The sequence below is a fragment of the Advenella alkanexedens genome, from assembly GCF_019132845.1.
Classification (GTDB): Bacteria; Pseudomonadota; Gammaproteobacteria; order Burkholderiales; family Burkholderiaceae_B; genus Advenella; species Advenella alkanexedens.
In genome coordinates, this window is the sequence record NZ_JAHSPR010000002.1 from 1 (window position 1) to 115,343 (window position 115,343).

The 115,343-nt window shown below is 51.1% G+C and carries 105 protein-coding genes (1 of these 105 running past the window's edge); 70 read left to right on the forward strand and 35 right to left on the reverse strand.

Annotated features, from left to right (window positions below; genetic code table 11):
• The 10 genes from KU392_RS02490 to KU392_RS02535 form a co-directional block, all read right to left on the reverse strand.
• The coding region (locus tag KU392_RS02490; protein WP_217734482.1) for a tripartite tricarboxylate transporter TctB family protein at positions 1-223 on the reverse strand (223 nt) is incomplete at its 3' end.
• Positions 224-327: 104 nt separating this feature from the next.
• Positions 328-1,299 (reverse strand): tripartite tricarboxylate transporter substrate binding protein BugE, encoded by a 972-nt coding sequence (locus KU392_RS02495; RefSeq protein ID WP_169293332.1) that lies wholly within the window; start codon positions 1,297-1,299, stop codon positions 328-330.
• 181 nt (positions 1,300-1,480) lie between these two features.
• Positions 1,481-2,464 (reverse strand): branched-chain amino acid ABC transporter permease, encoded by a 984-nt coding sequence (locus tag KU392_RS02500; protein WP_217734483.1) that lies wholly within the window; start codon positions 2,462-2,464, stop codon positions 1,481-1,483.
• On the reverse strand, positions 2,461-3,348 hold the full coding sequence (locus tag KU392_RS02505; RefSeq protein ID WP_200236323.1) for a branched-chain amino acid ABC transporter permease: 888 nt from the start codon (positions 3,346-3,348) through the stop codon (positions 2,461-2,463). The genes KU392_RS02500 and KU392_RS02505 overlap by 4 nt, the downstream gene beginning before the upstream one ends.
• A gap of 107 nt (positions 3,349-3,455) precedes the next feature.
• Positions 3,456-4,673, reverse strand: coding sequence for an ABC transporter substrate-binding protein (locus KU392_RS02510; protein ID WP_169293334.1), 1,218 nt, complete (start codon positions 4,671-4,673; stop codon positions 3,456-3,458).
• Between the two features lie 31 nt (positions 4,674-4,704).
• Positions 4,705-5,424 carry an ABC transporter ATP-binding protein gene (locus KU392_RS02515; RefSeq protein ID WP_169293335.1) on the reverse strand — a complete coding sequence of 240 codons (720 nt, stop codon included), beginning with the start codon at positions 5,422-5,424 and terminating at the stop codon, positions 4,705-4,707.
• 1 nt (position 5,425) lies between these two features.
• Positions 5,426-6,196, reverse strand: a complete 771-nt coding sequence (locus KU392_RS02520; RefSeq protein WP_169293336.1) for an ABC transporter ATP-binding protein — start codon at positions 6,194-6,196, stop codon at positions 5,426-5,428.
• 234 nt (positions 6,197-6,430) lie between these two features.
• Entirely contained in the window at positions 6,431-7,864 is a 1,434-nt protein-coding gene (locus tag KU392_RS02525) for an NAD-dependent succinate-semialdehyde dehydrogenase (protein WP_169293337.1), read from the reverse strand.
• Positions 7,865-7,921: 57 nt separating this feature from the next.
• The gene (locus KU392_RS02530; RefSeq protein WP_217734484.1) at positions 7,922-9,112 is read right to left on the reverse strand and encodes an amino acid aminotransferase; all 1,191 of its coding nucleotides are present in this window, start codon (positions 9,110-9,112) and stop codon (positions 7,922-7,924) included.
• A gap of 158 nt (positions 9,113-9,270) precedes the next feature.
• Complete coding sequence (locus KU392_RS02535; RefSeq protein ID WP_217734485.1) at positions 9,271-10,317, reverse strand: ABC transporter substrate-binding protein; 1,047 nt, start codon at positions 10,315-10,317, stop codon at positions 9,271-9,273.
• Between the two features lie 400 nt (positions 10,318-10,717).
• Between KU392_RS02535 and pdxR the strand changes: the two genes are divergently transcribed.
• The 27 genes from pdxR (at position 10,718) to KU392_RS02670 (ending at position 30,489) form a co-directional block, all read left to right on the forward strand.
• On the forward strand, positions 10,718-12,196 hold the full coding sequence (pdxR, locus tag KU392_RS02540) for a MocR-like pyridoxine biosynthesis transcription factor PdxR (RefSeq protein ID WP_169293340.1): 1,479 nt from the start codon (positions 10,718-10,720) through the stop codon (positions 12,194-12,196).
• Positions 12,197-12,316: 120 nt separating this feature from the next.
• Positions 12,317-13,687, forward strand: a complete 1,371-nt coding sequence (locus KU392_RS02545; RefSeq protein WP_169293341.1) for an aspartate aminotransferase family protein — start codon at positions 12,317-12,319, stop codon at positions 13,685-13,687.
• Positions 13,688-13,705: 18 nt separating this feature from the next.
• The gene (locus tag KU392_RS02550; RefSeq protein ID WP_169293342.1) at positions 13,706-14,818 is read left to right on the forward strand and encodes an ABC transporter ATP-binding protein; all 1,113 of its coding nucleotides are present in this window, start codon (positions 13,706-13,708) and stop codon (positions 14,816-14,818) included.
• A 70-nt stretch (positions 14,819-14,888) separates the two neighbouring features.
• Positions 14,889-16,148 (forward strand): ABC transporter permease, encoded by a 1,260-nt coding sequence (locus KU392_RS02555; protein WP_246587253.1) that lies wholly within the window; start codon positions 14,889-14,891, stop codon positions 16,146-16,148.
• Positions 16,145-16,984: an ABC transporter permease gene (locus tag KU392_RS02560; protein ID WP_169293343.1), complete on the forward strand. Its 840-nt coding sequence runs from the start codon at positions 16,145-16,147 to the stop codon at positions 16,982-16,984. Before KU392_RS02555 ends, KU392_RS02560 begins: the two co-directional genes overlap by 4 nt.
• Before the next feature lies 1 nt (position 16,985).
• Entirely contained in the window at positions 16,986-17,726 is a 741-nt protein-coding gene (locus KU392_RS02565) for an SDR family NAD(P)-dependent oxidoreductase (protein ID WP_169293344.1), read from the forward strand.
• Positions 17,727-18,040: 314 nt separating this feature from the next.
• A complete protein-coding gene (gene rplN, locus KU392_RS02570; protein ID WP_169293345.1) occupies positions 18,041-18,409 on the forward strand; it encodes a 50S ribosomal protein L14 in 369 nt (122 codons plus the stop codon).
• Positions 18,410-18,419: 10 nt separating this feature from the next.
• Positions 18,420-18,740, forward strand: coding sequence for a 50S ribosomal protein L24 (gene rplX / locus KU392_RS02575; protein ID WP_169293346.1), 321 nt, complete (start codon positions 18,420-18,422; stop codon positions 18,738-18,740).
• 13 nt (positions 18,741-18,753) lie between these two features.
• Positions 18,754-19,293, forward strand: a complete 540-nt coding sequence (gene rplE, locus KU392_RS02580) for a 50S ribosomal protein L5 (protein ID WP_169293347.1) — start codon at positions 18,754-18,756, stop codon at positions 19,291-19,293.
• A gap of 11 nt (positions 19,294-19,304) precedes the next feature.
• Complete coding sequence (gene rpsN / locus KU392_RS02585; RefSeq protein WP_169293348.1) at positions 19,305-19,610, forward strand: 30S ribosomal protein S14; 306 nt, start codon at positions 19,305-19,307, stop codon at positions 19,608-19,610.
• 10 nt (positions 19,611-19,620) lie between these two features.
• Positions 19,621-20,016 (forward strand): 30S ribosomal protein S8, encoded by a 396-nt coding sequence (rpsH, locus tag KU392_RS02590; protein WP_169293349.1) that lies wholly within the window; start codon positions 19,621-19,623, stop codon positions 20,014-20,016.
• A gap of 10 nt (positions 20,017-20,026) precedes the next feature.
• The gene (gene rplF, locus KU392_RS02595) at positions 20,027-20,560 is read left to right on the forward strand and encodes a 50S ribosomal protein L6 (RefSeq protein WP_169293350.1); all 534 of its coding nucleotides are present in this window, start codon (positions 20,027-20,029) and stop codon (positions 20,558-20,560) included.
• A gap of 21 nt (positions 20,561-20,581) precedes the next feature.
• Positions 20,582-20,947, forward strand: a complete 366-nt coding sequence (gene rplR, locus KU392_RS02600) for a 50S ribosomal protein L18 (protein WP_169293351.1) — start codon at positions 20,582-20,584, stop codon at positions 20,945-20,947.
• Between the two features lie 15 nt (positions 20,948-20,962).
• Entirely contained in the window at positions 20,963-21,484 is a 522-nt protein-coding gene (gene rpsE, locus KU392_RS02605) for a 30S ribosomal protein S5 (RefSeq protein WP_169293352.1), read from the forward strand.
• 3 nt (positions 21,485-21,487) lie between these two features.
• Positions 21,488-21,676: a 50S ribosomal protein L30 gene (gene rpmD / locus KU392_RS02610; RefSeq protein WP_169293353.1), complete on the forward strand. Its 189-nt coding sequence runs from the start codon at positions 21,488-21,490 to the stop codon at positions 21,674-21,676.
• Between the two features lie 10 nt (positions 21,677-21,686).
• A complete protein-coding gene (gene rplO, locus KU392_RS02615) occupies positions 21,687-22,127 on the forward strand; it encodes a 50S ribosomal protein L15 (RefSeq protein ID WP_169293354.1) in 441 nt (146 codons plus the stop codon).
• 12 nt (positions 22,128-22,139) lie between these two features.
• On the forward strand, positions 22,140-23,474 hold the full coding sequence (secY, locus tag KU392_RS02620) for a preprotein translocase subunit SecY (protein WP_169293355.1): 1,335 nt from the start codon (positions 22,140-22,142) through the stop codon (positions 23,472-23,474).
• 5 nt (positions 23,475-23,479) lie between these two features.
• Positions 23,480-23,698, forward strand: a complete 219-nt coding sequence (gene infA, locus KU392_RS02625) for a translation initiation factor IF-1 (RefSeq protein WP_169293356.1) — start codon at positions 23,480-23,482, stop codon at positions 23,696-23,698.
• Positions 23,699-23,722: 24 nt separating this feature from the next.
• On the forward strand, positions 23,723-23,836 hold the full coding sequence (gene rpmJ, locus KU392_RS02630) for a 50S ribosomal protein L36 (RefSeq protein ID WP_014752488.1): 114 nt from the start codon (positions 23,723-23,725) through the stop codon (positions 23,834-23,836).
• A 32-nt stretch (positions 23,837-23,868) separates the two neighbouring features.
• Positions 23,869-24,234: a 30S ribosomal protein S13 gene (rpsM, locus tag KU392_RS02635; RefSeq protein ID WP_169293357.1), complete on the forward strand. Its 366-nt coding sequence runs from the start codon at positions 23,869-23,871 to the stop codon at positions 24,232-24,234.
• Between the two features lie 15 nt (positions 24,235-24,249).
• Positions 24,250-24,648 carry a 30S ribosomal protein S11 gene (gene rpsK / locus KU392_RS02640; protein ID WP_169293358.1) on the forward strand — a complete coding sequence of 133 codons (399 nt, stop codon included), beginning with the start codon at positions 24,250-24,252 and terminating at the stop codon, positions 24,646-24,648.
• A 17-nt stretch (positions 24,649-24,665) separates the two neighbouring features.
• The gene (gene rpsD / locus KU392_RS02645; RefSeq protein ID WP_169293359.1) at positions 24,666-25,289 is read left to right on the forward strand and encodes a 30S ribosomal protein S4; all 624 of its coding nucleotides are present in this window, start codon (positions 24,666-24,668) and stop codon (positions 25,287-25,289) included.
• 223 nt (positions 25,290-25,512) lie between these two features.
• The gene (locus KU392_RS02650) at positions 25,513-26,496 is read left to right on the forward strand and encodes a DNA-directed RNA polymerase subunit alpha (protein ID WP_169293360.1); all 984 of its coding nucleotides are present in this window, start codon (positions 25,513-25,515) and stop codon (positions 26,494-26,496) included.
• Between the two features lie 159 nt (positions 26,497-26,655).
• Positions 26,656-27,045, forward strand: coding sequence for a 50S ribosomal protein L17 (gene rplQ / locus KU392_RS02655; protein WP_169293361.1), 390 nt, complete (start codon positions 26,656-26,658; stop codon positions 27,043-27,045).
• 215 nt (positions 27,046-27,260) lie between these two features.
• Positions 27,261-28,103 (forward strand): aromatic ring-hydroxylating dioxygenase subunit alpha, encoded by an 843-nt coding sequence (locus KU392_RS02660; protein ID WP_211182229.1) that lies wholly within the window; start codon positions 27,261-27,263, stop codon positions 28,101-28,103.
• A gap of 35 nt (positions 28,104-28,138) precedes the next feature.
• On the forward strand, positions 28,139-29,842 hold the full coding sequence (locus tag KU392_RS02665; RefSeq protein ID WP_217734486.1) for a Rieske 2Fe-2S domain-containing protein: 1,704 nt from the start codon (positions 28,139-28,141) through the stop codon (positions 29,840-29,842).
• 8 nt (positions 29,843-29,850) lie between these two features.
• Entirely contained in the window at positions 29,851-30,489 is a 639-nt protein-coding gene (locus KU392_RS02670) for a glutathione S-transferase family protein (protein WP_217734487.1), read from the forward strand.
• Positions 30,490-30,518: 29 nt separating this feature from the next.
• Here KU392_RS02670 and dsbD read toward each other — a convergent pair whose 3' ends face one another.
• From dsbD to yihA, 5 genes are all read right to left on the reverse strand, one after another.
• Positions 30,519-32,429: a protein-disulfide reductase DsbD gene (gene dsbD / locus KU392_RS02675; RefSeq protein ID WP_217734488.1), complete on the reverse strand. Its 1,911-nt coding sequence runs from the start codon at positions 32,427-32,429 to the stop codon at positions 30,519-30,521.
• 11 nt (positions 32,430-32,440) lie between these two features.
• Positions 32,441-32,773, reverse strand: coding sequence for a divalent-cation tolerance protein CutA (cutA, locus tag KU392_RS02680; protein ID WP_217734489.1), 333 nt, complete (start codon positions 32,771-32,773; stop codon positions 32,441-32,443).
• A gap of 95 nt (positions 32,774-32,868) precedes the next feature.
• Positions 32,869-33,132, reverse strand: a complete 264-nt coding sequence (locus KU392_RS02685; protein ID WP_217734490.1) for a hypothetical protein — start codon at positions 33,130-33,132, stop codon at positions 32,869-32,871.
• Between the two features lie 166 nt (positions 33,133-33,298).
• Positions 33,299-34,312, reverse strand: coding sequence for a porphobilinogen synthase (hemB, locus tag KU392_RS02690; RefSeq protein WP_217734491.1), 1,014 nt, complete (start codon positions 34,310-34,312; stop codon positions 33,299-33,301).
• Entirely contained in the window at positions 34,309-34,932 is a 624-nt protein-coding gene (yihA, locus tag KU392_RS02695; protein WP_217734492.1) for a ribosome biogenesis GTP-binding protein YihA/YsxC, read from the reverse strand. The genes hemB and yihA overlap by 4 nt, the downstream gene beginning before the upstream one ends.
• A 173-nt stretch (positions 34,933-35,105) precedes the next feature.
• On the opposite strand from yihA, the gene KU392_RS02700 reads away from it, so the two are divergent.
• The 3 genes from KU392_RS02700 (at position 35,106) to ccsB (ending at position 39,373) form a co-directional block, all read left to right on the forward strand.
• Positions 35,106-35,804: a c-type cytochrome gene (locus tag KU392_RS02700; protein ID WP_169293369.1), complete on the forward strand. Its 699-nt coding sequence runs from the start codon at positions 35,106-35,108 to the stop codon at positions 35,802-35,804.
• A 116-nt stretch (positions 35,805-35,920) separates the two neighbouring features.
• Positions 35,921-38,011 (forward strand): cytochrome c biogenesis protein ResB, encoded by a 2,091-nt coding sequence (locus KU392_RS02705; protein ID WP_246587254.1) that lies wholly within the window; start codon positions 35,921-35,923, stop codon positions 38,009-38,011.
• A gap of 9 nt (positions 38,012-38,020) precedes the next feature.
• Positions 38,021-39,373, forward strand: a complete 1,353-nt coding sequence (gene ccsB, locus KU392_RS02710) for a c-type cytochrome biogenesis protein CcsB (RefSeq protein ID WP_169293370.1) — start codon at positions 38,021-38,023, stop codon at positions 39,371-39,373.
• A 198-nt stretch (positions 39,374-39,571) separates the two neighbouring features.
• Here ccsB and cydC read toward each other — a convergent pair whose 3' ends face one another.
• The 4 genes from cydC to lptM form a co-directional block, all read right to left on the reverse strand.
• Entirely contained in the window at positions 39,572-41,293 is a 1,722-nt protein-coding gene (cydC, locus tag KU392_RS02715) for a thiol reductant ABC exporter subunit CydC (RefSeq protein ID WP_169293371.1), read from the reverse strand.
• Entirely contained in the window at positions 41,290-43,005 is a 1,716-nt protein-coding gene (gene cydD / locus KU392_RS02720) for a thiol reductant ABC exporter subunit CydD (protein ID WP_246587262.1), read from the reverse strand. The genes cydC and cydD overlap by 4 nt, the downstream gene beginning before the upstream one ends.
• 141 nt (positions 43,006-43,146) lie before the next feature.
• Positions 43,147-44,439: a diaminopimelate decarboxylase gene (lysA, locus tag KU392_RS02725; RefSeq protein WP_217734493.1), complete on the reverse strand. Its 1,293-nt coding sequence runs from the start codon at positions 44,437-44,439 to the stop codon at positions 43,147-43,149.
• Positions 44,440-44,484: 45 nt separating this feature from the next.
• A complete protein-coding gene (lptM, locus tag KU392_RS02730; protein WP_169293373.1) occupies positions 44,485-44,730 on the reverse strand; it encodes an LPS translocon maturation chaperone LptM in 246 nt (81 codons plus the stop codon).
• A 37-nt stretch (positions 44,731-44,767) separates the two neighbouring features.
• Between lptM and cyaY the strand changes: the two genes are divergently transcribed.
• Entirely contained in the window at positions 44,768-45,097 is a 330-nt protein-coding gene (gene cyaY, locus KU392_RS02735; RefSeq protein ID WP_169293374.1) for an iron donor protein CyaY, read from the forward strand.
• Between the two features lie 65 nt (positions 45,098-45,162).
• Here the strand turns inward: cyaY and KU392_RS02740 are convergent, their stop codons facing one another.
• Positions 45,163-47,613 carry a penicillin-binding protein 1A gene (locus KU392_RS02740; RefSeq protein WP_169293375.1) on the reverse strand — a complete coding sequence of 817 codons (2,451 nt, stop codon included), beginning with the start codon at positions 47,611-47,613 and terminating at the stop codon, positions 45,163-45,165.
• 156 nt (positions 47,614-47,769) lie between these two features.
• Here KU392_RS02740 and KU392_RS02745 point away from each other — a divergent pair, with 156 nt between their 5' ends.
• The 7 genes from KU392_RS02745 to KU392_RS02775 all read left to right on the forward strand — a co-directional run bounded on the left by KU392_RS02745 (position 47,770) and on the right by KU392_RS02775 (position 54,381).
• A complete protein-coding gene (locus KU392_RS02745) occupies positions 47,770-48,330 on the forward strand; it encodes a shikimate kinase (RefSeq protein WP_246587263.1) in 561 nt (186 codons plus the stop codon).
• Between the two features lie 3 nt (positions 48,331-48,333).
• A complete protein-coding gene (aroB, locus tag KU392_RS02750; RefSeq protein ID WP_217734494.1) occupies positions 48,334-49,416 on the forward strand; it encodes a 3-dehydroquinate synthase in 1,083 nt (360 codons plus the stop codon).
• Between the two features lie 6 nt (positions 49,417-49,422).
• The gene (locus KU392_RS02755) at positions 49,423-50,547 is read left to right on the forward strand and encodes a deoxyguanosinetriphosphate triphosphohydrolase (RefSeq protein WP_169293377.1); all 1,125 of its coding nucleotides are present in this window, start codon (positions 49,423-49,425) and stop codon (positions 50,545-50,547) included.
• A gap of 140 nt (positions 50,548-50,687) precedes the next feature.
• Positions 50,688-51,512, forward strand: coding sequence for a response regulator transcription factor (locus KU392_RS02760; protein WP_169293378.1), 825 nt, complete (start codon positions 50,688-50,690; stop codon positions 51,510-51,512).
• A 69-nt stretch (positions 51,513-51,581) separates the two neighbouring features.
• Complete coding sequence (locus tag KU392_RS02765; protein WP_169293379.1) at positions 51,582-51,965, forward strand: CidA/LrgA family protein; 384 nt, start codon at positions 51,582-51,584, stop codon at positions 51,963-51,965.
• Positions 51,955-52,674 carry an LrgB family protein gene (locus KU392_RS02770; RefSeq protein WP_169293380.1) on the forward strand — a complete coding sequence of 240 codons (720 nt, stop codon included), beginning with the start codon at positions 51,955-51,957 and terminating at the stop codon, positions 52,672-52,674. Before KU392_RS02765 ends, KU392_RS02770 begins: the two co-directional genes overlap by 11 nt.
• 84 nt (positions 52,675-52,758) lie before the next feature.
• Positions 52,759-54,381: an acyl-CoA synthetase gene (locus KU392_RS02775; RefSeq protein WP_217734495.1), complete on the forward strand. Its 1,623-nt coding sequence runs from the start codon at positions 52,759-52,761 to the stop codon at positions 54,379-54,381.
• Here KU392_RS02775 and uvrA read toward each other — a convergent pair.
• The gene (gene uvrA, locus KU392_RS02780) at positions 54,361-57,240 is read right to left on the reverse strand and encodes an excinuclease ABC subunit UvrA (RefSeq protein WP_217734496.1); all 2,880 of its coding nucleotides are present in this window, start codon (positions 57,238-57,240) and stop codon (positions 54,361-54,363) included. The two genes, KU392_RS02775 and uvrA, sit on opposite strands and share 21 nt — an antisense overlap.
• Positions 57,241-57,382: 142 nt before the next feature.
• Here uvrA and KU392_RS02785 point away from each other — a divergent pair, with 142 nt between their 5' ends.
• From KU392_RS02785 to KU392_RS02820, 8 genes are all read left to right on the forward strand, one after another.
• Entirely contained in the window at positions 57,383-58,618 is a 1,236-nt protein-coding gene (locus KU392_RS02785; protein WP_169293383.1) for an MFS transporter, read from the forward strand.
• A gap of 94 nt (positions 58,619-58,712) precedes the next feature.
• Positions 58,713-59,204 carry a single-stranded DNA-binding protein gene (gene ssb / locus KU392_RS02790; protein ID WP_169293384.1) on the forward strand — a complete coding sequence of 164 codons (492 nt, stop codon included), beginning with the start codon at positions 58,713-58,715 and terminating at the stop codon, positions 59,202-59,204.
• 217 nt (positions 59,205-59,421) lie between these two features.
• Positions 59,422-60,597, forward strand: coding sequence for a tyrosine-type recombinase/integrase (locus KU392_RS02795; protein WP_217734497.1), 1,176 nt, complete (start codon positions 59,422-59,424; stop codon positions 60,595-60,597).
• Positions 60,594-62,192: a site-specific integrase gene (locus KU392_RS02800; RefSeq protein WP_172630332.1), complete on the forward strand. Its 1,599-nt coding sequence runs from the start codon at positions 60,594-60,596 to the stop codon at positions 62,190-62,192. Before KU392_RS02795 ends, KU392_RS02800 begins: the two co-directional genes overlap by 4 nt.
• Positions 62,185-64,194, forward strand: a complete 2,010-nt coding sequence (locus tag KU392_RS02805; RefSeq protein ID WP_217734498.1) for a hypothetical protein — start codon at positions 62,185-62,187, stop codon at positions 64,192-64,194. Before KU392_RS02800 ends, KU392_RS02805 begins: the two co-directional genes overlap by 8 nt.
• A gap of 13 nt (positions 64,195-64,207) precedes the next feature.
• A complete protein-coding gene (locus KU392_RS02810) occupies positions 64,208-64,663 on the forward strand; it encodes a hypothetical protein (RefSeq protein WP_217734499.1) in 456 nt (151 codons plus the stop codon).
• A gap of 6 nt (positions 64,664-64,669) precedes the next feature.
• Positions 64,670-68,770 (forward strand): HTH domain-containing protein, encoded by a 4,101-nt coding sequence (locus KU392_RS02815; RefSeq protein WP_217734500.1) that lies wholly within the window; start codon positions 64,670-64,672, stop codon positions 68,768-68,770.
• Entirely contained in the window at positions 68,763-70,637 is a 1,875-nt protein-coding gene (locus KU392_RS02820) for a hypothetical protein (RefSeq protein WP_217734501.1), read from the forward strand. Before KU392_RS02815 ends, KU392_RS02820 begins: the two co-directional genes overlap by 8 nt.
• 674 nt (positions 70,638-71,311) lie before the next feature.
• Here KU392_RS02820 and gadC read toward each other — a convergent pair.
• Positions 71,312-72,853, reverse strand: a complete 1,542-nt coding sequence (gene gadC, locus KU392_RS02825; RefSeq protein WP_169293385.1) for a glutamate/gamma-aminobutyrate antiporter — start codon at positions 72,851-72,853, stop codon at positions 71,312-71,314.
• A 19-nt stretch (positions 72,854-72,872) separates the two neighbouring features.
• Complete coding sequence (gad, locus tag KU392_RS02830; RefSeq protein WP_169293386.1) at positions 72,873-74,270, reverse strand: glutamate decarboxylase; 1,398 nt, start codon at positions 74,268-74,270, stop codon at positions 72,873-72,875.
• A gap of 407 nt (positions 74,271-74,677) precedes the next feature.
• Between gad and frmR the strand changes: the two genes are divergently transcribed.
• The 5 genes from frmR (at position 74,678) to cysW (ending at position 79,084) form a co-directional block, all read left to right on the forward strand.
• Positions 74,678-74,953 (forward strand): formaldehyde-responsive transcriptional repressor FrmR, encoded by a 276-nt coding sequence (gene frmR / locus KU392_RS02835; protein WP_217734502.1) that lies wholly within the window; start codon positions 74,678-74,680, stop codon positions 74,951-74,953.
• A 9-nt stretch (positions 74,954-74,962) separates the two neighbouring features.
• Positions 74,963-76,072, forward strand: a complete 1,110-nt coding sequence (locus KU392_RS02840; protein WP_217734503.1) for an S-(hydroxymethyl)glutathione dehydrogenase/class III alcohol dehydrogenase — start codon at positions 74,963-74,965, stop codon at positions 76,070-76,072.
• Between the two features lie 281 nt (positions 76,073-76,353).
• Positions 76,354-77,364, forward strand: a complete 1,011-nt coding sequence (gene cysP, locus KU392_RS02845; protein ID WP_217734504.1) for a thiosulfate ABC transporter substrate-binding protein CysP — start codon at positions 76,354-76,356, stop codon at positions 77,362-77,364.
• A gap of 13 nt (positions 77,365-77,377) precedes the next feature.
• Positions 77,378-78,223 (forward strand): sulfate ABC transporter permease subunit CysT, encoded by an 846-nt coding sequence (gene cysT, locus KU392_RS02850; RefSeq protein WP_217734505.1) that lies wholly within the window; start codon positions 77,378-77,380, stop codon positions 78,221-78,223.
• Positions 78,224-78,232: 9 nt separating this feature from the next.
• Positions 78,233-79,084, forward strand: coding sequence for a sulfate ABC transporter permease subunit CysW (gene cysW / locus KU392_RS02855; protein WP_217734506.1), 852 nt, complete (start codon positions 78,233-78,235; stop codon positions 79,082-79,084).
• 79 nt (positions 79,085-79,163) lie between these two features.
• Here the strand turns inward: cysW and KU392_RS02860 are convergent, their stop codons facing one another.
• A complete protein-coding gene (locus KU392_RS02860; protein ID WP_217734507.1) occupies positions 79,164-79,838 on the reverse strand; it encodes a prepilin peptidase in 675 nt (224 codons plus the stop codon).
• 232 nt (positions 79,839-80,070) lie between these two features.
• On the opposite strand from KU392_RS02860, the gene KU392_RS02865 reads away from it, so the two are divergent.
• From KU392_RS02865 to KU392_RS02890, 6 genes are all read left to right on the forward strand, one after another.
• Positions 80,071-81,237 carry an ABC transporter substrate-binding protein gene (locus tag KU392_RS02865; RefSeq protein WP_217734508.1) on the forward strand — a complete coding sequence of 389 codons (1,167 nt, stop codon included), beginning with the start codon at positions 80,071-80,073 and terminating at the stop codon, positions 81,235-81,237.
• A gap of 30 nt (positions 81,238-81,267) precedes the next feature.
• Positions 81,268-82,188, forward strand: a complete 921-nt coding sequence (locus tag KU392_RS02870) for a branched-chain amino acid ABC transporter permease (protein WP_169293400.1) — start codon at positions 81,268-81,270, stop codon at positions 82,186-82,188.
• A 3-nt stretch (positions 82,189-82,191) separates the two neighbouring features.
• The gene (locus KU392_RS02875) at positions 82,192-83,187 is read left to right on the forward strand and encodes a branched-chain amino acid ABC transporter permease (protein WP_217734509.1); all 996 of its coding nucleotides are present in this window, start codon (positions 82,192-82,194) and stop codon (positions 83,185-83,187) included.
• Complete coding sequence (locus KU392_RS02880; protein ID WP_217734510.1) at positions 83,184-83,933, forward strand: ABC transporter ATP-binding protein; 750 nt, start codon at positions 83,184-83,186, stop codon at positions 83,931-83,933. Before KU392_RS02875 ends, KU392_RS02880 begins: the two co-directional genes overlap by 4 nt.
• The gene (locus tag KU392_RS02885; RefSeq protein ID WP_217734511.1) at positions 83,930-84,646 is read left to right on the forward strand and encodes an ABC transporter ATP-binding protein; all 717 of its coding nucleotides are present in this window, start codon (positions 83,930-83,932) and stop codon (positions 84,644-84,646) included. The genes KU392_RS02880 and KU392_RS02885 overlap by 4 nt, the downstream gene beginning before the upstream one ends.
• Positions 84,647-84,746: 100 nt before the next feature.
• Positions 84,747-85,334: a uracil-DNA glycosylase family protein gene (locus KU392_RS02890; RefSeq protein WP_217734512.1), complete on the forward strand. Its 588-nt coding sequence runs from the start codon at positions 84,747-84,749 to the stop codon at positions 85,332-85,334.
• A 16-nt stretch (positions 85,335-85,350) separates the two neighbouring features.
• Here KU392_RS02890 and putP read toward each other — a convergent pair whose 3' ends face one another.
• The gene (putP, locus tag KU392_RS02895; protein WP_217734513.1) at positions 85,351-86,847 is read right to left on the reverse strand and encodes a sodium/proline symporter PutP; all 1,497 of its coding nucleotides are present in this window, start codon (positions 86,845-86,847) and stop codon (positions 85,351-85,353) included.
• Positions 86,848-87,274: 427 nt separating this feature from the next.
• Between putP and KU392_RS02900 the strand changes: the two genes are divergently transcribed.
• Positions 87,275-88,294: a DctP family TRAP transporter solute-binding subunit gene (locus tag KU392_RS02900; protein ID WP_425514645.1), complete on the forward strand. Its 1,020-nt coding sequence runs from the start codon at positions 87,275-87,277 to the stop codon at positions 88,292-88,294.
• A gap of 57 nt (positions 88,295-88,351) precedes the next feature.
• Here KU392_RS02900 and putA read toward each other — a convergent pair whose 3' ends face one another.
• Positions 88,352-92,176: a trifunctional transcriptional regulator/proline dehydrogenase/L-glutamate gamma-semialdehyde dehydrogenase gene (gene putA / locus KU392_RS02905; protein WP_217734515.1), complete on the reverse strand. Its 3,825-nt coding sequence runs from the start codon at positions 92,174-92,176 to the stop codon at positions 88,352-88,354.
• A 114-nt stretch (positions 92,177-92,290) separates the two neighbouring features.
• Positions 92,291-93,217 carry a 4-hydroxybenzoate octaprenyltransferase gene (ubiA, locus tag KU392_RS02910; protein ID WP_169293407.1) on the reverse strand — a complete coding sequence of 309 codons (927 nt, stop codon included), beginning with the start codon at positions 93,215-93,217 and terminating at the stop codon, positions 92,291-92,293.
• A gap of 255 nt (positions 93,218-93,472) precedes the next feature.
• Between ubiA and KU392_RS02915 the strand changes: the two genes are divergently transcribed.
• From KU392_RS02915 to aspS, 3 genes are all read left to right on the forward strand, one after another.
• A complete protein-coding gene (locus KU392_RS02915; RefSeq protein WP_217734516.1) occupies positions 93,473-94,789 on the forward strand; it encodes a putative Na+/H+ antiporter in 1,317 nt (438 codons plus the stop codon).
• Positions 94,790-94,877: 88 nt separating this feature from the next.
• On the forward strand, positions 94,878-95,153 hold the full coding sequence (locus KU392_RS02920; protein WP_217734517.1) for an FmdB family zinc ribbon protein: 276 nt from the start codon (positions 94,878-94,880) through the stop codon (positions 95,151-95,153).
• Between the two features lie 73 nt (positions 95,154-95,226).
• Complete coding sequence (gene aspS / locus KU392_RS02925; RefSeq protein ID WP_169293410.1) at positions 95,227-97,017, forward strand: aspartate--tRNA ligase; 1,791 nt, start codon at positions 95,227-95,229, stop codon at positions 97,015-97,017.
• A 156-nt stretch (positions 97,018-97,173) separates the two neighbouring features.
• Here the strand turns inward: aspS and acs are convergent, their stop codons facing one another.
• The 3 genes from acs to KU392_RS02940 all read right to left on the reverse strand — a co-directional run bounded on the left by acs (position 97,174) and on the right by KU392_RS02940 (position 101,200).
• Entirely contained in the window at positions 97,174-99,135 is a 1,962-nt protein-coding gene (gene acs / locus KU392_RS02930) for an acetate--CoA ligase (protein WP_169293411.1), read from the reverse strand.
• Between the two features lie 78 nt (positions 99,136-99,213).
• On the reverse strand, positions 99,214-100,887 hold the full coding sequence (locus KU392_RS02935) for a cation acetate symporter (protein ID WP_217734518.1): 1,674 nt from the start codon (positions 100,885-100,887) through the stop codon (positions 99,214-99,216).
• The gene (locus KU392_RS02940) at positions 100,880-101,200 is read right to left on the reverse strand and encodes a DUF485 domain-containing protein (protein ID WP_169293413.1); all 321 of its coding nucleotides are present in this window, start codon (positions 101,198-101,200) and stop codon (positions 100,880-100,882) included. The genes KU392_RS02935 and KU392_RS02940 overlap by 8 nt, the downstream gene beginning before the upstream one ends.
• Before the next feature lie 405 nt (positions 101,201-101,605).
• Between KU392_RS02940 and KU392_RS02945 the strand changes: the two genes are divergently transcribed.
• From KU392_RS02945 to KU392_RS02965, 5 genes are all read left to right on the forward strand, one after another.
• Positions 101,606-102,493 (forward strand): LysR family transcriptional regulator, encoded by an 888-nt coding sequence (locus KU392_RS02945; protein WP_169293414.1) that lies wholly within the window; start codon positions 101,606-101,608, stop codon positions 102,491-102,493.
• Between the two features lie 209 nt (positions 102,494-102,702).
• Entirely contained in the window at positions 102,703-103,503 is an 801-nt protein-coding gene (locus KU392_RS02950) for a 3-hydroxybutyrate dehydrogenase (protein ID WP_169293415.1), read from the forward strand.
• A gap of 30 nt (positions 103,504-103,533) precedes the next feature.
• Complete coding sequence (locus KU392_RS02955; RefSeq protein ID WP_246587264.1) at positions 103,534-104,709, forward strand: DUF3734 domain-containing protein; 1,176 nt, start codon at positions 103,534-103,536, stop codon at positions 104,707-104,709.
• Positions 104,706-105,152, forward strand: a complete 447-nt coding sequence (gene hpaR / locus KU392_RS02960) for a homoprotocatechuate degradation operon regulator HpaR (RefSeq protein ID WP_217734519.1) — start codon at positions 104,706-104,708, stop codon at positions 105,150-105,152. Before KU392_RS02955 ends, hpaR begins: the two co-directional genes overlap by 4 nt.
• A gap of 90 nt (positions 105,153-105,242) precedes the next feature.
• A complete protein-coding gene (locus KU392_RS02965; protein WP_217734520.1) occupies positions 105,243-106,151 on the forward strand; it encodes a LysR family transcriptional regulator in 909 nt (302 codons plus the stop codon).
• Between the two features lie 172 nt (positions 106,152-106,323).
• Here the strand turns inward: KU392_RS02965 and maiA are convergent, their stop codons facing one another.
• From maiA to ypfJ, 3 genes are all read right to left on the reverse strand, one after another.
• Positions 106,324-106,983 carry a maleylacetoacetate isomerase gene (gene maiA / locus KU392_RS02970; RefSeq protein ID WP_217734521.1) on the reverse strand — a complete coding sequence of 220 codons (660 nt, stop codon included), beginning with the start codon at positions 106,981-106,983 and terminating at the stop codon, positions 106,324-106,326.
• A 110-nt stretch (positions 106,984-107,093) separates the two neighbouring features.
• The gene (locus KU392_RS02975) at positions 107,094-108,467 is read right to left on the reverse strand and encodes an MFS transporter (RefSeq protein ID WP_217734522.1); all 1,374 of its coding nucleotides are present in this window, start codon (positions 108,465-108,467) and stop codon (positions 107,094-107,096) included.
• Positions 108,468-108,658: 191 nt separating this feature from the next.
• Positions 108,659-109,591 carry a KPN_02809 family neutral zinc metallopeptidase gene (ypfJ, locus tag KU392_RS02980; protein WP_217734523.1) on the reverse strand — a complete coding sequence of 311 codons (933 nt, stop codon included), beginning with the start codon at positions 109,589-109,591 and terminating at the stop codon, positions 108,659-108,661.
• A 290-nt stretch (positions 109,592-109,881) separates the two neighbouring features.
• Between ypfJ and KU392_RS02985 the strand changes: the two genes are divergently transcribed.
• Together KU392_RS02985 and KU392_RS02990 are read left to right on the forward strand one after the other, a co-directional pair.
• Positions 109,882-110,526, forward strand: coding sequence for a site-2 protease family protein (locus KU392_RS02985; RefSeq protein WP_169293419.1), 645 nt, complete (start codon positions 109,882-109,884; stop codon positions 110,524-110,526).
• Between the two features lie 15 nt (positions 110,527-110,541).
• Positions 110,542-111,462, forward strand: a complete 921-nt coding sequence (locus tag KU392_RS02990; RefSeq protein WP_169293420.1) for an endonuclease/exonuclease/phosphatase family protein — start codon at positions 110,542-110,544, stop codon at positions 111,460-111,462.
• Between the two features lie 8 nt (positions 111,463-111,470).
• Here KU392_RS02990 and KU392_RS02995 read toward each other — a convergent pair whose 3' ends face one another.
• On the reverse strand, positions 111,471-111,995 hold the full coding sequence (locus KU392_RS02995; RefSeq protein WP_169293421.1) for a carboxymuconolactone decarboxylase family protein: 525 nt from the start codon (positions 111,993-111,995) through the stop codon (positions 111,471-111,473).
• A gap of 82 nt (positions 111,996-112,077) precedes the next feature.
• A complete protein-coding gene (locus KU392_RS03000; RefSeq protein ID WP_169293422.1) occupies positions 112,078-113,397 on the reverse strand; it encodes an aspartate aminotransferase family protein in 1,320 nt (439 codons plus the stop codon).
• Positions 113,398-113,626: 229 nt separating this feature from the next.
• On the opposite strand from KU392_RS03000, the gene waaC reads away from it, so the two are divergent.
• Together waaC and KU392_RS03010 are read left to right on the forward strand one after the other, a co-directional pair.
• The gene (gene waaC, locus KU392_RS03005; protein ID WP_169293423.1) at positions 113,627-114,580 is read left to right on the forward strand and encodes a lipopolysaccharide heptosyltransferase I; all 954 of its coding nucleotides are present in this window, start codon (positions 113,627-113,629) and stop codon (positions 114,578-114,580) included.
• A gap of 2 nt (positions 114,581-114,582) precedes the next feature.
• On the forward strand, positions 114,583-115,343 hold the 5' portion of the coding sequence (locus tag KU392_RS03010) for a 3-deoxy-D-manno-octulosonic acid transferase (protein WP_169293424.1). Its footprint extends 601 nt past the window's final position; the window shows 761 of its 1,362 coding nt (coding positions 1-761); it begins with the start codon at positions 114,583-114,585; its stop codon lies off the right edge, out of view.

The following is a 115,343-nucleotide window of genomic DNA, read 5'->3' on the forward strand; positions in this document are numbered from 1 at the left end:
ATTTGCCAATATGATGGTCATCGGCTTCTTCACCACGCAGTGAACCAATGGTGACCACACCGCCCAGCAAGGCCAGGACGACACCCAGCCAGAATGGAAAATAGCCAGGCCCCATACGGGCAGGCGTACCCATGTCATAGCTCGTGGCGAACAGGGCAAAGCCAATTCCTAGAGCGATGAACATCAAGCCGGACCAGAAGTCCTGTTGATTCTTAATGTGCATAACTTATAACCTTAGTTAAATAGATGAAATGTGTGAGATTTATAATGGATCGGGCAAAAAAGCGGATGAGGCTTTCATCCGCTTTTTTATAAAAATCGCAGGGATTACTGCAATTCAATATTGCCTTTTTTTACAACATCCTTGGCCCAGTCATACTGTTGCTGGATTTCCTTGGCAAATTCTTCAGGTGAGTTACCTGCTGGGAAGGCCCCTTGTTTTTCCAGGGCAGCAATCACGGTGGGGTCTTTCAATGCATCAAGCGTTGCTTTATTCAGGGTGGCAATCACGTCTTCGGGAGTACCGGCAGGTGCCAGCAGACCATACCAGACGGGTTGGTTCAATTCAGGGTAACCCAGCTCTTTAAAGGTGGGAACATCTTTCATACTGTCCAGACGTTCTTCCCAGGCAATTGCCAGAGGACGAAGATTTTTGGCTTCGATTTGTGGGAAAGAGGATGGCAGGTTGTCGAACAAAATACCAATTTGTCCACCCACGGCATCGGTAACTGCCGGGCCTGAACCCCGATAGGGAACATGAACGATGTCGGTGTCGGTGGCCAGGCGGAAGGCTTCGCCAAACAGGTGCAGAACACTGCAGGTGCCCGATGAACCGTAAGAGTATTTGTTGGGATTGGCCTTGACTTCGGCCAGGAAGGACTGGAAGTCATTGGCAGGAAATTTGGGGTTGACTTCAAGTACGTTGGGCACGTTGACGAAGTTGGAAACCGGCGCAAAATCTTTCAGGGGGTCATAACCCAGTCCTTCGGGTTTGCAGGCAGGGTTGACGCCCAGGGTTGAAACGGTTGCAATGGATAGGGTATAGCCATCAGGTTTGGCGCGCGCAGCTTCAGAGGCGCCAATGGCACCACCCGCACCGGCTTTGTTTTCCACTACCATTGGTTTGCCCAGGATGTCACTCATTTTGGCAGTGACGATCCGGGTTACGATATCGGTAGAGCCGCCAGGCGCAAAAGGAACAATAACGCGAATGGGTTTGCTTGGGAAGTCAGCTGCATATGACGTGCCACTTATGATGGCGGCAGCACTGAAAACTGCGGTTAAAAGGGATTTTTTCATATAAATTCCTTGACAATTTGTAAAATCTGCATCGAAAAAATATACTTATAGAAATAATCTATTTCGAAGAAGGGCAGATAATAGTAAGAACAAGCGGAACCTTGCAAGCATAAATACAAATAATAAGGGTAATTGCCTAGAAATTTGCGGGTCGCCTGCAAGGTTTAAGAGTTATTTGTAACTATTGGCTTTTAGTTTGTCTTGCGGTGAAAAAATGTGATAGTTCTCCCACGATTCCTTTTCGGAAGGCCATCACGCAGATGATAAAGATGAGTCCCATGACAATCGTAACCGATTCACCCAGGCTTGAAAACCATTGTACGCCAGTCGTATCGGCAATCATGCGGCCCAAATCACCAATCTTGTTTTCGAGCATGACGACAATGAAAGCGCCAATGACCGGACCTGTAAAGGTACCCACGCCACCAATCAGGGTCATTAATACAACGATACCTGACATTTGCCACATGGCGTCGGATAGCGTGGCTGACACAAAAACCAGTGTTTTTGTGGCACCGGCCAGTCCGGCAATGGCAGCGGACAGGACAAAAGCCAGCAGCTTGTATTTGTCTACATCATAGCCAAGCGAAATGGCACGGGGTTCATTTTCCTTGATGGCTTTCAGGACCTGACCAAAGGGCGAGTTGACGGTTCTCCAGCAGAGGAAATAACCAATCATGAAGATGCCAACTACCACATAGTAAAGGTTCAGGTCGTTTTTCAGGTCGAGCAGGCCGAAGAGATAGCCTCTGGGCACGCCTTGCAAACCGTCTTCACCACCGGTGAATGGTGCTTGCAGATAGAAAAAGAAAACCATTTGGGCCATTGCCAGCGTGATCATGGTGAAGTAAATACCGCTGCGCCGGATCGCCAGACCCCCGATCACGAAACCAAGGATGGCGGCAATCAGGATGCCGTAAAGAATACCCAGCTCGGGTGAAAATCCCCATACTTTAATGGCATGGCCTGTTGCATAGGCGGCACTGCCCAGGAAAGCGGCGTGTCCGAAAGAGAGCAGGCCAACGTAGCCCAGAAGCAGGTTGAAAGCGCATGCAAACAGGGCATAGCACAGGATTTTCATGACAAAAATGGGGTATATGCCGAACGCAGGCAATGAGGCGGCCACAATGGCAAATAATGCATAGCCAAGGATTTGTCGATTCATTTTTCTTTCCCAAAAAGTCCGGCAGGGCGGAGTAATAAAACAATGGCCATAATAATGAAGACTACGGTGCTGGAAGCTTCAGGCCAGAATACTTTGGTCAGTCCTTCAATCACCCCCAGGCCAAGACCGGTCACAATAGAACCCATGATGGAGCCCATGCCACCGATAACAACGACCGCAAACACGACAATAATCAGGTTGGCGCCCATGAGGGGGGATACTTGCAGCACGGGGGCGGCCAGCACACCGGCAAAACCGGCCAGGGCAACACCAAAACCATAAGTCAGGGTAATCATAAGCGGTACGTTAATGCCAAATGCTTCAACCAGCTTGGGGTTTTCAGTACCGGCACGCAATAACGAGCCAAGACGGGTTTTTTCAATCATGAACCAGGTGAACAGGCAAACAATGATGGACGCCAGCACAATCCAGCCACGGTAAATGGGCAGGATCATGAAGCCCAGGTTGACCGCACCACGCAGGCTTTCCGGGGTGGGATAGGGTTGGCCCGAGACACCATAAAAGCTGCGGAAAACGCCTTCGATCAACAGGGCAATGCCGAAGGTAAGCAGCAGGCCATAAAGATGGTCGAGCTTGTATAAATGGCGCAGCAGCAAGCGTTCGATGATCATGCCAAAAATGCCAACCAGAATAGGGGCGACAATCAGCATGACCCAGTAATTAAGCCCCAGGTATTGCAGTCCCATCCAGGCCAGGAAGGCGCCCAGCATGTATAAAGCACCATGGGCGAAGTTGATGACATTGAGAAGGCCAAAAATGACGGCCAGACCCAATGAGAGAATTGCGTAAAAAGAACCGTTTACAAGGCCCAGCAAAATCTGGCCAAGAAAGGCTTGAATAGGGATGCCGAAAATATCAATCATAATGCATAACGTTCAGTTTATTTATTGACCACATGTTTTAACTGGTGTTGTGACAGCCCCGGGTAGAGGCTGTCATGACTACAGTGCGAATCTGTATGAAGTGCCGTTTACAGTTTGCAGGTGGATTCACTCGCGGGACCGAAAGCCTTTTCTCCTGAAACTTTGTCAACAACGTTGTAGTAATCCCATGGGCCTTTGGATTCTTCCGGTGTCTTGACCTGCATCAGGTACATGTCATGGACCATCAACCCGTCTTTCCGGACGATGCCATCTTTGGCGAAGAAGTTGTTAATTGTGTTGGACTTGAACCATTTCATGACGGCTTCACCGTCATCGGTGCCGATTTCCTTGACGGCTTTCAGGTAGGTTTCGGCTGCAGTATAGTCGGCTGCCTGAACGAATGAGGGTTTGCGCTTGATGCGTTCCTCGAACTTGGCGGCCCATGCCCGTGACTCGTCATCCTGGTTCCAGTACCAGGGGGCGGTCAGGTACAGACCCTGTGTGGCTTGCAGGCCCAGTGCGTGCACGTCGTTAATGAATACCAGCAGCCCGGCTGGTTTCATGCCTGGCGTTACGCCAAATTCGCTGGCGGCCTTGATGGAGTTGATGAAGTCGCCCCCCGCGTTGGCCAAGCCCAGGATTTCAGCACCAGAGGTTTGGGCCTGCAACATGTAAGAGGAGAAGTCGGTGGTGCTTAATGGCACGCGAACCGTGCCCTTGATGGTGCCACCGGCGGCTTTCACCACATTGATGGTGTCCTGTTCAAGGGAGTGGCCAAAAGCGTAATCGGCGGTGATGAAGAACCAGGTTTTACCACCCTGGTTATAAACGGCAGAACCGGTTACATTGGCCAGTGCCTTGGTGTTATAGGCATAGTGAATGGTAAATGGGGTGCAGTGGGTGGTGGTGAGGGCTGTTGCGCCGGCACCGATCGAGATATAGGGTTTTTTCTTTTCGGCGGCAACGGCAGCCGAAGCCAGTGCGGTGGCTGAGTTGGTGCCACCGATAATCATGTCAACCTTGTCCTGGTCGATCCATTCACGGACTTTGGCCGATGCCACGTCAGCTTTGTTTTGGTGATCAGCGGTCACCAGTTCTATTTTTTTTCCATTGATTTCACCGCCAGCGGCTTCGATGGCCATTTTAATGGCTTCGCCACCGGCAGGGCCGTCCAGGTCGGAATACACACCGGACATGTCGGTAATGAAGCCGATTTTAATGATGTCATCGGAAATTCCCTGGGCTTGGGCAAGGCCCAGTGTGGACAGGGTAATTGCCGTAGCCAAGGCTGTTTTTTTCAATTTTGTTGAATTCTTTATTCTCATGTTTGTCTCCGGGGATAGAATGAAAAATAGCTTAGACACCCAGCAGGGTATGGAGAGTGTCCTGTTTGGCGGCCAGCTCGGAAGCCGGGAATTGTTCCACGATTTCACCATGTTCCATGACATAGAAATGATCGGCCAGGGGGGCGGCAAAGCGAAAGTTCTGTTCGACCATCACAATGGTGAAACCTTTGGCTTTCAGGGTCGTGATCATGCGGGCCAGGGTTTGGACAATGACAGGAGCAAGACCTTCTGAAATTTCATCCAGCAACAGGATATTGGCACCTGTGCGTAAAATCCGGGCCACCGCCAGCATCTGCTGCTCACCACCCGACAGTCGGGTTCCCGGTGAGTGGCGGCGCTCGAGCAGGTTGGGAAACATTTCGTAGATTTCCGCCAGGGACATGCCTTTGTCGCCAGCGGTGCGGCCATTGAGCTGCGGAGGCAAAAGCAGGTTTTCCTCACAACTCAGGCTGGCAAAGATGCCGCGTTCTTCGGGGCAATAACCAATACCCAGATGGGCGATTTTATGGGTGGGCAGGTTAATGGCTTCAACACCATGGATCTTGATGGAGCCTTTGCGGGTGCCGGTTAGTCCCAGCAAGGCCCGCAGGGTGGTGGTACGGCCTGCGCCGTTACGCCCCAGCAGGGTAATGACCTTTCCTTTGGGAATGCTGATGTTGACGCCATGCAGAATGTGCGATTCACCATACCAGGCCTGCAAATCCTTGATTTCAAGTGCGAGTGCTGTCATGTCAGTGAGCCCCTTCCAGTTGACCTTCGGAAGTGCCCATATAAGCTTCCATCACGGCGGGGTTACGTGAAACTTCCTGGTAACTGCCTTCGGCCAGCGTGGCGCCCCGTGCCAGAACGGTGATTTTGTCGGCAATCGAGGAAATCACGTTCATATTGTGTTCGACCATCAGGATCGTGCGGCCGACGCTGACTTTTTTGATCAGTTGGGTGACCCGGTCCACATCTTCATGCCCCATACCCTGAGTAGGTTCGTCAAGCAGCATGAGTTCGGGCTTCATGCCCAGCGTGGTGGCAATCTCCAATGCCCGTTTGCGCCCGTAAGGCAGGTTGGAGGTGATTTCATTTTCAAATTCAAGCAGGTCAACTTCGGCCAGCAATTCCCTGGCCTGGTCGTCAAGCTCATGCAGGCATCTGTTGCTTTTCCAGAAGTGAAAAGAATTGTTCTGCTGGCGTTGCAGACCGATGCGTACATTCTCCAGCACCGTCAACTCGGGGAAAACGGCTGAAATCTGGAAGGAGCGGATAATGCCCTTGCGTGCGATTTGAGCCGGCTTTTCAGCCGTAATATTGGTGCCATTAAAAAGAATATTGCCAGCGGTGGGACGCAGGAATTTGGTCAGCAAATTGAAGCAGGTGGTTTTACCTGCGCCGTTGGGACCGATGAGCGCATGAATGTGACCGCGCTGCACCTGCAGGTTTACATCATTTACCGCCACGAAACCAAGGAATTCCTTGGTCAGGTTTTTTGTTTCTAAGATTAAATCACTCATGTTATGCATTAATTTTAAAAAATAGTGATTGAAAACACAGGTGTCTCCCCATGCCTTTGGTACAGGATGAGTATGCGTTAGAAACAGATTGGCTCGCTATAGGTGCTTTCCATAAGGATTTAAGATTAAAGCGGGTAGAAAAGAGAAAAACCGCGAAAAACAAGGTTTTTCGCGGTTTTAGATATAAATATATAATTTTTCAATAGCGGTGAAAGTGTAAAAACCGCTTGTTTGTTATATGTGTGTAATAAACTTGGTGACCAAATATCCGTCAAAGGTTTCGGTACCGCCTTCACTGCCGATGCCACTGTCTTTCACGCCACCAAAGGGAGTTTCAGGCAAGGCAGAACCGAAGTGGTTGATATTGACCATCCCCGCCTCAAGAGCATTGGATACTTTGGTGGCGGTTTGCAGTGAATTGGTAAAGACGTATGAAGACAGGCCGAAAGGCAGACTGTTGGCCCTGGCCAGAACTTCATCGGTGTTGCTGAATTTAACCACCGGTGCAATCGGGCCAAAAGGCTCTTCGGTCATAAGCTTGGCATCATCTTTAATATTGGTAACAACGGTTGGCGGGAAGAAATAACCGGTTTGTGACAGGGGGTCACCGCCCAGTTCAATGGTTGCGCCACGCTGTCTGGCATCTTCGACAAAAGCGCTCATGCTGCCAATGCGACGCTCGTGCGCCAGGGGACCCATCTCGGTTCCCTGGGCCGTACCATCACCCACCTGGATGTTTTTCAAGGCACCAACAAAAATATCCAGGAACTGGTCATAGGCTTTTTCCTGGACATAAAAGCGGGTGGGCGACACGCAGACCTGACCGGCATTGCGGATCTTGAACTTGGCCAGGCTCTTGGCTGCCTGCTCGATATTGGCATCATCAAAGATCAGTACGGGAGAGTGACCGCCCAGTTCCATGGTGATGCGCTTCATGTGGGCACCTGCCAAGGCAGCCAGCTGTTTGCCAACCGGTACCGAGCCGGTAAAGGAGACTTTACGTACGATCGGGGAGCGGATCAGGTAGTCGGATACCTTGGCGGGCTCACCCCAAACAATATTCAAGACCCCTTTGGGCAGGCCGGCGTCGTGAAAGATGCGGGCAATCGCCATGACGGCACTGGGGGAGTCCTCGGGGCCTTTCAGGATAATGGAGCAACCGGCGCCAATCGCTGCTGAAATTTTACGGATAGCCTGGTTGTAAGGGAAGTTCCATGGAGTGAAAGCGGCACATACACCAATCGGCTCACGTACCACGATCTGGCGCACATTGGGTGTGCGGGGAGGAATGACCCGACCGTAAATGCGACGGCATTCTTCGGCATGCCAGTCGCAGTGGTCGGCGCATGAAATGATTTCACCTACCGCTTCGGCCAAAGGTTTGCCTTGGTCGCGGGTCAGGTTCAGGCCAATTTCCTGGGCACGGTCACGGGATAATTGGGCAGCCTTGCGTAAAATGGCGGAGCGCTCCATGGGAGAGCTGTGCTTCCATGAGTCGAACGCCCGCTGCGCAGCGGACAGGGCACGATCCAGATCCGCCTCACTGGCATGAGGCAGTTGCCCCAGCACTTCAAGGGTTGCCGGGTTGATGACGTCCTGGGTTTTGCGTCCTCCACCAGAAATAAACTCGCCATCTATATACAGACTCAGTGCTTCATATTGACTCATTTTCTTTCAATCCTCAGTTAGTGTTTTGAATAAAACTTTTTATTTGAAATTTGGGTTTTAGACTACTTTGCTGACCGATTCGGCAAAGTAGGTCACGTTGTTTTCGTTAAGGCCGGGTACACTGATCCTGCCTGAGTCGATCAGGTAAACACCATAATCGGTACGCAGTTTTTCAATTTGTGCCAGGCTTAAACCGGTGTAGCTGAACATGCCATTTTGTTTAATGATGAACGAGCTGTCGAAGTGAGGTGCCTGCGCGTGCAGGATATCGTAGGCTTTCTGGCGGATGTTCCGGATGCGGGTACGCATTTCATTGACTTCGCTATCCCATAGGGCAAACAGCTCCGGGTCGTTAAGCACATCGGAGATCATGCGGGCACCATGCAAGGGCGGGTTGGAGTAAATACGGCGTACCAGCAGTTTGATTTGTCCGAGTACCCGGTCGGCTTCATGGGTATTTTGGCAAATCACTGAAAGTGCACCACAGCGTTCGGCATAAAAAGAAAAATTCTTGGAAAACGAATTGGCAACCAGCATGGGAATGTTTTTGGCAGCCAGCAGACGCACGGCAAAGGCATCTTCATCCAGGCCGTTGCTGAAACCCTGATAGGCGATGTCCAGGAACGGGATCAGTTTGCGATCCACAATGATATCGGCAATTTCTTCCCATTGCGTGGTGGACAGGTCTGCGCCGGTCGGATTGTGGCAGCAGGGGTGCAGCAGCACAATGCTGCCAGCGGCAAGGTTCTGGAAGGTTTGCTTCATTTCGTCAAATAGCAGCACGCCTTTGACGGAATCGTAATAGGGGTAGGTGTGGGTTTTCAGGCCGGCACCCTCAAAAATGGCGTGGTGGTTATCCCAACCCGGGTTGCTGATCCAGATTTCACTGTTGGGGCTGGCCAAGTGCAGGAGCTCTCCGCCAATACGCAGGGCACCGGTGCCTCCCACGCTTTGCATGGTCACAATGCGCCCTTCGTTCAGGGCAGCGCATTCAGTGCCAAAAAGCAGTTTTTGTACGGCGCTACGATAGCTGGGTAAACCTTCCATGGGTAAATATTGGCGGGTTTCGGGTTGCTGAGCACGTTTCAGTTCGGCTTGATGGATACTGTCCAGGACGGGAATCTGCCCTTTTCCATCATAATAAAGTCCAACGGTCAGATCCACTTTATTCTGGCGCTGGTCTTGGCGGAACATATCACCAATTCTGAAAATGGGGTCACCGGCATAAGGTGCTAAATGCTCAAACATGGCTTTCCTTCTAGTTAAAAATATGCGTGCGTGGAAAAAAATAACTGTACCATGGAAAAGCCGGGTTCCATGCATGGGTTTGCCAGTCAGAATGCAATCATCTCCTGGCGGGAAAGCCAGGAGATGATCAGGTGGTTTTTTTGTTTTTAACTGCTTGCTTATTGCGCTACCCAGGCGTTATAGCGCTGCTCAAGGGCATCGCCGTAATCGGTCCAGAAATTGACATCCAGCGCAATGGCGTTTTCCATATTTTCTTTGGAGCTGGGCAGGTCTTTGGCGATGTCAGCCGGCAGGGCCTCAATGGCTGCTATGGTTGGCGGGCCGTAGGGAAGGAGTGTTGAAAAGGCCACCAGGTTCTCGGGCTGGCTGGCATGCTTGATCAGCTTATGGGCGTTTTCAACATTGGGAGAACCTTTGGGAATGGCCCAATAATCAATGGCATACAGACTCTGGTCCCAGACCAGGCCAAGCGGGCGTTTGTTTTCTTGGTTGATGGCATGGGTAATTCGGCCATTGTAGGCGGAAGACATGACGACATCACCGGCCACCAGGTATTGACCGGGTTGTGCACCCGACTCCCACCATTGGATATAGGGTTTGATTTCATCCAGTTTCTTGAAGGCACGGTCAACGCCTTCTGGGGTTGCCAGTACTGTGTAAACGTCTTTGGGAGACACGCCATCGGCCATCAGGGCAATTTCAAGTGTGTATTTGGCGCCTTTGCGCAGGGATCGTTTGCCCGGGTATTTTTTTACATCCCAGAAGTCAGCCCATGAGGTGGGGGCTTCCTTCAGTTTGTCTTTGTTATAGGCCAGGGCCACCGACCAGATAAATGTGCCCACACCGCACTCAAGTGCTCCATTTTCGATAAAGTCGGATTGCGGGATAACTTTGCTGTAATCAATTTCTTCAAACATGCCTTCGGCGCAACCGCGCTCCAGTTCGGGGGCCTCAACCTCTACCACATCCCACTGGACGCTATTGGTGTCGACCATACTTTTTATTTTTCCCATCTCCCCGTTCCAGTCCGCAGAATTGATTCTGATGCCGGTTTCTTTTTCAAAAGGCTGAAAGTAGGCTTTTTCCATGGCGACTTTTGCATCACCACCGAAAGAAACAACGGTAAGACTTTGAGCAGAGGCGGCAGCAGTAAAGGCGCTGAGTATGAAGCCTGTAACAATGGCTGAACGAGCATGTTTGAGCATAATTTCACATCCTTGTGTTTGGCATTATTGAATCATTTTCCGTGTCAGGCCGGTTTTTGGGCGGAACCCTGAAGGTTGAGCCTGAAGAAAAGTGATGATGGTGACATCATCGCAATTTTTGTTTTTTAAAGGAAATAGGGGTTTTCCCGTGAAGTGATGAGGTGGCTGCAGGATTGGTGGATATGGATTGCGGGATTATTAAAATGAATATAAATGCAATGAATCATATAAATGAAATGCAATAAATCGTTAACTGGTTATTACAACCATAAATGCTCATGGATAATGAAGCGTGAATTTGGAATGGGATTGTCTGATGCTTTTTTAGTTCATGGTTATAAAAAAACAACAATTTCAATTTTGAATTAAATATGAAAATAATAATTGATGTGCGAGTCTTATGTTTGAAATTCCATTAGCTGAACTGGTGCTTGAAAAGCTGAATCGTGATGATAAAACCCCATTGCAACGTCAGCTTTATCAAATCATTCATGATCTGATCAACAATGGTAAATTGCCACCAGACAAAAAGCTGCCTTCTTCCCGTTTTCTGAGCAAAGAGGCGGGTATTTCGCGAATTACCGTTTCTTTGGTTTATGAGCGCCTGATTACCGAAGGTTATCTGTACAGCAGGGAAGGCAGTGGCACGTATGTCTCAAAGGTGGTCACACCGCTGGTGCCTTCCGGCAATGCGCCTGTCATGAAGTCCTGGGTATATTCCGAAAGGGGAGCCAGGTTGCTGTTGTCGGAAAGCAGTCCGCCGCAACCCAAGGGGGAGTTTGTGCCCGGTATCCCCGATGTCTCCGAGTTCCCGTTTCATATCTGGCGAAAAATCCTGGGCAAATATTATTCAAAAAAATATCTTCACCTGTCGGGCTACGCCGAGTCGGGCGGATATGTGGAATTGCGTAAGGCCATTGCCGCTTATCTGGCCATTTCCCGCTCCCTGCAGTGTGATCCCGACCAGATTATTGTGACCTTTGGCACGCCCCAGTCGCTGGATTTATGTACCCGGCTGCTGAGTGACCCCGGGCAGCAGGCCTATATTGAGGATCCGCCTTATTGGGCGACCGAGTCGGTATTTGAGGCAGGGGGGGTAAAGGTTAACTGCATACCGCTTGATGAAGAGGGAATCGCGCTGGAGGATGACATGATTGCCGTAAACGGCAAATTCATCTATGTCACGCCTTCACACCAGTACCCCACCGGTGTCACCATGTCGATGGAGCGGCGCGAGAAGATCCTGGCGCTTGCCCGAAAGCATCAGCTCTGGGTGATAGAGGACGATTATGACTGTGAGTTCAGGCATGATGACTTGCATTTGCCCTCTTTGCAAAGCCTGGATCAGGGCAATCATGTCATTTATTTCGGTACGTTCAGTAAAACCATGTTTTCCGGGGTGCGTCTGAGCTATATGGTGGTGCCTCCAGGGCTGGCGCCCGCCATGCGGCGGGCCATTTCAAACCTGTACTTGCCAGGCATGTTGCAGTTGCAGGCGTCCCTGGCTGAATTTATCAATGAAGGCCACTTCTACCGGCATATCAAGAAAATGCGGGCTATTTATTTTGAGCGTGGCGCCTTGTTCCGGGAAAGGCTCAAAGCGGTTTTCGGCAATAAAGTGACCCTTTCACAGGGTAATTCGGGTTTGCACCTAATGGCCCGATTCAATACTTTGTTAAGTTTCGAACAGTTCTCGCTTTGTGCCCGTCGCCACGGCATGATTGTGCGTCAGGTCAAATTCCGCAAACCCACGGAACACGGGCTTTGCCTGGTACTGGGCTATGGTGGCGTACCTACCCGGGATATTGCCGGAGCGGTTGATCGCCTGCAGCAAGTTTTCATTGAAGGCGAGCGTGGACTGTTCTTCAGTGGTGCCTGAAAATGCAACTGGCCTGATCAAAATTACACAAGTGGATATAGCCGATTGTGGTTTCCTGTCTTAGGATAAAAAAACAGAACTGACTTGATTGTGCAATATTCGACTGTTACGGAGACCCAAATGGAAAATACATTAATTCAGCAGGAAAGTGACGATATCAATTACCACTTGCACCCTTATACCAATGCCCGCAAGCATCAGGAACAGGGGCCGTTGGTCATCGTCAAGGGAGATGGGGTTTACGTTGAAGATATTCATGGCCGGAAATATCTGGAGGCCATGGCTGGATTATGGAGTGTGGCCCTGGGCTTTAGCGAAAAAAGGCTGGTCCAGGCCGCCATGCGTCAGTTTGAAGTATTGCCGTTTTATCATCAGTTCACGCATAAAACCCATGATGTGGCTGCCCAATTTGCCAAAATGCTCATTGATATCGCACCAGTGCCCATGAGCAAGGTGTTCTTTACCAACTCCGGCTCCGAGGCCAATGATACGGTCGTCAAACTGGTCTGGTATCGTTCCAATGCTTTGGGTTTGCCCAACAAAAAGAAAATCATCAGTCGCCTTAAGGGCTACCACGGCGTTACCGTAGCGTCTGCCAGCCTGACCGGTCTGCCAGGCAATCATCGCGGCTTTGATTTGCCTATCGATCGCATTTTGCATACGGCATGTCCGCATTATTGGCGTGATGCACAGGAAGGCGAAAGTGAAGAACAGTTTTCAACCCGTATGGCCCAGGAACTGGAAAACCTGATCCAGAAAGAAGGCCCTGAAACCATTGCCGCGTTCATTGCCGAACCGGTTATGGGGGCGGGTGGCGTGATTGTGCCGCCTGCTACTTATTGGGAGAAAATCCAGGCGGTTCTGGAAAAGCATGACATCCTTTTTATTGCTGATGAAGTGATTTGTGGCTTTGGCCGTACCGGGAAAATGTTCGCTTCTGAAACTTTTGGCCTGAAACCCGATGTACTGGTGCTGTCCAAACAAATTTCTTCTTCTTACCAGCCTTTGTCCGCTATTTTGCTGAATGAGAAAATGTTCAATCCGATTGCCGATGAAAGTAACAAGCTGGGCGTGCTGGGACATGGTTTTACCGCAGGCGGTCATCCGGTGGCGGTGGCGGTTGGCATCGAAAACCTGAATATTATTAAAGAGCGCAATCTGGTGGAAAATGCGGCAACCGTGGGTGCACATATGCTCAAGCGATTGCATGAGCTGGAAAATCATCCGCTGGTGGGTGAGGTGCGTGGCGTTGGCCTGATTGCCGGTGTTGAGCTGGTAATCGACAAAGCCAAGAAAACAGCGCTGGAAGTCCCGGGACAGCTGGGCACCATGGTAGGCAAAGTATTGCAGGATCTGGGCGTCATCTCACGCAATATCGGCGATACGCTTGCTTTTTGCCCACCCCTGATCATTACGGTTGAGCAGGTGGATGAGATGGTGGATAAATTCAAACAGGCGCTTGATATTGTTCATGAAAGATTGAATGGCTAAACAGAGGAGATAATGCTTATGTCTGGACCTGACAGCAATAATACGGATGTTCTGGTGCGTTTCAGGAATGTTCAGAAAAGCTATGACGGACGCTCCATGATTGTTAAAAACCTGAATCTGGATATACAACATGGTGAGTTCCTGACATTGCTGGGTCCGTCAGGTTCAGGCAAAACAACCAGCCTGATGATGCTTGCCGGTTTTGAAACGCCCACCTCGGGCACCATAGAGCTGGCAGGGCGTTCGCTGGACGATGTACCTGCTTATAAACGCAATATTGGCATGGTGTTTCAGAACTATGCCCTGTTTCCGCACATGACAGTGGCTGAAAATCTGGCCTTTCCCCTGAAAGTGAGGGGGATGGGCAAGGACGAGATAAAAAAACGGGTGGAAAACGGTTTGGCCATGGTGCAACTGAATCAGTTCGGCAACCGTTTTCCCAGCCAGCTTTCAGGTGGGCAGCAGCAACGGGTGGCTCTGGCAAGGGCACTGGTATTCGAGCCCCAGGTAGTGCTGATGGATGAGCCCTTGGGTGCGCTTGACAAGCAATTGCGTGAGCATATGCAATACGAGATCAAGCGGTTGCACAACAAGCTGGGCATTACGGTGGTCTATGTCACCCACGACCAGGGCGAGGCCCTGACCATGTCCGATCGCGTGGCGGTTTTCAATGATGGTGTCATCCAGCAGATCGATTCACCCGAAGAGCTTTATGAGCGGCCGGTCACTGCATTCGTTGCCAATTTTATTGGTGAGAATAACCGTACGCATGGCCGTATTACCGAGGTTGGAAATGAGTATGGCACGGTTCTGCTTGACAATGGTACACAAATGCAGGGCGTGCTGGCCAATCCGTCCCTCAAGGCTGGTGATATGGTGTCGGTTTCCATTCGCCCCGAGCGTGTCGTGATTGATCCCCCTGCCGGCAGTACCGAACAAAACGGCCAGGGTGAAATTCTGGAATTCGTTTATTTTGGGGATCATGTCCGTTTGCGTCTGAATCTGTATGACAATCCGAATTTTGTGGTCAAGCAGCCTATTGCCTTGCTGAGCCAGACCCTGAAAGTGGGTAATCGGATTAATGTAGGCTGGAAGCGTGAATTTGTTCGTATTCTTGACCCCTATCAGTAATGTCGGGTTGAGGTGTTCGAGCTAGTCCGTCAAGCGTCCAGGGGAAGGGATAAGTCCAGAGGAAGGGATTATGAGTCAGATGGCAATAACAAAACCGGTTCTGTCCGCCAGCGAGGCGGCAGCCTTGCAAGTCAAGTTTTCAAAATCAACAAAGCGCAATAAAGTCAAGGCCTTTGGCCTGGTACTTCCTTTGGTTGTTTTTCTGTTGTTACTGTTTGTGGTGCCTATTCTGGCTTTTTTGAATAAAAGCATTGAAAACCCCGAAGTGGTTTCCGTATTGCCCATGACAACCGAACAGTTGCGAGCCTGGGAAGTGGGGCAGCCGCTAGAGGAAAGTTTTTACAGGGCTTTGGCCCAGGACCTGACCGTGGCCAAGCAGGCGAAAACCTCGGGTGACTTGATGCGCAGGCTGAATTTTGAAGAACCCGGTGCCCGTAGCCTGTTGTCAAAGACGGTGCGTAGAATGCCGCTTCCTGAAACGGTGAGCTCTTATCGGGACGAATTTGCAAAAATTGATGCCAGCTGGGCCGATCCGGTCATTTGGGCGCTGCTTAAGCGCAATTCGGGTGAGTTTACCGCTTTTTACCTGTTGACGGCCCTGGATATGAAATATGACGCACGCAATGAGATTGTCAGTGCAGGACCGTCAGAGTCCGTTTTTCTGGATATCTATGTGCGTACTTTCAAAATGGCGCTGGTGGTGACGCTTTGTACCCTGGTCCTGGCTTATCCACTGGCTTATTTGCTGGCAACTTTGCCGGCCAAAACCAGTAACCTTCTCATGATCCTGGTGTTATTGCCATTCTGGACGTCTCTGCTGGTGCGAACCGCAGCCTGGATTGTATTGCTGCAAAATGGCGGAATTATCAATGGATTCTTAATGTGGGCGGGTCTTATAGAGCAGCCGGTGCAATTGGTCTTCAACCGGATCGGGGTGTACATAGCCATGGTGCATATTATGTTGCCGTTCATGATTCTGCCCATATACAGTGTTATGAAAGGGATTTCCCCCACGTATATCCGAGCGGCCGTGTCGCTGGGCTGTCACCCCATTATCAGTTTCTGGAAGGTTTATTTTCCCCAGACCGTGGCGGGTGTCAGTGCCGGGTGCCTGCTGGTGTTCATTACCTCCATTGGTTATTACATTACCCCTGCATTGCTGGGCGGTCCCAAAGATCAGATGATCAGTTACTTCATCGCCTTTTATACAAACGGTTCGATTAACTGGGGTCTGGCGGCTGCCCTGGGTGGGTTCCTGCTGCTGGCCACGCTTATTCTTTATGCCGTGTACAACCGTCTGGTTGGCAGTGGCAAAGTGAGGCTCGCATGAAAAAAACCAAAGAAAACCGTACGACTGTGGAAAGGGTTTGGTTTTATTTGCACCGGATTATTTGTGCACTGATTTTACTGTTCCTGATAGCACCGGTACTGGTGATTGTGCCATTATCATTCAGTGAGAGTGCATTTCTGGTTTATCCTGTTCAGGGCTTTTCCCTGCGTTGGTATGAAAATTTCTTTTCATCGCCCACCTGGATGCTGGGCCTGAAAAACACCCTGATTGTGGCACCCGTGGCCACATTGATTGCGATGGTGCTGGGAACACTGGCGGCATTGGGATTCAACCGTGCCAATTTCTTTGGCAAGGCATTTCTGATGAGTTTGCTGGTTTCACCCATGGTGGTGCCGGTTGTGATTGTGGGGGTGGCGGCTTACCTGTTTTTTGCACCTCTGGGTATGGCCAATAATATCTGGCTGCTGATCGTAATGCATGCGGTGCTGGGTGTGCCGTTTGTGGTGATTACCGTACTGGCCACACTCGAGGGTTTTGACCAGAATCTGGTCAAGGCGGCCAGCAGTCTGGGGGCGTCCCCGGTCTATGCGTTTTTCAGGGTCACTTTGCCGATTATTGCGCCCGGTGTTATTTCAGGTGGCCTGTTCGCCTTTGGTATTTCCTTTGACGAGGTGGTATTGACCTTATTTGTGGCGGGGCCCGAACAGTTTACCTTGCCCCGGGTCATGTTCAGTGGCATTCGTGAAAATCTGAACCCCACTATTGCCGCAGCGGCCACTTTATTGATTCTTTTTTCAGTCGTTATGCTCCTGACGCTGGAGTGGCTCAGGAGACGCAGTGAAAAAATGCGCCTGGGACTGGCGAACGGAGAATAGTATGGCAGAGCAAACTCGATATGTATTGTTGACGGGCGCGAGCCGTGGCATTGGACATGCGACCGTCAAGCTGTTCCAAGAGCGGGGATGGCGTATTTTTACCGTATCGCGTCAGCCTTTTTCGGAGGAATGCAGGTGGGCAGACGCCAGGGAAAGTCACATTCAGGCTGATTTGTCCGATTTGAATGGCTTGCGTGATTTGGTCGAGACGGTGCGGCAAAAGCTGCCTGATGGAAAATTGCATGCCTTGGTAAATAATGCCGGTATTTCACCGAAGAAAGAAGGAGGTGGGCGCCTGGGCGTACTGGATACCGATGAGTTCACCTGGGTGAACGTACTGCGGGTGAATCTGGTTTCAACAGCCCTGCTGTCGCGTTACCTGTTTCCCGAACTGAAAAAAGCCGGTGGCAGTATCGTGAATGTCACTTCAATTGCCGGATCACGGGTTCACCCCTTTGCCGGTGCGGCCTATGCCGCGTCAAAAGCGGGTCTGGCGGCGCTGACCCGCGAGCAGGCACATGAGTTTGCCCCGCAGGGGGTAAGGGTCAATGCCATAGCACCGGGGGAGATCAATACCTCCATTCTTTCTCCGGATACGCATAAAATTGTTGAGACCCAGATTCCCATGCACCGCCTGGGAACGCCTCAGGAAGTGGCGCAGGCCATTTATTATTTATGCAGTGAAGAGTCTTCCTACATTAATGGTTCGGAACTGCAAATCAACGGTGGTCAGCACGTCTAAACGGCACAAAAACCCTTCCCAAAGGGGGAAGTACGGCTGGAAAAGTGTGATATATTGTTGTTTTTAAAGTGTTATCCAGAAAATAAACAGTCAAATAACTTGCCAAAGAATGCGTTATGGTTTATATTAGTAGACTTCGCTCATTCTACAGTGGGTGGAGAGTTCTTATTTAAGCAGATTTCAACCCAGGGTGGTTTGGTCTAACGCCAAGCGGCCTGACGGGACCAAAACTGGTTATATGAATAGCGAAAGCGAATATGGTCCGCCACATTTTGTTTGGCGGTATATGTAACTAAGTTGGAACAGGAATAATCATGATCCAAATGCAAAGCACGCTAGACGTGGCTGATAATACCGGTGCGCGCCGTATCATGTGCATCAAGGTATTAGGTGGCTCCAAGCGCCGTTATGCTTCCATCGGTGACATTATTAAAGTTAGTGTTAAAGATGCAGCACCGCGCGGACGCGTCAAAAAAGGCGAAATTTATAACGCGGTGGTCGTACGTACCGCCAAAGGCGTTCGTCGTAAGGATGGCTCATTAATCCGTTTTGGCGGTAATGCAGCTGTATTGCTCAATGCCAAGCTGGAGCCAATCGGTACTCGCATTTTCGGCCCTGTAACGCGTGAATTGCGTACAGAGCGTTTTATGAAGATCGTGTCTCTGGCACCTGAAGTGTTATAAGAGGGTAACGATGAACAATATCCGTAAAGGTGATGAAGTTATCGTATTGACCGGACGCGACAAAAAGCGTCGTGGCGTTGTGCTGGCTCGCGTCGGTGCTGACCACGTTCTGGTTGAGGGCGTTAACGTCGTGAAAAAACACCAAAAACCTAATCCCATGACAAACAATCCTGGTGGTGTTGTTGATAAAACAATGCCTATCCACATTTCAAATGTGGCCTTGTTTAACCCAGAAACAGGTAAAGCTGATCGTGTTGGTGTTAAAGAAGTGGATGGTCATAAAGTCCGTATTTATCGCTCCAACGGCGCTGTCGTTGGCGTGAAAGCGTAAGGGGCACAATATAATGGCTCGTTTACAAGATTTGTACATCAGCAAAATTGCTGGCGAATTGAAAGAAAAATTCAATTACAAAAGTGACATGGAAGTGCCTCGCATTACCAAAATCACTTTGAACATGGGCGTTTCCGAAGCAGTTGCAGACAAGAAAGTTATTGAGCATGCTGTTTCTGACCTGACCAAAATTGCAGGACAAAAACCTGTCGTAACCAAAACCCGCAAGGCGATTGCCGGATTCAAGATTCGTGAAGACTATCCTATCGGTTGTATGGTTACTCTGCGTGGCAAACGCATGTATGAGTTCCTGGATCGTCTGGTTACAGTGGCACTGCCACGTGTACGTGACTTCCGCGGTATTTCCGGTCGTGCTTTCGATGGTCGTGGTAACTACAACGTTGGGGTTAAAGAGCAAATCATTTTCCCTGAAATTGAATACGACAAAATTGATGCACTGCGTGGTCTGAATATCAGCATCATTACAACTGCTAAGACTGACGAAGAAGCGAAAGCGCTGCTCACAGCATTCAGCTTCCCGTTTCGTAACTAAGGGGCGATGACGTGGCAAAACTATCACTCATCAATCGCGATATCAAACGTGCAAAACTGGTTGCAAAATATGCAGCCAAGCGTGCCGAATTGACAGCGATCATTAACGACACATCTAAATCAGACGAAGAGCGCTATGTCGCCCGTCTGAAAGTGCAACAATTACCTCGCAATGCTAATCCAACACGCATGCGTAATCGTTGTGTAATTACTGGCCGTCCTCGTGGCGTGTTCAGCAAGTTTGGTTTGACTCGTCACAAACTGCGCGAAATGGCAATGCGCGGTGAAGTGCCTGGTATGACTAAAGCAAGCTGGTAGGAGAATATAAATGAGCATGAGCGATCCAATCGCCGATATGTTGACGCGTATCCGTAACGCACAGCAAGTCGAGAAAGTTTCGGTATCTATGCCCTCCTCTAAGCTGAAAGTGGCTATTGCTGCTGTGCTGAAAGATGAAGGTTATATCGAAAACTTCGAAATCAAAGGTGAAAAAACCAAGCCCGAGCTTGAAATTTCACTGAAATACTATGCAGGCCGTCCCGTGATCGAGCGCATTGACCGCGTTTCACGTCCTGGTTTGCGTATCTACAAAGGCCGTGGTTCTATCCCTCAGGTGATGAACGGTCTGGGTGTAGCAATCGTTTCAACTTCGCGCGGTGTCATGACAGACCGTAAAGCACGCTCCGAAGGCGTGGGTGGCGAAGTTCTGTGTTATGTGGCATAAGGAGAATTCAATGTCACGTATAGCAAAATATCCAGTTATTGTACCTAACGGTGTGGAAGTTAAAATTGCACCCAATAACATCAATGTGAAAGGTCCCTTGGGCGAAATGAACCAGGAACTGAGTGGCGATGTAGCCATTACGCTTGATGATGGCAAATTGTCTTTCGCAGTTACTAATGAGTCGCGCCATGCCAAGGCAATGTCAGGTACATTGCGTGCCCTGGTAAACAACATGGTTACCGGTGTCAGCAAAGGTTTTGAGCGTCGTCTTACTCTGATCGGTGTGGGTTTCCGCGCACAGGTTCAGGGCAATGCGCTGAAAATGGATCTTGGCTTCTCTCATGATGTCATCCATCCTCTGCCAGAAGGCGTAAAAGCCGAATGTCCAAGCCAGACAGAAATCGTTCTGAAAGGTTACGACAAACAGGTAGTAGGACAGGTTGCTGCCAAAATCCGCGGTTATCGTCCGCCAGAGCCTTACAAAGGCAAAGGTGTTCGTTATGCGGATGAGCAGGTCACCATCAAAGAAGTTAAGAAGAAATAATAGCGCAGGCAAGGATAAATCATGGACAAGAAAGTATCCCGTTTGCGTCGTGCAGTGGCTACACGCCGGAAGATTGCAGAATTGCGTATGCATCGCTTATCTGTATATCGCTCCAATTTGCACATTTACGCGAACGTTATTTCGCCAGAAGGCGACAAAGTGTTATTCAGCGCATCTACTCTTGAACCTGAAGTTCGCAAAGAGCTGGCTGATAGCAAAAAAAGCGGCGGCAACGTCGAGGCTGCAGTTATCGTAGGTAAGCGTGTTGCCGAGAAAGCTAAAGCAGCAGGTATCGAATCGGTCGCATTTGACCGTTCGGGTTTCCGTTATCATGGCCGTGTTAAAGCGTTGGCAGAAGCCGCGCGTGAAGCCGGCCTCAAGTTCTAAGCGAGGAATTGTCAAATGGCTAAAGCACAAGGCAAAAACGCCCCTGAACAAGAACGCGATGACGGTTTTCGCGAAAAAATGATCGCGGTTAACCGCGTCAGCAAAGTAGTCAAGGGTGGTCGCACCATGAGCTTTGCAGCGTTAACCGTGGTTGGAGATGGCGATGGTCGCATCGGCATGGGCAAAGGTAAAGCACGTGAAGTGCCGGTAGCTGTTCAGAAAGCAATGGAACAGGCCCGTCGTGGCATGGTCAAGATTGCCCTGAATAATGGCACCCTGCATCACACTGTAGTAGGTAAGCACGGTGCATCCACCGTTCTGATCTCTCCAGCGGCAGAAGGTACTGGCGTTATCGCCGGTGGCCCAATGCGTGCAATTTTCGAAGTAATGGGTGTACGTAACGTGGTTGCAAAAAGCTTGGGCTCAAGCAATCCATACAACTTGGTACGTGCAACCTTGAACGGCTTGAACGCATGTTTGACACCATCAGAGGTGGCTGCCAAACGCGGTAAATCCGTTGAAGAAATTCTGGGGTAAATCATGGCACAGAATAAACAAATTAAAGTAACACTGGTTCGCTCTGTCATTGGCACCAAACGCGATCACCGCGATACCGTTCGTGGTCTGGGTTTGGGTAAAGTGAACAGCAGCCGTGTGTTGCTTGATACGCCCGAAGTTCGTGGGATGATCCGTAAAGTGGATTATCTCGTGTCAGTATCAGAAGCCTAAAGGAATAGAGATGTCTGAAATGCAACTCAATACGTTAGCTCCTGCTGCTGGTAGCAAGCATGCCAAACGTCGCGTTGGACGCGGTATTGGTTCTGGCTTGGGTAAAACAGCAGGTCGTGGTCATAAAGGTCAGAAATCACGTTCAGGTGGCTTTCATAAAGTCGGCTTCGAGGGTGGTCAGATGCCTTTGCAACGTCGTTTGCCAAAACGCGGCTTCACTCCACTGGGTCAGCATTTGCACGCAGAAGTGCGTTTGTCTGATTTGCAGAAACTCGAAGCTGATGTCATCGACGTTCAGGTTTTAAAACAAGCTGGTGTTGTTGGTCAAAGCGTTCGTTACGCCAAGGTCATCCTGTCAGGTGAATTGTCTCGCAAAGTAACTCTGAATGGCCTGACCGCCACAGCAGGTGCACGCGCAGCAATTGAAGCCGCTGGCGGTTCACTCGCTTAAAAAGGGGTAAAAGTGGCTAAAGCGCAGGCAGCAGGTAAAGCAGGTAGCGGTAAAAAATACGGCGACCTTAAACAGCGACTTGTGTTCCTGATTCTTGCTCTGGTTGTGTACCGTTTCGGTACACATATTCCTGTTCCTGGCATCAACCCTGGTGCCATGCAGGAACTGTTCAATACACAGTCAGACGGGATTCTGGGTCTTTTTAACATGTTTTCCGGTGGTGCGCTCGAGCGCTTCTCTGTCTTTGCATTGGGTATCATGCCGTATATTTCGGCATCGATCATCATGCAGCTGGTGACAGCGGTTGTTCCATCCCTGGAAGCCTTGAAAAAAGAGGGTGAATCGGGTCGTCGCAAGATTACCCAGTACACCCGCTATTTCACTGTTGTATTAGCGTTGGTACAGTCATTTGGTATTGCAGCAACTTTGCAGGCACAACCCAATCTGGTAATCACCCCGGGAGTGATGTTTGTCTTCACGACGGTGGTTACCCTTGTAACGGGTACCATGTTTGTAATGTGGCTGGGTGAGCAAATCACCGAACGTGGTTTGGGTAACGGTATTTCAATCCTGATTTTTGCAGGTATTGTGGCCGGTTTGCCTACTGCACTGGCAAGCATGTTCGAGCTTGTTAGCCAGAATCAGATCGGAACGGTTGCAGCGTTGTTCATTTTTGCGCTGGTCGTGGCGATAACCGCCTTGGTTGTATTTGTCGAGCGTGGTCAGCGCCGCATTACCGTGAACTATGCCAAACGTCAGGTTGGAAATAAAATTTATGGTGGACAAAGTTCTCACTTGCCACTGAAGTTGAACATGGCGGGTGTTATTCCTCCCATTTTTGCTTCGTCAATTATTTTGTTTCCGGCCACGATCGCGAATTGGTTTTCAAGTGCAGGCCAAATTCGTTGGCTAAGTGATATATCAGCTGCTTTGCAGCCTGGTCAACCGCTTTATGTCACTGTATTTACTGCTTTGATTATATTTTTCTGTTTTTTCTATACGGCTTTGGTTTTCAACAGTCGTGAAACAGCAGATAACCTGAAGAAAAGTGGTGCATTTGTACCGGGTATTCGTCCAGGTCAGCAAACAGCAAAATATATTGACAAAATATTAATGCGTTTAACGCTGGTGGGCGCCATTTACATCACATTGGTGTGTCTGGTTCCTGAATTCCTGAGGATGCAATGGCAGAATGTACCGTTTTATCTGGGTGGCACCTCACTGTTAATTATTGTGGTGGTGACCATGGATTTTATGGCCCAGGTTCAGGCCTACATGATGTCGCACCAATATGATTCGTTACTCAAGAAAACCAGTTTCAAGGGTACGAACTTACCAATGAGATAATCATCATGGCAAAGGACGACGTCATACAAATGCAGGGAGAGGTTATTGAAAACCTCCCTAACGCAACTTTTCGTATTAAACTGGAGAATGGCCATGTGGTTTTAGGCTATATTTCTGGCAAAATGCGTATGCACTATATTCGGATTCTTCCGGGTGACAAGGTTACTGTGGAATTAACCCCATACGACCTTTCACGCGCCAGAATCGTATTCCGCTCTAAATAAGCGGGAACAATTAGGAGTCAACCAATGAAGGTAATGGCATCGGTTAAAAAGATCTGCCGTAATTGCAAGATCATTAAACGTCACGGAGTTGTACGAGTTATTTGTACAGATCCGCGTCACAAGCAACGCCAGGGTTAATCCCTGCGTTAACGACTTAACGAGGAACAGTCATGGCCCGTATCGCAGGCATCAACATTCCGCCGCATCAACATGCAGAAATCGGTCTAACCGCTATTTTTGGTATTGGACGCACCCGCTCTCGTCAGATTTGCGAAGCATCAGGTGTACCATTCGATAAAAAAGTTAAAGACCTGACAGATGCAGAACTCGAGAAAATTCGTGAACAGGTAGGTACGTTCACAGTCGAGGGTGATTTGCGACGTGAAGTACAACTTTCGATTAAACGCTTAATCGATTTGGGAACTTATCGTGGCATGCGCCACAGACGTGGACTGCCCGTCCGTGGTCAGCGCACTCGTACGAATGCGCGTACCCGTAAAGGACCACGTCGTGCAGCTCAATCACTGAAGAAATAATCGGGGTAGGTTATTATGGCGAAAGCTTCTAGCGGCGCAAATCGCGCTCGCAAAAAAATTAAAAAAGTTGTATCGGACGGCATTGCGCACGTTCATGCATCTTTTAACAATACAATCATCACAATTACTGACCGTCAAGGCAATGCCTTGTCATGGGCGACGTCGGGTGGCGCGGGCTTTAAAGGCTCACGTAAATCGACGCCTTTTGCAGCGCAGGTTGCAGCCGAGTCAGCGGGACGTGTAGCATTGGAATATGGTATCAAAACACTTGAAGTTCGCATCAAGGGCCCAGGTCCTGGTCGTGAGTCTTCAGTGCGTGCATTGAATGCGCTGGGTATCAAAATTTCAAGCATCTCTGATATCACGCCAGTTCCGCATAACGGTTGCCGCCCTCCTAAACGCCGCCGTATCTAATATATTAAGGGAACATAATGGCACGATATACTGGACCAAAATGTAAACTTTCACGTCGTGAAGGTATTGATTTATTTCTGAAGAGTGCACGTCGCTCTTTGGATTCCAAATGTAAACTGGATTCCAAACCTGGTCAGCACGGTCGCACTTCCGGTGCCCGTACTTCCGATTACGGTCTGCAGTTGCGCGAGAAACAAAAACTCAAACGTATGTACGGCGTACTTGAAAAACAATTCCGTAAATACTTTGCTGAAGCTGAGCGTCGCCGTGGTAACACAGGCGAGACCCTGATTCAGTTGTTGGAATCGCGCCTTGACAACGTGGTATACCGCATGGGTTTTGGCTCTACACGCGCCGAAGCACGTCAGCTGGTTAGCCACGGAGCTATTGAACTGAACGGCCACAAAGCCGACATTCCTTCAATGCTGATCAAAAGCGGAGACATCATTTCCGTACGTGAAAAGTCCAAAGGCCAGGCTCGTATTAAAGAGTCTTTGGATCTGGCAACCGGTAATGGTCTGCCACAATGGGTTGAAGTTGATGTTGCCAAATTGAGCGGCACATTCAAACAAGCCCCGGATCGTGCAGATGTTGCGCGTGATATTAATGAATCAATGGTTGTTGAATTGTATTCTCGTTAATATCGTGAAAAAGCAGAAAAGGTTTTGGCCTTTTCTGCTTTTTATCTTCTATCCATGCTTGCGTTGGCAATTGCATGAAAATAATAAAAATAAGTTATAATTTTCCGGTTCTCCAATAGGTTGATCTGCACATATTTTCGCAATCAGTCTGTTTTTTTATACTTTTATCTTATCCATCAGCCTTATCGGTGTAACGAGCCGAGGGTATTGAAAAGGAAATGTAATGTCTCAGGCTTTTCTTAAACCACGTTCCATTGACGTCATCCCAGTTACCGATAACCACGCTAAAGTTGTCATGGAGCCGTTTGAGCGCGGTTTTGGCCATACTTTGGGCAATGCCCTGCGCCGTATTCTGCTGTCTTCCATGACCGGTTACGCGCCCACCGAAGTGCAAATTACCGGTGTTGTACATGAATATTCAACCCTGCCTGGTGTCGGTGAGGACGTGGTTGACATCCTGCTTAACCTGAAAGGTGTCGTATTCAAGCTGCATAACCGTGAAGAAGTAACCGTCACTTTGCGTAAAAGTGGTATAGGTCCTGTTCTGGCCAGCGACATTGAACTTCCTCATGATGTTGAAATCATCAATCCTGATCACGTTATTGCCAACCTTACCGAAAATGGTAAGCTGGAAATGCAGATCAAGGTAGAGCAGGGCCGTGGCTATGTGCCTGGTAATGTCCGTGCCCTGGCAGACGATAAGGCCCATACCATTGGCCGTATTATCCTGGACGCGTCTTACAGTCCCATCCGTCGTGTCAGCTATGCCGTTGAAAGCGCCCGTGTTGAACAGCGTACCGACCTTGACAAACTGATTCTCGATATCGAAACAGACGGTGTGATTACACCTGAAGAGGCCGTGCGTCAGGCTGCCCGTATCCTGATGGACCAGATTTCCGTGTTTGCCGCTCTTGAAGGTGCAACCGAAACTTACGAAACACCGGTACGTGGTGCGCCACAAATTGACCCTGTACTGCTGCGTCCTGTTGATGATCTTGAGCTAACCGTACGTTCGGCCAACTGCCTGAAAGCGGAAAACATTTACTACATTGGTGATCTGATCCAGCGTACCGAAAATGAATTGCTGAAAACACCTAACCTGGGTCGCAAATCACTCAACGAAATCAAAGAAGTCCTGGCCGCACGCGGCCTGACGCTGGGCATGAAACTTGAAAACTGGCCACCACTTGGCCTGGAACGCCCATAAAGCAAAGCATTTGTTGCCAATCGGTTTTTAGAAGCTGATTGGCAATATTTAATCAACCGGACCGCCGTCTTTGGTCATCATTTCAAAAACGGATAGAAGAGCTGGGCTAACCGGATGATCAGCCGATCATCTTAAATTTAGATTCATAGGAAATATATCATGCGTCATCGCAGTGGTTTACGTAAATTAAATCGTACAAGCAGCCATCGTCTGGCTATGTTCCGCAACATGTCTGTATCCCTGATCCAGCACGAAGCGATCAAAACAACATTGCCTAAAGCCAAAGAGCTGCGCCGTGTCATCGAACCCCTGATCACTTTAGCCAAAGAGCCAACCCTGGCCAATAAACGCCTGGCATTTGCCCGTTTGCGCGATCGTGATGCTGTAGTTAAACTGTTTGCTGAAATCGGTCCTCGTTTCCAGGAGCGTAACGGTGGTTACACCCGCATCCTTAAAATGGGTTTCCGTCAAGGCGACAATGCACCTATGGCTTTCATGGAATTGGTTGACCGTCCAGAAGTTGCAGACGAAGTTGTTGACGCCGAGTAATTGAGCAATCAATCATTCAGGTATCATGAAAAGCACCCTTAGCGGGTGCTTTTTTTGCGCTGGATCATGTCATGGTATGGTTATTGCTTTATATTGGCTGATTTGGGCCAACGTGACACAATGGCGATAAAACGCGTAATATGATCGTGTGCAGCCCGGGTTGCATTGTAATTGATAATGGCAGGTCTGCTGCCATGGGTTGTGAAGGTGTGAATATGAAAATCGAATCGGTTGTGCTTGATCAATGGTATCCGGTTGCAACGGAAAACATGCCCGTTGCCGGCAAGGTTTACCATACGCGGTTACTGGGGCAGCCCATTGAATATGGATTGGATGATAATGCCACCTTTTATGCTATTGGGCGAGATACCCGACGGCCGCTACCCGTGCTCAGGCAGTATTACACTTATTGGGTCAGCCTGGGCACACCGCCAGCCATGTTTGAAATTCCCGAATTTCACGAGACTGACCGGCGTGTGTTGGCGACGGTGCCGGTATGCGTGCGTGCGTCCGGTTTACGAGTGATGGAAAATTTTCTGGACATAGCTCATTTTCCGTTTGTCCATGAAGGGACGCTGGGTGAAATGCCGTATACGGCCGTCAAGCCTTACCATGTTGAAATTGAAAATAATGGGCTTTATGTCCGGGGTGCAGCGTTTCATCAACCCATGGCAGCCTTCAGTCATGAAGGGCACATGACTATTTCGTATGTTTACCGGGTGTGCAGTCCGTTTAGTGCCTTATTGTATAAAACCTGCCCCTTGCAGCCAGCCAAAAAAGACCTGGTATGTATTTTTGTGCAGCCCTGTGATGAAGACCGCAGTATTGTTCATATGCCCATGGCTTGCCTGGATGACAGCGCCAGCACGCAAGCGCTGCGTCGGTTTCAGCAGGGTATTATTGGCCAGGATCTTGCCATATTGAATAATCAGGTACCGCGTAAGCTTCCTCTGTTCCCTGATTTTGAAATATCAACGGCTGCAGATGCCGCTTCGCTGGCTTACCGGCAGTGGCTAAGCGAGCAAGGCGTGGTCTATGGTACTTTTCAGAAATCCTGACATACAGTCTGTCTTAATGCTGATAAGAGTTGAATATGTTTGAAGATAAATGGTTTCCTGTTGCCCGAGCCGATGAACTGGTCTTGCGTCATGTGTTTCAAGCCCAATTGCATGGTGTGGAACTGGCTTTATGGAGGACAGACAAGGGTGAGGTCAATGCCTGGGAAAACCGCTGCCCACATCGTGGCATGCGCTTGACCCTGGGTATCAATACCGGCAAGAGTCTGAAGTGCCAGTACCATGGCTGGCAGTTCCACTCCGGTGACGGTCAGTGTTCAGTGGTTCCTGCCATCCCCGATGGCAGTATGCCGCACTCGGCCTGTGCCAAAAGTTTTTCCGTGGTGGAAAAAAACGGTTTTGTCTGGGTCAATCTTACCCGTGATTATTTAAGTGAGCCCAGCACGCTGGTTCACCCCTTTGCCTTGCCATCCAGTGTCTTGCGCAGTATTACCGTCAATGCGCCATTGGCGTCTGTACGGACGCAGTTGCAGGGTTTCTGTCACTACGACCGGCATGTCGACAGGCAAACTTTTCAGGTGCAGGAAGATGGTTTAATGATGCATGTCTGTTGGCAGGAATACATGCTGCAAACTGTTGAAGTGCTGTTCATGTTGCAGCCGGCACATACTGAAAAAACCGTCATTCATGTGATGTGCAATCAAAGTGATGATGAATTGAAGTGGACACGTCGCATTAATGAGGCCTTGACAAGCCTGAAGCTTGAACTGGAGGCCGACCGGGATATCACGGAACAAGAGCCACTTATTGCCCCCCAACCGGTGCAGGCTTTGCCGCGCTGGTTACCGGCGCGGGTTATCGAGCGCAAGGAAATTGCCGAACAGGTGGCTTCATTTCGGTTGCATTTGCCATCATTCAACCGTTTCAAGGGGATCGAGGCGGGCGCGCACATTGATGTCCGCACGCCGCGAGGCCTGGTGCGGCAGTTCTCCCTGGTGGAGTGGGATACGAAAGCGCAGGAACTGCTGATTGGGGTCAAGCTTGAGCCTGAATCCCGAGGAGGCTCGGCGTCTTTGTATAACGAAGTCAGGGAAGACAGCGTACTGGAAATCTCAGCACCCAAGAATCATTTTCGTCTGGTGCCGGGCAAAGGCGGTACGCTGATTGCCGGAGGAATTGGCGTGGCACCGATTGTTGCCATGGCAAATCAGCTGGAACATGAGAAATTGCCCTATCATGTGCATTATTTCGTACGTAATATCTATTCCCGCGCGTTTGTGGATCAGCTTAACAAACTGTCCAATGTTTCGTTTTATCAAGCCATGCAGCCAGATCAGGTGGCCGAGCAGCTTTTCAGTATTCTGTCCAAAGTTACTCCCGAGCAGCCTAATGTGTATATTTGCGGTCCCAAAGGCCTGCTTGATACAGCCCTGCGGGTCATTCAGGAAAATGGCTGGGCGCATATTCAGGTCCGTCATGAGCTTTTTATCAACCGGGTCGATCACCAGGATGAGCACACCTTTCGGGTTACCCTGGCCCGGTCGGGCCAAAGTTATATCATTCCTTCCGGTGTCAGCATTACCGATGCCCTGAGGGAATATGGCGTGGATATTGAAACTTCATGTGAACAGGGGGTGTGCGGCACCTGTTATACCAAAGTTCTTTCGGGCAAGATTGAGCACAAGGACTTTTATTTAAGTGAAGAAGAAAAACAAAGCGGTCATTGCATGATGCCCTGTGTATCTCGCAGTGCAGGCGATGATCTGGTACTGGATATCTAGGAGCGGGCATGTTGAATTTGTACGATTGCGAATTGTCGGAAAATTGTTATAAGGTTCGCCTGTTCCTGAGTATTCTGGGGCAGGAACACCAGCTTATCCCGGTTGAGCTTTTTCCCGGGCAGGAGCATCAACAGGCCCGTTTTCGTGCCATCAATCCTTTGGCCAAAGTGCCGGTACTGGACGATAACGGGTTTATCGTGCGTGATTCACAGGCCATTCTGGTTTATCTTGCCTGTAAATATGCCCCTAAGGGGAAATGGTATCCACTTGAGGATGCATCCCGGATTGCCAGTGTCCAGATATGGCTGTCATTTGCCAATGACCTGAATGAAACGGTTTCGGCCGCACGCTGGGTACAAGTGTTTGGAAAGGGTGGAAATATGGCGCCGCAGTGCCGGAAAGCCCGGCAATTGCTGACGGTTATCGACGAACATCTGTGGTTTGCCGAAAAAAACGGTCATGCGTGGCTGTGCCCCGGTGAACATCCCACCATTGCCGATCTGGCCTGCTTTCCCCATATTATGCTCTCTGATGAGGCCGGTATCTCTTTGCTGGATTACCCGGCTTTGCGTCGCTGGACAGATCGGGTCAAGGGGATCAATGGCTTTACGGCCATGCCAGGCATTTTTAGTGTGGAAAACAATTAAGGCGCTTTATGCGGTATGGCTTGCCTGTTTCAATTCAACACTTTATCCAAGGTCCCTGAGAATTTTTCGGCATTCTGAAAGCCCACAACGCGGATCCTTTCCAGTTCCCGGCCTTGCTGATTGAAAAAGATAATACCCGGTGGGCCAAACAGTTTGAAGCGTTTTAACAGTGCGCGATCGGCTTCGTTGTTCTTGGTGACATCCACCTGCAGAAGCAGCATCTGGTCCAGTTTGCGCTTCACGGAGGGGTCGGAAAAGGTGAATAGCTCCATTTCCTTGCAGGAGATGCACCAGTCGGCATAAAAATCCAGCATGACGGGTTTGCCGGCATTGGCCACTGTGTTTTCAAGCTCGGCCAGTGTTTTAATCCGGACAAACGGGGTTTCTTCCACGACTGCGATGCTGCCACGTACGGCAGATGTCTGGCTGTTGGCAGCGCCAGCGCCTAAGCCCTTGAGCGGGCTGAGCACGCTTTGCCCTCCGGTAGCCAACCCCAGCATGAGCAGAACGGCCCATAAGGCAAACAGCAGGCCGGTTGCCTTGAACAGCAGTTTAAGAATGCTGTTATGGTTGGGTAAGGGACTGAAGGCACCCAGTAACAGGGCCAGACACATCGACAGGAAAGCCCAGGCCAGCATGTCGAACCAGCCTGGGGTGATGGGCATGATCATCCAGACAGCGGTGGCCAGCAACAGCAGGCCGCAGAAGTTCTTGATACTGTCCATCCAGGGCCCGGCCTTGGGTAACAAGGCGCCTGAAGAGGTGCCCAGGATTAACAGGGACGTGCCCTGGCCCCAGGCCAGTACGAACAGGGCCAGGCCACCGGTGCTCAAGTCTCCGGTTTGTGAAATGAACAGCAGCACGCCTGCCAGGGGGGCCGCCACACAAGGACCACAGATCAGGGCGGAAATTATGCCCATGAAAAAGGCATTGCCCATGCGGCCACCCGGCATGCGGGAAACTTTTTCGTTAAGGGAAGACTGCAGACTGGCGGGCATTTGAATGGTAAAGGCACCAAACATGCCAATGGCCAGAATCACCAGGGCAATGGCAAACAGGCCCAGTACCCACGGGTTCTGGATCCAGGCGGCCAGCACGGCACCAATAGAGGCGGCCAGAATGCCCAGGATGGTATAAACAACCGATGTGCCCAGTACGTACATCAGGGTCAGGTTCAGACCCCTGAAACGTGAGACGGCGGCATTGCCGATGGACTTGCGATCACCCACCACAATAGACAGAAGGATGGGCAGCATGGGCAGTACGCAGGGCGTAAAGGATAGCAGAACCCCCAGTGCAAAGCTGAGCAGGATGATTTTCAGCAGGCTGGCATCGTTCAGCCAGGCGGCAATATCGGTATCGCCGGCATCAAACAGGGAAATATTGTTGTCGGCCGTGTTGGTGCTGGTGGATACCAGGGGCGGGCCGCCCAGTATGGCACCTTTGCCGGCGGTAATCTCATAGCCGGTTGCGGTGAGGCTTAAGCCAACTTCATAGCTCATGGGCGGATAGCACAGGCCGGCATCGGCACAACCCTGGCCAATCAGTTCAAGGGTGAAAGGGTGGTCACTTTTGTTCAGGGGTAGCAGGATTTCAACATGGTTGTAATAGACCTCCATTTCCTTGTCGAAAGTGGGGTCGTATTTGACCTGTCCGGAAGACGGGTAAACGGGGGTGCCCAATAGCTGGCCCGTCTGTGTGGCGCTGTCATCATCATCTTGAACATGATATTCAAAGCGCTCGCGATACATATAGTATTTGGGCGCAATGTCAAAACGGATTTTCAGCTGGTTGTCGGTTTGCATTTGTGCTGAAAACACAAATGCCTTTTCGGGATCAAGAAAGTCTTCTTCCGCCTGCAGAGGAGACAGGGCAGTGAAAAAAAACAGGGTGAAAACAGAAAATAACCAGAGAAATTTTTTATACAGCGGAACAATCATGGGGGCTTGACTCAAATTTTTGTTTGTTGCTGGACCCAGTATAAGTAGGGGGTGTGTCCATCCAAAATGGGCACCACAATGATTTCGGGGACTTCATAGGGATGCAGTTCGGCAATTTTCTGAATGCATGCTTGCTGGCGTTCCCGGGTGGTTTTTATGGTCAAGGTGATTTCTTCGGTGCCTTCGACCACATTTTCCCACAAGTAGATGGACAGGCCTGGAGCACTTAGGTTCACACAGGCAGCCAGTTTCTCTTCAACCAGGATATGGGCAATGCGTTTGCCCAAAAGCGGGTCGGGAACCGTGGTGTAAATAACAATGCAGTTGCCGGTATCTGTTTTCATGAAAATGGCCTTTGAGATAAACACAAAGGCCATTTTAACGTATGAATGCGATAACTTGCCTGACCCGGATTAAGGAAACAGGCATTGGCACGGCATTACTGCTCAAGCAGGAGGCGGTTTTTTTCAGAAATGCCGATACCGGCCCAGTTATTGCCCAGCTCACTGACCAGCAGGCAGTCGTTAACGCTAAGCGCAGGCAAGAGCAGGTCGCGCACCTGGTTGACATCCAGATCGGTGGAGACAATATAACTGCTGTCAAAACAATGCCAGCGGTTGGGGAAGTGTTCGTCAATAATTTCCTTGAGGCGTGTAAAGCGCGAACCCAGCAGGCGCAGGTCGCAAGCGATGAGGATTTTCATGGTATTGCCTTTTGCTGATGGTTGATGTGTTTGCTTATCTTAATGACAATTGGCAAGAATAGCCATGGGTAAGGCAAGATATCTTGATATTTGTCTGGCCGATCATGGAGCGGCCAGACGGTCTGGATAACTTATTTGAAGCGGTGGCGGGATAAGCGCCCGGTGCTTATTTCTGCTGTTGCAGGATTTTGGCCGCCTCAATGGCGAAGTAAGTCAGGATGCCATCGGCACCGGCCCGTTTGAAGGCCAGCAGGGATTCCATCATGACTTTATCGTGATCCAGCCAGCCGTTGATGGATGCCGCCTTGATCATGGCGTATTCACCGCTGACCTGGTAGGCATAGGTGGGCATGCGGAACATTTCCTTGACGTCACGAACAATGTCCAGATAAGGCATGCCAGGCTTGACCATGACCAGGTCGGCACCTTCGCGGATGTCGGCAGCCACTTCACGCAGGGCTTCATTGCGGTTGGCCGGATCCACCTGGTAAGTCATTTTGTCGGATTTACCCAGGTTGCTGGCAGAACCCACGGCATCGCGGAACGGGCCATAGAAAGCACTGGCGTACTTGGCTGAATAGGCCATGATACGGGTGTAAATGAAATTGTGGGCTTCCAGTGCCTGGCGAATGGCGCCAATGCGTCCGTCCATCATGTCACTGGGAGCGACATAATCGGCACCGGCCTCGGCCTGCACCAGGGCTTGTCTGACCAGTATCTCAACCGTGGGTTCATTCAGGACATAACCGCTGTCGTCAATCAGTCCATCCTGGCCGTGGCTGGTGTAAGGGTCAAGGGCCACATCACATAAAATGCCCAGCTCGGGGAATTCTTTTTTCAGGGAGGCCACCACACGCGGGATCAAACCTTCGGGATTGGTGGCTTCGATGCCGTCGGGGGTTTTCAGGGAGGGTTCAATGGATGGGAACAGGGCCAATACCGGAATACCCAGCCTGACGCACTCTTCGGCCACGGGCAAGATGGAGTCGGGCGAGTAACGCACGATGCCAGGCATGGACAGTACGGGTTCGTGCAGATTGTTGCCTTCTTTCACAAAGACGGGGTAAATCAAGTCATTGACTGAGAGAATGTTTTCCCGCACCAAGCGGCGTGAAAAGTCATCGCGGCGGTTGCGACGGGGGCGTGAAGCGGGAAAATCGGCAGTAATAATTGAGCTCATGGTACAACCTTTGGTGAAATCCAGTTGGTAATTTTGAGATCGGCCTCTTCAAGTCCGATACGGTGGGTGGCTGAAAAAGGGATGGCATTCAGGGCACCGATATCGGCCAGGTCTTTGCGCACGGCAGCAACGGCTTTCAGGCGCTGGCCATAGGGTAGTTTGTCGGCCTTGGTCAATAATACAAGAACGGGTTTGCCGGTGGGGGCGATCCAATTGGCCAGGCGGCGGTCCAGGTCGGTGACACCGCGGCGGATATCAACCAGCAGCACGATGCCGGCCAGGGAGGTGCGCTCACGCAGGTAGGCACCCAGTACATCGGCCCATTCTTCACGGGCATCACGCGCAACCGAGGCATAGCCATAGCCCGGAAGGTCGACCAGAAAGCCCAATGGGTGTTCCGAGTCGAGCGGATCGGGAAGACCAAACATGTTGATCAGTCGGGTGCGTCCGGGTGTTTTACTGGAAAATGCCAGCCTTTTCTGGTTGGCCAGCACGTTGATGGCCGAGGATTTGCCTGCATTGGAGCGGCCCACAAAACATACTTCGGGAACCGACGGTGGAGGCAGCTGATGCAGCTTTGCAGCTGAGGTAAAGAAGGATGCCCGATGTAAAATTGACACAAGTTCACTCGAATAAATAAAAAATAAGTCTCTATTGTATAATCCTTATCCATAAAAATCGCCTAAATTTAGTGATTGAGGTTTATACTCCTACGTTTATAAGCATTATCTTTTACAATAGACGCTAATTTAGACCAATGCGTACTGATCCGCTGTGATCATAGAGGGTATTCATGAAGCAAGTTTTATCAAAAATTTTAGTGACAAGTGGCGTTGCCATGGGACTGGCCATGAGCGCTTCCAGCTTTGCCGCCAAGCCTGATGCCAAGGCCGGTGAGGAACTGTATGCCAATGGCGACATGTCACGTGGTATTCTGGCCTGTGTGGCCTGCCATGGCGTTGCTGCCAACAGCATGGTTCCCATGTATCCAAGTCTGGCCGGAATGCCCTATGAGTACATCATCAACCAGCTCAAGAATTTCCAGACCCCCGAAGGTGCCAAAACCAGTAATCGGGTTGATGCACAGGGTAACCCCACCATGATGGCACCTATTGTTGCCCAAATGACGCCCCAAGACATGCAGAACCTGGCTATGTACATTAGCAAGCAAACACTTGCCCAGCCAGCAACCGCCAAACTGGGTGCCGATCATGAAGTGGTGCAGCGTGGTCGGGAAATCTGGCGTGCCGGTATCCCCGAGCGTAATGTTCCTGCCTGTGCTTCCTGTCATGGCGCAACCGGCAAGGGTATGCCTTCCGCGTTCCCCGCTTTGTCCGGTCAGCACCCCGAGTACCTCGAGGCCCAGCTGCTTGCCTTTGCAGACGGTTATCGTAAAAATGGTGGCACTGAAAACATGATGGGCGTGATTGCCAACCGCATGAACCGTGCAGACATGAAAGCGGTTGCCGATTACGCAGCCGGTATCCGCTAATTTTGTTCAAGTGTTTACTCCCGACACATACGGGGGAACTTTTACAGATAGTGTTATCTAAGATAGGGAGTCCATACGTTGGCACTCCCTATTTTCTTATGAATTAATAATTGACGATGGCAAAAAATACCACCCGCAGAAGATGGACTGCTGATTTTTTTGAACTGATGGGCTCCATGCGCTTTGCGGTGAGCCTGCTCTCATTTATCTGTGTCGCCAGTATTATCGGTACGGTGTTGCCACAAAACCAGACCGAGCTTCAATATACTGATCAATTCGGTACTTTCTGGTACACTGTTTTCAGTAAATTTGGGGTGTCGCAAATCTATAATACCTGGTGGTTCCTGGTCATTATGGGTTTTCTGGTGATATCCACCACGGTTTGCCTGCTTCGCAATACGCCTAAAATGATCAAGGACATACGCTCCTTTCGTGAGTATATCCGTGAGGGCAGTTTGCGGGCGTTTCCCCATAAATTGAATGTGGAAGTCGGTTTCGATCAGGAAACCACTGTACGCATGTCCAAGTCGTGGTTGAAAAAAGAAGGTTACCGCTTCCGTGAAAAAGTGTCTGAAAATGGTGTGTTGCTGGCTGCCAAAAAGGGTAGTGCCAACCGTCTGGGATATGTTTTTGCTCACGTTGCCATTGTCGTGATCTGTATTGGTGGTTTGCTTGATAGTGAGCTGCCCAATCGCCTGCAAATCTGGTTTGGCAGCAAAGCACCTATTCCCGCTACCGCGAAGTATATTTCCGATGTCGCGGAGGAAACCCGTTTTTCTTCCTCCAACCCCAGTTTCCGTGGCAATGTCTCCATTTCAGAGGGTGGCAATTCCAGCTACGCCTTGCTGGGACTGGGCGGTGAGCAATTCCTGCAGGTGTTGCCGTTCGATATCAAGCTGAACAAGTTCATTATCGAGTATTACGAAACCAATGGGATGCCCAAGCGCTTTGCCAGTGACGTGACCATTACCGATCTGGCAAGCAAGGAAGTTGAAAACCGTATTATCGAGGTGAACCATCCTTTTTCCAAGGACGGTATTACCCTTTATCAGTCCAGTTTCCATGACGGTGGTTCCAAGTTGCTGCTAACAGGCTACCCACTGGACGGGCAGACAACTGAAACCTTTGAGTTGAATATGGAGGTGGCCGGCACCTCTAAACTGACCACCACGATTAATGGGGAAAACAAAGAGTATCGGGTTACGATTGATGATTTCAAACCTATCAACGTTGAAAACCTGAATGCCGGCAATCCGCAGCCGAAAAGTTTTGAAGAGCAGATTCTGGCGGTGACCGGTAGTGCGGCGGGTAAAGAGCGTGAGGTGCAAAATGTGGGTCCCAGCGTTGCTTATACGCTGAGTGATGATAAGAACCAGTCGGTCAAATATAATAATTACATGTTGCCCATGCTGCTTGATGATTCGCTGGTTTTCCTGGCGGGAATTCAGTTGCCGGGCGAGGGCATGTTCCGTTATGTGCGCATGCCTGCCGATGACAATGGTACGCTCGATGAATTCATGGCCATGCGCGCCGCATTTGAAAATCCTGAAATGAGGCGCAAGGCCGCTCGTGCTTTTGCTGAAAAATCCCGAGATGAGCGCTTTAATGCCGACATGATTACCCCCTTGGCTGAACAGGCCCTTGAGATATTTGCCAAAGGCGGTTTCATGGGGATTGACCAATACGTGGATGGGACCGATGTTCCCGAAGCGGAACGGGTTCCCGAAAATTTGCGGGAACCCATGAAAAAGATCCTGCGCGATTATCTGTTGTTCAGTGCGGTTGAGTTGCGCAATCTGGTACGCATTGAGGCGGGCCTGGCGCCTGTCTCTTTAAACAGTCGTGAAGAGGCGGAAAAACAGGCACGCTGGTTTGATGTATCCCTGCGCGCCTTGTCCGATTTAAGTGCCTATCCGGCGCCGGTCATGCTGCAGCTCAAAACTTTCGAGCATATTCAGGCCAGTGTCCTGCAGGCTACCCGTTCTCCGGGAAAAAGCTCTGTTTACCTGGGTTCATTGTTCCTTATTATCGGTGTTTTTGCCATGTTTTATATCCGTGACCGCCGGATCTGGATGTGGATTAAACCGGGTGACACGGCAAATAGCAGTAAAATCATGTCAGCAATGACTTCACAGAAAAGAACGCTGGACTTCAATCGTGAGTTCGAGCGTTTCAGGCAAGACTTTTCAGATTTGGCTAAAAAGTAGGAATTGAATATGTCCAATACCTTGGTACACTCTTCCCCGGGAACGCGTCCATCCGCGAAGTGGGAAGATCAAATGTCAGAAACCGGTGATAATCGGGTCTTGCGCGGCAAGCCCGACTGGACCGACCTGGTTTTCTTTCTGATCCTGGTGGCAGGGGCAGCGTATGCCATTGTGACTTATCCCAATGAAATGGATATTTACGAGAAATACATTCTGGCGGGTTCCACCATTTTTGTGACCTGGGTCGGCTGGCTGTGGCGCCCCTTGCGGGTGCTCATGATTGCCTGTGGCCTGGCGGCCCTGCTGGCCATTGGCCTGTATGACGGTAATCTGGCACAGGCTGATAACCAGTTCCTGCTGAAATATCTGTTGTCATCACAATCGGCCATTTTATGGATGTGCGCCCTGTTTTTCATGGCTACTGTGGTGTATTGGGTGGGCTATATCAGCCCAACCGCTGCCTGGATGGGGACCGCTTTCACCTGGGCAGGTGTGTTTTTCGGTTTTGCCGGCCTGCTGGTTCGCTGGCGTGAAGGCCATCTTATTGCCCCCGATATGGGGCATATTCCGGTCAGTAATCTGTACGAGGTTTTTGTTCTGTTCTGTCTGATTACGGCTGTTTTTTACCTGTATTATGAAAAACGCTATAACACGCGGGCTTTGGGCGGGTTTGTCCTGCTGGTGATTTCCGCAGCGGTTATTTTCCTGCTTTGGTACACGTTTGAGCGTGATGCGGCGGTGATTACCCCGTTGAATAACGCTTTGCGCAGTTGGTGGATGAAACTGCACGTACCGGCCAACTTTATTGGCTATGGTACTTTTGCACTGTCGGCAATGGTCGGGTTTGCCTATCTGGTCAAGCTGCATGGGGAAACCGTTTCCTGGAAGCCCCTGGTTCCCCTGTTACTGGTCGGGGGGGCCATGGTGTCAGAACCGTTTATTTTCAGTGACAAGGAAAACTTCGGATTCTGGATTCTGTATTTTGGCATTGGCATTATTATTGTGGCCTGCATTTTGCTGGCCCGTAAAACCATTGCCAGCAAATTGCCGCCCCTGGAGGTCCTGGACGACATCATGTATCGGGCCATTTCGGTGGGATTCGCGTTCTTTACGGTTGCCACCGTATTGGGTGCCCTGTGGGCCGCTGATGCCTGGGGTACTTACTGGCAGTGGGACCCCAAGGAAACCTGGGCCTTTATTGTGTGGCTGAACTATGCGGCCTGGCTGCACCTGCGGCTCATGAAAGGTATGCGTGGTACGGTAGCCGCTTATTGGGCTCTGGCTGGGCTGATCATTACCAGTTTTGCTTTCCTGGGGGTTAATATTTTCCTGTCAGGGTTGCATTCATACGGTGAGCTTTAAGCGCTTCTGAATGCAGGGACTTTCCGCATGAGCGGGCCAAACAGGTAGCCAGCGCAAAGCGGTTTGTTTCGGGACAGAAAAACGGTGGCCATATATATTATATTTGGCCACCGTTTTTTCCTGTTTGGGCAAAATGCTAAAACCGGGTCCTTGGTTGAAAGGGGGCGCTTGCCAGGTTGTTGCATCGCCTGGCAGGTGCTACACCCATTCTTCCGTGTTTTTTTCTACGTTCTTTTGTGCCTTTTGCTGCGCTTGAAACTGCAAACGTCCATCGGTCAATATATAGCTTGCATCTACCACACCCTCTGGCACATCGGCATGGGTCACAATAAGCACCGTACGGTCTTTGGCCACTTGTTGCAGGTTGGTAAACCAGGCATCGGCGGTGGCCTTGTCAAGCCCTGCAGTGGGCTCGTCAAGCAGCCAGACGCTTGCCTTGGACAACAAAACGCGGGCCAGGCATAAGCGGCGGATCTGGCCGGTAGACAGGGTGTTGCCTCCTTCGCCAACCCAGGCATCAAGGCCACCGATTTGTTCAACATGAGCGGCCAAATGTACCTGTTTCAACACTTCCCATAAACGTTCGTCAGGGGCCTCAGGATCGGCCAGGCGCAGGTTGTGGGCAATGGTGCCCATAAACACCGGAGAGTGTTGTGATAACAGAGCCATATGCCGGTACAGTACTGGGCTGCTGACCGTACTTAAATTTACGCCACCATAAGTAATGGTGCCCGATGATAATGGCTGTATTTGCATGATGGCCATTAACAGGGTGGTTTTACCTGTACCGCTCAAGCCGCGGATGGCAATGCGCTGGCCATGATCGACATAAAGATCAAGCCCGTTTAAAACCGGTTTGTTGTCATAGGCAACGCATATGTCTTGTAACTGTAATGTGCCGGTTGCGGGCAGCATTGCGGTTGGTAGGGCTTTGTCGGTTTCTGTTGGTGTATTGGCTGCTGTGCCAGCGGTGATGTCCTGAATACGCCGGGCAGCGGCCTGTACGGCTCCCAGGCCTGCCGCGCCACGCATGATGGGTGATAAAATTTCAAACAGGCCCATGGCCCCCAGCAATAGCCCCACCCATACCGGGGCGGACAATTCCTGTTGCGCCTGTGCGTTGGCGCCCAGCCATAACAGAGCCAGTACCAGTGCACCCATTAACAGTTGTTGTACCAGCGTGCCAAAACTGCCGGCCTGGGTAAGCCTTTGCTGTGCTTTTGCCAGGCGCAGGCCGGCCTGGTCAAATTGTTCTTGTACCATAGGTGTCATGCCAAACACCAGCAGGTCGGTATGCGCGGCAATGGCTTCATGAGCCAGTGCCCGCAATTCGGCATTGGCAGCCTGTACATCCAGACCGGCTTTGGCGGTTTGACGAGCCAGCAAATAGGGCAGTACACCGGATGCCAGGCACAACACCAGGAGCAGGATCCAGCCCACCATGGGTAATGCCGTGCCCATGAGCAGGCTGAAAAAAGCGCCCGCAATGACTGCCGTAAACACCGGGGTGATAATCAATAAGAAGAAAGTGTCCAGCCGTTCGATATCGTTAATTAAGCGGGCCAGTAAATCACCGTCACGGTATTGCGCCAATTGGGCCGGTTTGAAAGCCGCCAGGCGTGCAAAACTGCCGGTACGGATTTCCGCCTGCAGGTCCAGGGTGACCATATGGCCGCAGACCCGTTCAGCATAACGCGAGGCAATGCGCCACATGGACATCCCGCGCACCAGTGCCGAGGGGAGAAACAGATTGAACGCCTGTGCCGAGCCGGCCAGAAAGGCACCGGTTAAAAACCAGCCGGATACGGTTAGCAGACCCACGCCGGCAAAAACGGTCGATAAAGCCAGGAACAGGGCCAGCAGGCTTAGGCGCCAATGTTGTTTAATCCAGGGTTCGGCCAATTGCCACCACAATTTCACGCTTTTTCCTTGATAATAAGTGTTTGATCTTGAATACGCCAGGTTTGCCCGATTTGCATTGCCAGTGCCTCATCGTGGGTGGCCACCAGCAAGGCACGGCCCCGGGCAAAGCGTAAAATGGCCTGGATAACCGCATCACGGGTTTGCCCGTCAAGATAGGCAGTGGGCTCGTCCAGCATGATCAGGGCAGGGTCGGTTAAAAACAACCTGGCCAGCGCAAGCCGGTGGGCCTGCCCGCCAGACACGCCGTGTCCGCGTGTACCCAGCACGGTATCCAATCCTTGTGCCAGGTTGGTTACAAAATCGGCTGCCTGTGCCTGTTCAAGGGCAGACCATAATTGCTGTTCGGTAGCTTGTGGATTGACCGCCAATAAAAACTGCCGGATGCTGCCCAGGCCGATAAAAGGTTGCTGGCCAATCAAGACATATTCGTTTTTGGCAAAATAATGCACCAGTTGACCGCTGGCGTAGGGTCGCAGTCCGGCCAGGGTCTCAAGCAAAGAGGTTTTGCCAATGCCGCTTTCACCCATTAAGGCGATGGGCTGGTCGACCCGCAAGGTAAAGTGGGCGGGTAATAAAATATCCCGGCCCTGCGGGGTTTGCACGGCAAGTTCCTGTGCCTGCAAAACAAGCCCGCTACCGTTGCGTGCCTGGCGCTGGATAATGGCTGAGGGTGTGATAAGTGGCGGGTGAGTGTCGTCGTGGTGGGCGGGTAGTTGCTCATACAACTGGTGTAAGCCCTGTGCTGCCGCCTTGGCGGTGGCCCGGTCATGGTAACTGGCGGCCATCTGGCGTAGCGGCATATACACTTCGGGGGCCAGTAACAGGCAGAACAGGCCCTGTTGCAGGGTATTGCCCGAAAAATGGGCGCCCAGCATACCCAAATAGCTTAGGCCGATATAAATGGCCACCCCTGCCACACCCAGTGCGGCAAACAGCTCAAGGACCGCCGAGGAAAGGAACGCAATTCGCAATACTTTCATGGTGGTGTCGCTTAAGCTTTTGCTGGCCGAATGTACGGCCTTGATTTCGTCCTGGGTGCGTCCCATTAAGGCCAGGGTGAACAGACCACGAATCCGGTCGGCAAAAATGCCTGACAGACGGCTTAACGCCTGTTGGTGTTTTTGGTTGGCGGCCTCGGCACGCATGCCGATCAGGGCCATAAACAGGGGAATCATGGGGGCGCTGAATAAGAACACCAGGGTGACGATCCAGTCGATGGGCAGGATGACAACGGCAAATGCCAGGGGCAGAAAAACCGCGGAAATGGTGGCGGGCAGAAAACGCTGCAAATAGCCGTCAAGTGCCTGCACCTGGTCGAGGATGGCCGTGGTGAGGGCGCCGGCCGGCGTTTGCCTGCTCCAGGCAGGCCCCCGGGCCAGCAATTGCGCAAAAAACCGTTGCCGCAATTGTTGCTTGATGTGCTCGGAAGCCCGGGAAGCGGCCATTTCGCCAGACCAGATCATCAAGGCCCGTAGGGCAATCAGCAGGGCAATCAGCAACATTTGCCCCCATAACTCGGTGGGGGGAACTGATAAGCGGATGGCCTGGTCGAGGGTTTTTGCCAGTATCCAGGCCTGGAATACCAAGACTCCCCCTGCCATTAGGGGGGCACCAATGGCCCATATCATGCCAAACGGTGCCATTTTCCAGAGACTTGATAACCAGCGATTCTGAATGGCAGCTTCTGTTTTGGAGGGAGTTTCTGACATCTCTAATTAAACATGGTTGTGTGACCGCAATCGATGAATTGAATTATAACTTGTCTTTCGTAACAAATAGAAAAATACCCCCGCAAGGGGGATATTCAAAGCGGCAGGCAGGCTGCTGAGAAATGAGGGGATTCTCGTTTTTCAGGGTAGGAGCTGTTCGCCTTCAAACAGGTCTTCCAGTTTTTCGCGCTGGCGAATAATGTGGAAATTCTTGCCATCCACCATGACCTCAGCGGCCCGTGGACGGGTATTGTATTGGCTTGACATAACAAAACCATAAGCACCCACGGACTCAAGCGCCAGAATGTCGTCCTGTTCCAAGGCAATGCTGCGCTGTTTGGCCAGCCAGTCGGCACTTTCACAAACAGGGCCCACGATATCGTAGGTTTCAGGGGTTTGTGCACGTGGCTTGACAGCCAGCAGCCCATGGTAGGCCTCATAAAGGGCGGGGCGCATCAGGTCGGTCATGGCCGCATCAATAATGGCAAAATTGCGCGCTTCGGCATGCTTGAGGTACTGGACACGCGTGAGCAGGACACCCGCATTGCCGACAAGGGAGCGACCCGGTTCAAGCACCAGCTGCAAGTGGTCATAGCCACGTTGCGCCATTTTTTCGTAAACAGGCTCAAGCAATTCTTTGGGGTCCAGCGGGATTTCATCCGTGTAGCGGATGCCCAAACCGCCACCGATGTCCAGATGCTCCACCTTGATGCCCTGCAGGCCAAGCATGTCAAGCAGGTCCAGGGTTTTGTCCAGGGCGTCAAGATAGGGGCTGACGTCGGTAATTTGCGAGCCGATATGGCTGTCGACACCCACGATTTTAATGCCGGGCAGGGTATTGGCTTTTTGATAAGCGGCTGGCGCGGCACCAATTTCGATCCCGAATTTGTTTTCTTTCATGCCGGTTGAAATATACGGGTGTGTTTTGGCATCGACATCGGGATTCACGCGCAAGGAAACCGGCGCCGTTTTTCCCAGTCGCGTGGCTGCTTCAGAGATGCGCTCAAGTTCGGCGACTGATTCCACATTGAAGCATTTGATGCCGGCTTCAAGCGCTGCTTCAATTTCCCAGTCCTGTTTGCCAACACCTGAAAAAACGACTTTGGAGGCTTGCCCGCCCGCTTTCAGGACGCGGGCCAGTTCACCGCCGGAAACAATATCAAATCCGCTGCCCAATTTGGCAAATTCGTTCAGGACAGCCAGATTGGAATTGGCTTTCATGCCATAACAAACCAGGGTGTCACGGCTGCCAATGGCATTTTGGTAGGATTGCCAGGCTGCCTTGAGTGCAGCTCGGGAATAAACATACAGGGGGGTACCCAGTTCCCGGGCCAGGGTTTCCAGGCAAACACCTTCAGCGTGCAGGGTGTTGTTTTCGTAATGAAAGAAAGGTGAACCGGCGGGAGTGGGTAAGGGTTGGGATTGTGTGGTCATTGCAAAGTGATAATCAGAATTAACGGTGTATGAAAATAAACGGAATTATTGAGGGAGTGTGGTGTTGGGGTCCTGCTCCCGGGCACGGGCCTGTTCCTTTTCTTGTCGGGCGGCAGCCTTGGCAGCTTCCTTGCGTGCCTTTATCCTTTGTTCGCGTGCTTCTATTTGCTGTAATTGTTCTTGGGTAGGGTAATATAGAGGTGCCTTGTATCCGCAGGCGGAAAGCCCCAAACTTAAGCCAAGCAGGGATGCAATTGAAAGACTGCGGTGTATTTTTATAAACGCAGGCAATTTACGACTCCAAAAATTTTTCTAAAGAATTGATATTATGACTGAATCAGAATTTCTTGCACGTGCAGACGATATTTTAGACAAGATTCAGGCCCAGGCTGATGGCTGGTTCGAACATCTGGATATTGATGTTGATGCGAATCGCAGTGGTCAGGTGCTTACCCTTGTGTTTGACAGTACCCGGCATGTCGTCATCAATAGCCAGGCTCCCTTGCAGGAAATGTGGGTGGCTGCGCCCAGTGGCGCATTCCATTACCGTTTTGATGGCAAGGTGTGGCAGGATACCCGTGGTGGTCTGGATCTGGCGGCCAATGTTTCCGCCCTGTGTTCTGAAATTGCCGGTCAGCCATTAACCGTCACCTTGTAAGACTGGCCAGGCAGCAACAAAAAAACGCTCATTTCAATGTTGAAAATGAGCGTTTTTTTGTGTGGCTAGAAGCGGATGGGAGGACCACCCAGAGGGTTGAAGGATTCGATCAGCTTGCCAATCGCATCTGCGCTACCCTGTGCGGCTGGTTTTGCCGCTCCTGCCTCTTCGGTGCCAGGGGCATAACCGCTACCGCCTACGCCCAGGTTTGCAATGGCTTGCCCTGCAGGGAATTCGGTATAGTAGAAATTATCGCCTGCCTTGACCAGTCCTTGTGGCAAGGGACCTGGTTTGGTAACCGGGATGGACGGCAATACACTGGCCATGTAATCGAGCCAGATGGGCATGGCCGCGCCACCACCCGTTTCGCGATCACCCAGGGAACGGGGCTGGTCGAAACCAAGCCAGGCAACCCCCACCATTTTGGGTGTATAGCCGGCAAACCAGGCATCGAAGGATTGGTTGGTGGTACCGGTTTTACCGCCAATATCCGGGCGCTTGAGGGTTGCCTGGGTTCGGGCTGCCGTACCGTTACGGGCCACGCCTCGCAGCAGGTCATCCATGACGTAGGCCGTACGCGGGTCAAGTGCGCGATTGGCTTCATCGCCGGCCTTGGCCGGTTGGGCCTTCATCAAGACCGTGCCGTTGGGATCGGTCACATAATCAATAATGTAAGGATTCACGCGATAGCCACCATTGGCAAATACGGCATAGGCGCTGGCCATTTGCAAAGGTGTCACGCTGCCGGCACCCAGTGCCATGGTCAGGTAGGCCCCTTTGGGGGGATGGCGGGCAGGATCAAAGCCAAAGCGTTCAATGAATTCCGTGGCAAAATCGGGGCCTACGGCCTCAAGGATACGAATGGAAATCATGTTTTTGGATTTATACAGGCCCTGGCGCATGGTTTGGCTATAGGTGTAGCTGTTCCCGTAGTTTTTGGGTGTCCAGGGTTTGCTGCCGGTTTTAGCCGCACTTAAATAAAACGGCTGGTCTGAAATATTGGTTTCAGGGGTTAAACCGCGTTCCAGGCCGGCGGCATAAATGAACGGCTTGAAGGTTGAGCCGGGCTGGCGCCAGGCCTGGGTAACCCGGTTGAAGTCGCCACGGTTGAAATCAAAACCGCCAATCATGGCTTTGATGGCCCCATTAGTAGGATCAAGCGCTACAAACGCCCCTTCAACTTCGGGCATATTGATAATGGTCCAGTTGTCTTTGACCTTTTGCAGGTAAATGACCGAACCCCTCATGATGTGCCGTTTTGAATTGGGCTTGGCGACCAGGGCACGTTTGGCATTGTTCAGCGCGGCACCGGTTAGTTCAATGGGATGGCCGGCATCACGGATGGCCACTACCTTGGTGGGGCTGGCGGAAAGCACCAGGTATGTGTGCATGTCATTGCTGTCCGGGTAGTCGTGCTTGACTTTATCCAGGAACTCTTCCATTTTTTCCTGGTTCTGTTCAAACCCTGCCGGCAATTCCAGCTGGGCCGCCGGGCCGGGATAAGGCTTACGCCGGGTGTAAGTGAGAATCCCGTCACGGACAGCCTTATAGGCGGCTTCCTGGTCTTTGGAATTGACGGTGGTATAGACATTCAGGCCGCGGCCATACACGTTATCTTTGTAGATGTTGTACATGAGCTGGCGGGCCAGTTCGGCAACATACTGTCCATGCAGGGCAAACTGGGTTTCGGGTGCGCTGTTGTCACGTGTCTTGACCACGATTTTTTCCTTCATGGCTTCATCGTACTGCGCCTGGGTGATGTAGTTCAGTTTCAGCATGCGACTCAAGACATAGTGCTGACGCTCGATAGCACGTTTCAGGTTGGTCTTTGGGTTAAAGCGTGAGGGTGCCTTTGGCACACCGGCCAGAATGGCGGCCTGGGCAATGCTGACTTTTGACAGGGGAATGCCAAAATAAGTCCGGGCTGCTGCTGCAAAACCGTAAGCGCGATGGCCCAGGTAAATCTGGTTCAGATAAAGCTCGAGAATCTGGTCTTTGGTGAGGGTGTCTTCTATTTTGTAGGTGAGCAAAAGTTCATAAAATTTGCGAATGAACGATTTCTCGGATGACAGGTAGAAGTTACGGGCCACCTGCATGGTAATGGTACTGGCCCCCTGGGCTTTGGCGCCCGAGGTGATATTGGCCAGGACCGCCCGACCTACGCCAGACCAGTCAACCCCGCTGTGTTTATAGAAATTGTCGTCTTCAGCGGCCAGCACGGCCAGTTTCATGACATCGGGAATTTCGTTGAAACGCATGACGTTGCGTCGTTCTTCACCATACTCGGCCAGCAGGACCTTGTCTTCGGAATAGATGCGCAAGGGAATGCGCGGCCGGTAATCGGTCATGGCCTGAAGGTCGGGCAGGTTCGGCCAGGTAAGACCAATAGCCATGATGACCAGCAAGGCGCCACAAAGCCCGATGCCTGCGCAAAATACGATGGATTTCATGATAAACCGTCCCAGCCATGAGCCGGAAGACGATTTCTCTTTTTTGGGTGTGGTAGTTTTACTCATTACACGGGATTTTAAAGCTTTGTGGGCAGAATTTCCTGAAAAACTCATGGGTTTCTGTAACTGAATTGTGCAGTTTAGCGCTCCTCACTTAGGTTGCAAGTGATAATATGCAAAACTGTGCAAAATAAGTCTCAAATTACCGACATTTTTAAATATATGAGTGAAATAATACATGATACTGCCCCAGTCGGGCTGTCCACCAGGCAGCCGGTATTCCTGGTGGGCATGATGGGGGCAGGCAAAACAACAATAGGCCGGGCCCTGGCCCGGGCCATGAATCGGGATTTTCTGGATCTGGATCATGAGATTGTCGGGCGGTGTGGGGTTAGCATACCCGTCATCTTCGACATTGAAGGTGAGGAAGGGTTCCGTAATCGGGAGAGCATGGTGCTTGAAGAAGTGGCCCGGATTGACGGTATCGTGTTGGCAACAGGAGGAGGCGCTGTGTTAAGAGAGGCCAACAGGGCCATTTTGCGTCGTCGGGGCATCGTGATTTACCTGAAGGCCAGTGCCGATGAGCTTTATCGAAGGGTTGCCAAAGACCGGAACCGGCCCTTGCTGGCTACACCCAATCCTAAAGCCCGCATTGCCGAATTGCTGGCACAGCGCGAATCCTTATATGAGAGTGTTGCCGACCTGACGATAGAAACCGGTTCAGGGTCCATTTCTTCGGTTGTCAAAACCATTCATAATTTGTTGCAAAAAAATCAGGAGTAGAGTATGAGTATTGTCAAGGTCAACACGGAAGGAGGTGCGTATTCCATTCATATTGCCCCCAACTTATTGCAACAGGTAGGTACCTCCATTCCGCCAGATGCCACCTCGGTGGTCCTCATCAGCAATCCTGCCGTATTTGGCTTATACGGCAACACCGTTTTGCAATCATTGCAAGCCAGCGGAAAGAAAATCAGCGTTTTCGAGGTGCCCGACGGTGAAGCCTACAAGACCCTGGAAACCCTTAACAGTATTTATACCTTTTTGCTAGAACAGCGTCTGGACCGCCGTGCCGTTATTGTGGCGCTGGGCGGTGGCGTGATTGGCGATATGTGCGGTTTTGCCGCGGCCACCTATATGCGGGGTATCCGTTTCATTCAGGTGCCCACTACCTTGCTGGCGCAGGTGGATTCCTCGGTGGGCGGCAAGACCGCCGTCAATCACCCCATGGGCAAGAACATGATTGGTGCATTTTACCAGCCGATTGCCGTTGATATCGATACCGCTGTGCTAAGTACGCTGCCCGAACGTGAGATTGCAGCAGGTATGGCAGAGGTCATCAAGTACGGTCTTATTCTGGATGCCGAATTTTTTGAGTGGTGTGAACAAAACGTGGCCAAGCTGAAAGCATTGGATCCTGAGGCCATCGGTTATGCCGTCCAGCGTTCCTGCGAGCTCAAGGCCTATGTGGTGTCGGAAGATGAAAAGGAAACCGGCATGCGTGCCATCCTGAACCTGGGACATACGTTTGGCCATGCCATCGAGGCCGGTCTGGGCTTTGGTACCTGGCTACACGGCGAAGCCGTGGGTTGTGGCATGGTGCAGGCAGCCGAACTGTCGGCAAGGGTTTGCGGTTTTCCACAGGCTGACGTTGAAAGGGTCAGGGCACTGGTCGCTGCCATTGGTTGCCCGGTAACCGCGCCCGATCTGGGAATAGACCGATGGATCGAGCTGATGCAGATCGATAAAAAGGCAGAAGGAGGCAAAATCAAATTCATTGTCATGCCGGGCATCGGTCAGGCGAAAAGTCAAACGGTTCCCCGGGAAGACTTGGCGCTGGTTTTGAAGAAAACAACACAGGAAAGGTAAATCAACATGACAACGCTGGCAACTTATGCAACCAAATCCGAAGATACCCGAGGCAGGATTCATCCGGAAATCGAAGACCCAGGTCGCAATCCGTTCCAGCGAGACAGAGACCGGATTATTCACTGTTCTGCTTTCAGGCGGCTTGAATATAAAACCCAGGTATTTGTCAATCATGAAGGCGACCTGTTCCGGACTCGCCTTACCCATAGCCTTGAAGTTGCCCAGATCGGTCGGGCGCTGGCCAGGACATTACGTCTGAATGAGGATCTGGTGGAAGCCATCTGTCTGGCCCATGACCTTGGGCATACCCCGTTTGGGCATGCCGGCCAGGATGCCCTGAACGCCTGTATGCGTGAAAAAATGCCGCAAGCAGGCGGCTTTGAACATAATCTGCAAAGCCTGAGGGTGGTTGATGAGCTTGAAGAGCGCTACGCCTTATTTAACGGCTTGAATCTGAGCTTTGAAACGCGGGAAGGTATTCTTAAGCATTGTTCCCTTTCCCATGCCCACAGTCTCGGAGAGGTCGCCCAGCGGTTCATCAACAAGACACAACCCAGCCTTGAGGCACAATTGGCGAATCTGGCCGATGAAATTGCGTATAACAATCATGATGTCGATGACGGGCTTCGATCAGGCTTGATCACGGTTGAACAATTGTTGTCGGTGGAGTTGTTTGCAAATCATTATCAAAATGTTTGTGGTATATATCAAAATGTTTCAGAAAAAAGGCTGATTTCCGAAACAATCAGGCGGATAATAAATACTCTAATTGTTGATCTGGCACAAAATACAGCGCTTAATATCAAAACATTTCAGATCGAAACACTAAAAGATGTATATAATGCACCCATGCTTGTTGCATTTTCAGACCCCATCAGAAAGCAGGCAAACGAGCTTAAACGGTTCCTTATGGAAAATCTTTACCGGCATTACAAAGTCATGCGCATGTCAGGTAAAGCAAAACGCATTATCGTTGATTTATATAGTGCTTTTCTGGAAGATCCACGTTTGTTACCCAAGGATTACCGTGCGCAGGATGAAGTCCGGCAGGCCCGTTTGATAGCCGATTATATTGCTGGAATGACGGACCGGTATGCAATTAAAGAGCATAAAAGATTGTTTTTGATTTGATGGTTTTTATTTTAATAACTTTTGTTTTGTCAAAAATAAAATCAAAAACAATCTTGTGTAGATTTGTTTACAATTAGAAATGACTCAATTGTTATTAATTTAAAAACCCCACAATTATGCAAGCTAATGATGATTTTTCATTGTCCCATATACTGATTATCGACAATGAAATACATGGACGTAACGCACTGATGAATATTCTGCGGGAAAAAAACTGCCGCATCAGCCATGCTTTTGATGGCTTACAGGGATATGAACGGGCAGTGGCCAATCGTCCCGACCTGATTCTTTCAAACATACAGTTACCCAAACTGAATGGCGTCACGCTGTGCCGTCGCCTGAAAGCCAATCCTTTTACCAACGATATCCCCATGATTTTTTACGGGCAGGAAGAAAATCCGGAAAATCGTCTGGAAGCCTTTCGTAGCGGGGCGGTTGATTACATTCCCAACGACTGTTCCGACTTCGAGGTGATCGCCCGGATCACCGTGCATTTGTCTTTGGCCAGTAAAAAGCGCCTGCTTCAATCCATGAGTCTGAACCAGAGCCAGGACATGAATTCATTGTCCACTTTTTCGCCCCGGCCTGTCTCCTGCCAGGAAACCCTGGATGATGTCCTGGTGGTATCCATTGTGCAAAAATATGTCCAAGAGCATCTGAATGAGCCGCTTTCAATCAGTCATTTGGCGGAAGTGGCTGGCATGCACGAAAAGCGCTTAACCAAGGCTTTCCAGGACCAGCTCAATATCAGTGTTTTCGAATTCGTGCGTGATACCCGCATGCACGAGGCAAAACGCCTGTTGCTGGAAACCTCCTTGCGTACCCTTACCATTGCCGCAGAAATCGGTTATTCAAGCTCGGCCAACTTTTCAACGGCATTCCAGCAGTTTTACGGTGTTTCTCCCTCTGTATTCAGAAAATACAAGGGTAATGTTGAAGAGGCCAAACAGGCTGTCCACGCCTGATTTTGGAAGTCCTGTGCGTTAACGGTTAAGATGGCAGCATTTGAACAAGAATCACCATCAGGGGGTGTAATGTTACTGACGCTGGCCATTTTATGTTTTTTCCAGGCATTGGGGGAATGGGTATCGGTGCTTTCGGGTTTACCCATCCCCGGGCCGGTGCTGGGTATGGTGTTTTTGTTTATTACCCTGCTGCTCAAGCCGGGCCTGAATCATCATATTGCCGCCGCTTCCGAACAACTGCTCAAATCCATGATGGTCATGTTTATTCCGGTTTGCGTGGGTATCATGACTTCTTACACCCTGCTGAAGGGCCAGTGGCTGGCCCTGGTGGTCGCCATCGTCATTAGTACGGTTCTGGCCATGGCGGTGGGGGCGCTGGTGATGCACAAGGTCATGAAGCATCTTGAAAAGCAGGCCCACAACCAGAAAAAGGCGGTGAGCGATGTTGAATGAGTTCTGGCTCCCGTTTACCAAAACACCCTTGTTCGGCATTTTGCTGACCCTGCTGGTTTATGTCCTGGTTGCCTGGCTGGCCCAAAAAAGCCGCTTTCATCCCCTGGTCAATCCCGTTGCCCTGTCGGTCCTGCTGATTGTGCCTTTCCTGGTGTATACCGGGGTTTCCTATGAAGACTATATGGTGGGCGCACAATACATTTCGTTTCTGCTTGGCCCTGCCACGGTTGCTCTTGCCGTCCCCTTGGCCAGGCAGCTTGAACGCGTCAGAAAAGCCTGGTTGCCACTGGTTTGCGGTTTGCTGGCGGGTTCGCTGGTGGCGGTCTTGTCGGTGGTTCTGGTAGCCGCGTTGTTAGGGGCTGAGGATGTATTGATTATTTCCCTGGCCCCCAAATCGGCCACCATGCCGATTGCCATGGGGGTGAGTGAAAAACTGGGTGGCCTGGCTTCACTGGCAGCAGTGGGGGTCATGGGGACCGGTATTTTTGGTGTCATGACCGCCCGTTATATTTTTAAAGTCATCCGGATCGAGTCACCGGAAATCCGGGGCTTCATGCTGGGTCTGACCGCGCACGGGATTGGCGTGGCGCGTGGTTTCCAGATCAGCAATGAAATAGGCACCTTCGCCGGCCTTGGCATGAGCCTGAATGGCTTGCTGACCGCTTTTCTGGTGCCACTGGTGGTGACCTTGCACTTTGTCCTGTTCTAGGATCAATATGATTTTCCCTGATGGCAGGACCGAAAAGCCTGATGCTAGAATCAGGTTAATAATAATCCGGAATCAGGAGACAGGGTGCTAATCCAGAAGCCAACGTATGGGCAAACCCATCAGGAATTCAAATGGGAAATCCCGAAAAATTACAACATCGGGGTGGATGTATGCGATAAATGGGCCGATGGCAGCAGTCGCCTGGCCCTGATCCAGGAAAAATCGCCCACCGATATCAGCCGTTATACCTTTGACCAGCTTAAGCAATACTCCAACCAGTTTGCCCGTGTGCTGCAAAAAGCAGGCGTAGGCAAGGGTGACAGGGTGGGTATTTTGCTGGCGCAGGGCGTGGAAACAGCGATTGCCCACATTGCCGTGTACAAGCTGGGGGCGATTGCGATTCCCCTGTTTTCCCTGTTCGGGATAGATGCCTTGCAGTACCGGCTGTCCAATTCGGGGGCCAGGGTGCTGGTGACCAACCAGGAAGGGATGGCCAAATTACAGGACATACGTGGCAGCCTGCCCCAGTTGCAGGCGGTTTTCAATATCGATGCCGGGCAATCCGATCATCATGCCCAGGCTTTCTGGCCAACCCTGCGGCACGAGGCGGCTGACTTTACACCGGTGGACACGCTGGCCGACGACCCGGCCGTGATTATTTATACTTCTGGCACAACCGGCAAGCCCAAGGGCGCCTTGCATGCCCACAGGGTATTGTTGGGGCATTTGCCCGGGGTAGAAATGTCCCATGATTTTCTGTCGGGCAAAGACCGCGTCATGTGGACACCGGCCGACTGGGCCTGGATTGGTGGCCTGTTTGATGTCCTGATGCCCGCCTGGCACCACGGTATCCCGGTGGTGGCTTGCCGGTTTGAAAAGTTCACCACCGAAGCAGCCTTTGCGCTGATGGAGCGGCATCAGGTAACCCATACTTTCCTGCCACCTACGGCACTGAAAATGATGCGCCATATAGAAAACCCGCAACAACGCTGGCAGCTTAAGCTGCGTACCATTGCCAGTGGCGGCGAATCCCTGGGATTGGAGCTGATTGAATGGGGTAAACGCAATCTGGGGATTACCATTAACGAGTTTTATGGCCAGACTGAATGCAATATGATTGTTTCCGCCTGTTCAGCTTTGTTTGAACCGCAGATTGGCAGTATTGGCAAAGCAGTGCCAGGGCATGTTCTGGACATTGTTGATGAACAGGGAAATGCCTTGCCCAACGGGCAGGAAGGCAATATTGGCGTGCGGACACCTGATCCGGTCATGTTTTTGGAATACTGGCAAAACCCCGAAGCGACCCAGGAAAAATTTGCCGGTGCCTATTTGGTGACCGGAGATATAGGTGTGCGTGACGCTGACGGCTTCATCCGCTTTGTAGGCCGTAACGATGACGTGATTACCAGTGCCGGTTACCGGATTGGCCCGGGACCGATAGAAGACTGCATTCTGGGACATCCGGCGGTCAGCATGGTGGCGGTAATTGGCCTGCCCGATGCCGAGCGAACGGAAGTGGTAAGCGCTTTTGTGGTACTTAACGAGGGCGTTGCCCCAAGCGAGGAACTGAAAAAGGACATCCAGGCCCACGTTCGCCACCGGGTGGCGGCTCATGAGTATCCGCGCCAGATTCACTTTGTGCGTGAATTGCCCATGACCACCACCGGTAAAATCATTCGCCGGGAATTACGTCAGCAGTATTTTTAAATAACGTCCCGTATGGCTTTGGGGGTGGTTGGCAATATCCCGTGGTGTTCCTTCGGCCACAATGGTGCCGCCGCCCTGGCCGCCTTCGGGGCCCATATCCACCACCCAGTCGGCAGCCTTGATCACATCCAGGTTGTGCTCGATCACCACCACGGTATTGCCGGCCTCCACCAGCTGGTTAATCACTTTCAGCAAAAGGGCAATGTCGGCAAAGTGCAGGCCGGTGGTGGGTTCATCCAGCACATACATGGTCTTGCCGGTACTGCGTTTGGACAGTTCCAGCGACAGCTTGATGCGTTGCGCCTCGCCACCGGAAAGCGTGGTGGCGCTTTGCCCCAGGCGGATATAGCTTAGGCCCACATCCATCAAGGTTTGCAGCTTGCGGGCCACCAGGGGCACGGCACTGAAGTATTCAAGGGCCTGTTCCACGGTCAGGTCCAGCACATCGCTGATGGTGCGGCCACGGTAGCGGATTTCCAGTGTTTCCCGGTTGTAGCGTTTGCCATGACAGGTGTCGCAGGGCACGTACATGTCGGGCAGGAAATGCATTTCCACCTTGATCACGCCATCGCCCTGGCAGGTTTCACAGCGCCCGCCCTTGACGTTAAAGGAAAAGCGGCCCGGATCATAGCCACGGGTGCGGGCTTCCGGAGTGCCGGCAAACAATTCGCGAATGGGAGTGAACAGGCCCGTATAGGTGGCCGGATTGCTGCGCGGGGTGCGACCGATCGGGCTTTGGTCCACATTAATGATTTTGTCGAAATGTTCCAGCCCTTCGATATGGGAGTAAGGGGCAGACTCTGACTGGGCACGGTTGAGCTCCCTGGCCATGATGGTGGCCAGGGTATCGTTGATGAGGGTGGACTTGCCCGAACCTGAAACGCCTGAAATACAAACCAGCTTGCCCACCGGAATGCGCAAATTCACCGACTTCAGGTTGTTGCCGGTGCAGCCGTACAGTTTCAGCCAAGGTTGTTCGGCCTCGAGAGGCCGGATTTTGCCGGCATTGATTTTTTGGCGGCCACTTAAGTAAGCGCCGGTCAGTGATTGCGGATCGGCTTCGACCTCTTTGGGCGTGCCTTGGGCAATGACCCTGCCACCGTGTTCTCCGGCACCGGGGCCCATGTCCACGACCCAGTCGGCGGCCCGGATCATGTCTTCGTCATGTTCCACCACAATCACGCTATTGCCCAGGTCACGCAGATGCTGGAGGGTATGGATAAGGCGGTCATTATCGCGCTGGTGCAGGCCAATAGAGGGTTCATCAAGCACATACATGACGCCGGTCAGCCCGGAACCAATCTGGCTGGCCAGGCGGATGCGCTGGGCTTCGCCACCGGAGATGGTGTCGGCGCTGCGGTCCAGGGACAGGTAGTTCAGTCCCACGTCATTCAGGAACTGCAGGCGCGACTGGATTTCCCGCACGATCCGGCTGGCGATTTCCTGCTTGGCGCCACTTAGTTGCAGGGCCTGGAACCATTCCAGACATTCGGACAGCGCCATGGCTTCCACTTCGTAAATACCCAGTCCGCGCTTGGTGCCTTCCCGCACCTCATTGCCAATCAGCACATTCCGGGCATCGGCGCGCAGGCGCGAGCCTTCGCATTCGGGGCAGCTTTGCAGGGTGCGGTATTTGCCCAGCTCTTCGCGAACGGCACTGGAATCGGTCTCCAGCCAGCGTCTTTCCAGGTTGGGAATAATGCCTTCAAAGGCATGGGTCTTGAAGGTGCTGTGTCCTTTGTTGTCCAGGTACAGGAAAGAAATCTCCTCTGTACCGGAACCGTACAGCACGATGTGTTGTATGTTCTCGGGTAGTGATTCAAAGGCTTCATCAATATCGAAACCGTAATGAATCGCCAGACTGTGCAGCAGGGAATGGGTAAAGGCATTGCGCTTGTCCCAGCCCTTGATGGCGCCGCTGGCCAGGCTGAGTTCGGGAAAGGCGACAATTTTCCTGGGATCAAAAACCTGGACATGACCCAGGCCGTCACAGCGTGGACAGGCCCCCACCGGGTTGTTGAAACTGAACAGCCGGGGTTCCAGTTCGGGCAGGCTGTGGTTGCAGACAGGGCAGGCATAGCGGCTGGAAAAAGCGTGTTCGATATTTTCATCAAGGTCCAGCACAATCACCCGGCCATCGGCCAGCTTGAGCGCGGTTTCAATGCTTTCGGCCAGGCGCTGCTTGCTGTCTTCACGCACTTTCAGGCGGTCAATCACCACGTCAATATTGTGCTTCTCGTTTTTGTTCAGGGGGGTAATGCGGTCAAGTTCGACCATGGTGTCGTTAATGCGAACGCGAATAAAGCCCTGGGCCTGAAATTGAGCGAATTCATCTTCGAAGCCACCCTTGCGATTGCGGGCAATGGGAGCCAGCAGGGCAATTCGGGTGTCGGGTTTGAGGGCCAGGATGAAATCGACCATTTGGGCCACGCTTTGGGCCTGTAGCGGTTCACCGTGCTCGGGGCAATAGGGCGTGCCCACGCGGGCAAACAGCAGGCGCAGGTAATCGTGAATTTCAGTAATGGTACCAACGGTGGAGCGCGGATTGTGGCCGGCCGCTTTCTGTTCGATGGAAATGGCCGGCGACAAACCTTCGATCAGGTCGACATCAGGTTTGTCCATGAGCTGCAGGAACTGGCGGGCATAGGCTGACAGGCTTTCCACATAACGGCGCTGGCCTTCGGCATACAGGGTGTCAAACGCCAGGGAAGACTTGCCCGAACCGGACAGGCCGGTCAGGACCACCAGTTTATGACGGGGTAAATCAAGTGAAATATTCTTGAGATTATGCGTGCGGGCACCGCGGATGCGGATTGCATCCCTGTTGAAATCACCGTTTGTGTCGGGGGATGTATCCATTACCATTGTTTAATACTAGCTTCCAGTAAGATGAGTCTGGTTTTTGTCAGTGGAATATATAACTATAACGCAGGAAGCCAGTCTGCGTTACACTCTCATAAAGATATCCTCCAATTAGTTGGTTATTCATTGAATTCTTTACATGTCCATTAAATCCAGAACCAGTCGACCTGATTCCCCTCATGCTGCCCGGCAACCACGGGAAAAACTCAAGCTAACCCCTGTTGAAAGAAAAGCCAGCATTTCCCTGGCTTTATTGTTTGCCGTGCGCATGCTGGGCCTGTTTTTACTGACCCCCGTGTTTGCCGATGCCGCAAAAACCTTAACCAATGGCAATAATGCCGCGTTGGTGGGGGCAGCCATAGGGGCCTATGGTATTACCCAGGCCATTATGCAAATTCCGCTTGGCATGGCGTCCGACAAACTCGGTCGGCGTCCGGTCATTATCTTTGGCATGTTGCTGTTTGTGCTGGGTGGCATTATTTGTGCCAATGCCGAATCGGTCACCACGGTCATTATTGGTCGGGCCATTCAGGGGTTTGGAGCGGTTTCCGCTGCCATTACCGCCTGGGTTGCCGATGCCACCCGCCCGGAGGTCCGTACCCGTGCCATGGCCATGGTGGGCGCTTCCATTGGCGTTTCGTTTGCGGTTTCACTGGTGCTGTCTCCCTTGCTGGTTGAATGGAGTGGCCTGCCGGGCCTGTTCTGGGTAATCAGCCTGCTGGGTTTTGTCTGTTTGCTGCTGGCGACTTTCATCGTGCCCGTGGTGCCCATGCACGGCCAGGCGGTATCGCAACAGTCGCGTGCGGCCGATGTATTCAAACATGCCGATTTGCTGCGTCTGAATTTCGGGGTTTTCTGCCTGCATTTTATTTTGATGTCCATTTTTGTGGTGGCGCCGCCCCTGCTCATGGAGCTGGGTAGCTATACGGTGGGCAATTTGTGGGAAGTGTATCTGCCGGTTATTCTGGTGGCCTTTGTGTTAATGGTCCCGGCCGTTTTCTATACAGAAACCCGCCATATCCATAAATTGAGCCTGGAAGTCTGTGTGGCCGCCCTGGCTATAGTGATGGCGGTCATGCCGCTGGCCAGCCAGTCTTTTGTTGCTACCATGATTGCCTTTGTGCTCTTTTTTATTGCGTTCAATATCCTGGAGGCCTTGCAGCCGTCTATGGTTTCCCGCTTTTCACCTCCCGAGCATAAAGGCCTGGCCTTGGGGTTTTATAATATGTCCCAGGCACTGGGTGTGGCGGCGGGTGGCGCGATTGGCGGGTTGGTGGCACGTTATGCCGGCCCTCCAAAAGTCTTTCTGCTGGGGGCCTTGCTGGCCGCTGTCTGGTTCTTTGTATCAAGAGGCCTGAAAGGTGCTGGGCGATAGCCACAATGGTTATAATGCGCACATTATTCTTTAGTAAACCAACCTGCATTTGTAAGATAACAGGCTGGTTCACACAAATTGTTAGGAAATTCTTATGGCATCAGTCAATAAAGTCATTTTAGTGGGAAATCTGGGTCGTGATCCGGAGGTTCGTTACAGCCCTGACGGTGCTGCAATGTGTAATATTTCTATTGCCACCACATCAAGCTGGAAAGATAAAAATACCGGTGAGCGGCGTGATGAAACTGAATGGCATCGTGTGACTTTCTTTGGCCGCCTGGCTGAAATTGCCGGTCAATACCTTAAAAAAGGCAGTGCCGTGTACGTGGAAGGGCGCATCAAAACACGCAAGTGGCAAGACAAGGAAACCGGACAAGACCGTTATTCAACTGATATCATTGCCGACCAGATGCAAATGCTGGGTGGTCGTGCCGATACAGGCAGCATGGATGACGGCGGTTTCAGTGATTCTTATTCTGCACCGCGCCAGCAGCCGCAGCGCGCACCGCAAAGCCAGCGTCCGCAGGCACCGGCCAGTGGCCCTGCCGCCAACATCATGGATATGGATGACGATATTCCGTTTTAGCCCTGATAAATATTAATTTGTAATCTTTTAGGTTTGGTTTGTTTTAAAAAAGACATATAAATTAATAGGTTAAGTTAATAAATAGCCCTCTTTTGTCTGTAAAGATACTAGAGGGCTTTTTATTGCCTGAAAAATGTGTGATTATTAGAATTCGTATGTTATTATTTTTGTAAACTTGTAGGTTTTTAAGTTTTGTAATTGTAAAGATGTGGCTTGAATGAGAATCGTAACGGTAAGTCATAGATCAGGTGATTTGTTGCCAATACTTTTGGATGGTGATGGTTTGCCGATTCCCTCTCCAAATGAATTTCTGTTGAGTCGAAGAAACTTAAGTACAAACACGCTAATCAGGAATCTTCGAGAGTTGTCTGTTTTGTATCGATGGCTGGAGGACAGACAAATCGATCTGAGAGCAAGGCTGAAAATTGGCACACTATTCACAGAGGCTGAATTCAGTGGTGGTCTGATAGAGTTTCTAAGAAAAGATATGGAATCTGAAGATAAGGTTGTCTCGCCTCATACATTCAATAATCGATTAGCAACGATCCGACAGTACTTCGTATGGGAGCTCGATGTTTATATTTCATCTTTACCACTAAGTGATTCCCAATATGAGGTTCTTCAGGCTGCAAGGAAGCGCCTAATGGGATGGATTGATCGAGCCTTTATAAATACTCCAAGGGCTGGAAGTATTTCGAGGAAGTCTCTAACCAATGACGAAGCCGAGTTCTTACTCCAGTGTCTGAATCCTGAAAGTCCAGATTCGTTTGCGCATTTCGAGCCTGTTAAATTTAGAAACTTCGCGGCGGTGTCTCTGATGCTTAATTGCGGACTTCGCCCTGGGGAATTGCTTAGTTTGCGTGTAGAGGATATTCAGATTGGCTCGATCTCGTCGGTGACTGTTAAAAGAAGGTCCCCGGACCCGCTCGACAAGAGAAAGCCAAGGCCCAGTGTCAAGCGCAATGGCAGGGTATTGCCTTTAGAAGGACATCACTTTGTACGAATGCTTGATCGCTACATAGTTGAGTGGAGGGAGGTTTTGGAGCAGAAATCGAGCAAAGAAACCGACTATTTGATCTTAAGTGATGAAGGCGACCCTCTGTCTCATTCGTCCCTTACGCAACTTTTTTCTCGTCTGCGGAGTGAATATTCTGGTTCGCTTCCGGAAATTCTTACACCTAAATCCTTGAGGCATACATTTTCTAGCCGTATGGAGCAGGCGCTCAGGGCGGCAGGCTTGGAAGAGGAGAGAAGGAAACAGGCCTTAGCTATATTGCGGGGAGATTCAAGTTTGGAGTCCCAATCCGTGTACATTGCTCAAGAGGTTGAAGAGCAGGCTCGTCGGGCGCTATGTGACTATCAAAAGAAATTGATTGCAGGGTTGAATAAATGAAATTGCTCTTGCATAAAGCGCCCCAGATTTCTGACTCTGCGCTAGAGTTACCCTCTCAATTTTTTACTCGAGAGGGTGTAAAAGTTGAGATTACTGGTGATAGATGGACATTTCCTCTTCTGTATCGGCATAGCAGGCTTGATTTTTCTCGAGTTGAAAACGACACGCTTAAAACTTCGATTAAGCGCTGTATTATTGATCAGGCATCAAGGGTGTCAACTCATGCAGGGTGCCAGTACTGGAGTGATATATCCGCTGCAATAGTCTCTTGCCAAAAAAAGCACTCTTTGTTGCCCGACATTTCCGCTGATGAATTTCAAGAACGTCTGATTGCTGTAATGGAAGAGGCAATCAGTCAGGCGCGAAATAAGCACAGGCTGTGGGCGTTGTACCGGCCAATTCAGTGGTACATCTGGTGCTCTGAAAACTATTCGGAGCTCGGGTTCTCGATAGCCTATGCACAAGAGCTCGATTCTCTAGAAGTTCCAGGCAACCCTAAGGGTGAGGCGGTTCGTCAGGAAGATCCAGAATGTGGGCCATTGCATAGGACGCTGGAGCTTCAGCCTATAATCAATGCGCTTAAGCAGGATCAAAGTAAAGTCTACGAGCATTTGCAGCAAAAAACAGCTGTGGCTCTATCTATAGCTTTTGGCCGAAACCCCGCGAATTTAACATTTTTAAAAGAAACTGATTTAGTTAACCTGACACCGGGTTCATCGCCACCGTGTTATGTCTTGAAAATGCCAAGAATAAAGAAAAGGCAGTTGGCTCCAAGGGATGACATGATCGATGAGTATTTAGAGCCTGAGATCGCAAAGCACGTTTTGGAGCTTATAGATGCGTCCAAGCATAGGAAGCTTCTAATTGAGGTAGATGGAAAGGCAGTAGAAGTCACCAGACCTCTATTTATAAACCCCAGAAAAAATGCTTATGCGATTGATTCAAAGCGTTGGGATGAGGCTTATAACATGCTGTCCACTGGGATAGCGAACCTTGTGAAAGCTTTTATAAAACGTCACAATATTATCTCGCCGCTTACTGGCGAATTATTGCATGTCACGCCAAGGCGGCTGCGATATACCTTGGCAACTGGGCTGGCTGCTGAGGGAATCAGTAAGCGTGAGCTGGCCAGAATACTGGACCATACAGATACCCAGCACGTGAATGTCTATTTTGAGATGGCTGGAAAAATAGTTGAACACCTAGACAAAGCAACAGCGAAAGGTTTCTCGAAGTACCTCAGTTTTTTCAAAGGCAGGCTAATCGATAGTGATGAAGATGCCGTCAATGGTGAACGAGATGACAAGCATCTGACGTTTGTAGATGATCAAAACCCTGTCGATCAAGCGGATATTGGTATATGTGGTGAATCCAGTGTCTGCCATCTTGATCCCCCTTACTCGTGTTATTTGTGCCCCAAGTTTCAGCCATATCGTCATGCTGATCATGAGCATGTCTTGGAATGCCTGCTGGCCGGTCGCGAAGAGCGTTTAAAAAGGTACGAGAATGCGCGATTAGGGATACAGCTTGACGAGGTGATCGCTGCGGTTGCACAAGTAGCCAAACTCTGTGAGGAAGGGGGGCGCAATGTCTGATCGTCGCTCTAATCGCAAGGCCAAGGTCGTCTCTTTCGTTGATCGTCTGGAGCGTGACAGGAATGAAAACCTCAAATCTTTAGTCAGCAAAGCAAAGCTAATGAAGCTGGAAGGGTTTGAGTCGGTTGTTTGGGAGGACCCCGAGTGGCAAGTCGATGCAGGTCGCCTAGTCAAGTTAACTGGTAAAAATACGAAATCAGCCTCTTTTGGTTTTTCGCTATCTCCGAAGCTGGGTTCAGCGCCATTAGACGGTTGCTGGGAGCTGGTTGCCAAAGCGTTGTTTGTTCTCAGGTTCCACAGAAAACATCAATCAACACCGAATCAGCGCAGTTTCATTACCGCTATTGGATATGTCTCATATGCAGCTAAACAGCTAGGGCAGGAGTTAATTGGGCTTACGCCAGAGGCTCTGGATAATGCGTCTGGTTTAATCTCAAAACACTACAGTGAAACCACTGCCTACAACCTTCACAAGCATGTTGCAGAGTTCGCAGCGCATTGTGATTCGAATGGTCTATGTCGGGTTTTATTGCAGTACAAATACGCTAGGATGAGGCGGCCAGCGAGCACGGGAGGGATAAATCACAAAAGGTTGGATGATCCAGAGGCTCTGGAGACGAAGTCGGACAAACTAGTTGATCCCGCTGTGTTTCGAGTCATTGGTGAACTCTACTTAAAAGTTCCCCAAGGTCATAAGTATCGCTTCTATATTCTGATGTTGACGCTACTTGCTTGCACAGGAAGACGATTCAGTGAGATTTCACTATTACCCAATCAGCAGTTGTCTTTTGATGAAGATGGTAACGCCTATATCGAGTACTTTCCGAGGAAAGCTAGCCGAGGAGATGTATTTACGCCAAAGCGCAGGCTGTATTTGCCGTCAGAGGTAAGCTCTATTGTTGGCGATGTGCTCATTGAGATAGCAGAAATTACCGCAAAAGCGCGGGCGACAGCAGAAGAAATGCAAAAAACTGGGGGGCCTGACCTAAGGTTTTTGGACAGCATCTCGGAAGATAAAAAGCTATATGCGGCTGATTTAACTGAATTGGGGATCAGTCATACTGTTTTGGGCACAATTGGCTGGCTCAGGAAACAAAACCTTGCGTGGCCAGATCATAGCGCGTTAACCAAGCAGGGAATTAAGCCTGCAAACCCCATTTTTTACACTTACAAAAGTGGATTGGTTGAATACTGTTTCCGTGATTTCTCGGAAGCATATTTATCGGCTCTCCATACGGATCAATTTGGCAAAGAATACTACCTAAAAGATCTGTTATTCATTCGTCCTATGGGACTTTCTAGTGGGAGCTACGCGCACTGGTTGGCTACCATTTGCACCCATGCCATGCTCGCCACATTTCTCCGCTATTTCCCTGCGCTTGCCGCCGAATACGCTTCCGGCAGTATCGAGGTGGATTTTACCAGTCACCACTTTCGTCACACGCTTAATACCCTGCTTGATGAGGGCGGGTTAAGTGATCTGCTGCAAACTGAATGGTTTGGTCGAACCAACCCAAGAGACACCAAAGCCTATCAGCATACATCCCGCGAAAAACGAGCACTGATGCTCCGTGACGACATCAAAAAAGGCTTGGTTGGAGGCCAGTTAGCCGAGCAAATTAAAGTTGTACCGATAGAAGTCCAGGATGCCATTCTGAAGGCGCGAATTCAGGCCGTGCATGATGTCGGTACCGGTATCTGTATCCACAATTTCTCTCAAACACCCTGCGAGCGGCATTTGCAATGTTCGGCGGACTGCAAAGACTACGTGTGGGCTAAGGATGATAAGGGTCGTCTGGACGAGCAGAAGCGCCAGTTTGCTCTTACTGCGCTGGCACGAAAAAATGCTGAAAAGCAGTTGGATAGCACTAAGCCGAAAAAGAGTGCTGACTGGCTAGCACACAACGATAAAAAACTTAAAACACTGGCTTCCCAACTGGCCGACAACGGGGTGGAGCACTTTGATCCCGAACAATATTTACACGAGGTAGAGCATGGTTAAGCGCTTCAGACGCATGTCCGACAGTGACATCAATACAATCGTTGCCGATTTGGATCGCTGGGCGCTGGGCGAGCTTGGATCAAAACTAACCTGGGCTGTACTAGAAGAGCGCTTTGGCTTTAGTCGCCAGTCGCTCCAGGCTAAATCTGAGATCAAAGCTGCTTATGACAACGCCAAACGAGCGCTGTCGGGCGGATTGGTGAAAACCAAAGAGCAGGCCACCAAAGAGGCCGAAGAGCTTCAGGTTGAGGTGGATCGCCTCAAGGCTGAGCTAGATGCCTACAAGCGAAAGGAAGAGCTGTGGTTGCGTCGCTGGCAGCAAATCGCCTTTCATGTGCGGCAGAAAGGCATACAGATGGCCAATGTTGATAGGGCCCCGCCAGAAGGGGCTGCTCTACCCTCTAACACTGAAACCGCGCAGATTCTCCGGCCGTTTGATAAGGAAATTCCACCTTCAGGGAGGGTTTAGATTGTTATGAATATTGATTGGGATGTTGTGCGGAAAAACATAAAATTTTTGGTTGCGCTGTTTAGACCTTCATTAGCGAAGGCACTAAGTGTGCCGCTGTTGTTGGCAGGAATAGGTATCCTCAATCCTCCTTTGTGGCTGGATATTCTAAATTGGTTTTTGAGTAATCAGAAAGTCCTTCCAGAATATAGCGAGCCAATATCAACTCCAATGTATATAACTGGCTGGGTGCTAATCGGTTTAAGTATTTTGATTTATTTGATTGATGTTTGGCTTCAAATTAAATCAATGCGTCAGGATAGCGAAAGAAAGCTACTGGATGTTGTCAAGGATCATCCAAAACAAACAGCAGATTTGATAGTTGATAAAATTCGGAGCGCAGGATTTACAGCTCAACACCTTCAAGACGAAAAAATAGAAGAACTAGCTCGCGAAATTACCTTGCTGCGATTTTTCGGTTCCTTTCCTAAGGAAGAGAAGGCGACGGCTTTAGCAGAAAGCATTATTGGCGGTGAACTGTCTGGCGGTACCCCTCAAGCAAAAGCCAAGGCACTAGCGCTACTGGCAAGATACTTGTGCGTGGGGGAAAGAGTTGAGCAGGCGAAAAGCTGGTTATCAGCCTCTAAAAAGCTATGCCAAACGGAAGAGGCTGAAATAGCTCAGGCCTTTATTGGCGCGATTGGGTCAAAAAATGTAGATGCGGCGTCTGGTTTGCTTAAGGCAAGTAGCCCATCTAATTATGCCGCCTTCTTCATGATTAAAAAAACAGTAGAGGGAAACGAAGCTGCTTTTGACTGGCTTGACGGTGCAGGTTTAAGTGTTCAGGACCTAGATAATGATGGAAAAGTGGTTTTAGTTTCTGCATTGCTGTCAGAACATCGATGGGAAAAGGCTTTAAATTTTGTGCAGGCAATAGGCGATGAATCCCTGTCTATATCGCCAGCGCTGGCTCAGATTTCTGCATTCACATTTTTAGTAAATGCAATTAAGGCCACTGAACTTCGCGAAATCGTAATGAATTCTGTTCCATTAGCGGCAGAGCAATTTCCGCTGGCAGATGATTCTGACTCTATATTGCTTAGAAATCGCGCTGTCGAACTGTTTAAAATTTGTTCGGAACTGGCGAGGCGTCTTGGTGCTGAAGATGTCGCGAATATGGCAGATAACTATGGGCTGTGGTTAGAGCTTAGAAACAGTGAAACACATGAGCAGGCAAAGGTTCAACTTCAGAGCTACTTCGTTAGTTACACTCAAAAAACGCTTGAGTATTTGCCATTGGCATTCGCGTTTGGAATTGATATTGATTTTGAGTCCATTGAAAAGGAAGTAAATAGGCAAACGGCACTAAGCTATGATAATGATCCAATTCTTGGTTTAGCCAGGTTTGTATTGGCACAAACAAAAAAACCAGCCTCGGCGGTGGCGGAGTATATCGTTCGCCACAGGACTCAAATGGAGAGAGCCGTTAATCCCATTGCCATTAATATGTTTGAAATAGAGGCATTGGCGCGATCAGGGTTGGTGGATGATGCAGAACAGCTCCTACAAAATATAGAGGGTTCGGGGGCGCCAGAAGCTGAAGTAAGGAATCTGAAAAATATCATTGAGTCAGTCAAGGGTAACGATCCAGTTGCATTAGCCATAAGCCAATATCAACAAAGTAAAGCTACAAATGACCTTTCTCATTTGGTTAATTTGCTAGAAAGAGAAAATCTTGGGGATAGATACTACTCATATTGCCGGGAGCTTTTTGATCGCACTGGCCAGGAATCTGATGCTATTAGAGTCTGTAATGCCGCCTCTTCGCTTGGAAAATTTTCTGAGCTGCATCAATTTCTGTCAGATAGGATGGACATCATTAAGAGAAGCGAGGGGTTGCAGGCTCACTGGGCTTGGTCTCTATTTAGAAAGGGGGATCTAAGTGGCGCTCATGAACAGATTGCACTGTTGAGGCAATCTAAATCACAACTACCTGGTCTTAAAACGCTTGAAATCAATTTATCTATATTCGGTGGTGACTGGGAATCCCTTAGCGTTTTTGTGGAGGATAGCTGGAATAGCCGGGAGGAGTTGAAGGTCGATGATCTTTTACAGGCCGCCCAGTTAGCTAAGGCCGTTTCCCCAGGTCGAGCAAGGCAAATAGTAGAGTTTTGTACTGGCAAATATACTGAAGATCCTCAAGTGTTAGCGGCATCGTACTTTACGGCGACCACGATGGGCTGGGAGGACAATCAAAAAGCATCCGAGTGGCTCAATAAAGCGATGGTTCTCTCCAATGACGATGGCCCATTGCATAGGGCATCATTAGAAGACTTAAAAGTGATGATGTCTGAAGCCAGGGAGAAAAATGAGAAGGTCTATAAAGCCTATATTGATGGTGATGCGCCTGTTTTTACAGTGGCGGAGCTATTGAACAGGACGATGTCTGACTTTTATCTGGTTCAGCCCCAGGAAAACAAAAGCGCAAAAGATATACGGCGGAAAAATTTAGTCCCGATATTTCATGGTGCTAGGTCGGATCAGATTATTGGTAGTGAGACGATTGCCATCGATGCCTCCAGTGCGCTGGTTATGGAGAATATAGGGCAACTACATCATTTGTTTGATTGCTTCGAGAGAATTGTTATCCCTCACTCGTTCATGCGCTGGTTGTTTGAAGAAAAGCAAAAAGTTGCTTTTCACCAGCCGAGCCAGATCGAAAAGGCAAAATATTTTGAGCGGCTGGTATCTGACGGCAGAATTTCCGTTTTCCATCCTAAAACGATCAACAATCCGGAGCTGGCGTTAGATATTGGTGATGAGCTTGCGTATATGCTTGAGGAGGCGCATGCAAGTCCTGCAAATGAGTCGCGGGCATTGGTGGTGTGTTCCTGGCCTGTGTATAAGGTCGGTGGCTCTTTCAGGGAGGCGGAAGTTGACCTTTCATCATTTCATCACAGTCTGATTTCATGTTCACAATTAGTCAAAAAGCTCGAAGGTCTGTCTGTGATCACTGAAGCTCAGTGTGTTAAAGCCTTAAATTACCTACGCCAACACGAGAAAGAGTGGCCTGTCGATCTTGATGTGGCAAGTGGTGCAAGATTGTATCTCGATTCACTGTCAATCACCTATTTGATGACCGTTGAAATGCTCGACAAGCTCAGTGATGCTGGATTCGAAGTGTATGTCTTCAAAGGGGAGCGTGATAGGTATAGGTCGCTGATAAACTACGATTCAATCATCCAACAGGCAGATTCGAAAATAGAAAATATCAGGAAGCTATTTTCTAATGGGCTTACATCTGGGAAAGTGATCCTTGCTGAAATGCCGTTAAATAAAGACCAAGTGGCTGCCCCTAAGAATAATTATGCCAGGCCAACAGAAGAACTTTTTGAGACGCTTAAAGTATGCGATACAGCCTTGATAGATGATCGATTTTTGAACAAGCATCGGAATATTACATTTGATGAAAGAACGGTACCAATTTTTACATCATTAGACTTTGTCGAGACGCTACACCATAAAGAGCTTATTTCTCAAGAACAGAAGCTTGATGCCAGAACATCACTTCGGGAGTTTGGGTTTGAGTTTGTTAGAATTTCCGCTGAAGAGCTTGAATATCATCTAAATCACTCAGTTATGGCAGATGGTGAGTTTAAGCCAACTAAGCAGCTAAAACTGATAAGAGAAAATCTGCTTTTGATCAGGATTAGTGGCTTGGTTCAACTCCCAAGAGATGCCCAGTGGCTACATGAAACGATGAAAACGATTGCACAAGCCATAAGGGCTCAGTGGTCGGTTGATATCCCACTTGAACTAAGCCGTGCCAGATCTTGCTGGCTTTATGAACTGATGGGCTATCGGGAGTGGGCTCAAGCCCATCAAATAAGGGGTGATGGAGGGATGGCCTATTTAGGTGAGGTTTTAAAGGTGAATTCCATGTTGATTGCACCGGAGTCTGTATCTGATAAGCAAAAGGAAGACTACAAAGCTTGGTTGGGTGAGTTTGTACTGGGGCCGCTGAAGGATTTCGATCCGTGGAGCTTTAAGAATGTGGTTGACTCTATGAAACAGCAGGTTAAAAGCATTTCTGACCAATCGACATTGGAGGAAGAGCTGGATGGCTAACTCCGATTCGATGCGTGCTTATATGGCCTCCCACGTTATCAATTTGTTCCCCAGCCTGGTAAGGGCTGAACTATTATCTGATTCTAAGCTATTAGAAGAACTAGGTCTTGCGAGAGACGTTACGGTTAATTTTGTCGATAACGATATAGCCTTTTCCAGAAAAGCTTTCTTTAAGGCTATTCGCAGTGCTTTTGAAAATATCGAGGAAGAATTTTTTCTGGAGGATATTAAGGGCAATCCTTGGTCTCTACGCCATCATCCGGATGAACGTCCAGCCTTTTCTTTAACTAAGGGTGATTTGCAGATACTTAATGATAGTTTTTGGCCGCTTGGTGCTGATGTGGACAGGCGGTTAAGCCTATTTGAGACAGAAGCGAAGGGTAAATCACTTTCGAAAGAGGAGCTGGACCGTTGGCGGGCAGTGCTTTCGACACCGACGATCAGTGATGATGATGTGTCAGATTTGTTGCTTGATTTGGAGCACTCGCCAAGTCACATTGAGGCCTTATTGCGGCAGGAGTTTCAAGGCCCGTCAAATAAAGTTTCTACGCTGGTTCCAGATAATATTCGCTATTACGAAAGGCTTGTAGGGAAATCCTGTGGGAGTAAAAATATTGATGAGTACTGTAAGGTCGAGCTAAAACAGTATTTTGACAGCAGAATAGAAAGTGGAGTGACTGAGAATGATTTTTTGATGTGCATTCACAAGTCTATATCAGCAGTCGTTTCCAATGGCCCTGTTGATGAGGTTCAGTATCACGCAATAGCAAACCGGGCGATCGAATCCTGCCACCCAATACTTTTAATATCATGCCTCGAAGTAGGCATACTGAAATTCAAGGATACATCAGCTGCGATTATTAAGAAGCTGTTTGAATGCTTATCTTCTGCCAAAACGTTAAATAACCTGCGCCTGTTTTGCTCAATGGCAGTTTTTGTTGATGGCGAACTGGCGCGATTGCAGATATTCAAAGGAATGCCACCATTCTACCGGCGCCTTTCTTCATTCGCCCAGTCAGCCTTAATTGTTAAAGTGGCGCTGGAAGAGGGCGTTGTTTTTGACAAAGTTGAGCAGTGGGCTTCTCAGCAAAGGGGGCTTTACTTTTTCTGCCAAAGCTTTATCGATTTAATAGAAGAGCCAAGGTGGCTGCCGACTTACTTAACCTCAGAGCAATTTATTAATGAACTATATGGGCGGGTCAGTGTCGCGTGTCAAGAGCCCGATAAGTGTGAGGCGGTTGAATATCTTCAAAAGGAGCTTACGTCTGGTTCGCGATTGAATATGCACTCGTTCTTGCCTGGGCCATTGGAAGGTAGCTCTGCACCAGCGGTTGTACCGGATGAAATCTCGAATTTGCTTGCTAAGCATATTGACGGTGAGGCTACACTGGAATCCTTTAGGGTTTTGATGAATTTGGCGCCCTTTTGGAATATTGATGATGATTATTTGGAGCGTGCTGTTTCACTGCTCGAAAGTGCTCAGCACAAATTAGCAGCGGTTAACGACAAGGATTCTGTCTATCAGGTCTTAAACGGACTGGCTCAGGTTGCTTGTATGACTAGAAGTAGAAAGCTTGCTGCATCGGTGACGATTTTAAGCCGTCTATATCGGGACTATATTGATGTGGATTCTGAGCCCGAAAACTATCTGGCAATAGGTGTTGTGGCAGGAGCAGCCTTTGAGGATAAAGATGGTTGGGCAGAATATATAGGTCAATGGTGCACAGAATTGGCTTATATGCCAATCAGCGAAGACTCTATTGAGAGAATGGGGCGGATGCTTGAAAGGCTTTGCATTCTGGAACCCTATTTATATTACACCTGTTCAAAAGCACTCGATATTTTTAGGATGCTGAGTAGAAAATAACAACCAGATTCATGAAACTACTTCGAAATATGGTTTGTGAGAGAGGCTCGCAAACAACTGGATTACGCATAGTTTGCGTAATTACGCATGTGGCGCGTAATTGTGCGTAATTTGAGGTAACTCTATCTCAAACCTCAAATTGGCCGGCTGTCTGCTGGATAGCGCCTTGGTCTAAGGAGCTATTAGCCGGTGACGGCTTGAAAATGGGTGTAAATACCAAGGTTTGAATTAGAGTTGATGGCAAGAGCGGGAAATGGATTTTATTTAGCCGAGATCTTGCTAGAATGCGATTTAATGTTTGGTAGAAACAACCAGCCTTCCAATAACCGCCTTTTGTGATTTTGGGTGTTGGAGCCGCCTGAGTTGATCAGGTGCTGTCGCTGAATGTGTCAAGATTCTATCTTTACGCTTGGCGGCTAATACTCCCACAGTACCTGCCCAGAAAGTTGACAATATTGGGCTTAACTTTACAATTTTGGCTTTCTTTATGATAAAAACCAATATATTCAATGGGTTAAATGGATTCTTTACTGTTTTATGTGAACCGCCGTTTTAATGGGTACCACATAGCCTATTGTTAAAAGTGGTTTATATCTTCAAGGTTAAAAAAAGGGGCATCCAACTTATATTGGATACCCCTTTTTTGTTGTCAGCCGTTAAGCTGCCCTTACCCCTCAGGCGCTTTCATCAGCTTCGCCATGAACCAGATGATGCGGTGAACGGGCCCTTGGGTGCATAAAGAAATGCCCTTTGGGTGCATTCTGTGACGTGATGGGGACCAGTGAAACGCCGGTTTTCTTGCCGCGTTTATCATGAATGGCATAGATGATAAAGGGCAGGGCAGCCACGATCAGGAAGCTGATCACCAGCAATGTCACGTAGGATTCATCGGCGCTGATATCAGGCAGTGAACTTGGCGGGAAGAACGAGATGATAAATGCCAGCACGGAGATGATGAACCCGGTTGAGGCCACCGCAATCTTGACGCCATTGCCACCAGGAATATTGAAAGTGCGTTTCTTTTCAGGGTGCTTGCGGACCAGATTGATATAGCCAAGGAACAGCAGGAAATAGCTGCACAGGTAGATGACTACGGTAAGCGCCAGGGCGATCAGGAACGACATGTTTCCACCGCCACCACCGGTATTGGTCAGCACAATAATGGCAACCGTTGTAATCAGGAGCTGGGAAATCACCAGCGCAACGGGAACGCCGTTTTTGTTGACCTTAGAGAACTTGGCTGGCAGGATGCCTTTTTGCGCGGTGACGTACATGCCCCGTGAAGGCCCGACAATCCATGAGGCGATTTCAGCCAGCACACCGAGCATCAGCAATGCCGCAATAACACGTACGGCCCATTCAAAACCCGGACCGAAATGGTTGATCAGGACATTGAAGGTTTGGACCACACCGGCAGACAGGTTGATTTCGGCATGGGGAATCACCGAAGCCACCGAAAGGCCGCCAATAGAACTTAAGCAGATGGCGGCAATCATCAGGAGCAGCATGGCCATCGGGTAGTCACGGCCGGGGTTTTTCATCTCGTTCACATGGGTTGCGGAAGCTTCAACACCCATATAGCTCAGGATGAAGGCCACAAAAACGACCAGTGTGCCGATTTGGGTGAAATCAGGGAAGAACGTGGCGGCACTGATTTCAATGGCCAGGGGCGCACCGCTAATCAAATAACTGATCGCCAGGGCGACCAGGATCAGTGCGGGTAACAGGATGCCGGCAAAAAAACCGATTTTGGCAATTTGTGCGGTATATTTCGTGCCGCCGAACTGCGAAAAGGCCAGGGCCCAGAGGATGATCAGGGCCGCAATGGTTTTGGTGACCGGATCGGTATTAAGCGCAGGCCAGTTCAGAATATAGGAAAGTGCCCCCAGGACGAAATACAGCATGGGGATGAAGCCTACGGCGATCTGCAGATAGCCGAAGGAAATGGCGGCAAAGCCCCATTTTTCGCCCAGTGTATTGGAGACCCAGGTAAAGACACCACCTTCTTCCCATCCTTCGACGGTAGCCATTTCAGCGGCACAAAGGCCAACTGGAATGAACCACAAGAGTCCGCCAAGCAGCAGGAAACACACCAGGCTGAAGCCTGATGTCGCAAAGGTGGGATATTCATAAACGGCCATGACCATGGATGCGGTAATGGCAAAGAATCCCAGCAGGGACAGTTGTTTACCAGTATTGGTAGCAGATGGTTTCATAATTTCTGTCTCGGGAAGATTATCCGTGGTTAAAACCAGAGCCTTCTTTTTCAGTCAGCGGATGGGAAACAGGGTGTTTCTCAAAGTAATCGAGCGCCCGTTTCATGTCGTCAAGCAGCAGGCTTCCCAGGTCTTTGCTGACGCCATGACGCACCAGAATACGCTGGACGACCAGGTCTTCGCGGTTGGCCGGCATGGAGTAAGCGGGAACCTGCCAGCCACGGCTGCGCAGGCGATCGGCAAAGTCATAAAGCGTATAGCCACCGATAGCCTGGCCTTCTTTCAGTTTCCAGGCCAGGGCGGGAATCCCTTTCTGGCTGTCGCCATCGAAGATAATCTCGAATGGGCCCATTTTGCCGATTTCTTCTGCCAAGTATTGGGCGGTTGCATAGCAGGCATTATGGATTTTGGTATAGCCTTCACGGCCCAGGCGCAGGAAGTTGTAGTATTGCGCAATGATCTGTCCACCGGGACGGGAGAAGTTCAAGGCAAAGGTGGGCATATCACCACCCAGGTAATTGACATTGAAAATCAATTCTTCGGGCAGGTCGGATGCTTCACGCCAGACCACCCAGCCAGCCCCCAGGGGCGCCAGGCCAAATTTGTGGCCCGACGTATTGATGGATTTGACGCGGGGCAGGCGGAAGTCCCACTCGATATCGGGGGCGCAAAATGGGGCCAGAAAACCGCCACTGGCACCGTCTACGTGCATGGGGATATCCAGGCCGGTTTCCTGTTGCAGTTTGTCAAGTGCATCGTGTACCGCTTTGACCGGTTCGTATTGGCAGGTAAACGTCACGCCCAGGGTAGGCACCACACCGATGGTGTTTTCATCAACGCGCTTGAGCACTTCTTCAGGGCTCATGATCAGGCGATCGCCTTCAAGCGGAATTTCACGCAACTCAACATCAAAATATCGGGCAAATTTATGCCAGCAAATTTGTACCGGGCCGCAAATCAGGTTGGGTTTGTCGGTGGGTTTGCCTTGTGCCTGGCGTTTTTTGCGCCAGCTCCATTTCAGGGCCAGGCCGCCCAGCATGGCTGCCTCGGAAGAACCGGTGGTAGAGCATCCCAAGGTGTTTTCAGCATCGGGTGAGTTCCATAAATCGGCAATCATTCTGACGCAACGGGCCTCAATCTCGGCGGTCTGGGGGTATTCATCCTTGTCGATCATGTTTTTGTCGATGGACAGATCCATGAGATCGCGGATTTCGTCATCAACCCAGGTCTGGCAAAAAGTGGCCAGGTTTTGCCGTGAATTGCCGTCAAGCATCAACTCATCGCGAACCGCTGCAAAAACATTTTTCGGGTTGCGTTCCTGTGACGGGAATTTGCTTTTGGGTAGAGAAGTGGAAAGTTCCAATGATGAGTACACATCGTCAAGTTGATTAAAGCCGGTATCTGGGTTTTTAGTCATTGTTACGATCCTAAGAGAGAATGTGTGAAAGAAAATTTAAATTGATGCGTAGACGCTTGCCATTGATAAAGGCAAAATACGATGATTGGGTGACAAAAAACCGGTTTTAAAACGCCGTTTTTTGTGTTCCGATCTTTCAATGATAAATAAACATTATCCTGTAACCATAGGGGTATTTGCCTATATAACAAAAGAATGTGACCAGAAAAAGATAAGAATGGTTAATTTTTCGCCCCGCTCCGTGTCTGAAGAAGTCCGGATGACGGCATGCATGGCCATGAATCAGGCACAAAGTGCGGATTACCAGCGCGATTAATGTATCGATATTTGATTTGAGACCCGATTCTTTTATTTTTAAATGGCTTCGGATATACTATCCCCCAGTATATTACTCAAGAAAATGCGTCATGCCCCATTCACCCCAGGAAAAAAAACGCGTCTTGGCACGCATACGCCGCATTCGTGGTCAGTGTGAGGCGCTTGAGCGCGCGCTTGAAGAAGGGGCTGATTGCGCTCCCGTACTGCAACAAATTGCCGCGATCCGGGGGGCGGTAAACGGCCTGATGTCGGAAGTCATGCAAGCCCATATTCGGGAAGAGTTCGGGCAAGCGGAAGTGTCCGCCGAGCGGCGTGCGCAAAGCGTCAAGGAGTTAACCGGTCTGGTTCGCTCATACTTAAAATAGGAGAAAGTTATGAAATCCCGTGCCGCAGTGGCTTTTGAGCCGGGCAAACCCCTGCAAATCGTTGAGATTGATGTAGAACCACCCCGTAAAGGCGAGGTACTGGTCAAAATCACCCATACCGCCTTGTGTCATACCGATGCCTACACGCTTTCAGGGGTGGATCCCGAGGGCGTTTTTCCGGCCGTCCTGGGTCATGAAGGTGGTGGTGTCGTGGTGGAAGTGGGTGAGGGCGTGACCAGCGTCAAACCGGGCGACCATGTGATTCCTCTTTATACGGCAGAATGCGGCAAGTGCAAATTTTGCACATCGGGTAAAACCAACCTGTGCTCTGCGGTTCGGGAAACCCAGGGCAAGGGCCTGATGCCCGACGGTACCACCCGTTTCAGCTACAACGGCCAACCCATTTACCATTATATGGGTACCAGCACGTTCAGTGAGTACACGGTGGTGGCCGAAGTGTCGCTGGCCAAGGTCAATCCCGAGGCACCGCTTGAAAAAGTCTGTTTGCTGGGCTGTGGTGTCACTACCGGTATCGGGGCGGTTCACAATACGGCCAAGGTCAAGGAAGGTGATACGATTGCCGTGTTTGGCCTGGGAGCCATCGGCCTGGCCGTCATCCAGGGTGCCGTGCAGGCCAAGGCCGGCCGGATTATCGCGATTGACACCAACCCCAACAAATTCATTCTGGCCAAGGCCATGGGGGCGACCGATTGCGTCAATCCCAAAGACCATGATCGTCCCATCCAGGACGTCATTGTTGAAATGACCGATGGCGGCGTGGATTTCAGTTTTGAATGCATTGGCAATGTGGACGTGATGCGTTCAGCCCTGGAATGCTGCCATAAGGGCTGGGGAGAAAGCGTGATTATTGGTGTGGCAGGGGCCGGCCAGGAAATCCGTACCCGTCCGTTCCAGCTGGTTACCGGCCGGGTGTGGCGTGGCAGTGCCTTTGGCGGCGTGAAAGGGCGTACCCAGTTGCCGGGCATGGTGGAGCAGGCAATGGCCGGTGAGCTGGACCTGGACCCGTATATTACTCACACCTTGCCGCTGGAACGCATCAATGAGGCGTTTGACCTGATGCACGAAGGCAAGTCCATCCGTACCGTGATTCATTATTAAACCCATCAGCGTCTGGTAAGCAGGCGGGTTTTAGTGAAAAAGCGGCGTTGCACCGGCAAGTATGACCGGTGGCAAGGCCGCTTTTTCATGTGCAATGAAAATGGATTTCATATTATTTTAAGTAATATTGAAATTATTATTTAGTCGTTCCTATGTATATATCTCTTTGTTATCCTTTGCTTCAACCTTACGCTAATAACTTTCAGTTGGCAATGAAGCAAACACTGTGGGTAAAAGAGAATAAAGGTACCTGCAACCCTTACTTGAACGAGATATAGACTATGTTGAAGAAACTTATTCTGGCAGTGGCAACCGTATCCGCTTTTTCGGCAACAGCGGTACACGCCGAGGAAAAAACCATCCTGAATGCCTCTTATGATGTTGCCCGCGAGCTGTTTGGCGCCATCAACCCCAAGTTTGTTGAATACTGGAAAGCCAAAACAGGCGAGGACGTCAAGATTGACCAATCGTTTGCCGGTACTTCCCGCCAGGCCCAGGATATTGTCCAGGGTAAAAAAGCGGACGTGGTTACTTTCAACCAGGTGACCGATATTAACTTCCTGGAAAAAAACGGTCTGGTTAAAGAAGACTGGCAAAAATCCTTTGACAACAACAGTTCACCTTACTACAGCACGACGGCTTTCCTGGTGCGCAAGGGCAACCCGAAAAACATCAAAAACTGGGATGACCTGGTGCGTGAAGATGTCAAAGTGGTGTTCCCCAACCCGAAAACTTCCGGTAATGCCCGTTATTCTTACCTGGGTGCCTGGTTGTACGCCAATGAAAAATTTAATGGCGATGAAGAGAAAATCAAGGAGTTCGTTGGCAAGCTGCTGGGTAATGTGGTGAATTTCCCCACTGGCGGTCGGGCGGCAACCGTGGCTTTTGCACAAAACGAACAGGGCGATGCATTGCTGTCTTTTGAGTCGGAAGTGATTAATATCGCCAATGACAAAGAGTATAAAGACAAAGGCTTTGAAGTGGTGGTGCCACCGGTTTCTGTATTGGCCGAGTTTCCGGTTGCTGTTGTGGACAAAGTGGCTGACAGCCGCGGTACACGCGAACTGGCTGAAGAATACCTGAAGTTCCAGTACAGCAAGGATATCCAGGAGCTGTTAACTACGTTCAACCTGCGTGTGAATGATCCTGAGGTCGTCAAGGCGACAGAAGGTCAGTATGCTCCGGTACGCACCATTAATCCAACCGAGGTGTTGGGGTCATGGAATGAAATCCAGCAAAATCATTTTGCTTCTGGCGGTATACTTGACGGCTTGTTATCCAAGCGCCGCTAATTAAGTACTTTTGATGTCAACCTCATTCTCATTTTTTAAACGGACACCGTTGTTGCCGGGCTTTGGCCCGACCTTCGGTTTTTCCGTTTTATACCTCAGCCTGATTATTCTGGTTCCCCTGTCCACCTTGCTTATGTACGTAAGCGGGATGAGTTGGGCTGAGTATTGGGGGGCGATTACCGACCCGCGCGTGCTAAGCAGTTATCGGGTCACCATTCTGGGGGCCCTGTATTCAACCATCATCGTGTGTGCGATCGGCTTTTTGTTTGCCTGGATTATTACCCGCTATGAGTTTCCCGGCAAACGGCTGCTTGATTCTTTAATGGATTTGCCTTTTGCCTTGCCAACCGCTGTTGCCGGGCTGACCCTGTCGGCCCTGTTTGCGCCCAGTGGCTGGATCGGGCAATGGTTTGCCGCGGTGGGTATCAAGATTTCCTATGCTTTCCCGGGGATTGTGCTGGCCATGATTTTTACCAGTATCCCGTTTATCGTGCGTTCGGTGCAACCCGTGCTGGAAGACCTTAAAGGGGAATATGAAGAGGCCGCCTCGATGCTGGGGGCCGATAAATGGCAGACCTTTTCGCGGGTGCTGTTTCCGGCGGTGCGTCCTGCCCTGATTGCGGGTGCTTCACAGGCTTTTATTCGCAGTCTGGGTGAATTCGGTGCCGTGATCATGATTGCCGGCAATATTCCTTTTGAAACCGAAGTGACTTCCCTGATGCTGTTTGTGCGGCTGCAGGAATTCAATTATCCGGCAGCGGCAGCGATTGCCTCGGTGGTATTGGTGGCATCCCTGTTATTGCTGTTTGTATTGCAGTGGTGGCAAAGCCGTTTCCTTGACAAATACGAAGACAAATAGAAGATAACGATGAGTGGACAGAAACCGGATTCATTTGGACAGTGGTTCCTGATTGGCTTGGGGGTTGTACTTGCCATTGTGTTGCTGGTGTTACCCCTGACACTGATTTTCACGATGGCTCTGGGCGATGGCCTGGCCGCCATGTGGAGCAATCTGACTGAAGATTACATGTTGCACGCGATTGGTCTGACCGTGCTGGCAGCAGTGGTGGCGGTGCCGGTCAATATCGTGTTTGGCATTATGCTGGCCTGGTGCATTACCCATTACGAGTTCAAGGGGAAAAAGCTCTTGCAGGCCCTGGTCAATATTCCTTATGCCACTTCGCCCGTGGTGGCCGGTTTCTGTTACCTGATCCTGTTTGGCCGTGAAAGCGCCCTGGGGCAATGGCTGTCGGCCAATGATATCCAGGTGGTGTTTGCCTGGCCTGCCATTGTATTGGTTACTATATTTGTGACTTCACCCTATGTGGCCCGTATTTTAATTCCGCTTATCAGGGCCCAGGGGCTGGATGAGGAGGTTACCGCCCTAACCCTGGGTGCCAATGGCTGGCAAATCTTTACCAAGGTTACCTTGCCCAATATCAAGTGGGGTTTGCTGTATGGCGCTGTTTTAAGCAATGCCCGTGCGGTGGGGGAGTATGGCGCGGTAGCGGTGGTTTCCGGCACCATTATGAACCAGACCCTGACCCTGCCATTGCTGGTAGACCAGTTAAATAATGATTACAAGGTGGCGGCCGCCTTTACCGCAGCCAGTGTGCTGGCTCTGATGGCCCTGGTGACGCTGTTCCTTAAAATCTTTATGGAGTGGTTGCAAAAGCGTAAAGAAGCACGTCATATCCAGCCGGTTCCCGGTCGGGGGTAAAAATAATGATATTGGGCTGTGTGGCTGTCAACAGGGGCGGACCGCTGCCATTGTGTGGGCCATCTGCCTTCTTTCTTCTTTATAGCCACCGCTCCAGCATCCCTATAATGCCGGCAAGGGCCAGATAAGGCCCGAAGCGGATCAGGTTGCCGGTTTTGTGTTTGCCCCGCAGGCGCTGCACCAGTACCACGACCAATGACAGGGCAGTGGCAAAAACCAGCAGTATGGGCAGGGACATCCAGCCTAACCAGGCACCCAGGGCCGCCACCAGTTTGAAGTCACCAAATCCCATGCCTTCGCTTTGGGTAAGGCGTAAAAATATTTGGTACAACAGCCATAAAAACAGATAACCGATCGCGGCGCCCAGCACGGCATGCTCAAGGGGCACGAACGTATTATTCAGATTGACCAGTAAACCGGCCCATAACAGGGAAAGGGTCAGGCGGTCGGGCAACAGGCTGGTTTCGGCATCAATCCAGGCCAGGCTGAGCAACACCAGCATAAAGCCGATGCTGGCCAGTGCCGCGACACTGCTGCCAAAAAACCAGCAAAATAGCGCGGCAATAAGCGGACCAAGTGCCATGAATAGTTTGCGAATCCGGAAATGCCAGGCAGGCACTTGCAGGGGAATGTCCGGGTCAATGGTGCGGGGCAAAACATAAGCGGCCCGGCTTAGCCAGAAACAGGCGGCCAGTGCGAGCAGGGCAGCCACTAACGTGGCAAGCGGCGGGTTATTGATCAGATTGGTCCACATGGCTATTTCCGTACGTGTGACTGGCCCGGGGTTTTGGGCACAATGGGGGATTTTAAACTGCTTTGCCGTTGTATGCAGGAAACAGCTCGGGCAGATTTGTCTTGTATGGTGGATTTGGCATAAAAACACGGTGTTTTATGGGGTAACATTCTGGTTGCCCTGGTGAATTGGCCTGTGAATAGACGGTTTGGCAGGAGAGCAAGCATTTTGAGAGCATAAAAAAGGAGACCGCATGTTTCAATTGAAAAAAACCACGCTTTGCCTGGCACTGTCATTGGGCGCTTTGTCATCATCACAGGCAGCCGAGCCCATCAAGGTAGGGGTGGCGCTGGATATCTCGGGCCCTTTTGCCGCCATTGGGGTTGAAACCCGTGATGGTCTTGAGTTGGCCATTGAGCAACTGGGCGGTAAACTGGGTGGGGTGGATGCCCAGTTCCTGCAAACCGACTTTGCCGGTAACCCCCAGCAGGCCAACCAGCTGGTTAACCGTTTCATCCAGAAAGACAAGATTGATTTCTTTACCGGCCCGGTGGCTTCCAATGCCGCCCTGGCCGTTGGCCCGGCCCTGTTTGCCGCCAAGGTGCCTTTCCTGTCCAGTAACCCCGGTCCCAGCCAGTTCGCTGGTAAACAATGTAACCCGTATTTTTTTGGTGTTTACCAAAACGACACTTATGATGAAGCGGCCGGTGTGCTGGCTAACGAGGCCGGTTATAAAAACGCCGTCATTATTGCGCCCAATTATCCGGCTGGCAAAGATCATCTGGGGGGCTTCAAGCGCACCTATAAAGGTGACATAAAAGAAGAAATTTATACCAAGGTGGGCCAAATTGATTACGCGGCCGAAATTGCCCGTATCCGTTCAGAAAAGCCGGACGCGGTCTACCTGTTCCTGCCGGGGGCCATGGGCATCAATTTCGTCAAGCAGTTTGTGGGGGCGGGTTTGAAAGACATTCCGCTGCTGGCACCGGGCTTTTCGGCTGACCAGGACGTGATTGCCGCGGTGGGTGATGCAGTGGAAAACCTGCAAAACACGGCACACTGGGCGCATGACCTGGATAATCCGGCCAACAAGGCATTTGTACAGGCTTTCCGCGACAAGTACAAGCGCTATCCCACCGTGTATGCGGCCCAGTCTTATGATGTCGTGATGGCCATGGATGCGGCGGTACGTGATGTCAACGGTAATGTCCAGGACCGTGATGCACTGGTGGCGGCCCTTAAAAATGCCAATTTCAACTCCGTGCGCGGTGATTTCAAATACGGGGTTAACAATTACCCGATCCAGAATTACTATGTTCGCAAAATTGGTAAAGATGCCAACGGTGAATTAACCAATATTCTGGTGAAAACCATTTTGCCAGACCATCAGGATGCCTATGTGGCTGAATGCAAGATGTAAGCGGCATTCAGCGATCAAGCGGAAGTATTGATGGATGTGATTTTTGTATTTGAGCAATTGCTTAACGGGATCGGCTACGGCCTGATGCTGTTTTTGCTGGCTGCCGGCCTGACCCTGGTGTTTGGCATCATGGACACGCTGAATCTGGCGCATGGCTCGCTGTACATGGCGGGTGCCTATCTGGCCGCGCGGGTGCACGAGGCCAGCGGCAGTTTCCTGTTGGCCATTGTGGTGGCGGTTGCGGCCACAAAAATCCTGGCTTTGTTGCTGGAAGTGCTGGTCATGCGGCAGCTTTACCGGCGCGACCATCTTTCCCAGGTGCTGGCCACGATTGGCCTGATCATGATGGCTGATGACGCGGTACGGGCCATTTGGGGACCGTCGCCCATTATGGCACCCACGCCAGCCGGGTTGTCGGGGCCGGTCACGCTGTTTGGTGTGCTGCCTTATCCGTCTTACCGGCTCATGCTTATTGTGGCCGGTTTGCTGGTGGCGCTGGGCTTGTATTTGCTGGTGAATCATACCCGTCTTGGCATGATTGTGCGGGCAGGGGCTTCCAATCGGCGTATGGCCGAGTTCATGGGGGTTCGCGTGGACCGCGTGTTTTCTTTTGTTTTCATACTGGGGGCCGGGCTGGCCGCGCTGGCCGGTGCCTTGATGGGGCCCATTAGTTCAGTGCAAATCGGCATGGGTGATGCCATCCTGATTCCGGCGCTGGTGGTGATTGTGATTGGCGGCATCGGTTCTGTCAGGGGCGCCTTTGTGGCAGCTTTGTTGGTGGGTCTTATCGATACCGCCGGGAGGGCCTTCCTGCCACTGTTACTGCATGTCATGCTCTCCCCCGACCTGGCAGCCGACCTGGCTTCGGGGCTGGCCAGCATTGCCATGTATATCCTGATGGCTACCGTACTGGCGCTCAAGCCGTCCGGTCTTTTTCCGGCAAGAGGCTGAGTCATGCAAAACAACCATTCCACCACCTTACCTGTGGTACCGCTTCCATTGCGCGCACGGCAGGAAGGCGGGCTGTCTTTATTGGCGCCCTGGCTGGTACTGTTGTTGCTGGCCGCTTTTCCGCTGGTGGCACCCTTGCTGGGGCTGGAATACTACGTGGGTTTTGTGCAAAGGCTCATGATTTACAGTATTGCCGTCAGCAGCTTGAACTTTCTGGTTGGCTATGGGGGTATGGTCGCGCTGGGGCATGCCGGCTTTCTGGGTATTGGTGCCTATACACTGGTGGCTTTGTTCGATAGCGGGCAAGACTCCATATGGCTGGCCTGGGTGCTGGCCATGGGCGTGTCGGGGTTATTTGCCCTGCTGATTGGCAGCATCAGTATTCGTACCCGTGGCATGTATTTCATCATGATCACGCTGGCGTTTGCACAAATGCTGTATTACCTGGCGGTCTCGTTCAACCGTTACGGTGGGGAGGACGGTTATGGCATTTATGTCCCGCTTTCTCTGGGCAGCTGGCTTGATGACATTCCCCATGCCCTGTATTGGGTTGTTTTGTGCGTGGCTGCATTGGTGTTTGCCATGGGTAGTCGGGTGGCGGGTTCACGCTTTGGTCTTGCCTTGCAGGGTATTCGCGATAATGAAGTGCGCATGGGTGCCATGGGCTATCCGGTGTATGCCATTCGTTTGCTGGCCTTTGTGGTGGCGGGTGCTTTTGCCGGACTTGCCGGTGCCATGCTGGCCGTCAATAATAATTTTGTCAGTCCGTCCATGATGTCGTTTGGCGAATCGGCCGGCTTGCTGGTGATGGTGATTTTAGGTGGCATGGGACATCGCTGGGGTCCGGCTCTTGGGGTGGCGGTATGGCTGACCCTGGCTGAAGTACTCAAGTTGTATACCGATTACTGGCACTGGCCCATGGGCCTGATCTTGCTGTTGTCGGTTTTTCTGTTGCCGGCAGGGCTTGCGGGTGGCAGTCGTAAAAGGGTCATCAAATGAGTCTGCTGAACGTGCAAGGCCTGGTCAAGCGCTTTGGTGGCCTGTTGGCAACCGATCATGTTGATCTGGACGTGAAAGCGGGTGAGATCCATGCCTTGATCGGTCCGAACGGGGCCGGTAAATCCACCTTGGTAAACCTGGTATCCGGATTGTTTGCGCCCGATGAAGGCACGATCACCCTGGATGGGGTTGAGCTGGTGGGTAAGTCAATGAACCAGCGGGTGCGTTATGGTTTGTCGCGCTGCTTTCAGGTAACCAGTATATTTCCCGATCAAACCGTTTGGGCCAATTTAATGCTGGCGGCCCAGGCGCATGAAGGCTCCAGTTTCCGTTTTTTTGGTCAGCGCAATCATGAAGCGGTGTTGCAACAGCGAGCCTTGGGCCTGGCGGAAAAAACCGGCTTGGGCGATTGCCTGAGCCATCTGGCCGGTACCCTGCCGCATGGTGTGCAACGTAAACTGGACGTCGCGCTGGCGCTGGCTTCACGGCCCAAACTGTTGTTGCTGGATGAGCCCATGGCCGGTATGGGGCCCGAAGATTCTTTGCAAATGATTGAATTGATTCGCCGCTTGCGGCAGGAATGTGCCATTTTGCTTATTGAACACGATATGGATGCGGTTTTTCAGCTGGCAGACCGGATATCCGTTCTGGTATACGGTCGTGTCCTGACCTCGGGCGATGCCACGCATATCCAGGGGCACCCGCAAGTACAGGCGGTTTATCTGGGCACCGGAGAGCAGGCATGAACGTTACCCCTTTGCTAAGCTGTCAAAACCTGAATGCCGGTTATGGTGCCAGCCAGGTCCTGTTTGATGTGGGCTTTACGATTCATGCCGGTGAAACCGTTACGTTGCTGGGACGCAATGGCATGGGCAAAAGCACCACCATTAAATCCATTATGGGTGATTTGCGCAGCAAGTCGGGCCAGATTCATTTTAATGGCCGGCCGGTGCAGTCCCTGAAGGCGGATGCCATTGCCCGTTTGGGGATGGCCATTGTGCCCGAAGGGCGGTTGTGTTTTCCCAACCTGACCGTGCGCGAGCATTTGCTGGCTTTTGCCGACCGGCGTAACGGGCGGGCCGATGGCTGGGACATTGATCGTATCTATGCGCTTTTCCCCCGGCTTAAAGAGCGTGCTTCGCATATGGGCAACCAGCTTTCGGGCGGCGAGCAGCAAATGCTGGCCATTGGCCGGGCCCTGTCCACCAATCCGCGCCTGCTGATCCTGGATGAGGCCACTGAAGGGCTGGCACCGGTTATCCGGGATGAAATCTGGGCCTGTCTTGCCAAATTGCGCCAAGAAGGTCAAACTACGCTTATAGTTGACAAATACTTGGAAAAACTGCTGGGCCTGGCCGACCGGCATATTATTCTTGAGCGTGGCCGTGTGGTATGGGAGGGCTCGTCTGCCAGCCTGGCCAACGATCGCAGCCTTTGGGCACGCTATCTGGGCGTATAAATCATTAAGTATTCAAAGGACGGTACTGCCGTCCGCGCTATACATCCCCGCCCTGAACGGCGAGGCTTTTCGTGCAATCCGGTACACATAAGGAGCACTTATGGTTTCAACATCAATGGTGCGGTTGCTGGAAAAGGTGCGGGCCTGCAAGGTTTGTGAGCCCCATTTGCCGCTTGGCGCAAAACCGGTTCTGGCGGCTTCTTCCCAAAGCCGTATTCTGTTAATCGGGCAGGCGCCGGGTCGCAAAGTGCATGAAACCGGGATTGCCTGGAATGATCCCAGTGGCGATAACCTGCGCAACTGGCTGGGTCTTGATAAAGAACAGTTTTACAATCCGGACCTGGTGGCCATTGTGCCCATGGGGTTTTGTTATCCGGGTGCGGGCAAATCGGGCGACCTGCCGCCGCGCCCCGAATGCGCACCGTTATGGCACGCAAAACTGCTGGAAAAAATGCCCCATATTATCTTGACGGTTTTAATTGGCCGCTACGCCCAGGGCTATTATCTGAAAGACAGGGCGTATAAAACCCTGACTGAAACCGTGCAGCATTACAAAGAATACCTGCCGCAGTATTTGCCACTGCCGCACCCCTCACCCCGCAACCGCATCTGGCAGCAGCGCAACCCCTGGTTTGAAGAAGAAGTGTTGCCAGAACTGAGGCAGCGGGTGCAACGGGCATTGAAATAAATACTGACGGAGTGGTTTAAACTTCAGTCCTGTAAGCTTTATCGGCCTCTTCAAACTTCTTGACTACTTCTTTGGGTGGCTCACCACCAAACAGGGAAACCAGAATGATAGTCACAAAGCAGGCAATAAAGCCGGGTACGATTTCGTACAGGTTAATGCCCGAGTTTTTCCAGAGCACCACGACAATGGCCCCTACAATCATGCCAGCCAGGGCGCCTTTGCCGGTCATGCGTTTCCAGAACACCGACAGGATGATAACAGGACCAAAAGCGGCACCAAAACCGGCCCAGGCATACGCCACCAGACCCAGCACCAGACTGTTGGGGTTGCTGGCCAGCCAGATGGCAATCAAGGCAATGAGCAGAACCATGAAACGGCCAATCCAGACCAGTTCTTTTTGTGAGGCGTACGGACGCAGGAAGCCTTTGTAGAAGTCTTCGGTAATGGCGCTGGAGCAAACCAGCAACTGGCAGCTTAAGGTGCTCATTACGGCGGCCAGAATGGCGGACAGGATGATGCCGGCAATCCAGGGGTTGAACAGGATGGTGGCCAGTTCAATGAAAATACGCTCATGGTTTTGAGTGACGGGGCCAGCCAGTTCCGGATGTTCCTGGAAGTAGGCAATACCGAAATAGCCAACCGCCACGGCACCGGCCAGACACAGGATCATCCAGGTCATGCCAATGCGACGGGCGTTTTTCATGGCGCCAACGCTTTCAGCTGCCATGAAGCGGGCCAGAATATGAGGTTGGCCAAAATAACCCAGGCCCCATGCTGCGGTACTGACAATACCCAGGAACGTGGTGCCGGCAAACAGGCTGGAGTATTCCATGCCTGCAGTGGTGGCGGCAGCCTGGATGGATGCCATGGTTTGTTGCCAGTCGCCCAGGCCAATCAAGACCATGATGGGGGTAAGGATAAGCGCAAAAATCATTAAACTGGCCTGGATGGTATCCGTCCAGCTAACCGCCAGGAAACCGCCAATAAAGGTATAGATAATAGTGGCGCCCGCACCCAGCCAAAGGGCCGTGCTGTATTCGACATGGAACAGGCTTTCAAACAGGCGGGCACCCGCCACAATACCGGACGCACAGTAAATGGTGAAAAAGAAAAGAATGATGGCGGCGGCCACAAGTTTGATAAGGCGGCTTTCGGCACCAAAGCGGTTGTGGAAATAGTCGGGCAGGGTCAGGGCGTTGTTATTGTATTCGGTATGAACACGCAAACGCCCGGCAATGAGTAGCCAGTTCAGGTAGGCACCCACAGTCAGTCCGATGGCAATCCAGGATTCGGTTAAACCACTTAAGTAAATGGCGCCAGGCAGACCCATTAACAGCCAGCCTGACATGTCCGAGGCACCGGCTGACAGGGCGGTTACGAAACTGCCCAGACTGCGGCCACCCAGAATGTAATCGTCAAAATTCCGTGTGGAAAAATACGCGATGAACCCTATTGCAATAACGACGATAAGGTAAATGGCGAAAGTAATAATCATAGGGTTTAAATTGCCCATGTTTTTCCTTGTCCTGTTTTTGAAAATGCCTGCTAGATTACCGATTTTTATTTTGTAAATATATTGGGGTTAACCATTGTTAGGGGTAGTTAACCCGATAAAAATCAATAATTTAGTCTAGAAATGAAATAATTGTTTTGTGGTGTTGTTGGTACGGGTTAACCCTTTGAATGTATTGCTTTAATTTTCCGGATGACGGTTTGATCGGGCTATCGGTGCCGTTGTTTATTTGTGTAGTGAAAATACGTAGTTACATACGGTGCCCGCTCGGATAGAATGCCCTGATTTGTTTTATTCTTCTTGAAGGGGTCGCGCAGTGTCGGGGTGCTTTTTTGGATTCGGTCATGTGTTTGTCAAGATATCCAGACTCTCGGGTTTTAAATTTAAATATCAATTCAAGGAATCCAGAATGAAACTCAGTGCCCTGATAAAGGTATGTTCATTGTTTTTTGCGGCCACGACCGGTTTGTTTGCTACGAGTGTCCAAGCCAACAATTATAAACCGGAATACAAACTGTCTATTGTCGTGAGTGCGAAATCTCCATGGGAACAGGGAGCGCAAACCTGGTCCGATCTGGTCCGGGAAAGAACCGAAGGCCGGATCAATATCAAAATCCATAAAGGGGCTTCGCTGGTTCAGGGTGAGCAAACCCGTGAGTTCACCGCCATTCGCCAGGGGGTGATTGATATGGCTGTGGGTTCAACCATTAACTGGTCATCGCAAGTCCGTCAGCTGAATATTTTTTCCCTGCCATTTCTGATGCCCGATGATGCGGCGCTGGATGCGCTGGTGCAGGGTGAGGTGGGAAAGCAGCTGTTCGCACTGATTGACAAGGCGGGCGTGGTGCCGTTGGCCTGGGGTGAAAACGGTTTTCGTCAAATCAGTAATGCCAGGCAAGCCATTCAATCGCCTGAAGACATGCAAGGCTTGAAGCTGCGTGTGGTGGGCTCACCGTTGTATATGGATATATTTACTGCCTTGGGTGCCAGTCCGATGCCTATGAGCTGGGCCCAGACGCAACCTGCGCTGGCCAGTGGCGAGGTCGATGGCCAGGAAAATCCCCTGTCCATTTACCTGGGCTCCAAACTCTATGATGTGGGCCAGAAATACCTGACATTGTGGAATTATGTGAATGATCCCCTGGTGTTTGCAGTGAATAAAAATGTCTGGAACAGCTGGACTGAACAGGACAGGGAAATTGTCCGGCAGGGCGCGCAAGAGGCTGCCCGGCAGGAGGTGGCACTTGCCCGTAAAGGAATGACTCCGGACGATGATTCCTTGTTAAAGGAAATTGCCGCTCATGGGGTGGAAATCACCCGTCTGACATCCGAACAGCATCAGGCCTTCGTCAGGGCAACCCGACCCGTTTTTGACAAATGGAAAGAACGCATTGGCACAGAGCTGGTTGAGCAGGCCCTGCGGGATATTGAAAACCGCCAGCAGTAAAAGGCCCGGCTGAAACGGAAACTCATCCAATTTCAGCGGGGCCTTTTTGTTTGCGTATTATCCAATGGTCATCAGACTGGCATTGCCGCCTGCGGCAGCGGTATTGGTACTGATGCTTTGTTCATGGAACAGGCCCAGCCAGGGATATTGTTTACCTTGCATGATTTCTTCCGGGCTTAATCCATAGGCAATCATGATTGGCCCCTTGCGTTGGCTCAGACGCAGGTTCAGGCTGCGCAAGTCGTCGCTGTCTCCTTCAAACAAAACGGCATCAAAGGCGACCTCGTCCAGCTGCTTATCATTAATCAGGCTGACCTGTTCACGCAGGCTTGCCTCTGTTTTGTCCAGCCATTGACGGGTATCGGGGGAGTCAATAAACAGGGCCTGGTTGCCAGTGGTGCCAATCTGGTGCAGCTGGGTAGTGAAGCCCTGCTCACTTTGTGCAAATGCCAGCACCGTACCACGGGGTACCAGGCGGTACACATTTGTTTCTCCGGTGGGGCCAGGCAGTGATAGCGTCAGGCTTTCGGGTTGGCCCGGATTGAAGGGAGCGGGCAGCTGGTCGTTGCCCTGGGACAGCAGGCGGAGTAAATACAGGGGGCCGCCCGCTTTGGGGCCGGTGCCCGACAGACCCTGGCCACCAAAGGGCTGTACGCCCACCACCGCACCGACAATATTGCGGTTGACGTAAATGTTGCCGGCATGAATGCGGTTGGACAGGTAGGTAATGGTTTCATCAATCCGGGAATGAATGCCAAAGGTCAGGCCATAACCGGTCTGGTTGATCGCATTGACCAGGGTATCCAGACTCTGCCGCTGGTAACGAACCACGTGCAGGACAGGTCCAAACACCTCACGTTCCAGCTCGGCAATATCATCGATTTCAATCAGGGCAGGCGCCACGAAAGTGCCAAACTCGGTGTTTTTGTCCATGGAAATTTGCTCAACCCGGTGGCCGGCCTGACGCATTTTTTCAATATGGCGCTCAATAACCGCTTTGGCCTCCTGGTCAATCACGGGCCCCACATCGGCAGACAGCAGGTCGGGCCGGCTGACCGAGAGTTCTTTCATGGCTCCCTTGAGCATAGTCAGGATATGGTCGGCGGCATCTTCCTGCAGGCACAGGATCCGCAGGGCCGAACAACGTTGTCCGGCCGAATCAAAGGCCGAATTCAGCACATCAAAGACTACCTGTTCGGACAGGGCTGAAGAGTCAACAATAAGGGCGTTCTGGCCACCGGTTTCGGCAATCAGGGGAATCGCGTGGCCGTGTGGATCAAGTCGGCCCGAGAGTTTGCCAGCCAGAATGTGGGCCACTTCGGTAGAACCGGTAAACATCACGCCACGGATGGCTTCATGAGAGACCAGCTGGTCGCCCACGGTTTCACCCTGACCGGGTACAAGTTGCACGGCTTCGCGTGGAATACCGGCAGCATGTAAAATGGCCACTGCCTGGGCGGCAATCAGGGGAGTTTGCTCGGCGGGTTTGGCCAGGACCGTATTGCCGGCGGCCAGGGCGGCACTGACCTGGCCGGTGAAAATGGCCAGCGGGAAGTTCCAGGGGCTGATGCAAACCACCGGCCCCAACGGAAGATGGACGTCTTCCTTGAAGTGATGCTCAATTTGCTCGGCGTAATAACGCAGGAAGTCCACCGCTTCGCGTACTTCGGCAATCGCGTTGGGCAGGGATTTGCCCGCTTCCCGGATAATCAGGCCTAACAGCACCTGCATATTGTTTTCCATGAGCTGGGCAGCAGTGCGCAGGCAGTGGGCACGTTCCTTGATGGGAGTGGCCTGCCAGATGGGCGCCATATTCACCGATGCCTCGACAGCCTGTCGGACCTCATCCTCGCTGGCCTCGATCACCTTGCCCACTTCATCGCGATGATCGGCAGGATTCAGGCAGGCAATGGCGCGCTCGTCGTTCCAGGCTGCTTCAGGCAGAAGGGTGGGGGCTGCCCGCCAGGCCTGGGTGGCGCTGTTCAGCAAGGCGGCAGACAGGGAGCCAAGGCGGTGTTCGTTGCTTAAATCAATGCCTGCTGAATTCTGGCGTTTGCTGTCAAGGCCGGGTTTGCTGGAGTGATAAATCTCCAGAGGCAGGGGGATTTTTTCATGCGGGGCACCCAGTGGTGTGATGCGGGCAACGGTTTCCAGCGGGTTTTCCACCAGTGCATTGATGTCAATGCTGTCGTCGGCAATCTGGTTCACAAAAGACGTGTTGGCACCGTTTTCCAGCAAGCGACGTACCAGATAGGCCAGCAGGGTTTCGTGGGTGCCAACGGGGGCATAGACGCGGCAGGGACGGTTCAGCTTTTTGGGCCCAACCACTTCTTCATAAAGCGGTTCTCCCATGCCGTGCAGGCATTGGAATTCGTACTGGCCGGGGTAATAGTTTTGGCCGGCCAGGTGATAAATGGCGGACAGGGTTTGGGCATTATGGGTGGCAAATTGCGGGAAGACGGCGTCGGGGGCGTCCAGCAGTTTACGGGCGCAGGCCAGATAGGCCACATCGGTATAAGACTTGCGGGTATACACCGGGTAGCCTTCCAGGCCATCGACCTGGGCGCGTTTGATTTCGCTGTCCCAGTAAGCGCCTTTGACCAGGCGGATCATCAGACGGTGATGGGTGCGCCGACCCAGGTCAATCACATAATCAATCACATAGGGTGCCCGCTTCTGGTAAGCCTGGATCACAAAGCCGATACCGTTCCAGCCGTCAAATTCGCTGTTGTGGCAAAGGGCTTCCAGCAGGTCCAGCGAAAGCTCCAGGCGGTCGGCTTCCTCGGCATCAATATTCAGGCCAATGTCATAGGACTTGGCCAGTTTAGTCAGTGATTCAAGGCGTGGCAGCAGTTCATTCATGACCCGTTCGCGCTGGGCACGGGAATAACGCGGATGCAGGGCGGACAGTTTGATGGAAATGCCGGGTCCTTCGTAAATACCCCTGCCCTGTGAGGCCTTGCCGATGGCGTGAATAGCCTGTTCATACGCGTCATAATAGCTTTGGGCATCGGCCATGGTGGTAGCCGCTTCGCCCAGCATGTCATAGCTGTAACGGAAACCGCGAGCCTCGAATTTGCGGCTGTTGGCCAGGGCGGCGGAAATGGTTTGCCCTGAAACAAACTGTTCGCCCATCATGCGCATGGCCATATTCACGCCCTGGCGGATCAGGGGCTCACCCCCCTTGCCGATCAAGCGGGTAAGGGCCGAGGAAAGGTGTTGTTCGCTATTGACAGCCACCAGCTTGCCCGTCAGCATCAGGCCCCAGGTGGCGGCATTGACAAATACCGAAGAAGAGCCGCCCATATGGGATTTCCAGTCGCCACGGCTTAATTTGTCTCGAATCAGGGCGTCTCGGGTAGCCTTGTCCGGGATGCGTAACAGGGCTTCGGCCAGGCACATCAGGGCCACACCTTCCTGGCTGGACAGGGCAAACTCCTGGATCAGACCCTCAACACCGCCTGAAGGACGCTTGTTTTTCAGGGCTTTCACCAGAGACAGGGCCAGTTCCCGGGTTTGTTCGGGCTGGGCAATATGGGCCTGCTCCAGCAACAGGGGCAGGCATTCGGTTTCGGGGCGACGATAGGCCGAGGTAATGGCCGCGCGCAAGACGGATTGGGGCTGGATATCCTGGCCAAACTCGTAAAATGGCGGAATAGCTGCGTCATTGTCAGGGATGCCAATGTCGCTGTCACCGGACTGGATCACCAGATGGGCCAGCTCTTCGGGTGTGTGTCCCCGTTCGATCTGGTCCAGATAGGCCAGCAGGGCCTGTTTGTGGAGCCAGTGAGGGGTACAGTTGAGTTTGCTGGCATTGTGCTGCAAACGTTCTTTCAGGGTGGAATCGACCTTGATTCCCAGGGTGGTGTTATTGTTGGCCATTTTGTTCTGCCGTCATGGGTTGTTCATGACAGCATAGGTTATAGATTTTTACGGCCGCGCAATATTAGGGTTAACCATTAATGAAAAAAGGTTAACCCAATGAAAGTAAAATATTTATAGGGGTGTAACGCTACCCAGCAGGGCACCGGCAATCAGGAAAATACCGGTCCAGATATTGGCACGAAACAGGGCAAAGCTTTTATCCCGGCGGTTAATGTCGAAGGTGTACAGTTGCCAGAAAAAGTGCAGCACAATAATGGCCATGAAGATGCCATAACCCCAGCCCATACCCATGGCAAGACCGGCCCAGATCCAAAGGATGGCCGTTGCCGCATAAAATCCGCTTAGCCAGATCAGGCCTTTTTCACCAAATTTCAGGGCGGTTGAGCGCAGTCCGAGTTTGATATCGTCTTGCATGTCGGCATAGGCATAAATCGTGTCATAGCCGATTTGCCACATCACGGCACCCAGCCACATGGCAATCGCTGCGGCGGGAACGGTATTTTGTGTGTCTGACCAGGCCATGAGCATGCCCCAGTTGAAGGCAACACCCAACACGGCCTGGGGCCAATAGGTAAACCTTTTGCAAAGCGGATAAATAAACACAATGGGTACCAGCAAGACGGCCAGCCAGCGACTGTAACTGTTAATAAAAAACAGCAGGGTGGCTGCCAGGGCCAGTTGGGCGAACAGGAAAACATAAGCCTGTTTAAGGGTAATCTGGCCACTGGTTAAGGGACGGTAACGGGTGCGGGCCACGTGTTTGTCAAAATCGCGATCGCAAATATCATTAATGGTGCAGCCCGCACTGCGCATGAGCAGGGCACCCAGGCAAAAAATAAACAGGCGCCAGACATCGGGCAGGCCGTTGGCTGCCTGGATAAGGGCGGCGATGCAGGGCAGCAGGGTAAGCCAGGTGCCGATGGGGCGATCCAGTCGGCAGATGCGGGCATAGGGCCCCCAGGAGGCGGGCAGGTACCGCTCGACCCAGTCGTTATGGTGAATATCGCTTAAATCGGGTTGTTGGGTGTTAACAGTCATTAATTTTGCGCATTGGTTCAGGTGAAAGTAGCCGCATTTTAACGTGTTTATAAGGTTCGCGGCAAAACCGGGGCGGTTGCGGCCAGTCGGCGAATAAATTGCAAAAGTATGTTGCGCAACCGCGCCAGGGTGGTTTGACAGCGTTTGTTTCATATACAATCATTTCCTTTGGTAACAGAGCAGGCACCCAATTGCAGCTTTTTTGGCCGCCTTTTTTCTGTTTGATTGGTCACCTTGTTTTCAGGTTTATTTCATATGCCCGGCTATATAGAAATACTTGCAACCGTTTTGTTTGCAATCGCCATTATTCATACTTTTTCGGTTTCTTACTTTGCAAAATTGGCTCATCGTAATGGCCCTCATGCGGGCATGTGGCATTTGTTGTCCGAAGTGGAGGGCGTGTTTGGCGTCTGGGCTGCCGTACTGATTGTGGTGATGGCACTGGCCGCGGGCCTGGATCCGGCGGTTGACTATATGGAAACCAGGAACTTTACCGAGCCCCTGTTTGTGTTTGCCATTATGGTGGTGGCAGCCAGCCGTCCGATCCTTCAATTGGTGAGTGATACGGTTCGGTTCATCGCCAGGGTGGCACCAGTGCAAACCGAAGTGGCCACGTTTTTCATTACTTTGTCGCTGGTGCCATTGGCAGGTTCTTTCATTACCGAGCCCGCTGCCATGACCCTGGCTGCCCTTATGTTAAAAGAAGGCTTTTTTACCCGCAGCGGTAATGTGCGCTTCAAGTACCTGGCGCTGGGTGTCCTGTTCGTGAACGTTTCGATTGGTGGTGTGCTAACCGCTTATGCCGCACCACCGGTGTTAATGGTGGCGCAAACCTTTGGCTGGGATAGCCTGTATATGGCTACCCATTTTGGCTGGAAGGCAGCGGTGGCCGTGATTGCCAATGCGTTTATCATTACCATGATTTGTCGCAAGGACATCAAGTCCCGTGCGGTCGGTACGGGGCGCGGTATTAATGCCCCCAAAGAGCCTGGCGCTGAAATAGCACGTCCTCCCGTCCCCTTTGGTGTGATTCTGGTGCATTTGCTGTTTTTGGTGGGTATTGTTTTGTTTGCCCATCATGTGGCCATTTTCCTGGGTCTGCTGATGCTCTTCATTGGTTACTGCGAAGCTTATAAACATCATCAAGACCGTCTCATGATTCGCGAAGGTTTAATGGTGGGCTTCTTCCTGGCCGGTCTGGTTATTCTGGGCGGGCTGCAGCAATGGTGGCTGCAAGACCTGTTGGGTGGCATGTCACCCACCGTGCTGTATTGGGGGGCCACGGCCTTAACGGCTATCACCGATAATGCAGCACTGACCTATCTGGGTTCCCTGGTGGAAGGCACCAGTGAAATCTGGCGTTATATGCTGGTGGCGGGTGCGGTAACCGGGGGCGGCCTGACCGTGATTGCCAATGCGCCCAACCCGGCCGGTTTTTCCATTTTGCGCGGCTGCTTCCCGCACGGTGCGATTTCACCCAAATGGCTGCTGGTCTCGGCATTGTTGCCAACACTGATGGCGGCCATCATGTTTTTATTGCCGGTACAGATTCTAGGAAGTACAGGCTTGTAAAAACGCGTTAAAATAAACGGTTTTATTGGATTTTACATTGGGCAAGGTGTATTTAGCCTGGCCATGTTTCTTTTTTGTGAGTTAAGCTGTGCCAATTTATGCATATAAATGCAGCGCTTGTGGTCATGAGCAGGATGTGCTGCAAAAAATGTCTGATGAACCCCTTACCGTTTGTCCCGAGTGCCATCAGGAAACCTATGCCAAACAGGTTACCGCAGCAGGTTTTCAATTAAAAGGAACGGGGTGGTATGTGACCGATTTCCGTGGTGGTAACGCTTCTGGCAGTGCCTCAGCCGGTTCCGGCTCATCGTCCACGTCAGCAGGCAGTACCTCTTCTTCATCAGGAAGCAGCACCCCGGCTTGATTTTTAACCAGAATATCACTGGCATCGCAAATGCGATGCCGATTGTTTACAGATTTTTCGGAGCATTTCAATTATGCGTACCTGCTATACCGGTCAGGTTTGTCTTGATCACCTCGATCAAACCGTTACATTATTTGGTTGGGTGCATCGTCGTCGCGATCATGGTGGCGTTATTTTTATCGACCTGCGTGATCGTGAGGGTCTTGCCCAAATCGTTTTTGATCCCGACAATGCCGCTGCATTTGAAATTGCCGAGAGCATTCGTAATGAATACTGTATCCGTGTTACCGGTCTGGTGCGTCACCGTCCCGAAGGTACGATCAATCCCGACCTGAAGTCTGGCGAGGTTGAGATCCTGTGTCGTGAAGTTGAAGTCCTGAACGCCTCGGTCACTCCGCCGTTTCAGCTGGATGACGACAATCTGTCTGAAACCACCCGCCTTACCCATCGTGTGCTTGACCTGCGTCGTCCGCAAATGCAGCGCAATCTCATGTTGCGTTACCGCGTTTCGATTGAAGTGCGCAAATACCTGGACAACCTGGGTTTCATCGATATTGAAACCCCCATGCTCACCAAGAGCACGCCTGAAGGTGCACGTGATTACCTGGTGCCTTCCCGTGTTCATGATGGTCAGTTCTTTGCCCTGCCACAGTCTCCACAGCTGTTCAAGCAAATGTTAATGGTATCCGGCTTCGACCGTTATTACCAAATTACCAAATGCTTCCGTGACGAAGACTTGCGCGCCGACCGTCAGCCAGAGTTCACCCAGATCGACTGCGAAACCTCGTTCCTGAACGAAGAGCAGATCCGTGAAATTTTTGAAGGCATGCTGCGTCATATCTTCAAGGTTGTACAAGGTGTCGATCTTGATGCCACCTTCCCGATCATGTCCTGGGACGAAGCCATGAGCCGTTTTGGTTCAGACAAGCCCGACATGCGCGTGAAACTTGAGTTCACTGAATTGACCGATGTCATGAAAGACGTTGATTTCAAAGTGTTCTCGGGTGCAGCCAACCTGGCCGGTGGCCGGGTGGTTGCCCTGCGCGTACCCAACGGTGCTGCGCTGTCACGCAAGGAAATCGACGACTACACCCAATTCGTGGCTATTTATGGTGCCAAAGGCCTGGCCTGGATCAAGGTCAATGAAGTGGCCAAGGGTCGTGATGGTCTGCAATCACCCATCGTGAAAAACATTCACGATGCGGCCCTGGCTGAAATTATCAAACGTACCGGTGCCCAGGATGGCGATATCCTGTTCTTTGGTGCCGACAAGGCCAAAGTGGTTAACGATGCGATTGGTGCCCTGCGTGTCAAACTGGGCCACAGCGATTTTGCCAAAGAACACGGTCTGTTTGAACAAACCTGGAAACCCTTGTGGATTGTTGACTTCCCGATGTTTGAATACGATGAGGAAGAAGACCGTTACGTGGCAGCGCATCACCCCTTTACCAGCCCCAAAGATGGTCATGAAGATTACCTCGAGACCGATCCCTCCAAGGCGTATGCCAAAGCCTATGACCTGGTGCTGAACGGTTGGGAAGTGGGTGGTGGCTCTGTCCGTATTCACCGCGAAGAAATCCAGAGCAAGGTATTCCGTGCCCTGAAAATCAATGCTGAAGAAGCCCGTGCAAAATTTGGCTTCCTGCTGGATGCGTTGCAGTACGGTGCCCCTCCGCATGGTGGCCTGGCCTTCGGTCTGGATCGCCTGGTGACTTTAATGGCCGGTGCCGATTCTATCCGCGACGTGATTGCTTTCCCGAAAACCCAGCGTGCACAATGTCTGCTAACCCAGGCTCCTTCTGCCGTAGATGAGAAGCAATTGCGTGAGCTGCATATCCGCCTGCGTAACATTGAAGTGAAATAATATCGAGATGCTACTCGTTCCCGCGCTCCTGCGTGGGGATGCATGCCAACCCCCCACATAGGCCGGATGTTTCCGGCTTATGTGGGGGGTTGTTGTTTTAGCGGACTTTATCTTACCCGTTACCACGCGGAGCCGCGGGAACGGGTATTGATTATCCTAAACGCTTTCGCTTAGCTGTTCCATTACATGTGGATTTTCCAGGGTTGAAATATCCTGCGTAACGGTTTCACCCTTGGCCAGGGTCCTTAGCAGACGGCGCATGATTTTGCCTGAACGGGTTTTGGGCAGGTTTTCACCAAAGCGGATGTCATCGGGTTGGGCAATTTTGCCGATTTCATGAGCCACCCAGCTTTTCAGTTCGGCTGCCACTTTTTGTGCCTCATCACCTTCAGGGCGATTGCCTTTCAGTACCACAAAAGCCACCACAGCTTCACCCTTGACATCGTGCGGCTTGCCGACCACAGCGGCCTCGGCCACCAGGGGGTTGGCCACCAGGGCGGACTCAATTTCCATGGTACCCAAGCGGTGTCCCGATACGTTCAGGACGTCGTCAATACGGCCCATGATCCAGATATAACCCTGTTCATCGCGATAGGCAGAGTCGCCAGCCAGATACATCTTGCCACCCAACTCATCGGGGAAATAGGTTGAGGCGAAACGGGCATCATCGCGCCAAATGGTGCGCAGCAGTGACGGGAAAGGTCGTTTAATGACCAGCGAGCCGCCTTTACCCTGTTCTACCGAGGCACCCGATTCATCAACAATATCGGCCATAATGCCGGGCAATGGCAGCGTGCATGAGCCGGGCTTGATGGGGAATGCACCGGGAATGGGGGCAATCATATGCGCCCCGGTTTCGGTTTGCCACCAGGTATCCACAATGGGGCAGCGGCCTTGGCCAACGGTTTCGTAATACCACATCCAGGCTTCAGGGTTGATAGGCTCACCGACGGAACCGAGCAGGCGCAGTGAAGAAAGGTCGAATTTGCCGGGCAGATCGGGGCCCAGCTTGATCAGGGAGCGAATGGCGGTAGGTGCGGTATAGAAAGTGGTGACCTTGTGTTTTTCTATCATTTGCCAGAAGCGGGACGCATCGGGGTAAGTGGGTACGCCTTCAAATACGATCTGGGTGGCGCCCACGGCCAGCGGTGCGTAGCAGATGAATGTGTGTCCGGTAATCCAGCCTACATCGGCCGTGCACCAGAACACGTCACTGGATTTGTAATCAAACACCCAGCGCATGGATAAAATCCCCCCCAGCAGATAACCACCGGTACTGTGCTGAACCCCTTTGGGTTTGCCGGTACTGCCCGAGGTATAAAGAATGAACAGGGGGTCTTCAGCGTTCATCCATTCGGGTTCGCACTGACTGGCCTGGCCCTGGATGACATCGTGCCACCAGATGTCATGTGATTCGTTCCAGGGCGTGTCGCTATCGGTACGTTTGAGCACAATCACTTTTTCAACACTGTCGCAGTCGCCATGCGATAGCGCTTCGTCCACGGTTGATTTCAGCGGGGTGAACTTGCCACCACGCACGCTTTCATTGGCGGTAATAATGATCTTGGCTTCGGCGTCTTTGATGCGATCCCGCACGGCACCCGAAGAAAAACCACCAAAAACCACTGAGTGGATTGCACCGATACGGGCGCAGGCCTGCATGGCGATTACGGCTTCAGCGGTCATGGGCATGTAAATGACCACGCGATCACCTTTGCGCACACCCAGGCTTTTCAGGCCATTGGCAAACTGACAGACGCGGTCATGCAGTTGCTGGTAGGTAATGTGTTCGCTGTCGCCATCATCTTTTTCATAAATAATGGCGGTTTTGTTGGCTTTGTCGATAAGATGGCGGTCTATGCAGTTATAGGAGGCATTCAGTTCACCATCGGCAAACCATTTATAGAAGGGGGCATTGCTTTCATCGAGTACCTGGGTGAAAGGTTTTTTCCATGTCAGGTTTTCCATGGCGGCATCTGCCCAAAAGCCCTCGTAATCTTCATTGGCCTTGTTGCACAGCGCATTGTAGGCATCGCTGCTGATATTGGCGTTATTTACAAAATCATCACTGGGTTGAAAAACCCGGCTTTCTTTCAATACTGATTCAATTGCTGACATGATTTGTCCCTTGTATTTTAGTTAAAATTTAATAATGACCGGATAGATGACAGTCAGCTATCCGGTCGTCATTTTATTTTAATGTTGCGCGGCACCCGATGCACCAATTCCGGTCATGGATCGTACATATTGTGCCTGGAAGCCTGCCTTATCCAGTTTGGCACGTTCAGATGTGTCGGTAATGGAAACCAGCCATGCCACGATAAATGTCAGGGGAATGGTAAACAGGGCAGGGTTGCCATATGGGAAGATGGGCGTAGCATTGTGCAGCACACTCACCCATACCGTTGGTCCCAGCACAATCAGGACAGTGGCGGCAATCAGGCCACTGAAGCCACCGACCACGGCACCGCGTGTGGTCAGGTTTTTCCAGAACATGGACAGGAACAGGATGGGGAAGTTGGCCGAAGCAGCCAGCGCAAAGGCCAGGCCCACCATAAAGGCCACGTTCTGGTTCTCGAAAGCGATACCCAAAATAATGGCCAGCACACCCAGTACCAATGTGGTTAAGCGTGAAATGCGCATTTCATCGTGTGGACGGGCCTTGCCTTTCATAATCACTGAAGCGTACAGATCATGACTGACCGCAGAGGCCCCGGACAGGGTTAAGCCCGCAACCACCGCCAGAATGGTGGCAAAAGCAACCGCAGAAATAAAGCCCAGGAAAATGTTGCCACCCACGGCATTGGACAAATGCACGGCGGCCATATTGGTGCCACCAATAATCTGGGTGATTTCAACCCCGTCTTTGACCGTGGTTTCAAAAAATTGCGGGTTTTTGGTGAGCAGCATGATGGCACCAAAACCGATAATGAAGGTCAGGATATAGAAGTAACCAATAAAACCGGTGGCCACAAACACGGATTTGCGCGCCTGCTTGGCATCTTTCACTGTGAAAAAACGCATCAGGATATGAGGCAGGCCGGCAGTACCAAACATTAAGGCCACACCCAGGGAAAGCGCATCAATCGGGTTTTTCACCAATCCGCCCGGGCTCATGATGGATGTTCCTTTTTCATGGACTTCGGTGGCTTTTCTAAACATGATTTCAGGGCTGAAGTCGGCAATTTTCAAGACCATGAATGCCATGAAAGTAGCACCCGACAGCAGCAGGACCGCCTTGATGATTTGTACCCAGGTGGTGGCCAGCATGCCGCCAAACAGCACGTACATGACCATTAACACACCCACGATCAGCACGGCCCAGATATAGTTCATGCCAAACAGCAGTTGGATCAGCTTGCCGGCACCCACCACCTGTGCAATCAGGTAAATCATGACTACCAGCAAGGTACCCGAGGCTGCAAAAAGACGGACCGGGGTCTGCTTCAGGCGATAGGCGGCTACATCGGCAAAGGTGAACTTGCCCAGATTGCGTAAACGCTCGGCAATCAGGAAGAGCACAATAGGCCAGCCCACCAGAAAACCGGTGGAATAAATAAGACCATCGTAGCCGGTGGTGTACACCATGGCGGAAATGCCCAGGAAGGAAGCTGCGGACATGTAGTCGCCCGCAATCGCCAGGCCGTTTTTAAAGCCGGAAATACCGCCGCCGGCCGTGTAGAAATCGCTGGCAGTGGTGTTTTTGCGGGCGGCCCAGTACGTAATGTACAAAGTGGCGGCCACAAACAGGAAGAACATGATAATGGCCGGAATGTTCATGGGTTGTTTTTCAACCTCACCGGTCAGGGCGTCGGCCCAGGCCGAGGTGCTGAACAGGCCAGCAAGTAGGGCCAGTAAATGCTTATTCATGGGTTTGCTCCTGGACAGCAAGAATCACACGTTGGGTGGTTTCTTCGAAAACGCCATTGGCTTTATGCACATAAATGCCGGTAATCGCAATGGCAAACAAAATCACGAAAAGGCCAATATAGATGCCCCAGGTGGTGATACTGTTGGTTCCTACGGGTACCCCGAAAGATTCGGGGCTAAGCCCGATATACAGGATGTAAACCACATAGATGCTGAACATGAGGATGGAAAAACTCCATCCCAGCACACTTTTCTGGTGTGCCATTTTTTGGAACTCAGGGTTATCCAATACCCTTTGTGTCAGTTTATCCACTTTATGTCTCCGGTAAAGTAAAACTGTTTTTTAAAAAGAAGGGACTGCTTTGTTGTTATTGGACTTTGCGTAATGTAAAGGAGGTGGGGCAGGATTTTCTAATTTTCTTTTTTGATTATTATTATTTGTTCAAATTATGATGGCCAAAAAATAACAATAAAATCAATTGCTTATATATTTTTTTGGATGGGGAGGTTAATATGTAAAAAGTCGGCGGCATCGACTATTTGATTTAAATCAAAAAATAAATGCGTTTCTTCGAAAAAGTTTTTGTGACACGGGCGTACAATAAAAAAATGCGGTAAAAAAAATTAACGCCATCAAACAGCGTCATTCAATGATTAAAAACTACTAAAAACAATTATTAAAAAAGTTTATATTTAAATGAAGTACCCAGGAGGATAAATGGATCTGACCCAACTGAAAAGTTTTGTGGCAGTGGCCCATTACGGGCATTTGACGCAGGCAGCAGAATCCCTGCACCTGTCACAACCTGCCGTAACCGCACAAATCAAGGCGATCGAGCGCAATCTTGATGTTAATTTGTTTGAACGTAATACTCAGGGCATGAGGCTGACGCCAGCCGGTGAGGCCTTTTTGCCCAAGGCTGAATCCATCTTGCAGCAAATGCGCGAGCTTGATGTTTTTGCCCTGAGTCTTTCATCCACATATGTAGAGCAGGCAAAACTGGGCATTATTCAATCGGTCGACCGGCAAATGTTAAGCCGTTTGCTTAACCATATTCTGGAACTGGACAGTTCCCTGTATTTGCATGTGGAAAACAGCCTTAGCGGCGAGGTCCTGAACAAGGTGCGCAAGAAAGAGATTGATGCCGGCTTTTTTCTGGGTGACAACCCTTATCGTACGGTGTACTCCATCGAGCTGGACGAGGTGCATTATGTGCTGATTGTGGCCGTGCAGCGGTTGGCGGAAGCCATTGAAGACCCCAAGACATTTTTCAGTACGGCCACCTGGATAGAGCGCCCGGCTTTCTCGGCCGGTGACAAGATCAGCAACCGCTTCTGGCATCAACACAAGATTTCACCGCAAACCGCACTGGTTTGTGATGATATTGATTTATGCATCGAGCTGGTTGCCAGCAATCTGGCCATCACGCTTATCCCTTCGCGTGAAGCCTATCGGGCCATCAAGGCTGGCAAAAATATTGCCCTGGTACCAGGGTATGACATCCGTTCGCGTCTGAGCTATATTTATCCGGCAGAATATGAGACGGATAAAAACAGTCAGCTTATTCGCCAGGCTGTGTGTGAGATTTGGGGCGTATCGCCTTGACCCCATTGTTTTAAGGTTGCATCACGATTTCTGATGAGTAATATCAGCAGCCAGTGTCGCGGGCAAACAGGTTTGAAGCCTGAACCTATGCTATGCTTTTTTGTGCATTGATTTTGTAAATGCACACCGGATTCATGACGAATTCAAAATAATTACATCAAATGGCATTAAGCGCATTTTATTAAAACCAGACAGGAATGGAGTTAAGTATGACAACAGAAGTACAAACCTCGTTAAATGGAAAAGTGGCGTTGGTAACCGGTGCTGCCAGTGGTTTGGGGCGTGAAATTGCCCTGACCTATGCCAGGGCGGGTGCCGCGGTTGGCGTTGCCGACCTGAATATTGACGGGGCCAATAAAGTGGCAGATGAAATCATCAATGCGGGTGGCAAAGCCATTGGGGTTGCCATGGACGTGACCAGTGAAGATCAGGTCAACCAGGGTGTTGATGCCCTGGTGGCCGAGTTCGGTTCAATTGATATTCTGGTGTCCAATGCGGGGATTCAAACCATCGAATCCATCGACAAGTTCGATTACACCAAATGGAAACAGATGCTGGCGATTCATCTGGATGGTGCCTTCCTGACCACCAAGGCTGTGCTTAATCACATGTATCCTGCCGGCCGTGGCGGGGTGGTTATTTATATGGGTTCGGTGCATTCTCACCTGGCCTCCAAATTGAAAGCGCCTTATGTAACCGCCAAGCACGGCTTGCTGGGCCTGGCTCGTGTGCTGGCCAAGGAAGGGGCCGAGCATAATGTTCGCTCGCATGTGATTTGCCCCGGATTTGTGCGGACTCCGATTGTAGAAAAACAAATTCCCGAACAGGCCAAAGAGCTGGGTATTTCCGAAGAGGAAGTGGTTAAAAATGTCATGCTGGGCGGCACGGTAGACGGGGAGTTCACCACGACCGAAGATATTGCCCAAACCGCTTTGTTTTTGGCGGCGTTCCCCAATAAAGCCCTTACCGGTCAGTCAATTACGGTCAGCCACGGTTGGTACATGCACTAAATCGTTTTTTGTTATTGTTCGGAGAAGTCATTGAATTTGCCTCATTATGAACGCATCGCCCTAGTATTGCAGGGGGGTGGGGCGCTGGGTGCTTATCAGGCCGGGGTTTTCCAGGGTCTGAATGAAGCGGGCATCATGCCCAATCATATTTCCGGGATCTCTATTGGTGCCCTGAATACCGCCGTTATTGCCGGGAATGCCCCAGAAGATCGCGTTGAAAAACTGCGTCAGTTCTGGGAAACCATTTGTCAGCCCAATTTGGGCATGTCCATGTTACCGTTTTTTGAGCAGGGTCTGTTCAATATGCACGACTGGTTCAAGATTGGTCTTGGCAATATGTACGGGTTAAGTGCCATTTTCGATGGCCAGAACGGTTTTTACAAGCTGCGCATTCCGCCACCGGCCATGGTGGGGCATGGCACGCCCGAAAAGGCCAGTTATTACGATACATCGGCGCTTAAACATACGCTGGAAAAATTCTGCGACTTTGACCGTATCAACAGCAATAAGTGTGACATTCATGTGTCGGTGGGTGCCGTCAATGTGCGTACCGGCAACTTTGTCTATTTTGATAATGAATGTCACGAGTTGCGGGCCGAGCATTTCATGGCTTCGGGGGCCTTGCCACCGGCCTTTGCGCCGGTGGAAATTGATGGTGATTACTATTGGGACGGTGGCATTGTTTCGAATACGCCACTGACCTATGTGCTGGGCGCAAAACCCAGTCGCGATACCCTGGTGTTCCAGGTGGATCTCTGGAGTGCCCGCGGACATGTTCCACACAACATGGAACAGGTGAATGATCGGCAAAAGGAAATTCAATATTCCAGCCGGACCCGTATGCTGACTGATTACTGGAAGCAGGTTCAGGAAATGCGTCATGCCATTGGCAAGTTGCTTGAACTGGTGTCCCCTGAAAAAATGCCTGATGACGCTTCGCTGGCCAAGATCAAAGAGCTGGCTGACAGGTGTAAATATAATGTCATCCAGCTGATTTATCGTGACCGTCCTTATGAAAGTCATAACAAGGATTATCAGTTCGGTCTTGCCAGCATGAAAGACCATTGGCAATCGGGCCTGATGGATATCCGCCAAACCCTGGACAAACCCGAGTTTCTGGCCATGCCTGACAATGATATTGGTTTTGTGTCACATGACGTTCACCGGGATGAAGTTTATGTTCCCAAGGGGGTGAAATCAAAATGAGTTCGTCGTCTTACCGCAGTTTGCCCTCTTTGCTGCTGAACGTGCGTGAAGCGCTAATGGTGCATTTTCGTCCTCTTTTACATGCCGAAGGACTGACAGACCAGCAGTGGCGGGTGTTGCGAGCCCTGGGAGAGCAAGAGCCCATGGCACCGAACCAGCTTTCCAGTGTATGCATGCTGTTGGGTCCCAGTCTGACGCGTATGCTAACAGGCATGGAGCAGGTCGGTCTGATCAGTCGAAGCCGCTCGCAGCAGGATCAACGCAAGCAGGAAGTGTATCTGACTGAAAAAGGGCAGGCCTTGCTGGCCCGGATCAAGCCCTTGATTGAAAACCAGCATAATGCACTGGAAGAAAAAATTGGCAAAGCACTCATGGACAGGGTTTATCGCGATCTTGACAGCTTGCTGGAAAAAATCCCGCAGGAAGTGGTGATTAGAAAATAATGCCTCTGAGGGTATTGATACAAAAATAAGGCGTAAAGCGGGTGTTGTTATGCCGGTTGTTTATTTTTAATATGACGGTTGGTTTTAATCATGAGCTGGATTGCTAAACTCAAATTTCATCACCTGAAAACTTTGGTGGCGCTGGCCGAGCAGCAAAACCTGACTCGGGTGTCCGAGCTTATGAATATTACCCAGCCGGCCCTGTCAAAATGGCTGTCTGGCTTGGAAGAAGAAATCGGCATGCCCCTGTTTGAAAGGCATAGCAAGGGCATCCGGCCTACACCGGGGGGCTTGCTGGTGGTTAAGCATGCACGACGACTGGTTAATGACCTGGAGCGTTCTACCCGGGACATAGAATTGTTCAAGGAAGGTATCCAGGGTTCGCTTATGATTGGCAGTTCACCGGTGGCCACCGATGTCGTATCAAAAGCCGTGCTGGATCTGCTCAAGGATTACCCCAATGTTCATGTACGCATCATTGAAAGCGTCATGACGCCTTTGCTGGAACAATTGGTGTCCGGCCATATTGATGCGGTCATTGGCCGGGTGGGGGGAAGCGCCCTGCAATTGCCGTTGAATTACAAGGTCCTGTATACCGAACCCATCTGTTTTGTGGCAAGACCGGGGCATCCCCTGGCGGGCCAGTCCAATATTGATTGGGCACAGCTTGGTGATTATGATTGGATTGTCTGGCCTACCGGCACGCCGATCCGCAGCAGTATTGACCATGCCCTGGTTGACCTGGGGATGATGATGCCCGCCAATCATGTCGAATCTGGCTCCATGAGCGCCACGGTTCGCATGTTGCAGGGTAGCGATATGGTGGGGATTTTATCGCAGCGGCTGGCTGACAGTTTTGCCAAAGAGCGGCAGCTGGTGATTCTGGACTTGCCCAAAATCGAACAAAAGGGCAGTGTGGGTATTTTCTGGCGTCAGAACGAACCGCCGTCAGATACGCTCGAGGCCTTCCTCGGGCACCTGGTTGAGGCATCGCGGTAATAAGAAGAAGCGGGATTTTACCCACGCCTGTTTGTGTGCCCACGCAGGAGCGTGGGCACAAGACAAGTATATACTCGTGCCCATGCTCCCGCGTGGGCACAAGACTTATCAGGCAGTAGCCGGTGCGATGTAATATACTCGTGCCCATGCTCCTGCGTGGGCACAAGACATATCAGGCGTTAGCCGGTGCGATGTAATCGGGCTGGTTCTCAGGTGCCGCGGCCTTGAAGGCGGGCATGCTTGTGCAATGCCCGTACACTTTCAGGCAACGGGGATAGGCGCTCACATCACATTTCATGCGAATGGCGTTGGCCAGCTGCGGAATCAGGCAGCAGTCGGCCAGAGTGGGCGTATCGCCAACGCAGAAATGATCAGAGCCGGCTTTTTCAAGCAAAGCTTCAATACTTTTCAAGCCCGTTGCGATCCAGTGTTCATACCAGGCCTGTTTTTGTTCCTCACTGATCTGAAGGTCTTTGCTTAAGTATTTCAGGATACGCATATTGTTAACGGGGTGAATATCGCAGGCAATGCCATAGGCGATTTCCAGAACCAGGGCACGCTGCGCGGTATCTTCAGGGATAAGCGGGGCAACGTTGGGGTATTTCCGGTCCAGGTAATCAATGATGGCCAGCGACTGACCAATGGATCCTTCAGGAATATCCGCCAGGGCAGGTACCAGGGCCATGGGGTTCAGCTTGCAAAACTCGGGATCGTTCTGCTCACCTGAACGGATATTAATGCCTGCGGTTTCGTACTGGATGCCTTTTAGCGCTAAAGCAATACGTACACGGTAAGAGGCGGAACTGTTGAAAAAGCTGTAAAGTTTAGTCATTGTTTGTCTTTTTTTGATGGTTAAGGCCATTTGGCTGGTGCGGAAGACCCCCGACAGCAGGGGCGTCTTCCCGTTTTATAATTGAGTGTGACTGCTGCAAATAAATGGTTTTACGATGCATTGGCGGGTGTTGCATTCATGGTGGTGCCTTGGCGTGCCCGCTTTTGTTTGGCTAGCGAGAACATATACAGCACCAGGATGCATGAAGCGGTAATCAAGGCGGGGAAGGCCAGTGCCTTGAAGATGGTCGTGAACTCATAGCCCCAGGAAATCATGGTGCCACCCGCAAACGCACCAAAAATGGCACCGCAGCGTCCGGCGGCATTGGCCCAGCTAACACCGGTTGCCCGGCATTCGGTGGGATACAAAATGGCAGATAAAGAGTTGAATCCTACCTGTGCGCCACTAATGCCCACACCGGCACCAAAAATGCCCAGCACCAATAAAGGAATATTACTGGTTGAAAAACCAATAAGGGCAATGAAACCGGCACCCAGGATATAGCTGGTAATTAACACTTTATAAGGGTTGCGCTTGTCCATGAGGTTGCCCAGGTAAATGGCGCCCAGGGTGCCACCAATCTGGAAGGCGGCGGTAATCCAGGATGCTTTGGACAGTTCGACACCAATACTGCCAAGCAGGGTGGGTACCCAGCTGGAGAACAGGTAAATAATCAGGAAACTCATGAAAAATGCCAGCCATAACACTGCAGTCACCATGAACAGGCCGGGCTGGAACAGGGCGGTAACCGCACTTTTGCCGGTTTTGATTTCATCCAGATGGAAGACGGTATTGGGGTAGGTTTTACCGGTAATTTTTCCCATGAAAGCGGCAATGTTTTGAGCGGGCTCGTTTTTGCTGACACGATAACGGGGAGACTCATCCAGGAAGATGGACAACATAATCACCAGTGCCAGCGGCAGTACACCACCCAGTACCAGAATGCCGTGCCAATTAACCAAGTGCAGCAATTGTGCGGTAAGCACGCCTCCCAGGGCCGAACCCAGCGTGAATCCACAAAACATTAGGGTCACCAGGGCTGAGCGACGACGGGCAGGCAGGAATTCGGACGTCAGGGTAATGGCGGTGGGCATGGCCCCTCCCAGACCGATGCCGGTTAAAAAACGCAGAAAGGCCAGGGTTTCCATATTGGGGGAAAAGGCCGACAGCAGGCTCATGAGGCCAAAAAAGAAAACGCTGAAGATGAGAATTTTCTTGCGTCCCAGACGGTCAGCCAGCGGGCCAAAAATAATGGCGCCAAGGGTCAGGCCAATAAGGCCCGAAATGAACAGGGGGGTTAGCTGGGGCCTGCTTAAGCCCCAATCGGCAATAATGGCCGGGGCGATAAAACCGATGGCGGCCGTATCAAGGCCATCGGTGGCAACAATCAAAAAGCACAGCAGGATGGTTTTCCACTGGTAGCGGGAAATGGGGGCATCATCAAGGGCTTTTTGCACACTTAATGATTGGGACATATTGGACATTTCAAAGACTCCGGAAAGACAATGCCGGGTCTGTGCAATGTGATGGAGGTTTCCCGGCAGTATCATGAAAACAATGCATTTTCATGTATGCGGCCAATGTAACCTGATGTGGTTTTGAAAATAAAATGATATTTACGGCTTTGTCATAACTTTTATATTATGACAAAACCGTAGCGCTTGTTTCCTGGCGCTTACCGGGTGCTGGCAAAGGTATCACACTGAGCAATATTGCCGCTTTCCAGGCCCCGCTTGAACCAGGTCATGCGTTGCTGTGAGGTGCCATGGGTGAACGTGTCAGGAGCGACATAACCCTGCTGCTGTTTTTGCAGGCGGTCATCGCCCACGGCGGCTGCCGCATTGATGGCCTCTTCAATATCGCCGGGTTCAATAATGTCTCCCTGGCGTCGCAACTGGTTGGCCCAAATACCGGCCAGGCAATCGGCCTGCAGCTCGGACAGGACGGAAAGTGCATTGGCCTGACGTTGGTTGCCACGGCTGCGTGCCTCGTTGACCTGATCCAGGATGCCCAGGCGGTTTTGCACATGATGGCCGATTTCGTGGGCAATTACATAGCCTTGGGCAAAGTCGCCATGCGCACCCAGGCGCTGGCCCATTTCCCTGAAAAAGCTTAAATCCAGGTAAACCTTTTCATCGGCCGGACAATAAAAAGGGCCCATCGCCGCCTGGCCCAGGCCACAGGCACTGCGTGTGGATCCGCTGTATAACACCAGCTTGGGTTCGGGGTAGGCCCCCCATTGCTGTTGCTGGAATATTCTGCCCCAGGCGTCTTCGGTGGTTTTAAGCACCTTGGCCACAAACCTGCTTTCAGCATCGCTGAGGCCTGGCGTTGGTCCTTGTGAATACGTGGTTTCTTCATATTGTGAGGGGGCGTCGGAACCGGTCATTTGCAGCAGCAGGTTGGGATCCACCCCAAAATACATGGCAACCAGGATAAGCACGATGGTTCCCAGGCCAAATTTCTTGCCACCACCGCCACCACCACCACCACCTCTTCCTCCCCCGAACATGCCGCCACCACGGCCAAACATGCCACCACCCATCCCGGTATGGTTGCCCCGACGATCTTCTATGTTTTTGCTTTCGTCTGACCCATCCAAGCGCATTGTATTTTCCTTGAAACCATGGGTGCGATATTGCACCGCTGTACAAAAGTTTTTGCCTCATTTTAAACATAATCAGGGCAAGTCCCTTATTCCGGGTGTAAACGATTGCAAGTTTTGCGTTCTTGCAACGAAGTCTTTTTTTCACTTAACAAGTCTGCCAACAACTTGCTGGTAAAATGGGGATCAAAGCAGGATGTTGCGTTAATTATTCTCATTCATGGGCGCAATTTCTGTAATGGCGTGTTTTGCTTGCCCGTTTCGGGTCTTATGGAATTTCTGGAGTTGTTTTTGTGGATTTTGGCCAAATAGTTCAATCAATTACCGTTTACGCGCTGCCTTTGCTGTTTGCAATTACCTTGCACGAGGCTGCCCATGGTTATGCCGCCCGGAAATTTGGCGACCAGACCGCTTTTATGCTGGGACGAATCAGCATGAACCCGGTCAAACATATTGATCCGGTGGGAACGATTATTGTGCCGTTGGCCATGGCCCTGCTGAATACCGGGTTTATTTTTGGCTGGGCCAAGCCGGTTCCGGTCAATTTCAATAATTTGCGCAATCCCAAAAAAGACATGATCTGGGTTGCCGCTGCCGGACCTGGTGCCAATCTGCTCATGGCTGTTTTCTGGGCTATCATGGCCAGAGTGGCCCTTGAACTGGGCGGTTTTGGCAGCTTCTGGTGGCTCATGGCCATTGCAGGCATTCAGGTCAACGTCATTCTAATGGTTTTCAACCTGTTTCCCTTGCTGCCCCTGGATGGCGGACGGGTGCTGTCGGGTTTGTTGCCACCCAAGCTGGCCTGGGAATACAATAAAATTGAACCTTACGGCATGTTCATACTCATAGGATTAATAGTAACCGGATTGCTCAGCCCTATTATTTTTCCAATTATCCAAATGGTTGTTCAATGGCTGGTTACCCTGTTCATTCTTTAAGGAACACGAAAAAACATGACAGTACTTAGAATTGTCAGTTATAACATTCACAAAGGGAAAACCGCCTTGGGGCGTCGCAGTTCACTGCTTGATCTAAGTGCAGGGCTTTCGGGCCTGAAAGCGGATCTGGTTTTTTTACAGGAAATCCAGGGGCGAAACGAAAAAGAGCGGCACCAGCATGCCCAGCCTGCCTTATTGGCCGGACATTTGCATATGGAAGTGGCCTATGGGTGCAATGCCATCAGGAAAAAAACCGATCATGGCAATGCCCTGTTGTCCAAGTATGAAATTATTGACCATGAAAATGAGGATATTTCCGACCATAAGCTGGAGCAGCGTGGTGTTTTGCATGCCCGGGTAAAGATCGGTGAGCATTGCATACATTGTTTTGTGGTGCATTTGGGGTTGTTTCACGGTAGCCGGATCCGTCAGGTTGCGGCTATTATCGAACGTATCAAGCGTTTGGTGCCCGAAGATGAACCCTTGATTATTGCCGGTGATTTCAATGACTGGAATGAAAAACTGGCTCCTTTTTTTGCCGAAGAGTTGGGTGTGCATGAGGTATTTGCCCAGACACCGCTGCGGCTTGATGATGAACTGCCCCGCATGAAAGTTTCATTCAAGCGTCTTTGGGATACCTTCAGCTTCAGAAAGCTCATGGAGACTGAGAAAAAACTGCGTTCCCAGCGGATGAAATTACCTGAGATTTCCCTGAAAACCTTGCCCAAGGTGCTTAAGCACCTGCAAGACCCCGAGGAATTGCCGCCAGCGCGCACTTTTCCGGCGGCTTTCCCGTGGCTAAGGCTGGACAGGATGTACCAGCGCGGTTTTGAAATCCGTTCTGCCCAGGTATTAAAAGGCAGGCCCTGGAGCAAAATATCCGACCATGCCCCGATCTGCGTGGAGCTGGCATTGGCGAAACCCCAGGATGCGTAATCACCCGCTTACCGTTGGTCGTCCTGGTGGATATCCAGCGCTTCCAGAAAACGTGACACCATATTGTAGGCACCGATGGTGGCGGTCAGTTCCACCAGCTTCTGATTGTCATAATGCTTGCGGACGGCCTCAAAAATTTCTTTGGGAACCTGAATCTGCCGGGTCATTGAATCGGTGTAGGCCAGCACGGCGCGGGTTTGCTCATCAAATAAATCGCTGTTTTCCCAGTCGTCCAGGGCATCAAGCTGGGCTTGGGTGACGCCTTCTTTCAGGGCAATGGGAGCATGTTGGTCGGCTTCGTAGGGAGCGCCATTCAAGACCGCCACCCGCATAATAATCAATTCACGGATATCACCGGGCAGAGTGCTTTTTTGACGTACCGCGGTCAGGTAATCCAACCAGCCCTGGGCAATGGCGGGGCTGTGCAACAGCATTTGGTATAAATGAATAACGCTGCCACGTTCGGCCACAATCTGGTCGACCAGGGGCTTGGTTTGTGGGGTGGTTAAATCGGCATAAGGTAAACGTGCCATTAAATGGTCTCTCCTGTTGTTTTGTGCATTTAATATATGTGGTTGCTCCCGTGGTAAAAACGGGAGCTGCGGTTAATTCATCTTATAAAACCTGCGATACCGTATCGTTGAGCCGACTCACAATATCGCTAATGTCTGCTTCGGTGCAAATAAAGGGGGGGGCCAGCAAAATGTGATCGCCCAGGCGTCCGTCGATGGTGCCGCCCATGGGGTAGACCAGCAGGCCGTTTTCCTTGGCCTGTGCCTTGATTCGGGCATGGGTTTTAAGCGCCGGATCCAGGGGCTTTTTGCTTTCCCGGTCTTGCACCAGTTCGATTCCCACAAACAGTCCGCGTCCACGAATGTCGCCAATATGCCCGTTACCGGAAAATGCCTGGCGTAGTTCATTGCGCAGTTGTTCGCCACGCTGCAGCACATTGGCCAGCAGGTTTTGATCCTGTATGGTTTTTTGAACCGCCAGCGAAGCGGCACAGGCGGTGGCGTGACCAATATAAGTATGGCCATGCTGGAAAAAACCGCTGCCATTGACAATCACATCGTAAATTTTATCCGAGCACAGGGTTGCGCCAATCGGTTGGTAACCGGCCCCCAGGCCTTTGGCAATGGTAATAATGTCGGGTACCACACCGTCTTCTTCGCAGGCAAACAGGTGGCCGGTGCGGCCCATACCCGACATGACCTCATCAAGAATGAGCAAAACACCGTATTTATCGCAAACCGCGCGGATTTTCTGAAGGTAGGTTTTTACCGGTGGCACGGCACCGGCTGTCGCGCCCACCACGGTTTCGGCCACAAAGGCGGCCACGGTGGACGGCCCGAGCTCAAGAATTTTGTCTTCCAGCTCATGGGCCAGGCGGGAGGCATATTGTTCTTCGGACTCGTTGGGAAGCTGGTCACGGTAGGCATAGCAGGGAGACACGTGATGCGCCTCTATGAGCAGGGGTAAAAAAGGCTGGCGTCGCCAGGCGTTGCCACCAATTGCCAGGGCGCCCAGTGTATTGCCGTGATAGCTTTGGCGGCGGGCAATAAAATGTCTGCGTTCGGTTTGGTCAATTTCCACAAAATACTGGCGTGCCAGCTTCAGGGCTGCTTCCACCGCTTCTGAGCCACCTGATACAAAATACACATGGTTAAGATTGCCTGGGGCCTTGTTTTGCAGAAAATCGGCCAGATCCTCGGCCACTTGCGTGGTAAAGAATGAAGTATGTGCATAGGCAATGGTGTCAAGCTGCTGCTTGATGGCCTCAATCACGGCCGGATGTCCGTGCCCCAGGCATGAAACCGCTGCGCCGCCACAGGCATCGATATAACTCTTTCCGTCCGAATCAAAAAGACGGATACCTTTACCGCCCACGGCTGTTTTCAGGGACACTTTGGGGTTACGGTGGAAAACATGGGTCATTTTTCCGGGCTCCGGGTAAATCCCTGTATATAGGTGACAGGGAAGATAAAAATAAGCAAATACGGGCGGTATGGCCTGAATTTGCCGGTTCGGTGTAACGCGGTATAGATGTTCGACTATTCTATACCTTAAGTGAAAATTTCAAAACTCCAAATATTAAAGTAAAATGCAGGCATCATGTATGGCCATAATCGGCAAAGGTGTTCCGTTTACTTTGACCAAAAATAATATGACAACAAAAATTCTTATTGTTCGCTCTTCCTCGCTGGGCGATCTGGTGCACATGCTGCCGGCCATTTCGGATATTGCCAAACATGTTCCTGATGCGCAAATAGACTGGGTTGCTGAAGAGGCTTTTGCTGAAATTCCCGCCTGGCATCCTGCTGTGCATGAGGTTATCAAGGTGGCTCACCGTCGCTGGCGTAAAACCTGGTGGTCGGCGCCTACCCGGAAGGAAAGGGCCGAGCTCAAGCGTAAACTTAAAAGTACCCGATACGATGTTGTGCTGGATATGCAGGCCCTCATGAAATCCGCCTGGATTGTTCGTCAGGCCAAGGGGGTCAAGCATGGGCTGGACTGGAAATCTGCCCGGGAGTCCATGGCTTCCCTGTTTTATGATGTCAGGCATACCGTGGCTTTCTGGCAGCCTGCGGTTACCCGTCAACGTATGCTGGCAGCGGCGACTTTCAATTACCAGTACGACGGCGAGCCCGATTTTGGCCTGCAAAAATTTACCGATGGCGTTGCCATCCAGGATTACGTCGTCATCATGCCCTCGGCCAGTCGTGAAGACAAGCTGTGGCCCGAGGCTGACTGGCATGCCGTATTCCGTGAATTGAATGCTGCCGGGCTAAGCCTGAAGCTGCTGGCCGGCAATGAAAAAGAAACCGAACGCGCCCGGGCGCTGGTACGTGACTTTCCCGATGCCGGGATTTTGCCCCGTATGTCCCTGACCGATGTGGCCCGTGTCATTGCACCTGCCCGCATGATGATTGGGCTTGATAGCGGTCTGACGCATTTGTCCGCCGCGCTGGGTCGTCCTACAATTGGCATTTACAGCGCTTCCACCCCGGTCAGAACACCGCTGGTAGGCGCTGCCTTTACGGCCAGTCTGGGTGACCGGGGCATTCCACCCACACGGGAAATGGTGTTATCCAAACTGAAACAGGCACTGGCAAGCTAACCATGAACCGATTCTTTTATACTAATACGCTGCGTCTGATTGCACCCATTGCATTATGGCTGCTAGAGCGTCGTGCCCGCAAGGCGGGCGGGAAATGGGACATTCGCGGTGATGAGCGTTTTGGCCGTTACCCTCATTCGGCACCTGCCGGTTCCAGCATTGCCCATGGTGATGATGAAGGCTATGCCGAAACCATTTTCACGTTCAGGCGCCCGGTGTGGGTGCATGCCGTCAGTCTTGGTGAAACCCGGGCTGCGCATCCCCTGATTCAGGCTTTGTTGGACCAGGGCTTTCCGGTTTTGTTAACCCATATGACAGCCACTGGCAGGGCGCAAGGTGCCCGTATGTTTGCCGATGCGATTGGTCAGGGTATGTTGTGCCAGGCTTGGGTGCCCTATGATTTCCCCGAGGCAGTCAGGGGGTTTCTGGAGCACTGGAAGCCCCGTTGCGGCATTTTGATTGAACGTGAAATCTGGCCCAATATGGTGGCCGAGGCCAATCGCCAGAAAATGCCGCTGATTGTGGCCAGTGCCCGGTTTTCCGAATCGGCCTACAAACAGGCCCATTGGCTGGGCAGCGTCATGCGTAATGCCCTGGCTGGACTGGATTTGGTGCTTACCCAAAGCCGTGTCGACTCTGCCCGGCTTGATGATCTGGGCGTCAAGCGCCTGCAAGTGGTTGGCAATCTGAAATTTGACCTTAATATTTCTTATAGCCAGGTACATGCAGGTCAAGTGGTACGCCAGGTTATCAACCGTCAGGT

What these genes read in the sequence shown, in the direction of transcription:
- KU392_RS02505 (WP_200236323.1), bottom strand. Translation starts at nt 3,348, where the DNA reads ATGATTGATATTTTCGGCATCCCTATTCAAGCCTTTCTTGGCCAGATT.
- KU392_RS02565 (WP_169293344.1), top strand. Translation starts at nt 16,986, where the DNA reads ATGGCAGAGCAAACTCGATATGTATTGTTGACGGGCGCGAGCCGTGGC.
- KU392_RS02745 (WP_246587263.1), top strand. Translation starts at nt 47,770, where the DNA reads ATGAGTGAAATAATACATGATACTGCCCCAGTCGGGCTGTCCACCAGG.
- KU392_RS02880 (WP_217734510.1), top strand. Translation starts at nt 83,184, where the DNA reads ATGAGTCTGCTGAACGTGCAAGGCCTGGTCAAGCGCTTTGGTGGCCTG.
- rplF (WP_169293350.1), top strand. Translation starts at nt 20,027, where the DNA reads ATGTCACGTATAGCAAAATATCCAGTTATTGTACCTAACGGTGTGGAA.
- infA (WP_169293356.1), top strand. Translation starts at nt 23,480, where the DNA reads ATGGCAAAGGACGACGTCATACAAATGCAGGGAGAGGTTATTGAAAAC.
- acs (WP_169293411.1), bottom strand. Translation starts at nt 99,135, where the DNA reads ATGTCAGCAATTGAATCAGTATTGAAAGAAAGCCGGGTTTTTCAACCC.
- rpsK (WP_169293358.1), top strand. Translation starts at nt 24,250, where the DNA reads ATGGCGAAAGCTTCTAGCGGCGCAAATCGCGCTCGCAAAAAAATTAAA.
- KU392_RS02935 (WP_217734518.1), bottom strand. Translation starts at nt 100,887, where the DNA reads ATGAATAAGCATTTACTGGCCCTACTTGCTGGCCTGTTCAGCACCTCG.
- KU392_RS02560 (WP_169293343.1), top strand. Translation starts at nt 16,145, where the DNA reads ATGAAAAAAACCAAAGAAAACCGTACGACTGTGGAAAGGGTTTGGTTT.
- KU392_RS03000 (WP_169293422.1), bottom strand. Translation starts at nt 113,397, where the DNA reads ATGACCCATGTTTTCCACCGTAACCCCAAAGTGTCCCTGAAAACAGCC.
- cydD (WP_246587262.1), bottom strand. Translation starts at nt 43,005, where the DNA reads ATGTCAGAAACTCCCTCCAAAACAGAAGCTGCCATTCAGAATCGCTGG.
- KU392_RS02495 (WP_169293332.1), bottom strand. Translation starts at nt 1,299, where the DNA reads ATGAAAAAATCCCTTTTAACCGCAGTTTTCAGTGCTGCCGCCATCATA.
- rpsM (WP_169293357.1), top strand. Translation starts at nt 23,869, where the DNA reads ATGGCCCGTATCGCAGGCATCAACATTCCGCCGCATCAACATGCAGAA.
- KU392_RS02665 (WP_217734486.1), top strand. Translation starts at nt 28,139, where the DNA reads ATGTTTGAAGATAAATGGTTTCCTGTTGCCCGAGCCGATGAACTGGTC.
- hemB (WP_217734491.1), bottom strand. Translation starts at nt 34,312, where the DNA reads ATGAGCTCAATTATTACTGCCGATTTTCCCGCTTCACGCCCCCGTCGC.
- uvrA (WP_217734496.1), bottom strand. Translation starts at nt 57,240, where the DNA reads ATGGATACATCCCCCGACACAAACGGTGATTTCAACAGGGATGCAATC.
- KU392_RS02860 (WP_217734507.1), bottom strand. Translation starts at nt 79,838, where the DNA reads ATGTGGACCAATCTGATCAATAACCCGCCGCTTGCCACGTTAGTGGCT.
- rpsE (WP_169293352.1), top strand. Translation starts at nt 20,963, where the DNA reads ATGGCTAAAGCACAAGGCAAAAACGCCCCTGAACAAGAACGCGATGAC.
- KU392_RS02740 (WP_169293375.1), bottom strand. Translation starts at nt 47,613, where the DNA reads ATGAGTAAAACTACCACACCCAAAAAAGAGAAATCGTCTTCCGGCTCA.
- maiA (WP_217734521.1), bottom strand. Translation starts at nt 106,983, where the DNA reads ATGACTAAACTTTACAGCTTTTTCAACAGTTCCGCCTCTTACCGTGTA.
- frmR (WP_217734502.1), top strand. Translation starts at nt 74,678, where the DNA reads ATGCCCCATTCACCCCAGGAAAAAAAACGCGTCTTGGCACGCATACGC.
- KU392_RS02510 (WP_169293334.1), bottom strand. Translation starts at nt 4,673, where the DNA reads ATGAGAATAAAGAATTCAACAAAATTGAAAAAAACAGCCTTGGCTACG.
- cysW (WP_217734506.1), top strand. Translation starts at nt 78,233, where the DNA reads ATGAGTGGACAGAAACCGGATTCATTTGGACAGTGGTTCCTGATTGGC.
- rplR (WP_169293351.1), top strand. Translation starts at nt 20,582, where the DNA reads ATGGACAAGAAAGTATCCCGTTTGCGTCGTGCAGTGGCTACACGCCGG.
- aspS (WP_169293410.1), top strand. Translation starts at nt 95,227, where the DNA reads ATGCGTACCTGCTATACCGGTCAGGTTTGTCTTGATCACCTCGATCAA.
- KU392_RS02650 (WP_169293360.1), top strand. Translation starts at nt 25,513, where the DNA reads ATGTCTCAGGCTTTTCTTAAACCACGTTCCATTGACGTCATCCCAGTT.
- KU392_RS02795 (WP_217734497.1), top strand. Translation starts at nt 59,422, where the DNA reads ATGAGAATCGTAACGGTAAGTCATAGATCAGGTGATTTGTTGCCAATA.
- rplE (WP_169293347.1), top strand. Translation starts at nt 18,754, where the DNA reads ATGGCTCGTTTACAAGATTTGTACATCAGCAAAATTGCTGGCGAATTG.
- cysP (WP_217734504.1), top strand. Translation starts at nt 76,354, where the DNA reads ATGTTGAAGAAACTTATTCTGGCAGTGGCAACCGTATCCGCTTTTTCG.
- KU392_RS02975 (WP_217734522.1), bottom strand. Translation starts at nt 108,467, where the DNA reads ATGTCCAATATGTCCCAATCATTAAGTGTGCAAAAAGCCCTTGATGAT.
- rplN (WP_169293345.1), top strand. Translation starts at nt 18,041, where the DNA reads ATGATCCAAATGCAAAGCACGCTAGACGTGGCTGATAATACCGGTGCG.
- KU392_RS02660 (WP_211182229.1), top strand. Translation starts at nt 27,261, where the DNA reads ATGAAAATCGAATCGGTTGTGCTTGATCAATGGTATCCGGTTGCAACG.
- KU392_RS02810 (WP_217734499.1), top strand. Translation starts at nt 64,208, where the DNA reads ATGTCCGACAGTGACATCAATACAATCGTTGCCGATTTGGATCGCTGG.
- gadC (WP_169293385.1), bottom strand. Translation starts at nt 72,853, where the DNA reads ATGAAACCATCTGCTACCAATACTGGTAAACAACTGTCCCTGCTGGGA.
- rpsH (WP_169293349.1), top strand. Translation starts at nt 19,621, where the DNA reads ATGAGCATGAGCGATCCAATCGCCGATATGTTGACGCGTATCCGTAAC.
- gad (WP_169293386.1), bottom strand. Translation starts at nt 74,270, where the DNA reads ATGACTAAAAACCCAGATACCGGCTTTAATCAACTTGACGATGTGTAC.
- dsbD (WP_217734488.1), bottom strand. Translation starts at nt 32,429, where the DNA reads ATGATTGTTCCGCTGTATAAAAAATTTCTCTGGTTATTTTCTGTTTTC.
- KU392_RS02670 (WP_217734487.1), top strand. Translation starts at nt 29,851, where the DNA reads ATGTTGAATTTGTACGATTGCGAATTGTCGGAAAATTGTTATAAGGTT.
- rplO (WP_169293354.1), top strand. Translation starts at nt 21,687, where the DNA reads ATGTCTGAAATGCAACTCAATACGTTAGCTCCTGCTGCTGGTAGCAAG.
- rpsD (WP_169293359.1), top strand. Translation starts at nt 24,666, where the DNA reads ATGGCACGATATACTGGACCAAAATGTAAACTTTCACGTCGTGAAGGT.
- KU392_RS02875 (WP_217734509.1), top strand. Translation starts at nt 82,192, where the DNA reads ATGCAAAACAACCATTCCACCACCTTACCTGTGGTACCGCTTCCATTG.
- KU392_RS02525 (WP_169293337.1), bottom strand. Translation starts at nt 7,864, where the DNA reads ATGAGTCAATATGAAGCACTGAGTCTGTATATAGATGGCGAGTTTATT.
- KU392_RS02700 (WP_169293369.1), top strand. Translation starts at nt 35,106, where the DNA reads ATGAAGCAAGTTTTATCAAAAATTTTAGTGACAAGTGGCGTTGCCATG.
- cysT (WP_217734505.1), top strand. Translation starts at nt 77,378, where the DNA reads ATGTCAACCTCATTCTCATTTTTTAAACGGACACCGTTGTTGCCGGGC.
- KU392_RS02530 (WP_217734484.1), bottom strand. Translation starts at nt 9,112, where the DNA reads ATGTTTGAGCATTTAGCACCTTATGCCGGTGACCCCATTTTCAGAATT.
- KU392_RS02990 (WP_169293420.1), top strand. Translation starts at nt 110,542, where the DNA reads ATGACAGTACTTAGAATTGTCAGTTATAACATTCACAAAGGGAAAACC.
- ypfJ (WP_217734523.1), bottom strand. Translation starts at nt 109,591, where the DNA reads ATGCGCTTGGATGGGTCAGACGAAAGCAAAAACATAGAAGATCGTCGG.
- KU392_RS02500 (WP_217734483.1), bottom strand. Translation starts at nt 2,464, where the DNA reads ATGAATCGACAAATCCTTGGCTATGCATTATTTGCCATTGTGGCCGCC.
- waaC (WP_169293423.1), top strand. Translation starts at nt 113,627, where the DNA reads ATGACAACAAAAATTCTTATTGTTCGCTCTTCCTCGCTGGGCGATCTG.
- KU392_RS02515 (WP_169293335.1), bottom strand. Translation starts at nt 5,424, where the DNA reads ATGACAGCACTCGCACTTGAAATCAAGGATTTGCAGGCCTGGTATGGT.
- KU392_RS02885 (WP_217734511.1), top strand. Translation starts at nt 83,930, where the DNA reads ATGAACGTTACCCCTTTGCTAAGCTGTCAAAACCTGAATGCCGGTTAT.
- KU392_RS02995 (WP_169293421.1), bottom strand. Translation starts at nt 111,995, where the DNA reads ATGGCACGTTTACCTTATGCCGATTTAACCACCCCACAAACCAAGCCC.
- KU392_RS02815 (WP_217734500.1), top strand. Translation starts at nt 64,670, where the DNA reads ATGAATATTGATTGGGATGTTGTGCGGAAAAACATAAAATTTTTGGTT.
- KU392_RS02520 (WP_169293336.1), bottom strand. Translation starts at nt 6,196, where the DNA reads ATGAGTGATTTAATCTTAGAAACAAAAAACCTGACCAAGGAATTCCTT.
- rpmD (WP_169293353.1), top strand. Translation starts at nt 21,488, where the DNA reads ATGGCACAGAATAAACAAATTAAAGTAACACTGGTTCGCTCTGTCATT.
- KU392_RS02800 (WP_172630332.1), top strand. Translation starts at nt 60,594, where the DNA reads ATGAAATTGCTCTTGCATAAAGCGCCCCAGATTTCTGACTCTGCGCTA.
- KU392_RS02555 (WP_246587253.1), top strand. Translation starts at nt 14,889, where the DNA reads ATGAGTCAGATGGCAATAACAAAACCGGTTCTGTCCGCCAGCGAGGCG.
- KU392_RS02685 (WP_217734490.1), bottom strand. Translation starts at nt 33,132, where the DNA reads ATGAAAATCCTCATCGCTTGCGACCTGCGCCTGCTGGGTTCGCGCTTT.
- rplX (WP_169293346.1), top strand. Translation starts at nt 18,420, where the DNA reads ATGAACAATATCCGTAAAGGTGATGAAGTTATCGTATTGACCGGACGC.
- putP (WP_217734513.1), bottom strand. Translation starts at nt 86,847, where the DNA reads ATGGGCAATTTAAACCCTATGATTATTACTTTCGCCATTTACCTTATC.
- KU392_RS02535 (WP_217734485.1), bottom strand. Translation starts at nt 10,317, where the DNA reads ATGCTCAAACATGCTCGTTCAGCCATTGTTACAGGCTTCATACTCAGC.
- putA (WP_217734515.1), bottom strand. Translation starts at nt 92,176, where the DNA reads ATGGCCAACAATAACACCACCCTGGGAATCAAGGTCGATTCCACCCTG.
- KU392_RS02770 (WP_169293380.1), top strand. Translation starts at nt 51,955, where the DNA reads ATGTTGAATGAGTTCTGGCTCCCGTTTACCAAAACACCCTTGTTCGGC.
- ubiA (WP_169293407.1), bottom strand. Translation starts at nt 93,217, where the DNA reads ATGACTGTTAACACCCAACAACCCGATTTAAGCGATATTCACCATAAC.
- KU392_RS02755 (WP_169293377.1), top strand. Translation starts at nt 49,423, where the DNA reads ATGACAACGCTGGCAACTTATGCAACCAAATCCGAAGATACCCGAGGC.
- ccsB (WP_169293370.1), top strand. Translation starts at nt 38,021, where the DNA reads ATGTCCAATACCTTGGTACACTCTTCCCCGGGAACGCGTCCATCCGCG.
- KU392_RS02950 (WP_169293415.1), top strand. Translation starts at nt 102,703, where the DNA reads ATGACAACAGAAGTACAAACCTCGTTAAATGGAAAAGTGGCGTTGGTA.
- rplQ (WP_169293361.1), top strand. Translation starts at nt 26,656, where the DNA reads ATGCGTCATCGCAGTGGTTTACGTAAATTAAATCGTACAAGCAGCCAT.
- KU392_RS02545 (WP_169293341.1), top strand. Translation starts at nt 12,317, where the DNA reads ATGGAAAATACATTAATTCAGCAGGAAAGTGACGATATCAATTACCAC.
- KU392_RS02705 (WP_246587254.1), top strand. Translation starts at nt 35,921, where the DNA reads ATGGCAAAAAATACCACCCGCAGAAGATGGACTGCTGATTTTTTTGAA.
- KU392_RS02785 (WP_169293383.1), top strand. Translation starts at nt 57,383, where the DNA reads ATGTCCATTAAATCCAGAACCAGTCGACCTGATTCCCCTCATGCTGCC.
- KU392_RS02915 (WP_217734516.1), top strand. Translation starts at nt 93,473, where the DNA reads ATGCCCGGCTATATAGAAATACTTGCAACCGTTTTGTTTGCAATCGCC.
- KU392_RS02820 (WP_217734501.1), top strand. Translation starts at nt 68,763, where the DNA reads ATGGCTAACTCCGATTCGATGCGTGCTTATATGGCCTCCCACGTTATC.
- KU392_RS02865 (WP_217734508.1), top strand. Translation starts at nt 80,071, where the DNA reads ATGTTTCAATTGAAAAAAACCACGCTTTGCCTGGCACTGTCATTGGGC.
- cutA (WP_217734489.1), bottom strand. Translation starts at nt 32,773, where the DNA reads ATGAAAACAGATACCGGCAACTGCATTGTTATTTACACCACGGTTCCC.
- KU392_RS02890 (WP_217734512.1), top strand. Translation starts at nt 84,747, where the DNA reads ATGGTTTCAACATCAATGGTGCGGTTGCTGGAAAAGGTGCGGGCCTGC.
- hpaR (WP_217734519.1), top strand. Translation starts at nt 104,706, where the DNA reads ATGAGTTCGTCGTCTTACCGCAGTTTGCCCTCTTTGCTGCTGAACGTG.
- KU392_RS02870 (WP_169293400.1), top strand. Translation starts at nt 81,268, where the DNA reads ATGGATGTGATTTTTGTATTTGAGCAATTGCTTAACGGGATCGGCTAC.
- KU392_RS02550 (WP_169293342.1), top strand. Translation starts at nt 13,706, where the DNA reads ATGTCTGGACCTGACAGCAATAATACGGATGTTCTGGTGCGTTTCAGG.
- KU392_RS02965 (WP_217734520.1), top strand. Translation starts at nt 105,243, where the DNA reads ATGAGCTGGATTGCTAAACTCAAATTTCATCACCTGAAAACTTTGGTG.
- rpmJ (WP_014752488.1), top strand. Translation starts at nt 23,723, where the DNA reads ATGAAGGTAATGGCATCGGTTAAAAAGATCTGCCGTAATTGCAAGATC.
- KU392_RS02945 (WP_169293414.1), top strand. Translation starts at nt 101,606, where the DNA reads ATGGATCTGACCCAACTGAAAAGTTTTGTGGCAGTGGCCCATTACGGG.
- KU392_RS02765 (WP_169293379.1), top strand. Translation starts at nt 51,582, where the DNA reads ATGTTACTGACGCTGGCCATTTTATGTTTTTTCCAGGCATTGGGGGAA.
- pdxR (WP_169293340.1), top strand. Translation starts at nt 10,718, where the DNA reads ATGTTTGAAATTCCATTAGCTGAACTGGTGCTTGAAAAGCTGAATCGT.
- cyaY (WP_169293374.1), top strand. Translation starts at nt 44,768, where the DNA reads ATGACTGAATCAGAATTTCTTGCACGTGCAGACGATATTTTAGACAAG.
- ssb (WP_169293384.1), top strand. Translation starts at nt 58,713, where the DNA reads ATGGCATCAGTCAATAAAGTCATTTTAGTGGGAAATCTGGGTCGTGAT.
- aroB (WP_217734494.1), top strand. Translation starts at nt 48,334, where the DNA reads ATGAGTATTGTCAAGGTCAACACGGAAGGAGGTGCGTATTCCATTCAT.
- KU392_RS02840 (WP_217734503.1), top strand. Translation starts at nt 74,963, where the DNA reads ATGAAATCCCGTGCCGCAGTGGCTTTTGAGCCGGGCAAACCCCTGCAA.
- KU392_RS02805 (WP_217734498.1), top strand. Translation starts at nt 62,185, where the DNA reads ATGTCTGATCGTCGCTCTAATCGCAAGGCCAAGGTCGTCTCTTTCGTT.
- lysA (WP_217734493.1), bottom strand. Translation starts at nt 44,439, where the DNA reads ATGACCACACAATCCCAACCCTTACCCACTCCCGCCGGTTCACCTTTC.